Annotated in this window: 84 protein-coding genes and 1 tRNA gene; 50 read left to right on the top strand and 35 right to left on the bottom strand. The window is 45.8% G+C overall.

Features of this window, described 5'->3' with window-relative positions; genetic code table 11:
- Positions 1-33 precede the first annotated feature (33 nt).
- Complete coding sequence (locus QUA20_RS14440) at positions 34-2,550, bottom strand: WD40 repeat domain-containing protein (protein WP_333189491.1); 2,517 nt, start codon at positions 2,548-2,550, stop codon at positions 34-36.
- Between the two features lies 1 nt (position 2,551).
- Positions 2,552-3,928 carry an NACHT domain-containing protein gene (locus tag QUA20_RS14435; protein ID WP_333189490.1) on the bottom strand — a complete coding sequence of 459 codons (1,377 nt, stop codon included), beginning with the start codon at positions 3,926-3,928 and terminating at the stop codon, positions 2,552-2,554.
- Positions 3,929-4,376: 448 nt separating this feature from the next.
- On the opposite strand from QUA20_RS14435, the gene QUA20_RS14430 reads away from it, so the two are divergent.
- Complete coding sequence (locus QUA20_RS14430; RefSeq protein ID WP_333189489.1) at positions 4,377-4,739, top strand: TRADD-N-associated membrane domain-containing protein; 363 nt, start codon at positions 4,377-4,379, stop codon at positions 4,737-4,739.
- 102 nt (positions 4,740-4,841) lie between these two features.
- Here QUA20_RS14430 and QUA20_RS14425 read toward each other — a convergent pair whose 3' ends face one another.
- Entirely contained in the window at positions 4,842-5,804 is a 963-nt protein-coding gene (locus QUA20_RS14425) for a glycosyltransferase family 9 protein (RefSeq protein WP_333189493.1), read from the bottom strand.
- Between the two features lie 169 nt (positions 5,805-5,973).
- Here QUA20_RS14425 and ispD point away from each other — a divergent pair, with 169 nt between their 5' ends.
- Together ispD and QUA20_RS14415 are read left to right on the top strand one after the other, a co-directional pair.
- The gene (gene ispD, locus QUA20_RS14420) at positions 5,974-6,666 is read left to right on the top strand and encodes a 2-C-methyl-D-erythritol 4-phosphate cytidylyltransferase (protein WP_333189488.1); all 693 of its coding nucleotides are present in this window, start codon (positions 5,974-5,976) and stop codon (positions 6,664-6,666) included.
- A 126-nt stretch (positions 6,667-6,792) separates the two neighbouring features.
- Positions 6,793-7,443 carry a Uma2 family endonuclease gene (locus QUA20_RS14415; RefSeq protein ID WP_333189487.1) on the top strand — a complete coding sequence of 217 codons (651 nt, stop codon included), beginning with the start codon at positions 6,793-6,795 and terminating at the stop codon, positions 7,441-7,443.
- A gap of 75 nt (positions 7,444-7,518) precedes the next feature.
- Here QUA20_RS14415 and QUA20_RS14410 read toward each other — a convergent pair whose 3' ends face one another.
- Positions 7,519-8,256 (bottom strand): SDR family oxidoreductase, encoded by a 738-nt coding sequence (locus QUA20_RS14410; protein WP_333189486.1) that lies wholly within the window; start codon positions 8,254-8,256, stop codon positions 7,519-7,521.
- A gap of 33 nt (positions 8,257-8,289) precedes the next feature.
- Complete coding sequence (locus QUA20_RS14405) at positions 8,290-9,057, bottom strand: SDR family oxidoreductase (RefSeq protein WP_333189485.1); 768 nt, start codon at positions 9,055-9,057, stop codon at positions 8,290-8,292.
- Between the two features lie 176 nt (positions 9,058-9,233).
- Here QUA20_RS14405 and QUA20_RS14400 point away from each other — a divergent pair, with 176 nt between their 5' ends.
- Both QUA20_RS14400 and QUA20_RS14395 read left to right on the top strand, forming a co-directional pair.
- On the top strand, positions 9,234-10,169 hold the full coding sequence (locus tag QUA20_RS14400; RefSeq protein WP_333189483.1) for an AraC family transcriptional regulator: 936 nt from the start codon (positions 9,234-9,236) through the stop codon (positions 10,167-10,169).
- Positions 10,170-10,228: 59 nt separating this feature from the next.
- Positions 10,229-10,558, top strand: coding sequence for a hypothetical protein (locus tag QUA20_RS14395; RefSeq protein WP_333189482.1), 330 nt, complete (start codon positions 10,229-10,231; stop codon positions 10,556-10,558).
- Positions 10,559-10,706: 148 nt separating this feature from the next.
- Here the strand turns inward: QUA20_RS14395 and QUA20_RS14390 are convergent, their stop codons facing one another.
- The gene (locus QUA20_RS14390; protein WP_333189481.1) at positions 10,707-11,639 is read right to left on the bottom strand and encodes a LysR family transcriptional regulator; all 933 of its coding nucleotides are present in this window, start codon (positions 11,637-11,639) and stop codon (positions 10,707-10,709) included.
- 260 nt (positions 11,640-11,899) lie between these two features.
- Between QUA20_RS14390 and QUA20_RS14385 the strand changes: the two genes are divergently transcribed.
- From QUA20_RS14385 to QUA20_RS14360, 6 genes are all read left to right on the top strand, one after another.
- Positions 11,900-12,193: a hypothetical protein gene (locus tag QUA20_RS14385; protein ID WP_333189480.1), complete on the top strand. Its 294-nt coding sequence runs from the start codon at positions 11,900-11,902 to the stop codon at positions 12,191-12,193.
- 163 nt (positions 12,194-12,356) lie between these two features.
- Positions 12,357-12,620 (top strand): hypothetical protein, encoded by a 264-nt coding sequence (locus tag QUA20_RS14380; RefSeq protein WP_333189479.1) that lies wholly within the window; start codon positions 12,357-12,359, stop codon positions 12,618-12,620.
- A gap of 81 nt (positions 12,621-12,701) precedes the next feature.
- Positions 12,702-13,766 carry a tetratricopeptide repeat protein gene (locus QUA20_RS14375; RefSeq protein ID WP_333189478.1) on the top strand — a complete coding sequence of 355 codons (1,065 nt, stop codon included), beginning with the start codon at positions 12,702-12,704 and terminating at the stop codon, positions 13,764-13,766.
- Positions 13,767-13,944: 178 nt separating this feature from the next.
- Positions 13,945-14,220, top strand: coding sequence for a hypothetical protein (locus QUA20_RS14370; RefSeq protein ID WP_333189477.1), 276 nt, complete (start codon positions 13,945-13,947; stop codon positions 14,218-14,220).
- Positions 14,217-14,582 (top strand): clan AA aspartic protease, encoded by a 366-nt coding sequence (locus QUA20_RS14365; RefSeq protein WP_172185093.1) that lies wholly within the window; start codon positions 14,217-14,219, stop codon positions 14,580-14,582. Before QUA20_RS14370 ends, QUA20_RS14365 begins: the two co-directional genes overlap by 4 nt.
- A gap of 28 nt (positions 14,583-14,610) precedes the next feature.
- Complete coding sequence (locus tag QUA20_RS14360; protein ID WP_333189476.1) at positions 14,611-15,120, top strand: N-acetyltransferase; 510 nt, start codon at positions 14,611-14,613, stop codon at positions 15,118-15,120.
- Between the two features lie 140 nt (positions 15,121-15,260).
- Here QUA20_RS14360 and QUA20_RS14355 read toward each other — a convergent pair whose 3' ends face one another.
- Positions 15,261-16,838, bottom strand: coding sequence for an adenylate/guanylate cyclase domain-containing protein (locus QUA20_RS14355; protein WP_333189475.1), 1,578 nt, complete (start codon positions 16,836-16,838; stop codon positions 15,261-15,263).
- Between the two features lie 88 nt (positions 16,839-16,926).
- Here QUA20_RS14355 and QUA20_RS14350 point away from each other — a divergent pair, with 88 nt between their 5' ends.
- From QUA20_RS14350 to QUA20_RS14305, 10 genes are all read left to right on the top strand, one after another.
- The gene (locus QUA20_RS14350; RefSeq protein WP_172185099.1) at positions 16,927-17,187 is read left to right on the top strand and encodes a hypothetical protein; all 261 of its coding nucleotides are present in this window, start codon (positions 16,927-16,929) and stop codon (positions 17,185-17,187) included.
- 234 nt (positions 17,188-17,421) lie between these two features.
- The gene (locus QUA20_RS14345) at positions 17,422-18,252 is read left to right on the top strand and encodes a prepilin peptidase (RefSeq protein ID WP_333189474.1); all 831 of its coding nucleotides are present in this window, start codon (positions 17,422-17,424) and stop codon (positions 18,250-18,252) included.
- Between the two features lie 62 nt (positions 18,253-18,314).
- Positions 18,315-18,536, top strand: coding sequence for a hypothetical protein (locus QUA20_RS14340; protein ID WP_172185103.1), 222 nt, complete (start codon positions 18,315-18,317; stop codon positions 18,534-18,536).
- 122 nt (positions 18,537-18,658) lie between these two features.
- Entirely contained in the window at positions 18,659-19,609 is a 951-nt protein-coding gene (accD, locus tag QUA20_RS14335; RefSeq protein ID WP_333189473.1) for an acetyl-CoA carboxylase, carboxyltransferase subunit beta, read from the top strand.
- 381 nt (positions 19,610-19,990) lie between these two features.
- Positions 19,991-20,182: a hypothetical protein gene (locus QUA20_RS14330; RefSeq protein ID WP_006633443.1), complete on the top strand. Its 192-nt coding sequence runs from the start codon at positions 19,991-19,993 to the stop codon at positions 20,180-20,182.
- Between the two features lie 145 nt (positions 20,183-20,327).
- The gene (psbV, locus tag QUA20_RS14325; RefSeq protein ID WP_172185108.1) at positions 20,328-20,816 is read left to right on the top strand and encodes a photosystem II cytochrome c-550; all 489 of its coding nucleotides are present in this window, start codon (positions 20,328-20,330) and stop codon (positions 20,814-20,816) included.
- Between the two features lie 249 nt (positions 20,817-21,065).
- Positions 21,066-21,566, top strand: a complete 501-nt coding sequence (gene psbV2, locus QUA20_RS14320; protein WP_333189472.1) for a photosystem II cytochrome PsbV2 — start codon at positions 21,066-21,068, stop codon at positions 21,564-21,566.
- A gap of 125 nt (positions 21,567-21,691) precedes the next feature.
- Entirely contained in the window at positions 21,692-22,030 is a 339-nt protein-coding gene (gene petJ, locus QUA20_RS14315) for a cytochrome c6 PetJ (protein WP_333189471.1), read from the top strand.
- Between the two features lie 538 nt (positions 22,031-22,568).
- Entirely contained in the window at positions 22,569-23,573 is a 1,005-nt protein-coding gene (locus QUA20_RS14310; RefSeq protein ID WP_333189470.1) for a CHAD domain-containing protein, read from the top strand.
- Between the two features lie 417 nt (positions 23,574-23,990).
- Positions 23,991-24,890: a hypothetical protein gene (locus QUA20_RS14305; RefSeq protein ID WP_333189469.1), complete on the top strand. Its 900-nt coding sequence runs from the start codon at positions 23,991-23,993 to the stop codon at positions 24,888-24,890.
- A gap of 190 nt (positions 24,891-25,080) precedes the next feature.
- On the opposite strand, the gene QUA20_RS14300 is transcribed toward QUA20_RS14305, so the two are convergent.
- Positions 25,081-25,725, bottom strand: coding sequence for a 2TM domain-containing protein (locus QUA20_RS14300; RefSeq protein ID WP_333189468.1), 645 nt, complete (start codon positions 25,723-25,725; stop codon positions 25,081-25,083).
- A complete protein-coding gene (locus QUA20_RS14295) occupies positions 25,722-27,296 on the bottom strand; it encodes an outer membrane protein assembly factor BamB family protein (protein ID WP_333189467.1) in 1,575 nt (524 codons plus the stop codon). Before QUA20_RS14295 ends, QUA20_RS14300 begins: the two co-directional genes overlap by 4 nt.
- Positions 27,297-27,423: 127 nt before the next feature.
- On the opposite strand from QUA20_RS14295, the gene QUA20_RS14290 reads away from it, so the two are divergent.
- Positions 27,424-29,511: a thioredoxin domain-containing protein gene (locus tag QUA20_RS14290; RefSeq protein ID WP_333189466.1), complete on the top strand. Its 2,088-nt coding sequence runs from the start codon at positions 27,424-27,426 to the stop codon at positions 29,509-29,511.
- A gap of 149 nt (positions 29,512-29,660) precedes the next feature.
- Here the strand turns inward: QUA20_RS14290 and QUA20_RS14285 are convergent, their stop codons facing one another.
- Entirely contained in the window at positions 29,661-29,873 is a 213-nt protein-coding gene (locus QUA20_RS14285) for a helix-turn-helix domain-containing protein (RefSeq protein WP_293180980.1), read from the bottom strand.
- Between the two features lie 135 nt (positions 29,874-30,008).
- On the opposite strand from QUA20_RS14285, the gene QUA20_RS14280 reads away from it, so the two are divergent.
- The 5 genes from QUA20_RS14280 to QUA20_RS14260 all read left to right on the top strand — a co-directional run bounded on the left by QUA20_RS14280 (position 30,009) and on the right by QUA20_RS14260 (position 34,613).
- Positions 30,009-30,227: a hypothetical protein gene (locus QUA20_RS14280; RefSeq protein ID WP_172185126.1), complete on the top strand. Its 219-nt coding sequence runs from the start codon at positions 30,009-30,011 to the stop codon at positions 30,225-30,227.
- 453 nt (positions 30,228-30,680) lie between these two features.
- Positions 30,681-32,591 (top strand): 1-deoxy-D-xylulose-5-phosphate synthase, encoded by a 1,911-nt coding sequence (dxs, locus tag QUA20_RS14275; RefSeq protein WP_333189465.1) that lies wholly within the window; start codon positions 30,681-30,683, stop codon positions 32,589-32,591.
- Positions 32,592-32,699: 108 nt separating this feature from the next.
- Positions 32,700-33,017 carry a hypothetical protein gene (locus QUA20_RS14270; protein WP_333189463.1) on the top strand — a complete coding sequence of 106 codons (318 nt, stop codon included), beginning with the start codon at positions 32,700-32,702 and terminating at the stop codon, positions 33,015-33,017.
- Positions 33,014-33,382, top strand: coding sequence for an aspartyl protease (locus QUA20_RS14265; RefSeq protein WP_333189462.1), 369 nt, complete (start codon positions 33,014-33,016; stop codon positions 33,380-33,382). The genes QUA20_RS14270 and QUA20_RS14265 overlap by 4 nt, the downstream gene beginning before the upstream one ends.
- Before the next feature lie 7 nt (positions 33,383-33,389).
- Positions 33,390-34,613, top strand: coding sequence for an NAD(P)/FAD-dependent oxidoreductase (locus tag QUA20_RS14260; protein WP_333189461.1), 1,224 nt, complete (start codon positions 33,390-33,392; stop codon positions 34,611-34,613).
- 56 nt (positions 34,614-34,669) lie between these two features.
- On the opposite strand, the gene QUA20_RS14255 is transcribed toward QUA20_RS14260, so the two are convergent.
- The 8 genes from QUA20_RS14255 to QUA20_RS14220 all read right to left on the bottom strand — a co-directional run bounded on the left by QUA20_RS14255 (position 34,670) and on the right by QUA20_RS14220 (position 44,800).
- Positions 34,670-37,096 carry a sulfotransferase gene (locus QUA20_RS14255; protein WP_333189460.1) on the bottom strand — a complete coding sequence of 809 codons (2,427 nt, stop codon included), beginning with the start codon at positions 37,094-37,096 and terminating at the stop codon, positions 34,670-34,672.
- A gap of 166 nt (positions 37,097-37,262) precedes the next feature.
- Positions 37,263-39,335 (bottom strand): Wzt carbohydrate-binding domain-containing protein, encoded by a 2,073-nt coding sequence (locus tag QUA20_RS14250; protein WP_333189459.1) that lies wholly within the window; start codon positions 39,333-39,335, stop codon positions 37,263-37,265.
- Positions 39,336-40,127 carry an ABC transporter permease gene (locus tag QUA20_RS14245; RefSeq protein WP_333189458.1) on the bottom strand — a complete coding sequence of 264 codons (792 nt, stop codon included), beginning with the start codon at positions 40,125-40,127 and terminating at the stop codon, positions 39,336-39,338.
- The gene (locus QUA20_RS14240) at positions 40,124-40,654 is read right to left on the bottom strand and encodes a hypothetical protein (protein WP_333189457.1); all 531 of its coding nucleotides are present in this window, start codon (positions 40,652-40,654) and stop codon (positions 40,124-40,126) included. The genes QUA20_RS14245 and QUA20_RS14240 overlap by 4 nt, the downstream gene beginning before the upstream one ends.
- Positions 40,655-40,684: 30 nt before the next feature.
- On the bottom strand, positions 40,685-42,103 hold the full coding sequence (locus tag QUA20_RS14235) for a glycosyltransferase family 2 protein (RefSeq protein ID WP_333189456.1): 1,419 nt from the start codon (positions 42,101-42,103) through the stop codon (positions 40,685-40,687).
- 74 nt (positions 42,104-42,177) lie between these two features.
- Positions 42,178-43,368: a glycosyltransferase gene (locus QUA20_RS14230; RefSeq protein WP_333189455.1), complete on the bottom strand. Its 1,191-nt coding sequence runs from the start codon at positions 43,366-43,368 to the stop codon at positions 42,178-42,180.
- A gap of 678 nt (positions 43,369-44,046) precedes the next feature.
- Positions 44,047-44,241: a hypothetical protein gene (locus tag QUA20_RS32010; protein WP_445304677.1), complete on the bottom strand. Its 195-nt coding sequence runs from the start codon at positions 44,239-44,241 to the stop codon at positions 44,047-44,049.
- 265 nt (positions 44,242-44,506) lie between these two features.
- Positions 44,507-44,800 (bottom strand): IS110 family transposase, encoded by a 294-nt coding sequence (locus QUA20_RS14220; protein WP_333189453.1) that lies wholly within the window; start codon positions 44,798-44,800, stop codon positions 44,507-44,509.
- 296 nt (positions 44,801-45,096) lie between these two features.
- On the opposite strand from QUA20_RS14220, the gene QUA20_RS14215 reads away from it, so the two are divergent.
- Complete coding sequence (locus QUA20_RS14215) at positions 45,097-45,228, top strand: hypothetical protein (protein ID WP_333189452.1); 132 nt, start codon at positions 45,097-45,099, stop codon at positions 45,226-45,228.
- 991 nt (positions 45,229-46,219) lie between these two features.
- Positions 46,220-47,842 carry an MBL fold metallo-hydrolase gene (locus tag QUA20_RS14210; RefSeq protein ID WP_172185184.1) on the top strand — a complete coding sequence of 541 codons (1,623 nt, stop codon included), beginning with the start codon at positions 46,220-46,222 and terminating at the stop codon, positions 47,840-47,842.
- Positions 47,843-48,167: 325 nt separating this feature from the next.
- Here the strand turns inward: QUA20_RS14210 and QUA20_RS14205 are convergent, their stop codons facing one another.
- Entirely contained in the window at positions 48,168-48,479 is a 312-nt protein-coding gene (locus tag QUA20_RS14205; RefSeq protein WP_006633466.1) for a DUF6679 family protein, read from the bottom strand.
- Positions 48,480-48,730: 251 nt separating this feature from the next.
- A complete protein-coding gene (locus tag QUA20_RS14200) occupies positions 48,731-48,877 on the bottom strand; it encodes a hypothetical protein (protein WP_333189451.1) in 147 nt (48 codons plus the stop codon).
- 387 nt (positions 48,878-49,264) lie between these two features.
- Here QUA20_RS14200 and QUA20_RS14195 point away from each other — a divergent pair, with 387 nt between their 5' ends.
- From QUA20_RS14195 to QUA20_RS14160, 8 genes are all read left to right on the top strand, one after another.
- Complete coding sequence (locus QUA20_RS14195; protein ID WP_333189450.1) at positions 49,265-49,420, top strand: hypothetical protein; 156 nt, start codon at positions 49,265-49,267, stop codon at positions 49,418-49,420.
- A gap of 12 nt (positions 49,421-49,432) precedes the next feature.
- Positions 49,433-51,514, top strand: coding sequence for a CapA family protein (locus tag QUA20_RS14190; protein ID WP_333189449.1), 2,082 nt, complete (start codon positions 49,433-49,435; stop codon positions 51,512-51,514).
- Positions 51,515-51,648: 134 nt separating this feature from the next.
- Positions 51,649-52,518, top strand: a complete 870-nt coding sequence (locus QUA20_RS14185; protein ID WP_445301589.1) for an aldose epimerase family protein — start codon at positions 51,649-51,651, stop codon at positions 52,516-52,518.
- 67 nt (positions 52,519-52,585) lie between these two features.
- Positions 52,586-52,657: transfer RNA gene (locus QUA20_RS14180), tRNA-Lys, on the top strand.
- A 193-nt stretch (positions 52,658-52,850) separates the two neighbouring features.
- Positions 52,851-53,930, top strand: a complete 1,080-nt coding sequence (fba, locus tag QUA20_RS14175; protein WP_015177149.1) for a class II fructose-bisphosphate aldolase — start codon at positions 52,851-52,853, stop codon at positions 53,928-53,930.
- A 266-nt stretch (positions 53,931-54,196) separates the two neighbouring features.
- Entirely contained in the window at positions 54,197-54,373 is a 177-nt protein-coding gene (locus QUA20_RS14170; protein ID WP_333189447.1) for a hypothetical protein, read from the top strand.
- Positions 54,374-54,613: 240 nt separating this feature from the next.
- Positions 54,614-57,298 carry a helicase-related protein gene (locus tag QUA20_RS14165; RefSeq protein ID WP_333189446.1) on the top strand — a complete coding sequence of 895 codons (2,685 nt, stop codon included), beginning with the start codon at positions 54,614-54,616 and terminating at the stop codon, positions 57,296-57,298.
- 35 nt (positions 57,299-57,333) lie between these two features.
- Positions 57,334-57,771: a hypothetical protein gene (locus tag QUA20_RS14160; RefSeq protein WP_333189445.1), complete on the top strand. Its 438-nt coding sequence runs from the start codon at positions 57,334-57,336 to the stop codon at positions 57,769-57,771.
- Here QUA20_RS14160 and QUA20_RS14155 read toward each other — a convergent pair.
- Both QUA20_RS14155 and QUA20_RS14150 read right to left on the bottom strand, forming a co-directional pair.
- Positions 57,749-58,000 (bottom strand): hypothetical protein, encoded by a 252-nt coding sequence (locus tag QUA20_RS14155; protein WP_333189444.1) that lies wholly within the window; start codon positions 57,998-58,000, stop codon positions 57,749-57,751. The two genes, QUA20_RS14160 and QUA20_RS14155, sit on opposite strands and share 23 nt — an antisense overlap.
- 228 nt (positions 58,001-58,228) lie before the next feature.
- Positions 58,229-58,930 (bottom strand): alpha/beta fold hydrolase, encoded by a 702-nt coding sequence (locus tag QUA20_RS14150; RefSeq protein ID WP_333189443.1) that lies wholly within the window; start codon positions 58,928-58,930, stop codon positions 58,229-58,231.
- A 145-nt stretch (positions 58,931-59,075) separates the two neighbouring features.
- Between QUA20_RS14150 and QUA20_RS14145 the strand changes: the two genes are divergently transcribed.
- Entirely contained in the window at positions 59,076-59,555 is a 480-nt protein-coding gene (locus QUA20_RS14145; protein ID WP_172185172.1) for an NUDIX domain-containing protein, read from the top strand.
- A gap of 712 nt (positions 59,556-60,267) precedes the next feature.
- Positions 60,268-61,995 carry a hypothetical protein gene (locus QUA20_RS14140; protein ID WP_333189442.1) on the top strand — a complete coding sequence of 576 codons (1,728 nt, stop codon included), beginning with the start codon at positions 60,268-60,270 and terminating at the stop codon, positions 61,993-61,995.
- A gap of 240 nt (positions 61,996-62,235) precedes the next feature.
- Here QUA20_RS14140 and QUA20_RS14135 read toward each other — a convergent pair whose 3' ends face one another.
- A complete protein-coding gene (locus QUA20_RS14135; RefSeq protein ID WP_333189441.1) occupies positions 62,236-62,973 on the bottom strand; it encodes a class I SAM-dependent methyltransferase in 738 nt (245 codons plus the stop codon).
- A gap of 7 nt (positions 62,974-62,980) precedes the next feature.
- Entirely contained in the window at positions 62,981-63,178 is a 198-nt protein-coding gene (locus QUA20_RS14130; RefSeq protein WP_333189440.1) for a hypothetical protein, read from the bottom strand.
- A 577-nt stretch (positions 63,179-63,755) separates the two neighbouring features.
- Here QUA20_RS14130 and QUA20_RS14125 point away from each other — a divergent pair.
- Positions 63,756-66,299, top strand: coding sequence for a mannose-1-phosphate guanyltransferase (locus QUA20_RS14125; protein ID WP_333189439.1), 2,544 nt, complete (start codon positions 63,756-63,758; stop codon positions 66,297-66,299).
- A 213-nt stretch (positions 66,300-66,512) separates the two neighbouring features.
- Positions 66,513-67,070 carry a single-stranded DNA-binding protein gene (locus tag QUA20_RS14120; protein ID WP_333189438.1) on the top strand — a complete coding sequence of 186 codons (558 nt, stop codon included), beginning with the start codon at positions 66,513-66,515 and terminating at the stop codon, positions 67,068-67,070.
- Positions 67,071-67,220: 150 nt separating this feature from the next.
- On the opposite strand, the gene QUA20_RS14115 is transcribed toward QUA20_RS14120, so the two are convergent.
- Both QUA20_RS14115 and lipB read right to left on the bottom strand, forming a co-directional pair.
- Positions 67,221-67,568, bottom strand: coding sequence for a hypothetical protein (locus QUA20_RS14115; protein WP_333189437.1), 348 nt, complete (start codon positions 67,566-67,568; stop codon positions 67,221-67,223).
- Positions 67,569-67,988: 420 nt separating this feature from the next.
- Positions 67,989-68,669: a lipoyl(octanoyl) transferase LipB gene (lipB, locus tag QUA20_RS14110; RefSeq protein WP_333189436.1), complete on the bottom strand. Its 681-nt coding sequence runs from the start codon at positions 68,667-68,669 to the stop codon at positions 67,989-67,991.
- Between the two features lie 151 nt (positions 68,670-68,820).
- Here lipB and hpf point away from each other — a divergent pair, with 151 nt between their 5' ends.
- On the top strand, positions 68,821-69,474 hold the full coding sequence (gene hpf, locus QUA20_RS14105; protein WP_172187095.1) for a ribosome hibernation-promoting factor, HPF/YfiA family: 654 nt from the start codon (positions 68,821-68,823) through the stop codon (positions 69,472-69,474).
- A 196-nt stretch (positions 69,475-69,670) separates the two neighbouring features.
- Complete coding sequence (locus QUA20_RS14100) at positions 69,671-70,252, top strand: Uma2 family endonuclease (RefSeq protein WP_333189435.1); 582 nt, start codon at positions 69,671-69,673, stop codon at positions 70,250-70,252.
- 300 nt (positions 70,253-70,552) lie between these two features.
- Here the strand turns inward: QUA20_RS14100 and QUA20_RS14095 are convergent, their stop codons facing one another.
- The 3 genes from QUA20_RS14095 to QUA20_RS14085 all read right to left on the bottom strand — a co-directional run bounded on the left by QUA20_RS14095 (position 70,553) and on the right by QUA20_RS14085 (position 73,415).
- Entirely contained in the window at positions 70,553-71,011 is a 459-nt protein-coding gene (locus tag QUA20_RS14095) for a peroxiredoxin (protein ID WP_333189434.1), read from the bottom strand.
- A 289-nt stretch (positions 71,012-71,300) separates the two neighbouring features.
- Positions 71,301-72,197, bottom strand: a complete 897-nt coding sequence (locus QUA20_RS14090; RefSeq protein WP_333189433.1) for a metal ABC transporter permease — start codon at positions 72,195-72,197, stop codon at positions 71,301-71,303.
- A gap of 408 nt (positions 72,198-72,605) precedes the next feature.
- The gene (locus tag QUA20_RS14085; protein WP_333189432.1) at positions 72,606-73,415 is read right to left on the bottom strand and encodes a metal ABC transporter ATP-binding protein; all 810 of its coding nucleotides are present in this window, start codon (positions 73,413-73,415) and stop codon (positions 72,606-72,608) included.
- 102 nt (positions 73,416-73,517) lie between these two features.
- On the opposite strand from QUA20_RS14085, the gene QUA20_RS14080 reads away from it, so the two are divergent.
- Positions 73,518-74,750, top strand: a complete 1,233-nt coding sequence (locus tag QUA20_RS14080; protein WP_445304676.1) for a metal ABC transporter substrate-binding protein — start codon at positions 73,518-73,520, stop codon at positions 74,748-74,750.
- Between the two features lie 187 nt (positions 74,751-74,937).
- Here QUA20_RS14080 and QUA20_RS14075 read toward each other — a convergent pair whose 3' ends face one another.
- The 3 genes from QUA20_RS14075 to QUA20_RS14065 are packed head-to-tail and all read right to left on the bottom strand — an operon-like array spanning position 74,938 to position 81,915.
- Positions 74,938-78,594, bottom strand: a complete 3,657-nt coding sequence (locus QUA20_RS14075; protein ID WP_333189431.1) for a helicase-related protein — start codon at positions 78,592-78,594, stop codon at positions 74,938-74,940.
- Complete coding sequence (locus QUA20_RS14070) at positions 78,594-81,632, bottom strand: hypothetical protein (protein WP_333189430.1); 3,039 nt, start codon at positions 81,630-81,632, stop codon at positions 78,594-78,596. The genes QUA20_RS14075 and QUA20_RS14070 overlap by 1 nt, the downstream gene beginning before the upstream one ends.
- A gap of 13 nt (positions 81,633-81,645) precedes the next feature.
- Positions 81,646-81,915, bottom strand: coding sequence for a YciI family protein (locus tag QUA20_RS14065; RefSeq protein WP_333189429.1), 270 nt, complete (start codon positions 81,913-81,915; stop codon positions 81,646-81,648).
- A gap of 160 nt (positions 81,916-82,075) precedes the next feature.
- Between QUA20_RS14065 and QUA20_RS14060 the strand changes: the two genes are divergently transcribed.
- Positions 82,076-82,648: a Uma2 family endonuclease gene (locus tag QUA20_RS14060; RefSeq protein WP_333189428.1), complete on the top strand. Its 573-nt coding sequence runs from the start codon at positions 82,076-82,078 to the stop codon at positions 82,646-82,648.
- Between the two features lie 68 nt (positions 82,649-82,716).
- On the opposite strand, the gene pheT is transcribed toward QUA20_RS14060, so the two are convergent.
- Positions 82,717-85,161, bottom strand: a complete 2,445-nt coding sequence (gene pheT, locus QUA20_RS14055) for a phenylalanine--tRNA ligase subunit beta (protein ID WP_333189427.1) — start codon at positions 85,159-85,161, stop codon at positions 82,717-82,719.
- A 665-nt stretch (positions 85,162-85,826) separates the two neighbouring features.
- On the opposite strand from pheT, the gene QUA20_RS14050 reads away from it, so the two are divergent.
- From QUA20_RS14050 to QUA20_RS14035, 4 genes are all read left to right on the top strand, one after another.
- The gene (locus QUA20_RS14050) at positions 85,827-87,458 is read left to right on the top strand and encodes a serine/threonine-protein kinase (protein ID WP_333189426.1); all 1,632 of its coding nucleotides are present in this window, start codon (positions 85,827-85,829) and stop codon (positions 87,456-87,458) included.
- A gap of 207 nt (positions 87,459-87,665) precedes the next feature.
- Entirely contained in the window at positions 87,666-90,710 is a 3,045-nt protein-coding gene (locus QUA20_RS14045) for an MASE1 domain-containing protein (protein ID WP_333189425.1), read from the top strand.
- 27 nt (positions 90,711-90,737) lie between these two features.
- On the top strand, positions 90,738-92,546 hold the full coding sequence (locus tag QUA20_RS14040; RefSeq protein WP_333189424.1) for a PAS domain-containing sensor histidine kinase: 1,809 nt from the start codon (positions 90,738-90,740) through the stop codon (positions 92,544-92,546).
- A 294-nt stretch (positions 92,547-92,840) separates the two neighbouring features.
- A complete protein-coding gene (locus QUA20_RS14035; RefSeq protein ID WP_333189422.1) occupies positions 92,841-93,344 on the top strand; it encodes a hypothetical protein in 504 nt (167 codons plus the stop codon).
- Positions 93,345-93,418: 74 nt separating this feature from the next.
- Here the strand turns inward: QUA20_RS14035 and QUA20_RS14030 are convergent, their stop codons facing one another.
- The gene (locus QUA20_RS14030; protein ID WP_333189421.1) at positions 93,419-93,910 is read right to left on the bottom strand and encodes a WbuC family cupin fold metalloprotein; all 492 of its coding nucleotides are present in this window, start codon (positions 93,908-93,910) and stop codon (positions 93,419-93,421) included.
- A gap of 76 nt (positions 93,911-93,986) precedes the next feature.
- Between QUA20_RS14030 and QUA20_RS14025 the strand changes: the two genes are divergently transcribed.
- On the top strand, positions 93,987-95,210 hold the full coding sequence (locus QUA20_RS14025) for a tetratricopeptide repeat protein (RefSeq protein ID WP_333189420.1): 1,224 nt from the start codon (positions 93,987-93,989) through the stop codon (positions 95,208-95,210).
- Between the two features lie 126 nt (positions 95,211-95,336).
- On the opposite strand, the gene QUA20_RS14020 is transcribed toward QUA20_RS14025, so the two are convergent.
- Positions 95,337-95,660 carry a hypothetical protein gene (locus QUA20_RS14020; protein ID WP_333189419.1) on the bottom strand — a complete coding sequence of 108 codons (324 nt, stop codon included), beginning with the start codon at positions 95,658-95,660 and terminating at the stop codon, positions 95,337-95,339.
- Positions 95,661-95,743: the final 83 nt, after the last annotated feature.

Genomic DNA, 95,743 nt, shown 5'->3' with positions numbered 1-95,743 from the left:
TACCGAAACATAAACCTATTCATATTCACTCATTTATTTATTATACATCGCTGATGTTATTAAATTTTCATTCCTTAGTGCCTCCATCCCTTCTAGTCGCAGGAAATATACGCGACCGGATTCATCGCCTGCCACAATTGTGAGTCCATCGGGTGCAATAGCGCAACAGGCGATCGAACTTTCACCAGTGAAACTAGCAATGATATTTCCATTCGACAAATCCCAGACTTTGAGGGTGTTGTCTGATGAAGCAGAAATCGCTTGCTTGCCGTCGGGGGTGATGGCTACTGCTTTTACCGAGTCGCTGTGACCTTTGAGAGTAAACAGTTCCTTTCCACTCGACAAATCCCCGACTTTGAGGGTATTGTCATCTGAACCAGAAATCGCCCGCTTGCCATCAGCAGTGACAGCTACTGCATTTACCGAGTTGCTGTAACCTTTGAGACTAAACTCTTCCTCTCCAGTGGTTAAATCCCAGACTTTGAGGGTATTATCGTATGAAGCAGAAATTGCCCGCTTGCTATCAGCACTGACGGCGACTACATTTACTGATTTGTTATGACCTGCCAGAGTCAACAGTGCCTTTCGACTTGTTAAATCCCAGACTTTGAGGGTGTTGTCCCACGAACCAGAAATCGCCCGCTTCCCATCAACAGTAACGGCTACTGCGTTTACCGATTTTTTGTGACCTTTGAGAGTAAACTGTTTCTTTCCAGTGGTTAAATCCCAGACTTTAATGGTTTTGTCCCACGAACCAGAAATTACCCGTTTGCCATCAGCAGTAACGGCTACTGCGTTTACCGTGTCGCTGTGACCTGTGAGAGTAAACAGTTGATTTCCAGTGGTTAAATCCCAGACTTTGAGGGTATTGTCCCACGAACCAGAAATTACCCGTTTGCCATCAGCAGTAACGACTACTGCTTTTATCAAATTGCTTTTGAGAGTAAACAGTTCCTCTCCAGTGTTTAAATCCCAGACTTTGAGGGTGTTATCCAATGAACCCGAAATCGCCCGCTTGCCATCAGCAGTAACGGCTACTGTGTTTACCGAGTCGCTGTGACATTTTAGAGTAAACAGTTGATTTCCAGTGGTTAAATTCCAGACTTTGAGGGTGTTATCCGATGAACCGGAAATTGCCCGCTTGCCATCAGCCGTAACGGCTACTGCGTTTACCGAGTCGCTGTGACCTGTGAGAGTAAACAATTCATTTTCAGTGGTTAAATTCCAGACTTTGAGGGTGTTATCCGATGAACCGGAAATTGCCCGCTTGCAATCAGGAATTACGGCTATTGCATTTACCGAGTCGCTGTGACCTTTGAAAGTAAATAGTTCATTCCCAGTTGTTAAATCCCAGACTTTGAAGGTATTATCAGATGAGCCAGAAATTGCCCGCTTGTTATCAGCAGTCACGGCTACTACTGTTACCAATTTTCCGTGACCTTTGAGAGTCAATAGTTCATTTCCAGTGGTTAAATTCCAGACTTTGAGGGTGTTATCTAATGAACCCGAAATTGCCAGATTGCTATCAGCAGTTACGGCTAATACTTTTACAGATTTTTTGTGACCTGTGAGAGTCAACAGTTCATTTCCAGTTGTTAAATCCCAAATTTTGATAGTTTTGTCAGATGAACCCGAAATTGCCCGCTTGCCATCAGCAGTGACCGCTACTGCATTTACCAATTTGGTGTGACCCGTGAGAGTAAATAGTTCTTTTCCAGTTATTAAATCCCAAACTTTAATCGTGTTATCTCTTGAAGCAAAAATCGCCCGCTTACCATCAGCAGTCACGCTTACTACATTTACCAATTTGGTATGACTTTCGAGATCGAAAGTAAACAGTGCCTTTTCAGTGGTTAAATCCCAACCTTTAATCCTGTTGTCTTTTGAGCTAGAAATCGCCCGTTTGCCATCAGTAGTAACGACTACTGCATTTACCGAGTCACTGTGACCTTTGAGAGTAAATAGTTCCTCTCCAGTTGTTAAATCCCAGACTTTAAGGGTTGTGTCAGATGAGCCAGAAATTGCTCGCTTGCCATCAGCAGTTACTGCTACAACATTTACCGAGTCGCTGTGACCTTTAAGGGTTCGTAGAACTCCGCTGCCGGGGGGAGTAAAACAGGGTGTGAAAGGACGCAACCAAGGTACGGCTTTCTGATGCTGAACTCCCTCCAGAATGGCTTTTATTTCTGGTGTTTTTAAGTGGGTCAAGCGCCCCCACAATTGCTCGGCGAGTTGCGTCTTATCTCGCTCCAAAATATCGGCTGACATCCAAAATACCGATTGAATTAAGTTCAGAACTTTGACTTTTTCTGGATTGTACTCTGGGTGGCTTAATGCTTCTGAACCGTCAACCAGATTGAAGTCATCAATAAGTGCCTGCAGCCCAAACTCGGGATGCTGAATCTTTGCCATCAAAAAGTTAAAATCTGTCAGTATTTGATAATACTTTTCTAAATTCCCTGACTTGACATGATTTGCCACTAAGCTGCCCAGATAAGCACGTTGATAGAAAAGTGGTTTGGCCTCGAACTTGTCCGCAAATTCTCCCATCTCACGCCATCTCCTTTTCTAAATACTCAGCAATCCGTTGATTTACGTCCTGAAAAATCTTCCGCTTTGCATCCATCTCCCGTTTGGTTTTCACAAAATCAAGGAAACTAGCGTGATAGATGGTATAGCAGATTTCTCCATCTACCTGCTGCTTTTTTAAATACTCAACCCACTCATCTTCTAAAACCTGTGCCACCTCACATTCATCAACCTCGGCAATTCCAGCAATCATCTCGCAGGGAATCGGCGTGCCAATCTCTATTAAAATATACAAGACAATCTCCATCAATTGCCCTGGCTTAGCTTCCATTCCCATCCGCACCCAATGGTTTTGATAATACTCTTGCAGCCCGTCGGGCAATTGCTTTAAGCTCAAGTCATTATAATCGCCCTTAGCAATTGCGGGCAAAACATACCGCAAATACATAAAATTGTTTTCGCTTTTGTCTGCCAATTGCTCGACAAAAGTTGTATCGGAAATGCTACGGGTTTGAATCCAGTTTCTCAGTTCATCTTTATACTGAGAATCGGTATAGAGCAGATACCGAATATACTCTTTGATATCATCCTGATTGAAACTAACATACTTGCTGTCTCTTAAATCTAACTCTTTTACCGGAACTCCCGGAGATACAGACAGCATCTTTTGACCGAGGTTATGCGGTCGCCTCGTCAGCAAGAAATAAACCCGATCTGGCAGAGTGGTCGGTAAATGTAAAAGATTTTCTCCCGGTTCTTGTTCAACTTCATCGAGTGCATCAATCGCAATTACCAAACGTTCGCCACAAGTAAGTTTTCCCGCCACCTTTGTCAGTAAAGTTGGTAAATCGGCATCTTCTGAATTTGGCAATTGATAGCGGTCAATTAATTGCTGGCGAATGCTCTTCAAAAACAATTCTGGTCTGTTGCGACGTTCGACGAGAATATTGAAATAGCAGGGAGATTTATGTTCGGAGACGTATTTGGCAACGATCGAACTTTTGCCCATTCCCGCATCCCCGATAATTGTAAAATAACCGTGAGGCTTTTCCTTGAGAAAGTCCTGAAAAGCCTTAAAAACAAATCTTCGGCCGCAAAAGGTTTTAATTTTTTCTGCTATAAGTGATTCAAACTCGGGCGGCAGCTTATTTTCGGCATTCCAATCTTTTGGGTCAACAATATCTGTGGGTTCTATTCCTAATGCTTTAGCTATGTTGGTAACTTGCCATCTTTCTACGCCATTAAAACATGGTTTTGTACCGAGTAAGCGCTTAATTGTGTCCTCGGAAATATTAGTTTTATCAGCGAGTTTTTTTATCGTCAATCCAGCCTCTTGGTATGATTCTCTGAGCTTACTTTTTCCAGTTGCACTCGATTGAACTTTATCTAATTCGCGCATAGTATGTTTTTAGGTATGGTTGTTAGTTTTTCAGTTAATTTGATAATTCGATAATCCGACAGTCCGACAGGGAATGAATTCCCTGTCTCATAGCGAAAGTCCTCTTAAGAGGACTGAAAATTAGTATTTTATTCGGTTTTAACCGACTTTTGCTATTAGCCAGGGAATTCATTCCCTGGCTGGTTTTGGGGGAATGAAACAGCATGGGGGCTAGCGGGAGCGAGATTCCATGATTATTCATCCGTAACTCCGATCGCACTCACATTCTATATTTAAATATTTCTGTCTGTCTAGGGCAGATAGGTTGTAATCTCCTGCCCTATCTGCCCCAAAAATTAGGGCATATCGCAAATTAAAACTCGCCCTATCTGCCCTAGACTCTCGCTGTTTGCTTCGGTAGAGTAATTGTAGAAACAAAACTTATCAGTATTTAGGAAAGGAAACAGTTATGAATTTTAACTTATTCGGCAACTCGCAACCTGATGAAGATTATAGCGACATTGCAGAAGAAATACTGGAAGAATTGCTGCGACAAGTTCGCCAAAGCTACAATGTCGCCCTTACCGTCATCGGTACATCGGCAATTCTTGCTTTCGTAGGTGTGGGACTTGTTTATGCTAATAAAGTTCAGGAAGGTGCTGTCACTACTGCCGCGGGAGGAGTAACAACTGTTGCCGCCACTCGGTTTGCCAACCAAAAAAAGAAGGAATTACAGCAGATGATGGAGCTTGTTGAAAAACGAAGAGCGAAAGAGGAATTACGGAAAATGATTCCTCGTCCCCAGGCTGCGCCTCCTGTGAAGCCCCGATAAGCGAGGCAGAGCCTCTAGATATGGGTTCCCAAACAAAGCCTGGAAACCACCTAAATTGTAGGGACACGGCACTGCCGTGTCCTGACTTAGATATCCTAGTTTTTAGCCGCCCCAAACCTTCTTTAAAACCTCTTGAGGAGAGATGTCTGCCATTTTGCCAGTAGGAGATTTAATGCCCACAAATCGATCGCTCTTTGGCAACAATTTCGCCGGTTCAGTCGGGCCAAACAAAGCTATTGTATAAGTTTGAACCGCCACAGCTAAGTGCATCGGCGCACTGTCAGTACATATCATCAAATTAGCAGCAGCAATGGTAGCAGCCAACTTGCCGACATCATCCGGCGAGATCACTTTTACATTCGGACATAACTCGACTAACTTTGTCACGAAGTCTGCATCTTCTGGGCCTTTCACAACAACAACAGGCAAATTCGGCTGCCGCTGCTGACAGTCTTCGATGATTTGCTTCCACTTGTCTGTAGGGTAAATTTTGTCAATACCTTTAGACACAGCTAATTGACTGGAACCGCCGTGAATTAGAATGTATCCGCTTTCTTTTACGCCCAACCGCTGCTGTTCGGCTTCCGCCCACTGAATGTCCTGTTTTGGTACATTAATTGCCAGTGGCGGACAAGGATTTTTAATATTAAATCCTTGCAGCAAATCGTGGTACATTGAAGCGGCGTACTGTTCAGTTTTCAGCGGTACAGCAGCGGTGAGAAATCGAGCGCCGTTGGTTCCCGAATAGCCAACTCTCTGCGGAATGCCGGTCAGCCACAGCAGCAGCCCTACAGTCCAACGCTGACCTAGGGAAATCACTGCTTCGTATTCGCGATCGCGAATTACGCCCAGTAAATTGCCCAAATCTGCCATAGCGTTGCGGTCTTTGAAATTGTACGTCAAGACTTCTTTGACGGATTTGCAGACTCGGTAAGCGCCCTTCGCCCTCGGTTCCACGATGACATCAATTTGCGCCTCTGGATAAGACTGCTTGAGGTCATCGAGGGTGGGGAAAAATAAAATTTGGTCGCCAATCCCGCCTGGGACAAGTGCTAGTATTCGCATCATAAACGATCGGCTATTATCTATCGAGGTAGCTCTCAGCGATCGGCCTTCAGCTATCAGCTTATAGTATTTCTAGACTTTAAAAGCTACTGGCTGACAGCTAAACAACTGACCCAAAAGTACAGGACGCTCTTAATATATACCTAGTTGGGTTAAGAACGGTTAGTTAATGCACTTATTAATTCCTGCGGCGGGTTCGGGGCGACGGATGGGGAGTCAGCGGAACAAACTGCTGCTGACTTTGCTGGGAAAACCTTTGCTGAGTTGGACTTTGGCTGCTGCTGAAGCTTCGCAGCACATTAGCTGGATTGGCATTATGGGCCAGCCAGACGATTTTCCTGATTTTAAAGCAATTCTGAGCGATTTATCTTTGGTTAAGCCCGTGGAACTGATTCAAGGAGGCGCCACCCGCCAAGAGTCAGTTTACAACGGTTTGCAGGCTTTGCCACCAAATGCCGATCGAGTCTTGATTCACGACGGCGCCCGATGTTTGGCTACTGCTGAATTGTTCGATCGATCTGCAGAGGCCCTCTTGAGCTGTCCGGGCTTGATTGTCGCCGTCCCGGTCAAGGATACGATTAAGGTCGTAGATGAGCGTCGGATCGTGCGAGAAACGCCGGAAAGGAGCAATTTATGGGCGGCCCAGACTCCCCAAGGATTTGAAGTGCAATTGTTAAAGCAGTGTCACGAACAAGGGCGACAGAAAGGTTGGGAAGTGACAGACGATGCGGCTTTGTTTGAAAAATGCGGTTTACCAGTGCAAATTGTGGAGGGAGAAGAGACGAATTTGAAAGTCACAACGCCTGTTGATTTGGCGCTAGCTGAATTTATTTTGCTGCAGAGAACAGATCGGAGTAAATAGAATTTGTTGACTATTTTTAAGAACGGCAAGATGCCCGTTCCACAATCAATAATTTGTTAGTTGTGGAACAGGCATCTTGCCTGTTGCTTATGTTATCTTAGAAAGATCATAGCTGGAAGTAAACATATGATTTCTGTTGCGCCGATCGCACCACCGTTACCAATAGGCGAACAGCGAGTGGTGTTTAGAAATATTACTTGGCAGGGTTATCAACAACTGTTACAGATTTTGGGCGATAAACGAGCAGCTACATTGATATTCGACCGAGGAATTTTAGAAATTACCATGCCTTTAGAAGAACACGAATTTTCGGCACGCTTAATCGAACGACTGATTATTATTTTGGCTGTAGAGTTAGGTTTAAAAATCAAAACAATGGGTTCGACAACCCTCGATCGATCGGACTTAGAGCGCGGTGCAGAACCAGATAATGCCTATTACATCCAAAATCAGCCCCTCGTAGTCGGTCGTACAGTAGATTTAGCCACTGATCCGCCACCCGATTTAGTAGTAGAAATAGATATCACCCATACTGATATTAACAAGCCTGCTCTCTATGCCAGTATGGGAGTACCGGAATTTTGGCGTTACAATGGTAGAGAATGGCGAATTTATAAGCTAGAGAACGATGAGTATTTGGAAGTATCGGTCAGCCCGACTTTTCCGATACTTCCGAAGTCCAAGCTCTACGAATTTTTAGCCGCAGCGCTGCTAGATGAGGTAGAAGCAGAGGTGAATTTACGCAACTGGGTGAGAGAGATGGCGAAATCTAACTAGCGAATTGGGCATTGGCGGTCGCCAGATTACGAGCTTCATCACACCGTAAGTTCGAGAGAGAAGTTTCTTGTTTCGTTAGTAAGGGCTTGCTGTTGGTCTGACAATAATTTCGCTAACATCAACATCGTCAGGTTGTTCGATCGCAAATACAATCGATCGCGCGATCGCAGCCGCAGGAATAGCTATTTTGCGGAATTCTTGCATTCCCAATATTGCAGTTTCATCAGTGATGCTCTCGGCTAACTCAGACTCCGTTACTCCAGGAGAAATCACCGTCACCCGAATGTCGCCCCCAACTTCTTGTCTCAATCCTTCTGAGATTGCTCTAACGGCAAATTTAGTAGCACAGTAAACAGCCGCAGTAGGAGAAACCGCGTGTCCGCCGATCGAGGAAATATTAATAATCTGACCAGATTTTTGTGCTTTCATGACAGGAAGTGCCGCCGCGATGCCGTACAAAACACCTTTGATATTGACATCAATCATGCGATCCCATTCCTCAACTTTCAGTTGTTCGAGTGCGGATAGGGGCATGATGCCAGCATTGTTAATCAGGACATCTACGCGATCGAACTTACTTTGGGCAAATTGAACGAGATCCTCCATTTGACTGCGTTGCGTCACATCCAGCGCCTGGTATTCGACTGTTCCACCCTCCGCACGAATGTCCTTGGCGATCGCTTCTAGGCGATCGGTGCGACGTGCGCCTAAAACAACTTTTGCGCCTTTTTTGGACAGTAACTTAGCGGTGGCTTCACCGATTCCGCTACTGGCTCCAGTGATCAGAACAACTTTATTTTCTACGTTCAACATGGTTATTTTTCCTGTTATTGAGGTTGACTTGAATTAAATAAACTGACCGCCAGAGACTTCGATTCTCTGTGCATTCACCCATCTGTTATCTTCCGATAGCAAAGCCGCGATCGCACCGCCGATATCATCAGGAAGACCGACGCGACCCAAGGCAGTTTGCGAAGCGATAAAGCTGTTAATCTCAGGATTGTCACGCACCGCACCGCCATTGAAATCCGTTTCAATTGCGCCTGGGGCTACCACATTCACAGCAATCTGTCTGTGTCCCAGTTCTTTCGCCATGTATCGGGTCAAAACTTCGATCGCTCCCTTCATGCTTGCATAAGCTGCATAGCCCGGTAGAGCAAAACGGGCAAGTCCAGAGGAAATATTGACTATCCGTCCTCCATCATTTATCAAAGGCAGAAGTTTCTGCGTGAGGAAAAAAACGCCCTTTACATGAATATTCATCAAGCGATCGAAATCATCTTCGGTGGTATGAGCAAAAGACGCATGAACTCCAATACCAGCATTATTCACGAGGAAATCAAAATGCTCTGTCTGCCAGTTATCTTTGAGTGACTGCTTGACTTGTTCCACAAAACCGTCAAAGGTTTTCGTGTTTGAAGTATCCAGTTGCAGTGCAACGGCTTTAGCCCCGATCTCGGCGATCGCAGATACGACATTTTTGGCATCCTCATCGCTGTTGTGATATGTCACGATGACATCTACTCCTTTTCTGGCAAGGGTCAAAGCGGTATTTTTGCCAAGTCCTCGGCTCGCCCCTGTTACCAATGCGATTTTCGTATTGTCTTTGGTCATTACCTTATCCTTTTATTGGTTTATTCGGATGTGTTCATCCTATGAGTAAAAGCAAGGGTTTTGAATACACAGACCTCGCAATTTATTGCCTAATCCTCCAAACCCAGATTTTCGGAACGGATAAAGATGCTCTATAATGATCGCAAGGGAATGGTTAAATCAATCAAAAAACTAGCATGGCGATTGAAATGCTCAACCAAGTAATAAATCAAGATGCGATCGCAAATCAGTGTCAAGAACTGGCGGGATTGCTAACTCGGCACACCGACGGCAAAGGAAATGGTTTTCATAAAACAGCTATAGATAAGCTGGAATTTACTCGAGAATCTTCTGTTCCCGCAGCACTGCACGGTGTCTATGAACCTATTCTCGGCATCATCGTTCAGGGCAAAAAAGAAGCGTTGCTGGGTGAGGAAACCTATCGTTATGGCGAGGCTCAATATCTTGCGATCTCAGTTGATTTACCTCTGAGTGGATTTGTTGTAGAGGCCACTCCAGACAAGCCGTATTTAGGATTCAAGCTGAATTTAGACCCACGCCAACTCTGCGATATTATCACTGCCCAAACCAAGCCAAGCGCAAGCAAGAAAGAAAACTCTGTCAGAGGCTTATTCGTCAGCAATGCCGATGCGCCGTTGCTCGATTGCGCCCTCAGATTGACACGCCTTTTGGATACGCCGCAGGATATCCCGATGCTGGCACCGATGATTATCCGCGAAATCTATTATCGTCTTTTAATAGGTGAACAAGGCGAAGCTGTCCGCCAAATCGCCACATCTGGCAGCAATATGCAGCGCATCGCCGAGGTACTCAAACTGATTAAAACTGATTTTGCAAAACCGATGCGGGTTGAGGATTTGGCAGGACAAGCCAATATGTCTCCTTCATCTTTCCATCACCATTTCAAGGGAGTTACATCGATGAGTCCACTTCAATATCAAAAGCAATTAAGACTATTAGAAGCACGTCGCCTGATGCTTGCCGAAAACTCCGATGCTGCAAATGCTGCCTATCAGGTGGGTTATGAAAGCCCCTCACAGTTCAGCCGCGAATATTCTCGTATGTTTGGTGCGCCGCCGATCCGGGATATTGAGCGTTTGCGTACTGCTTGAGCGTAACTGTTTCGACTATATTGGTTTTGTTCCGTTAATACAAGTGGAGGATGAGAGAAATGCAATATAGCGGTAAATGGCGGATTGCGGAGATGGCAATGTGGGATAGTGATTACTTAGACATGGAAGTTGAAGCCTATATCGAGATCGATCCAACAGGTTCAGGAGAATTTCAATTCGGTTTAGTATCAGGTCAAATTGACGGCGAAGTCGTAAAAGATGGAAAGGATCAGCGATTTGAGTTTACATGGGACGGTAATGACGAGAACGATCCTGCATCTGGTAGCGGTTGGCTCAAATTAAAGGATAAAAACTCGGTAGACGGTCGAATCAAATTCCACCAAGGGGACAGTTCTAGTCTTGTAGCTAAGCGCATTAGCAGTAAATAAGCGATCGCACTATTGGTTGCGCGATTTTTTTTGATCGCAGATGAACGCAGATAAAATCCCATCCGCGTTCATCTGTGTTCCGAAGCTGATATCTGCGGTAACAAAATCCAAATCTAACCAATAACCAATAACAACTGACTTAGGTTTATCATGAAGGATTAATCGCAAACTCGCCCTCACTATCAACCTGTGCCGCACTTGTCACTACATCCAAAAACGCAAACACAGCCGGAACTAACAGCGCATCCTTCAAAACAGCCACCCCAATTACCCTCTCAAAATCCGCCGGCAAACTGCAAACTTTTACCGAAGCAGGTATCGGTTCTGCTGCCAAACGGGGCAGAATTGCTGTACCCAAACCTTGCATCACCATACTGACAATAGTTGAATCTTCGCTGAGTTCGTAACCGATATTTAAGGGAAACCCCGAAGTTGTCAAATATTTGCGAAGCGGTATCGAACAAGGATTTTCTGCCGGCTGCAAAATCAGGGGATAGTTCGCTAATTCTTCCCAGGTAATCTTAGCACTTTTACATTGTCCGTTCGGCGGCAGCAACACAACATATTTATCCCGCAAAATTTCTTTAGTTTCAAATTCATCAGAGATGGGAAGAGAGACAAAGCCGATGTCTGCTTTGCCCGATCGCAAAGCTTCTTCCACAGCTTGAGTATAATAAACTTCGGTAATGATGACCGCAATTTTGGGAAAGCAACTGCGAAATTTAGCAATAATACCCGGTAGGATATGAGTTGCGACACTCCGAAAAGTAACTATCCGTACCTGGCCTCCCTGCAAGCCTTTTTCTAAATCCGCTTCTTTGACCATCATTTCTAAGGCGCAGGCTATTTGACGCCCGTGAAGCAGCACCCTTTCCCCCACCGGCGTTAGTTGAGCACCGTGTCGCCCCCGATGGAACAGTTGCACTCCCAATTCTGTTTCTAAAGAGGCGATGGCGTGGCTGACTGCGGATTGGGACAGTTCCAATTGCAAAGCCGCCTCGCTAAAGTTTTCACAGTCTGCTACTGCTAGCAAAGCCTGAATTTGAGAGAATTTCATCCGCCGCGTATTGATTTCGTTCATAGCGTTTGTGCCAGTAGTACCCAAATTGTCACAAGGGCTTCGATCTATCGATTTTATTCATACAACCTATGCAAGCAATGCTTTGATTGTCAATGGTCGCAGAGTTAAAGTTAATTTATCAGGCAACAGATAGACTTTAACAAAACTTGCACGACAACAATATTGTGCTGTATTTGCGATGAAAACATGGCATTCTTCAGCTATTATTTGTATTTTTTTAGTGCAATTTTGGGAGTATTTATAACTAAAAGGTGTTGGCTATGTCTACTTGCAAAAATCAGATCGATACCCCAAAAATGAAAGTTTTTTCGATGGCCGATCGAGCAAAACCTTCCGAAAAACAGAAAGGGCAATCGCTCTTTTGGGTTATGAATCAAATTTGGCAGTTTTTCATAGTCGCCACTGCTGGCCCAGACGAGCTAAGAATTTGGCAAACCTCAGATAATGATGGTAACACTTGGTGGCACGGTTGCGATCGAGCTACAGGTCGCTCTACTTGTGTGGCAACTGAGGATGAAATGCGCGCTTGGCTCGATCGGCGTTACTGCCAATAGTCGATTGTCGCTTGTATGGAACCGGGTTTATTTAGGTTGTTTGCCGTCATCAAAGAAATTGGTGAATCCGCCGCTACAAAATTTGGCAAATACAAAGATTTCAGTGATGAGGCAATAATTGTGAATTTTTGATTTTTGATGATTTAATTTCAAAGGAGATACTATGCTTCAAAGAATTTCCGAGTTAGCAGCGCCCGATCGCATTATTCTAATGGAAAACGAGGTATACAGATTGCCTCAAACTCATCGAGAACTTCAAGTTTTGTCAGGAACTGCTTGGATCACGCTTGACCAACAGGACATCATTTTGCAAAGCCAGGAAAAAGCATCGCTTCCACCTAGCAAAAACTTTGCTGTCATATCCGCTCTCAACAATATGCCGCTGATTCTGACAGTCTGGCAAGACAAAAACCCGGTCAGAACCTAGGGATTGAGAAAAAATTCGGCAGGATCACCCCAAAAAGCTCTATCTTAATAGTTATCACTTGGCTATTGGAGGACTCGATCGGTGCACTGCCGCTCTTACCACTTCAGCTATCTCGCAGCTATAAGTATTGTTTTATGGCCGACACTCAGCTTGCTGGCAATTTCAGACGCTCGGGCTTATACCCCAATTATAAATGCGAGGCGCGCCCAAGCGAGCGATTACGCCCAAGCAACAGACCCTAAAACGCAAGCAGACAAACTCTTTGAAACAGGAGTAAAACAGTACCGCGAGGGTTTGTTTCGAGAAGCAATTCAGACTTTTGAGCAAGTTTTGGCAATTCGCAAGCAACTAGGCGACAAACCGGGAACCGGAGAAACCCTCAATAATATGGGGGAAGTTTATGCCGAAATGGGTTCGCAGCCCAAAGCTTTGGAAGTTTTGCGGCAAGCTTTAGTCATTCACCGAGAAATTGGCGAAGGGCTTCGTATCGCGCGCACTCTAAATCTCATAGGTTTCGTCAACCGGGTTGCGGACAATTTTTCCGAAGCGATGAAACTGCACCAAGAAGCTTTGGAACTTGCCAAAACTGCCAACGACCAAATTGGAATTGGAGAATCTCTCCACAACATCGCGGCAGTGTACGCAGAACAGGCAGATTACGCCAAGGCGATCGAATTTTACCAACAAGCCCGCACGATTCGCACGACCTCCGGCGATCGCCGCGATTTAGGCCGTACCCTCAATAATATGGGCGGCGTCTATTACAACATCGGCGACTTTAATAGAGCGATGGAATTTTACCACCAAGCTTTAGCAATTCGCCGGGAAATCGGAGATAGGGCTGGCGTCGGCCGCCTCCTCAACAACATGGCACTTACCTCTCGCAAACTCGGCAAAGATACTCAAGCGCTGATCTATTTTCAGCAAGCGATACCAATGTTAGAAGCAATCGGCGACAAGACAAGTATGGGACGCTTGCTCAACAATATGGGCGCGATTTATGAGAGTCTCGCTCAATATGGCAAAGCTCTCGAATCCTACGAGCGAGCTTTGAAACTTGCTCGCGAGGGTGGTGACAAAGCCGGAGAAACTACAGCGATGGAGGGTATTAAGCGGTTGTCTTCCAGTCAGCTTGTGCCGCAATAAGGAGAGTTAAGCGGTTCGGCTTCTCGGGTGAAAATTGGAAAAGATAGACTTTGGCGATTGGTGGGCAAGAATCTGTCAGTAGTTGCATCATGTGTTGCCAAAAATACATGGCTAAAAAAGAGGAAAAAGGCTTGAGGGGGGCTATAATTTGATTAATATCGCGATCGAAAGGTGGAATATGCAAAGCTCCATTCTGCTGAGCAGCGAAGAAGTTGCAAGGCGTGCCGAGAAGCTCTACGATGAGAAAATCCGTCAAGAAGTAGAGCGAGAAGAGAATATCGGCAAAATGGTTATTATTGATATCGAAACAGGCGATTACGCAGTAGACAAAATGGGTTTAGAATCAGCACGGCAGTTGCGGAAAAAGAATCCGAACGGTCGGTTATTTGGGATTCGGATTGGGTACAAGGTGGCGGCTGCAATTGGTGGAGTGATGGAGCGGGTTTCAAAGTGATTTCCGGAATCGTAACGGATAGGCACGCGACGGTTTCTGTAGTATTTCGTCTGCCCGATCGACCCGACATTACAATTGAATTTGTGATAGACACAGGATTTACCGACTTTCTCTGCTTACCTCTGGAAGTTGTATCCATCTTGGGGTTGCCTTTTGAGTACAATATGCGTGCGAATCTGGCTGACAATAGCAATGTAGTGCTTCCGGTACATACCGCTACGATTCTTTGGAATGCAGAGGAGCGAGATGTTCGCGTACTTGCAACAGGAGCAAGACCGCTACTTGGAACTGCTTTGCTGGATGGATATGAACTGGTTGTACAGTTTACAGAAGGTGGACTGGTTACTATTGAAGAGTTGTAAGTTTTTACTAATTTAATAAATTTAAACTATGAATATTCGTACTGAAAAGGCAGAAGATTTAGAGGCAGTTCGCCAAGTCAATATTGCGGCATTCGAGCGAGAAAATGAGGCAAACTTAGTCGATCGATTGCGGGGAATGGAATCTACATTTTCATTCGTTGCCGTCCAATCCGATCGCATTGTCGGACACCTTTTCTTCAGTCCAGTTGTCGTCGAAGGGAAATGTTCTAGCAATTTGTCGATTCTGGGGTTGGCACCAGTCGCAGTTCTTCCCGAATACCAGCGCCAAGGTATAGGAACGCTGCTGATTCAGCAGGGTTTAGAAGAGGGCAGGCGATCGGGATTTCAGGCCGTGGTTGTGCTGGGCGATCCAGATTTCTATTCGCGTTTTGGGTTCGTTGCTGCTAGTAGCAAGAGCTTGAAATGTGAATATGATGTGCCCGATGAAGCTTTTATGGTTTTGGAGTTAGAAAGTGGAGCTTTGCAGGATTGCAGCGGAACGGTGAAGTATCGATCGGAGTTTAGTCTATGCGAGTGACGAAGCGGCGGTTTTTCTGATGATGTATCGTACAACCAACATTACACAATTGACATTTAGGAGTCAGAGTGGAAAGCTGTTGTGCTGTACTTGCCTTTGTGAAGCATAAAACTTGCACAGCTATTGCCCAGCAAAGTTATTTAAACGCCCCCTTTTCCCCTCTCCACCTTTACACCCTGCAATCCAAAAATCGGAGTTTGAGCAGATTTCCCCTTCAGAGAAACAGTTCCCAAAGCCTCGCAAATAAAGTTTAGCTCGATCGACTCACACACCGTTTCAGCAATCAAAATTTGGTTTTCCCCCGCCTTGCTCATCAACCGAGCCGCCGTATTCACCGTATCGCCAAGGATATTAAACTCCCTGCGCCCTCGGGGTTCCCCAACCTCAGCAGCAAACACCGGCCCCAGGGATAGCCCAATTTGACAGCTTACTTTTATTTCTTGACCCCCGATAATTACCGGAGGCAAAGCTGCAATCATATCTCGGATTGCAATCGCCGCACTAGCCGCGCGGCTGGTGTCATCCGTGTGAGCGTCGGGCACGCCAAAATAAATCAGCATATCCGAACCCTCTAAGTGCGCCGTTACTTTTTGCAACACGCCCCCTTTAGCTGACACTACAGCATCAATCGACGCAAACACCCGAGAAAAACTTACTACCAGATTGACTTCTTCCTCCGGCGAAGCTTTGTCCACAGACTCCGGTAAACCAATCAAGTTGACAAACATCACCGTCGGTTCAGGAAAATCCGGCGGGATTTTCCGCCTGTCTGCATTTTCTACCAGCAGCCTTAGAATGGCTTTGGGAATATAACTAGCAAGGGGTTCAAGCCGCTTGACAGATTCCCCGATTTCTTTTACCAAGCCCGAAACGCTGCGATCGAGCAATACCGAACTCGGCATCCGCCGCCGAGTCAAAGTGATATCATACTCTCCGAGTCGATCGTCCGTTAAATCGTCCGCCACCAAAAAATAACCCGGTTTCCCGGGTTCAAAACGAAATTCCTCTCCCAAAGACTCTTTAGCAGTTTCAGTCAAACACACTCGCCCCACAGTCCCAGAACCCTCAGCTTGCTTGGCTTGCTGGACTGAATGCCCCAGCAGTACGTAAGCCATCCGCTGCGGGGTACCAATGTCAGCACTAATGTAGCGGCCGCAGTGGATGCCCACGCGCATCTTCAAAGACAAAACACCCCGCGCCGTTTCAATATTGGCAAATTCAGCCATAGCCCGCTGCATCCGCAAACCCGCTCGCACCGCCCTCGCTGTATCCTCTTGGTGAATTCCTGACAGAAACTGCACCAGCATCGCATCTCCGGTAAACTCCAGCAAGTCCCCGCCCGATTTGCTGACAATTTCAATCATCGAGGCAAAATAGTCGTTAATCACCCCCAGCAGCGTTTCAGCTCCCTTGCGCCCCTCGGCCGCATTCGCTTCCAACAGCGACGTAAACCCGGCCAAATCGGTAAACAGCAAAGTGCCTGTTTGCCACTGGTAGCGTACCTCGCCTGGATTGGGCGGAGATTCGGACACGGGTCTGGGTACGTAGTCGTGGAGGATGTAGCGGAGAGTGCGCAGGTGATCGAAAACCGCCATGAGCGTTGCGGGGGACGGATCTACCCACGCAGCAGCGTACAGTTGGGCGGAAAGGAGCGATCGCAGCCGCAGTTCGATCGCAGCTAAGGGAGGATTGTAGGTTAATCTATTAATAATTTCCACCTAGTCTATTCTTAAAAAATAAGGTAAGTTCGATCGCTCTAGAGGCAACACAAATAGCTCGACTTAATACCATTATGATAAGTTTCCAGTGAACCCATACCAACCTAACCCAGAACCCACGATAGAAACTTCCGAAAGTCACAGTTTGCTAGCTCCCGATTTGATCAAAGCTGCTCGATCGGCCTATGGTATGTATCTAAAAGTGCATTCCGACCAGATGCAGCGTCCGGCCGGTGTAGTTGTCAGTCAAGGCAGCGATCGAGGTCAGCTAATTTTTGCTTCGCAGCCAGTTTTGTTGCCCGGTGAACGTTTTGTTACTTTTGACGAAATAGAATCTCAAATGTATTAATGGGTAATTGGTAATTGGTCATTAATCATTGGTAACTAATATTATGTCCGCTCAAACGCTCGCAATAAAATAGGTTTCTAGTGCAGGCCTAAGTTTTCAGGATTTTATGAAAACTTGCATCCTTGACTATTAACACCTTTTATGATGGGTAATTGACCGGACACGATCTAAAAACTAACAACTAACAAGTGACACATAATCACAGTCAACAATGAACAGTCAACAGACAACTTAATGGAAATAATTTTTAATTGCCTTGTCACGGCGATCGTCTTTATTGTCGGATCTGCTATTGGCAGCTTTCTAAATGTGGTAGTCTATCGGTTGCCTGCGGGTTTGTCGGTGATACACCCTCCTTCTCGCTGTCCCAAATGTTTAAATCAACTCAGAAGTTACGAAAATATACCCGTTTTCGGTTGGCTGTGGCTGCGGGGACGCTGCAATCACTGCCGCAGTCGCATTTCGGCCCGTTATCCGCTGGTGGAAACAGCGACGGGTTTGCTGTTTTTGCTCATCTTTTGGCGGTTTGGCGTAACAGTGCAAACTCTGGGTTTTTGGGCTTTGTTTAGCTGGCTGTTGGCTTTGTCTTTGATTGATTGCGATACAATGACTTTGCCTAATTCTTTAACTCGATCGGGTTTGGTGCTCGGATTGGTTTTCCAGGTGGCGAAAGGTTGGTGGCCGACATTTAGTCCGATCGACTCGGTACACTATCTGGTACTCGACGGGATCGCGGGAGCAGTTGTGGGGTTGTGGCTGTTTGACGCGATCGGACTCGCCGGGACGATCGGCCTGGGGCAGAATGCTATGGGCGCCGGAGATACCAAATTGGCCGCCTTGATGGGAGCTTGGCTGGGCTGGAAATACTTGCTGCTAGCGGGATTCATCGCCTGTGTAGCCGGGGCTTTTGTCGGTGGCGGGGCGATCGCTCTGGGGTTCCTCGATCGGCGTCAACCCATGCCTTTCGGCCCGTTTCTGGCTCTCGGTGCAGCAATTACTGCTCTGTGGGGCGAAGCCATCTTATCTACTTACTTGCAGTTGTTTTTCCCTAATTTTAGTTTCTGATCTGCCGGTAGTCTAGCGATCGAACTTAATAATATCGGTTCATAAATTGGTAAAATTGTCCCGTGTCTTGGATTACACTTAAAACCACTAGCTTTCGCTGGGAAGCGGAATTAATGCAGCAGCTCCTGGCTGCTCATCAAATCCCCGCCCGGATTGTAGACTTGGGCATAGCATCTTATTTGGGTGCTGGAAGTGCTACAGCCCTGCAAGTTCTTCCAGAACACCAGCGAACAGCATCGCTCCTCATCAGTCCAGTTGAAGATGAGCCAGAATCTGGTGATTAGTTATTAGTCATTAGTCATTAGTCACTAAACAACTAGCAATTGACAACTAGCAACTGACAACTAACAATTACTAATTACCAATTCCCAATTACCAATTCCCAATTACCAATTACCAAGTTTTAATGTCTCTATTTGATTGGTTTGCAAATCGACGAAAATCAGTACCGAACTCCCAAGAACGGCCGGAACGAGAAATTGCGGACGGACTTTGGAATAAATGCGAAGCTTGCGATGCCCTGAGTTATACCAAAGACCTGCGAGCAAATCAAATGGTTTGCTTGGAATGCGGGCATCATATCAGAGTTTACAGTGACGATCGCATCGAGCAGTTGATCGATCCCAATACCTGGATGCCCATTAACGAAGGACTGCACGCCACAGATCCCCTAAAATTTCGCGATCGCAAAAAATATAGCGATCGACTGCGAGAATTTCAAGAAAAAACAGGCCACCTAGACGCCGTAGAAACAGGCATCGGCAAACTCGAAAATTTGCCTGTGGCCCTCGGAGTCATGGAATTTCAGTTCATCGGCGGCAGCATGGGCTCAGTAGTCGGAGAAAAACTGACTCGCCTCATCGAACACGCCACGCGGGAACGCTTGTCCGTACTCATTGTCTGCGCTTCTGGCGGTGCGAGAATGCAAGAAGGAATGCTCAGCTTGATGCAAATGGCTAAAATTTCCGGGGCTCTGGAACGCCACCGGGAAGCGAGACTGCTTTACATCCCGATTTTGACCCACCCGACCACGGGCGGCGTCACCGCCAGTTTTGCCATGCTGGGAGACATTATAATTGCAGAGCCAAAAGCTACTGTAGCCTTTACGGGCGGCCGGGTAATCGAGCAAACTCTGCGCGAAAAGCTGCCGGAAAATTATCAAACTTCCGAATACTCCTTCGCCCACGGTTTTGTAGACTTGATCGTACCCCGGACTCAATTAAAGAAAACTCTCGGTCAGCTCATCAGCCTCCACCAGCCCCAGCCGTTCTTGGCAGGCTCGGAATTGTCCGCCCTCAATGGCAGCGACGGCCACGCTGTGCCCCCGCAGACTCACGCTTTCAAGCTTTCTCCCTAAGCAGCAACGCCGGATGATTGTCTGTTGGTGAGTCCGGGGGAGAGACGAAAAATTTCTGAGCAATTGCTCAAAACCCGGTTTCTCGCAAAAATATTGAGTTTGGTAGCGAGACGTTCACGCAGACACTAGGTTTTGAGCCCCGCGCGCGCAAGTCCTATTGGTAATAACGACGCAGCAGTGGGATGATATTGATCGGAAGTTGATTGGCCCTGAAGTTGGGCTGGGCAAAAATGCCTAGTCGCAGTTAGCGGTTAGTTAGCTGGCGATCGAACAAGATCTCAGAACAAACTAACAGAACAAGCTAACAGCGCTTTCTGAAATTGTCCGGCTTTCAGTTAATAGCCGTCAACTCAATTTTGACCTGTCAGCGACCTAAAAATTATGGGTTTTGCAGACCTGTCCATCGCAGAAATAGCAGAGGACTTCAACGTCCCTGTTGAAGACGTGATCCGCTTGTGCGACGAGTTGGAAATTGCCTACAAGCACCCTCAAACCCGTTTGGCTTTGGAGGATGTTAAGGCAATTATGTCTACTCTCGAAAAAAGGCGCGACTCAAAACTTCTTGCAGATTAGATCGCAAAATTCCTCTACCTTTAAAGGTATGGCTGCACTAACTTTCGCCAGTTGTTGCAGAAAGAGGGAATTTTGAACAGAAATCTGTTTGCCAGCTATGCTCTCTTAGCGTTCAATAATTTGCCGGATTTTTTTAAGGAGAACCATGCTTAAAAGATACTTAATTGCTCTGACCGCTGTATTCTTGACATTTCAGTTATTTGTCAGCAGTGCGATGGCTGTCGAACTGAGTCCTGAACTTCGCACTGTGACTTTGAATGACAAGGGTGCTCCGGTAGTGCTGAGCCTCAAACAAGTTCAGCAAGGCAAACGCCTGTTCAATTCGGCTTGCGCTCAATGTCACGCTGCGGGCATGACAAAAACTGACCCCAACCTGAATTTGAGCCCGGAAACTCTGGCTTTGGCCAACCCGCCCCGGAATAATATTGAGTCGCTGGTGGACTTTATGAAAAATCCCACCACTTATGACGGGTTTGAGGAAATTTCGGAAGTGCATCCGAGTATGAAGAGCGCGGATATTTTCGCTGAGATGAGAAATCTCTCGGATGACGATTTGTACGCGATTGCCGGTCACATTCTGTTGCAGCCGAAAATTGTTGCCAAGCAGTGGGCTGGTGGCAAAGGCGCTCGCTAATCGATTTTAGATTTTAGATTTTGGATTTTGGATTTGGGATGGGGCTGGGGTTTGGCAAGGATTGCTGGCTGGCTGTTTTTCTATCTAAAATCTGAAATCTAAAATTTACCCCCTGCTCATTGATTCTCGCCAGTCGAACCCGCCGACTTAAGCTTGTGGACTGGTTGAGGGCGACGAAAGCCAGAGTGAAACAAGAAAATTCGATTTTGCGAGCAAATGTTAGTGAATTATTGACAGTTCTACGCCCTTATGCTGCATCGTGGTGTTTTTGTCTGCTTTCTGTTGGGGATGTTAATTATTTTGCCGCTCGTGCTGTTGGCTCCTCAACCTGTTTTGGCTGCTGGCGATTCTTACGTGAATAGGTATTTAGAAGCCAGCGAACCTGTGCCTTTGGAGTTGGACTCACAGGGGCATACTCGGTTGTTTTCGGCTCAGGATTTGTCTGCGGGCAAGGTGTTGTTCGAGCAAAGTTGCATGAATTGTCACGTCGGAGGAGCTAATTTACCAGATCCCACGATATCTCTGTCTTTGGCTGACCTGAAGGGGGCGACCCCTCCCCGCAACAACATCAATAGTTTGGTGGCGTTTCTGAGAGAACCGATGACTTATGACGGTACTGAGGAGAGTTTTTGGTGCCGCCAAGTCCCGGAAAGCTGGATGTCGCAGGCAGAAATCGAAAATTTGGCGGCTTTTGTGATCCGGGCCGCTCAGAAAGCTCCGGCCTGGGGCGTGGAGAATTTTGAGAGTTGAACTACCGCTGCAAAAAAGTGGTAAATTACTCGGGAGAACGCGATGCGACTGCGCGATCGCGCCTGTTTTAACAGGTAAAATATCTAAAGAATCACCCTTTCCGTGTCCATTAGAGGAGAACTGCGTTGAAAAGACTCTTATCGATCGCCCTGTTAGCGTTCGCAATTTTTACCGTCGGCTTTGGCCGCCCTGCTTTGGCAGGAGATGCTGCTAAAGGAGCTAAAATCTTTAGCTCGAACTGTGCTGCTTGTCACATCGGTGGCGGCAACGTGGTTATGGCCCAGAAAACCTTGAAATCGGCTGCTCTTGAGAAGTACGGTATGAATTCTCTCGAAGCTATTACCACTCAGGTAACTAAAGGCAAAAATGCTATGCCTGCTTTCGGCGCCAAGTTGAAGCCCGAACAAATTGAGGATGTAGCAACCTACGTGCTCGAACAATCTCAGAAAGACTGGAAAGGCTAAACTGCCTCTTTGAAGTCAAACAAGCTGGGCGGGCTTGATTTAATTTAAAACTTGTCCTCCCGATCGCACCCTCTCTCTCTCTTTGGCGAATAAATGTCGGTTTGCAGCGATCTTAACCTGTTTGGGAAATATCGCCAGAAATCGGATTTTTATGAGCCCAAGGGCGAGGGAGGGTAATTCGATTTTAGATTTTAGATTTTAGATTTTAGATTGAAGATTGAAGATTGAAGATTGAAGATTGAAGATTTGAAATTTGAGATTGCTAAATGCTGACTTTGGATAAATTGTTCAGCACCTTACATTAACCATGCTTACGCATGGGGGCTAGAAACTCGGTTTCTACGAAAAATCCTGGGTTTTAATTAGAGAAATATAGGAAGAAACGGGGTTTCTGAAATCAGCGTGCGATTGAAAATTAATTAAAATTTATAATTGCTGAGGTTCATAAATTAAAGTGTGTGCTAGGATATAACCCCTTATTAGCAAAGCTTTGAAATCGAGATTAAAGTCGATCAGCAAAGTGAACTCTACACCTGCCATGAATATAAAAACATCAGCAAAAGTTAAAACTCAAGTTAAAACTCTCGCAGACGCAGCCTCTGAGGCGATTGAGAAATATTTCCGCAAAAGTGTAGCGCACGAGGCTGAAGTTCTCAAAGACAAAGATGCCGAAGAACTTCATCAAATGCGCGTGGGATTGAGACGTTTGCGATCGGCTGTAACGGGTTTTGCTCCGGTTTTAGACTTGCCAAAAGAGGCTTCTGAGCGCAAAATTGGTAAGGTGGGGCGGATTCTGGGAACGCTCAGGGATTTGGATGTGATGCTCGAAAGTCTCCAAAACCGCTATTACCCGAATTTGCCGGCTGACGAACAGGAAGTTTTGGATAAGGCTTTGTTGAATTTGCTCAAACAGCGGCAGCGGGCTTTGAAAGGGGTGAGGGCGATTTTAGAGCACAAAACCTACGAATCGCTGAAGGAGTCGATCGAGGATTGGCTGGAAAAACCGCAGTATCGGGCGATCGAACATTTGCCAATTGCTGAGGTTTTGCCGGATTTACTGTTACCTCAAGTCAGTGAGTTTTTCCTGCATCCGGCTTGGCTGTTGGGCACGGAATATGAGGATGGCAAAGTTAAAGTTGCTGAGGATTTGAATGCTGAGGCTGTTGAAGAGAAGTTAGCAGCAGAGGGAACTATTCTGCACGATTTGCGGAAGCAAGCGAAGCGGGTTCGCTATTTGATGAATCTGTTTGGGGATTTTTACGGCGAGACTTACGAAGTTTATGTCGAAGATGTGAAAGCTGTTCAAGAATGTTTGGGCGATATTCAAGACAGTGAAGTTTTAGGGGAGTTTCTGACAGATTTTGTCGATCGCGATCTGAAAAAAGAGTTGCCGAAATTGGCTGATATTTTGGCAAAAAATCGCTACGCAGCTTGGCAAAAATGGCAGGTTTTGCAGCGCAGGTATTTGAATTCGGAAATTCGGAAAGGTTTGCGATCGGTATTAATTCATCCTGTGGTTGAAGATGCTGTTAAGGTCGATTAGCAGTCGGAATTTTATTGATTTGCAGTTAAGCTTGGGCGCGGTTTGGGCGCAACTGCAAGCAACACAGAAGTAGCTCGTTCTAATTAAACGTAAGACGCTCTATATTCGCGTATCCCTACCCCCTGCTCTTAAAATTTTGATTGCCTATGTTAAAATTCTTGCCGGCAGGGAGAGTCCCCCGCCTGTCAAGATTTTGGTTGAAAGTAAACAAAAACTTTAGTCATGGAAAAGAAAATGAGTAGCCAACTTAACAAACCTCTGGAAATATGGATCAATGAAGATTTACTACTTCCTGGTGTACGCCCAGCCCCACTGCTAATGCACCTCAGCCCGCCGGACACTAATCCAGAGTTAAAGTTTTGGAATTTGCTCAGGGATAAATTGCCGGATCTAGTCAAGATTCACCGATTTACAAAATTGGCAGATGCAGGCAAGATTGTGGTGACTCCACATTTTATTTCAAGTTATTATAGCTTTAAGAAGCAAGGTGAATTTTATAAATTCAAACGCCAAGTATTAGGATCGCAACGAACTCTCGTCACTTTTTCAAACAGTATGGAGTTTAAGCCTTCTCAAGGAGAAATATTTTTTGCATCTGCCACTTACAATGATAAAAAAGAAAAATCAATACCTACGCCCCAATGGCTTTACGAATTAGGAGAGAAGGTAAATATCTCAAAACCATCAATTCCTACTGTCGGTTTTGTGGGAAATAGTGAATATCCATCCCGACTAAATTCGCTGATATTACGTTATATTAAATTTTCAGATTCTCTGGTTAACTGGATGGCAGGCAACCTTTCTGTTAATCGTAATTTGAATTTGGGAAGGCGAATGTTGATTGCAGCATTAGTCCGAAAAAAAATAATTAATGAATTGCGAAAAGCGAAAAATCTACAAACATCTGTGATTGAAAGAAAGGGAGAGTTTTTTAGTCTGCCATTGGAAGAAAAAAAGCGCCAAAGAGCCGAGTATATCGAAAATATCGAGAATAATGCTTATATCTTGGCGATGAGGGGAGACGATAATGGCTGTTACCAGCTCTTGGAGGTGATGTCAGCAGGAAGAATTCCGGTTTTCATTGATACCAATAGATTGTTACCGGAGTTGAGAGGGATGAAATGGGAAGATTTTTGCGTTATCGTTCCTTTTTCGGAAGTGCATCGGATTGGAGATTATATCCAAGCTTTTCACGATAAACTTTCGGATGAGGATTTTGCTGAGGTCTGCCGGAAATCTCGCGCTGCTTTCGATCAGCTACTCCCTCACAACTTTGTTGTCAGGATTTTGGAAATAATTGCCAAAAGTACCAACTAATGATGTATAAAAATGGCTAGAGAATGGCATCTAAGAATGTCGGAGCTAACTTCAATATCGGAGAAAATTACAGCAGTTATTAATCATTTGCTAGATTTTTTTTCCGGCAGACGTGTTAGACTTGGCTAGTTATTTGTATTGGCAGGAGTTGATCGGAAGAAAAAGCGAGCGCTTTTTTCTTAAGAGAAAATCACGACTGCAACCACTTCATAAACTTATTCGTCGCAGTGCCGATCGACTGTCCTACCTGTTTCTTCAAACGCCACCGCTGAAAGGCTTGTTCGTAATCTTCCCCTTCAGTTTGATAAACATTCCAAGCATTCAGCGACAATCCCAATCCCCACGTTAGTAAAATAAAAAGCGACCAAGAAAGCTCGTGCGCTGCTGCTAGATTAAACAAAACTAAAAAAGTATTGATAATGCCGTACTTGGTCACATTTTTCTGCAATTTGCGACGACGGTAAGTGTTAAAAACCAGCTTTTCTTGAACTTCTCCTCTAGTTGCTAACCATTGCTGTTCCGCCGCCAGAATATCCTGTTCGGAAATGCCCAATTCCGCCGCAATCTCAAAAAGCTGGACTCTGGATAATTCCCCTTCATCCTGGCGCCGCGCGATCGCAAGCTGTAAAATACCTTGAGCATCCTCTGATCCGTAAATTTGATTTATTTGACTTTCATTTGTCGCCATAACAAGTTTCCTATAATTCCTGACATCATTTCTATGATAGAGATAACCGCAGTTAAACGGCAGGTAGTGACATTGGCGGATTTCAACACCCGGAAAATGAGGAGGCGATCGCACTTCCGACAGCCGCCAACCGTGTAGGTAGTTCACCCCAAAGTATACATCCAGCCATCCCTTGCACAAATCCTCACAATTCCGTCCCAAACTACAGGCGTTGCCTCAAATGACAAACCCGGTTTAAATCTCCCTGATTCTATTACTTTCAAACGGTAAAACTCGCCTTTAGCATTTCTCAAAGCATTCTGATCCCCAGACTTCGCTCGTTCCCAATTTAAATTGAACAAATAAACACCGTTGTATCCCGCACTGATCAGTTTATTGCCATCGGTAAAAATCGGAGTAGAAATTGAAGAACCAATGGCTTTTTTAAACACTATTACCGGAGTATCGTAAGACTGCTTCCGCCAAGGTACAGCAATTTTTTTGCCTGTAACCATATTTTGGGAACCGATGTATAAATTGCCGTCGATCGCATTTGTGGCAAACAGGGCCGGAAACTCCCCTGAATTGTACTCGTCATTCAACGCCACCGAGCCAATTATCCCTCCTTCCCAGCTAGAAAGTCGGCGATTTCCAGTAGGCAAAAACCATTCAACACAGGCATTCGGTTCCTTGTTTGGATTCAGCTTTAGCACTCCGCCGTTGCCCTGAATGTATTGTTTTTCAATCGCACAAAACAGTTTACCAGATTTAGAAATTACAGCACTTCCGTCCAAATCTGAACCCGTATAGAAATCCCATACTATCTTTTTAGTTTCAATGCTAATACCGTAAATATGACCGGAACCAGCAGCTATAAATATTCTATCTTTCAGCCTCGATGGGGATGATTCCGCTACCAAGTTTCCGCCGTGCTTGCTGATATCTCCTGCTGCATAAAGCTGTACTTCTGACAAGATATTTGGCTGCTTGATTCCTTGTTTAATTTTTGCCTGGCTTGTGGAACTATCGAGAAAATAGCCGATCGCATTTTCCCCCGCATTGAACAAAACGCCACCGCCGATGTCCAAAGCGCTGCTGTCATTATCGCGGCTGTAGCTGGGCGTTCTCCTGATGTCCAATTTCCAAAGTTCCTTGCCAGTTCTAAAAGATATTGCCCTAAAACTCGGCACGACATTTTTGCCACCACCGCCACTGCGGCTTCCCTGCAAAATCACAATTCTGTTTTCGGCGCTGGCTTTTTCATCGATATAAATCGTTGATGAACCTTTAATTATATCATCAAATTTATAGCGCCAAACTTCTTTATTTGTAGCAATATCTATTTTGCGCAAATTGTGGTCGTAAGCACCTATAATTAAATAAGTTTTTCCCCCGTCTCTGGTAATAGTCGGCTGTCCAGTCCAACCGGCGCCGCTCCAAACTACAGACCGCCTTCCCAGAAAAGTCCGGCCGCTGCCGAGTTGAAATTTGTCGATTAACTTCAAACTTTTCGGAACACCTCTGCCGTAGAAACGGCGCTTGTCGTTACCTAAAAATGTCGGGACTAATAATTCTATTTCTGGCTCTGCTTTTGCCAGAGAATTGTTAAGATTAGTTTCTAATAAAGCTTGTTCCGAAGAGGCAGTTTGGTACAGTTTGAGAACAGCAGGAGGAACAGCGGCGCTCAGCAAAAATTGTCCGAGCTGTTGATTGAAGGTTCTCCGAGATGATAAACTCATGTTAGATCGAGATAATCAGCCATAACATTAAAACACAATTATCAGCAACAACTCAATTAAAACATCTCGCGCTAAACTGCTAGAGAAATGACAAGCTTACCCAGTACGAGTGAAAGTGGATTTGATTATGGTCAACCGTCTTGCTCAATCCCAAAGCCTTTACCTGCGGAAACACGCCGAAAATCCGATCGACTGGTGGCCTTGGTGCGACGAAGCTTTGGAAGCGGCCCGGAGCGAAAATAAACCGATTTTCCTGTCAATTGGCTACTCTAGCTGCCACTGGTGTACGGTCATGGAAGGAGAAGCATTTTCCGATCGCGCGATCGCTCAATACATGAATTCGCACTTTATACCGATAAAAGTCGATCGCGAAGAACGGCCGGATATTGACAGCATTTATATGCAAACATTGCAAATGATGACCGGTCAAGGCGGTTGGCCGCTCAACGTTTTTCTCACTCCAGACGAGCGAGTTCCCTTCTACGGAGGCACTTATTTCCCCGTAGAACCGCGCTACGGACGGCCGGGATTTTTAGAAGTTTTGCAAGCAATTCGCCGCTTTTACGACACAGAAAAAGGCAAAGTAGAAGCCTTCAAAGCAGAGATTTTAGGCAACCTCCAACAGTCGGCAGCGCTGTCAGGGGTAACCGCCGAATTAAATCGCGAAATTTTTCAAAAAGGCTTAGAAACTACCACCGGAATTATTGCCGGCAGCAACCCCGGCCCCAGCTTTCCGATGATACCTTATGCTGAGCTAGCACTGCGGGGAACGCGATTTAATTTTGAATCAAAATACGACAGCAAACAAGTCTGCACTCAGCGCGGATTAGACTTAGCATTGGGCGGCATTTACGACCACGTAGGCGGCGGATTTCACCGCTATACGGTTGATGCGACTTGGACTGTGCCGCACTTTGAAAAAATGCTCTACGACAACGGTCAAATTGTTGAATATTTGGCGAATTTGTGGAGCGCGGGAATACAAGAACCCGCTTTTGAAACTGCGATCGCGGGGACAGTAGAATGGTTGAAGCGAGAAATGACCGCGCCAACCGGCTATTTTTATGCTGCACAGGATGCGGACAGCTTTAACACTTCTGAAGAAGTTGAACCGGAAGAAGGAGCATTTTATGTCTGGACTTATGCCGAACTAGAACAACTGTTAACTGCTGAGGAATTGGCGGAAATTAAAGCACAGTTTACTGTTAGTCGCAGCGGCAATTTTGAGGGTCAAAATGTATTGCAGCGCCGCTATCCGGGAAAACTGAGCGACACGGTAGAAACGGCTTTGGCTAAACTCTTTGCTGTTCGCTACGGTGGCAATCCCGATACTGTAAAAACCTTTCCCCCAGCCCGCAACAATCAAGAAGCTAAAAACGACAGTTGGCCGGGTAGAATTCCCGCCGTTACTGACACGAAAATGATTGCTGCTTGGAATAGCTTAATGATTTCGGGTTTAGCCCGCGCTGCGGCTGTTTTTGGAAATTGGGAATATCTGGAATTAGCTGCGACAACTGCTAATTTTATTTTAGAGAATCAGTGGACGGATGGGCGGTTTCAGCGGTTGAATTATGACGGACAATCTGCTGTAACCGCGCAGTCGGAAGATTATGCTTTGTTTGTGAAAGCATTGTTGGATTTGCATCAAGCGAGTTTGACTTTAGGAAACGGGGAAGAAGCAAAACAGTTGCCGAATTCTCAGTTTTGGTTGGAGAAAGCTGTGCAGGTACAAGAAGAGTTTGATGAGTTTTTGTGGAGCGTGGAATTGGGAGGATATTACAATACTGCTAAGGATGCTAGCGGAGATTTGTTGGTGCGGGAACGCAGCTATATAGACAACGCAACTCCGGCGGCGAATGGAATTGCGATCGCCTCTTTGGTTCGCCTCGCACTGCTGGCGCAAAATTTGGAATATCTCGATCGCGCGGAGCAAGGTTTGCAAGCTTTCAGCAGTATTGTACAAGATGCTCCGCAAGCTTGTCCGAGTTTGTTTTCTGCTCTCGATTGGTATCAGCATTCTACCCTAATTCGCACGACTCCCGACCAAATTTCGGGGTTGATTTCCCAGTATTATCCGACTGCTGTCTGTCAGATTGAGGGTGATTTGCCTGAAGGTGTTATCGGGTTAGTTTGCGAGTGTTTGACTTGCAAAGAACCGGCGAAAAGTCAAGAGCGGCTGTTGGCAGAAATTTGGCAAAGTCAAACCCGAGTTTAGCACGGGGAGCGGGTTTACGAGATTCTTAGTTTTCAGGCGACGCATTTTGTCTGGCGCGTCGCCTATGAGATTATCGAGCTTATTTTGATATGTTTTCAGGCGGCGACGCACCCTACGGTAGTTGTTAGATGAGCGCCATTTGTGATCCCTCAATCTTCCAAAATCTCAACTAAATCTTCCATAGTCACGTCGAAGGCGCGGGCGATTTTGTAGACAGCAGAAATATCGGCCGTGTTCAAAGCATCGCGCTGAACGTAGCTTCTAACAGTGTTGTAATTCACTCCCGATCGATCGGCAACTTGCTTTAGAGTCCAACCCTTTTGCTCAGCTAGTTCTCGAATCCGCAGTCTAACGTATCCCATGCTTTAGCTTGACATTGATGCGTATGCAACATACAATAGCTATGTACACTGAAAACGATCGCCCTCCTAGCCTGGAAAACTTAAGGGCGATCGCCTTTTCTATCACTCTCCGCAAACGCGGGGAAGGATTACCCTATGATACCAACATCAAAGCCCAAATTAAACACTCATCCCTGGTGTATCGTGCGGCAATTGCCAAATATGCAGCGATTGGTTGTGGCAAGGTTCCACCGCCGAGGCGATGCAGAGGGATATCTCCAGATTTTACGGCGGTTGTTGCCGGCGGCCAAACACGCGATCGTATTTGATACGACTGGGGCCGAGAAATTGCCAGAAGTTCGATCGGCTCAATGAGAGCAAATGTTGTAATTGATGAGAGCGAGATCCTTTTTTGTTTTAACTAGAAAACCGATTAATAGAAAAGGGAACTCGTCCTTTCCTGACAAAAAGGAAGTAAGTCGCTCTAATTAAACGTCAAACGTTTTTCTGTTAGATACCCCACTTCTTAAAGAAGTCGGGTATCTGAGTATTCTATTTTTTTAGGTGGGCTTTTAGCTTTAAATGCTTAAGAATCCCCATCCAGCTAACAACTAGCCATTAGCAACTAACAACATAAGCTTTTTTTATATTGACGGCGCACAAGTTATTAACTATAATTACAGACCAAAAATAACAAAAATCTTACGCCTAACAGTTTTTCTCAAATAACCGTTAAACTATTCTAACGTTTGCGCGTACCCAACGTCGCAAGCCAAACCTATATCTGTTAAGGATTCGTCCTGATTCACAGGAGCAAGATTTTAAAATATGCATCTGAGCGAACTGACTCACCCAAACCAATTACACGGCCTCTCGATTCATCAACTCGAACAAATTGCCCGACAAATTCGAGAAAAGCATTTAGAAACTGTAGCAGCCAGCGGCGGGCACCTCGGCCCCGGATTGGGTGTAGTGGAACTGACCTTAGCACTCTACCAAACACTTGACCTCGATCGCGACAAAGTTACCTGGGATGTCGGCCACCAAGCTTATCCTCACAAATTGATAACCGGCCGCTACAACCAATTCCACACCCTCCGCCAAAAAGACGGCGTTGCAGGCTATCTCAAGCGCTGCGAGAGCAAATTTGACCATTTTGGTGCTGGCCACGCTTCCACGAGCATCTCAGCAGCTTTAGGGATGGCGATGGCGCGCGACCTCAAGGGCGAAAACTTTAAGACTGTAGCAGTCATCGGCGACGGTGCATTGACTGGCGGCATGGCACTCGAAGCGATCAACCACGCGGGCCATATGCCGAAAACCAATCTGATGGTAGTGCTCAACGACAACGAGATGTCAATCTCGCCCAATGTCGGCGCGATTACCCGCTATTTGAACAAGATGCGACTCTCGCAGCCGGTGCAATTTCTCAAAGATAACTTAGAGGAACAATTCAAACAGATTCCCTTTGTCGGCGAAACTTTTACCCCAGAAATGGAACGCCTCAAAGAAGGGATGAAACGCTTGGCAGTCTCGAAAGTTGGAGCCGTAATTGAAGAATTGGGCTTTACTTACATGGGCCCGGTAGACGGACACAATTTGGAAGAGTTAATTGCCACTTTCAAACAAGGTCATACCATCCAAGGCCCGGTGCTAGTTCACGTTGTGACTGTGAAGGGCAAAGGATATGCGATCGCCGAAAAAGACCAAGTAGGGTATCACGCCCAAAATCCCTTTAACTTAGCCACAGGCAAAGGCATTCCCTCAACCAAACCCAAGCCTCCTGCTTACTCGAAAGTCTTTACCCACGCCCTGGTCAAGCTAGCAGAAAATAATCCAAAAATTGTCGGCATTACCGCTGCAATGGCAACCGGAACAGGTCTGGATAAACTTCAGGAAAAACTGCCGAAACAGTACATTGATGTCGGCATTGCCGAACAGCACGCCGTGACTTTATCGGCTGGTTTAGCCTGCGAAGGAATGCGCCCCGTTGTAGCAATTTACTCGACCTTTTTGCAGCGGGCATACGATCAAATAGTTCACGATGTCTGCATCCAAAATTTGCCGGTTTTCTTCTGTTTGGATCGAGCCGGCATTGTCGGCGCTGACGGCCCCACCCACCAAGGAATGTACGATATTTCCTACTTGCGCTGTCTGCCAAATATGACAATTATGGCACCCAAAGACGAGGCAGAATTGCAGCGGATGATAGTCACGGGAATCAACCACACAAGCGGCCCGATCGCCATGCGTTACCCGCGCGGCAACGGTTACGGCGTGCCTCTGATGGAGGAAGGTTGGGAAGAATTGCCGATCGGCAAAGCCGAAATTCTCCGCAACGGCGATGATTTGCTGATATTGGGTTACGGTTCAATGGTTTATCCGGCGATGCAAACTGCCGAGATGTTGAGCGAGCACGGCATTGAAGCAACTGTAATCAATGCGCGTTTTGTCAAGCCTTTGGACACCGAATTAATCTTGCCTTTAGCACAGCGAATCGGGCGAGTTGTCACTTTAGAAGAAGGCTGTTTGATGGGCGGTTTTGGTTCAGCAGTAGCCGAATCTTTGCTCGACAATAATGTCCTCGTGTCGCTGATGCGGCTGGGCGTACCGGATACATTAGTAGATCATGCAACGCCAGAGCAATCATTTGCAAGTTTAGGGCTAACTCCACCGCAAATGGTCGATCGGATCTTAGCAACATTCAGCCGCAAACAGTCACCTGTTAGCGTGAAATAGCTAGAATTGTAGGGTGCGCCTAGCGCACCTTACTCTTCGATATCCGATCTATGACAGTGAAAGAGCAGCATGATTGAAGGAAGATTTGAGGATAAGGGAGAAAAAACAATGACTAACGTGAAACCAAATCGTACCGTGCGGCGGGGAAGACTGTTCCCAGAAATTCAATGGTCAGAAGAAAAAAAAGCCCAGTGGCGAGCTGAAAGAGAAGCATTTTATCAGCGCTGCAAACCAATTTTCGATCGCCTTAAACCAGAATTAATCGACACTCACTACAACTGGTACATGGCCGTTGAACCCGACAGCGGGGAATATTTTATCGACAAAGATGATATGCAAGTTGCAAACATAGCCCATGAGAAATACCCGAAAGCTAAATTGCAAGTTTTTCGGATCAATGAAACCGGAGTTTGTGGCACAATATGATTCAAGGAAAATTTGGTGATGAGGACGAGCTATTTTTTGAACTTGAACTGATTGCTGATAACGGCTTAGAATTACCTGTTGATGCTCTGCTTGATACAGGTTTTTCTGGCTGGTTAGCAATGGACAGTCAGGATTTAGAGGGACTTGATTGGACATATGTGAAACAAGAAAAAATGCGAACAGCTAAGGGAGAATTTGATTTTGAACTTTATGTAGGAAAAGTGCGTATTGAGTACCTAGAATTTGACATTCCCGTTCATGTGGGTGAGGGAGTACCGGAAATTTTAATCGGCCGCCAGTGGCTGAAAAATCGGCGGTTAGTAGTTGATATGTCTGCGGGTATTTTGACATTGGAAGCTAGTTAAAAGCAAGATGAATTTAAAAAGTTTTGACATAGTAATAGTAGGAGCAGGCCCAGCAGGCGGTCACTGCGCGAGAATCCTAGCCCAATCCGGCCACAAAGTCTTGCTGGCAGAGCAAAACGACAATTTTAATAAAAATGACTTTTCTAGCGCCGCTACACCTCTAGAAACCCTCTCTAAATTTGATTTACCTGAATCCGTTATCGGCAGTTTTTGGCACAAACTTACTATTGAAACTAGCAAAGTCAGTCAAAGTTGGGAGTCTCCCGAAAGCTTGGGAGTTGTTCTCAACTTTGCTAAATTTAGAGAATTTCTAGCCAGCGAAGTTGAGCGATATGGCGGTGAAGTTTGGCTTGGTTATCGCTACACCGGACATTCACAAGCCAAAGGCGAAACAACAGTAGAATTTAAACAGTTATCCGACGGTCAAGTTATCAAAGTTAGCACGAAAGTATTGGTTGATGCTACTGGCTTTGCTAGGGCGATTATGTACAAAAAAGAGAAGGATAAGCCAGATTTTTTGTCGGGAACCGGCATCGAATATTTAATTGAAGTAGAGCCAGAAGTTTACAATAAATACAGCGGTGATTTAATCTTTTTTTTGGGCGATAAATGGATGCCGAAGGGTTATTCCTGGATATTCCCAATGGAACAAAACAGGCTGAAAGTTGGTGCGGGTCGCATTTTTTTAGATCCAAAAACGGTTAGGCATTTGTCACCGCTGAAAAAATATATTGATTTACTGATTGATGAATATCTGAAGTCTAAAACTTATAAAATTATTGACAAACACGGTTCGACGCTGAAGTACAGTCCTGGTTTAAAAGATATTTATTGCAAGGATAATAATATAATTGCGATCGGCGATACTGTCTCGACAGTAAATTTTTTGGGTGGCGAAGGGATTAGACACGGGATGGATGGTGCGGAAATAGCGGGGAAATATATTCAAAGGTATTTGGAGGGTAAAATCTCAGATTTTCGGGATTATGAGACGGAAATGCACCGCAAGTTTGATAAAAAATGGAATATTTCGGAAAGGTTGGCTGTGAGAAAATATATCGATGATGTTAATGATGAACTGACAGATAAAATGATTTCTTATTTAAAGTATATGAAAACAGAAGATGTTATGGATATTTTATTTTATTATAAGTTTGAGAAGATTTCCAGAGGGTTAGGCGGTTATTTGCAGCGGAAAATCAAGGGATTGATTAAGCGATTTCACTTGTAAGGTGCGCCAGTTGAGAAATTTTTAGTTGAGGCAAAAATCTCGCTGGCTGACGCACCCTACAAACCTAATTGCCATAAAAAGTTTTCTGCTGTAACTTGAATGCGCGGCAGCGACAGTAAATCATCGTCAAAACTGCTAAATTTTGATCTATAGGATACACCAAAAGTATACCCAGTCGCTCCAATTAAATGCGCTACAATTGGATCGACATCCCCGTAAGGATAGGCAAAACATTTAACAGATTTTTCTAATTCTCGTTCCAAGATAGCACGGGATTTCGCCCCCTCCCGCACAATTTCTGTCGGCGACAATGCAGTTAGAGGTTGATAAGTAGCAGACATAGAACCGAATTCAATCCCTGCATTCCGCAGTTGGCGAATTTCCGGCCATCCCATTAACTTCACTTCTTCAAATTCGGCTTTTTCCCAACTATTTGTCTTTCCTATCGACTCCGCTACCAGAAAAACAGTCGCTGTAAAATCAAAGCGTTTTAGCAGAGGCCAAGCATATTGGAAAAAGTCGAGATAGCCACCATCAAAAGTGAGCAATACAGCTTTACCGGGTAAAGGAGTTTTATCCAGTTTCGCACTTCGCCAATCTTCCCAACTCGCACTATAATAAGCACGATCTTTGAGATACTGCAATTGTTGTTCTAAAACCTGCGGAGTAACTGCGTCTAAACCGTCAGGAGAAATGCGACGGTAGGCGAGAATGGGCAGCCTTTGTGTAACGCTATGATTGTCAAAAAGTTGAGGTTTCACCGAGTGAGAAACTTCCCCATACGGCGATTTTCGCCCAATAATTTCCGGTGCGTAAAATACTTGCTTTGGAAACTCGTTTTCTGAGGCGATTTCCATTGTTGTTTCCCCCGCAATTGCCGCCGCTGACGCGATTTCCCGCAGCGCAGCCGCTGGGAGTGCGGCCCGGCGGCTGACACTCGTTCCTATCGCACCCGATCGCCTGCCGAAGAGCACCGCATTTGGCGGGTAAATGCCCCCAGCACCCGGTGCATTCAACGAGTCGGGCAAATCAGACCTTTGTTTAGCACAAGAGGCTAAGCGCGATCGCAGCGACATCTTGCCGTTGAGCGGTTTTCCCAGCAAAGCTTCTCGCACGCTGGCGACGCACAACTCAAAACCGCTATTTCGAGTAATTGTCGATCGCAATTTTTGAGCAGAAACAAAATTATTTTCCACAGCAACAGTGACAATCCCGACAGCAACGCCGCCTACTTTCACCAGCACGTCAATTTCAGAAAGCTCAACTTGTATATTAGCAAAATCCTCGCTGACTTCTAAGACAATCAAATCTTTTTCGAGGGTAATTGTTGCAACTTCCTCTGCTATTTCTGGCTTGTAGAAATCCTCCAAATGCCAATGCGGACGCCCCCAGAATTCTTGCAAAAATAGCGTCCAGTCATTTTTATTGTGCAATGGTCCCAGCAAACTTTCCCACAATCTATTGCCTCTTTCGCAGCGATTGCGTTGAAAAAAGCGATCGAGAATTTGCCAAGCAAACTGGGCTGCAACCGCATCAGCCAAAACCGAAGCCGCAACCATTCCATCGCAGACTGGCAATTCAACAATACCGAGCTTAGTTCCTTCTAGTTGGAGCGTACAGTAAAGGCGATCGCATATTTGCGGAAGATCGCAAATATCGGAAATTGGTTCGCTCACTTCTACCGTAACTTTCCAGGCAATTTCACCCTTGACTCGCTTAATCTTATCTAAAATAGATTTAATTTCATTTTTTGTAAAAATTTTATGATATTTGTGATTATTATTACTTTCAACCTCTCTCTCAATCCCTTGGTGCCAAGGTAGATTTAAACTGAGGTTAACAGCTTTTTCTTGATAAAGTTTCAGCATTTTTTCATCATAGGCCACGCCCATAAAATCACATATGTCTTTTAATTTGTTGACTTTATTATCTACAATTTCTTCATAGTTGACTAATATATGATTAGATTTTTTAGCATATTTGTGACTAATTAACATCGCCTCTTTCCAGCGAGTAATACAGTGGTTTAAATCCCAACCAGACCCCCACAAATCATGAGAACTCCGAGTAGCCTCATGCAGAGAAGCTATTGTATCCATACTGTTTCGCAAAATATGTATAAATTTAGCATCCGGCAAAAAGCGCTGTATATCCTCAATAAAATATATGTGTTCCGGCGTTTTTTCCAACCAAATACTTTTGTTTTGTTCCGCAGCCAAACCATCCAAAACTCCGACAAACCAACTAACTTTAGTTGCCACAGTTTGACTATCATCAAAATCTTGTAAAAGTTCAGGGCGATTAATCTCATCCTTAAAAAAAGCTTCCATCCTACCTGGCAACTTTCCCGCAAACTTATTGTACAGTAAATAGTGAAAAAACTTAGATTCAGGAAAAGAAATAACTTCAGGATGAGCGGCTAATAAACTTTGAAGCATGGTTGTGCCGCTTCTCGGACAGCCTAGTAAAAATATCCGTTTCATTTTTATAGCTGATAAATGGTTTGTGAATTAGATTTTTTTTGATTAACAGCAAAGAGCGCTAACTGCACAGATAAAGAGAAGAAACAGCTATGATTCATGTATCATTTATTAGAAATCATTGGTAAATCTCTCTTTTTTGTTCCTATATGGGCAAAAAGTTTTTTTTCTAACTCCAATTAAAGTTTTCTTTCACAACATCCGAAAGTTCGTGATTGTAAGGTTGGAAATAATTTATTAATTTTTGTTCTATTTCGGGCGGCATTTGGCTGTAGCGATCGATATAATTTATTTGATATTCTTTAATTGCACTCGCACTAATATCCAAAAAATTCAATACTTCCGAAAATACTTTGTCGGTATTTGCGTAAAAATCTTCGCTTTTGAGAATTAGCAACTGTTCCCTCGGAAAATAGTCGAGCCAATTTTTGATTTGTTCTACATAAATTCCCCGCGACAAATAGGAATAATGCTGGTGATTAAAACTGTAATAATTTTCATCAGCTTGGATTTTCTCAATCTCACCTTTGAGTCTATCAGGTTCAGAAGCGATCGCCTTTTCAAAATCCAACTTTTCGCAGCCACTCGCCACTTCTAAATGATAGTGCATCCATGCTCGTTTTACCGGGTTTTGCAGCATCACAATCAGCTTAACATCCGGGAAACACTTGTAAACTCGCTCCGCCACCACAGGATGATAAATATAGTAAGGAGTCATCTCCCACAGCAACACCTTTTCACCCGCGACACTCCGCGTCAACTGCTTGCTGTACCACTCAACACCACGCTCAAAATTCAAATCAAAAAAGTGAATGTCCCGGGAACCTTCTTTAATAATTTGCAAATGATTTTCGAGATTGCTGTATAGATATTCCGTGCCGCAGTTTTGAGCGCCAACAATTAAAAAGTCAGGTTTTTGCTTATTTTCCAACTGAGTCGAAATCTTGGCGTAGCCGGGATTATTCTTATCCAAATCGTAAGTAAGAGAGGCTAGTTCAGGTAAATCCCGAAGCGGCATTTTGCCCTCAAATTCCCAACGGTACGGCGGACAAAGAATCGTTTTTTGGTTTACAGTCGATCGCACGTACAGCGGATAAACCTGCCAATGATAATCGTAGGCGTAAGCCAAAGTTTCCTCATAAACCCCAGCATTCACGTAATACTGACCGTTTCCTAAATCCAGCCTGTCGATTTGCAGCCGGATTTTGCCTTTCCCTTTCACCAGCGGCAGCAGTCTGCCCATTTGATTAGTATTAGTCTCAAAACAGCTTTGACCATCTTCCCTGCTGATTGTCACGGCAAAAATAGCAGCAGAAATTTCCTGCGACACCGAATAATGAATTTCAATGCTAATAGCATCACCGCTATCTATTTCTGAATCTGGCAACACTTGAACATCGGTAATTTCTACTTCCATAGAACCGAAGCGATTCTGATTACCTCCCTGTGACGAGCCGCTACTCGTAGCTTCAGCAGCACGCAGGGGAGTGCGATTTGATGTGGACGATCGCATTTCTGACAAATACTGACCGACTACCACTTCTGGTTCGCCATAAGCCACGATTTCACCTGATTTCAGCCACAAAGCCCGATCGCACATTTTCTGAATTTGCGACGCGGTGTGAGAAATCAAAACAATCGCACATCCTTGATTCTTAAACTCAGTTATCTTATTCAAACATTTAGTTTGAAAAGCCACATCACCAACCGACAAATGTTCATCAACTAACAGCACTTCGGGATCGGTATGCACCGCCACCGAAAAAGCCAGCCGCATTTTCATCCCCGTACTGTAAGTCCGCGTCGGGCTGTCAATAAACTGTTTTAACTCTGCAAATTCCACAATATCGTCAAACCTGCGCGCCACTTCCCGGCGAGTCAAACCGGCCACCACCGCACCCACAAACACGTTTTCTCTGCCCGTTAGATCCGAGTGAAAACTCGCACCCAAATCTAACAAGCCGCCAATTCTGCCGTTAACTTTAATAGATCCTTCCTCAGCCTGGCAAATACCGCCGACAAGTTGCAGCAGCGTTGATTTTCCCGCGCCATTCTTGCCAAGAATTCCCAGCATTTCGCCAGGAGAAACAGTAAAATTTATATTCCGCAGCGCCCAAAAACTCGCCTCCGGCTTCAGCTTCCACCAACCGGACAGAGCGGCTTCCATAATCGTATTAGGTTTCGCGGTAGAGTAGCGGTTAAAACGCTTACCCAAACCTTTGACAATAATTGCTTCACGCATTTACACTTCCTCCACAAAATGAGCGCTTTGCCGTCTAAAAATTCCCAGTCCGATGGGTAAAAGAGCCGCCACAGCCAAGCTCAAAATTAACAGAGCCGACCAATCCGGCTGCATACCTTTAAGAAGTATGGCGCGGTAAGCTTCAATCAGGGGAACCATTGGATTTAAGTAATAAAAAATCTTAAATTTTTCCGGGACGCTGCTGATGTCGTAGAAAATCGGAGTCAGGTAAAACAGCATCTGCAAAACTACTCCCAAAGTGTGCTGAGTGTCGCGGAAAGTGACATTCAAAGCGGCAAGGGGATAAGCAAAACTAACTGTTAGGAAAAACTGAATAATCATCAGCAGCGGCAACAAAAATAGCACTGCATTCAGAGGAACGCCATCAATTGCCAGAAAGATAAGTAACACCGGCAATGCTAAGAAAAAGTGAATGAGCCCCGTCGTCGTCGCGACTACCGGCAAAATTGCCGGGGGGAAATTTGGCTGCCTGATTAGTGGCTTATGATTGGTAATTAATGCCGTTGATTTAAATAATACCGTTTGAGACCAATTCCAGATTAACAAGCCGCTGAAAGCAAAGGAAGAAAATTTTGGAATATTAAGGGGTACGACAGAGCGAAACAAAAAGGAAAATACAGCCAACTGTAACAGCGGACTGATTAAAGTCCAAGCAATCCCCAAGGTCGATCGCTTGTAAAGTAATTTCATATCGCGATCGACCAACACCCGCAGTAAATCAAACCAATGAGCAATTTTGCGCCGATAAACCAGCGTTCCCGCATTTCTCACCGCACACCTCCGGCACATACCAGCGGTTCAACCCCAAGAACAGCAGCCAAACACTGGGCTTGCAAGTGCGCTTCCCTGTAAGCAAAAGGACTTTGCAGAACTCCCAGCAACTCGCTCACTACCAATTTGCAGGTCAACCGGCCAGGAATCATCAAACGACGCAATAGCAACCTGTTCAGCCAGTGAGAGCAAACAAAATTCCAAATTTCCAGCCGCGGCACAGTGCGGTTGCGCGTGCAGATGACAACGCTCATTGACTGCAGGTGGCGATGGGAAACTGCTGCTGGTTCCTCGCCGAAGAGCTCTACCAAAGTCGATCGCACGAACTCTTTGCCTAACTTATCCACAATTGTTTGTCGCACTCGATCGATCGCAATTGTTTGTTCCCAGGGACTGTTACTAACATCAGCCCAGCCCAGAGGTCGCCCCCGGTAGGGAACTAAAATGCGAAATCCTTCATATTTTCCGAGTTTTTGAATCGGATTAATCTGTTCGGTCAACTCAATTTCCATTACTTTTATTGCCATAAGTTGCTCCTAAAAATAGTGCAGCGGGAACTAGAGAGAAAAGTTCTCAGTTTTGAGTTGGGAGTTTTGAGTTGCAATTTCCCAATTTTCCAATTTCCCAACTTTTGAGGTTGGAGTTTTGAGTTTAAAGTCCCCGACATACTTATTAATTGCTAATTCGTACATTTTCAAAGCAACTAAAGGCTTTTCTTCGATCGTTTCAGCCTTGCAGGGCATACCGTTAACCCCGATCGCCCGAGCTAGGGGTTCGGCAAAGTGAAGCGCCAGAATCGATCGCAAGTGAGCGCCCCGCAGCGGTTCCGCGCCCGCTTGCGGAAAAATGTGGCCTACTTTCTGTTGACCGTAATACAGGTAAACCCCAGCCGGTCGTTCCGCGTCCAGCAGGCTTTCTGCAGCTTCCCAACCTTGCTCCAAATCGATGTTAATTTCATGTCTGCCCAAATCGCCGCGGGTCGGGGTTCCTTGCATAAAACTAGAAATTGCCGATCTACATTTCAACTCATCGATAACACCCCGCAAATACCAATAACCGCGCAATTTTGCCCGCAACCACCGCCAAGTTCCCCGCATCCGCAAGCTTTCGAGTAAATCAAGGGATTTCCTCAGTCCCAGGGCCAGCCAATCCACAGCAGCCGGGCAGAAAAACGTGACAGCTACCAGAATTTTATCTACCAGCGAGCAAGCAGTTTCGTAGGCTGCTATCGGCAGTATCGGTTTAAGTTCCGGGTGTCGGTGGCCGATCAAAACATCCGATCGCCCTTCCTGACGAAATCGGCGGAAAGAGCGATCGATATTGTTGGTTTCGTGTTCGTAATGATAGCCCACTGCTTCAGCAGCCACAACAACAGGTACATCAGCTTTCAGCAAACGCACCCCAAACTCGTAATCTTCCCCGCCGCAGTTCCCGAAAGCCGAATCAAAGCCATCGAGACGAGCAAACAGTTCTGCATCCAAAGAAAGGTTGCCGCTGAGCAAATCTTTATAAGTAAATCGGTGACCGGGCTGGCTCATCTGATAAAACTTGTCTTCCCACCACGATCGCACTTCCACGTCAAAAAGTCTAGTTCCTCCGTGCAACTTAGGCGGATATGGGCCCATGACCGCCGCTCCCGGACGCTCTCGGTGAGCGCGCGCGTGGCTTTCAACCAAAGGCGGCAGGGCTTCGATATCGTCGTCGAGAAACAGCAGCAATTGCCCCGTAGCCGAAGCCGCTCCCGTATTGCGGGCGATGGCAGCACTCCGGCAATTTACCTCGAACGCGTGCAGTTTAAACGGAGCTTTGTAGTCTTGTAGCATTGCCAAAGTATCGTCAATGCAGCTATCTGCCACTACAATAACTTCGATCAGCTCGATCGGATAAGTTTGCGAGTGCAAAGCATCCAAAGCCCGCCGCAGCGAAGAACTTCGATTGTGAGTGGGAATAATTACGCTAACAGTCAAATTTTCCATATTTACATTACCAAAATTAACTTCATCTACATTTCATCTGCTTTCATCTGCGGTTAAAAATAATCTAAAACTCCCTATTCATTGCTCCCCTTAATTTCTTGCAACCACTTCCGAGAAGCAAAATAAGCCATCGGCCCACTCACACAGCCCCGCAGTTGAGCCAACAGCAAATCGCTCGGAATCGACTCGGGTTGCTTTCGCAAAGAAGCAAATAATTCAGGAATTTGCTTGGAATGCAACCATCCCCAAGCTAACCGCAGCACACTGAATTCTCTGTTGATTACAAACATCCGCGTCCAGAAAGCATAGACTCCGATGCCGTAGCCTTGGAGCGTTTTTTGCAATTCTTCCCAGGTGCGCCGATGGCGGTGCCAGCTCAAGGCTCTCGGCTCGTAGACAATGCAGTAGCCTGCGCGCAAAATGCGGGCAAAGAGTTCACAGTCTTCCCCTCCGACAGTGGGCGTTCCCGCCCCTAAAGCCTCGTCAAACAAGCCGATACAGTCGATCGAACTTTTCCGCAAAGCCATACTCGCCGAAACCCCCACAGGAGCGACAACCAGCGGGTTGCAGTGCGCACCGTCAAAAATTCGGCGCTCGAAGCCCCGCCCGTGGGGGCTATAGCGCTCGAACCATTCTTGCGCTTCGGTTTCTAGTTCCAAGGGCATCAGCAGCCCCGTGACGCACATCACTCGCGGATCGCTAAAATTCCACAAGAGCGATCGCAGCCAGTTGGGATCGGGGGCCGCGTCGTCATCTGTAAAGGCTACGAATTCGTGTTTAGCTTCGCGTAAAGCTCGGTTGCGGGCAGCGCTGGAACCCGGTACGTCTTCGCGAACATAGCGGACTTTTGGGTAATTTTTGACCAGTTCCTCGGTAGCGTCCGTGGCCGGACAATTGTCAATTACTAAGTATTCCTGACCGTCGTCTGGGAGCTGCATAAACGCTTCAAGAGTGCGCCGCAAATCTTCCGGGCGATCGCGCGTGCAAACTGCTACTGTGGCGATCGGCATTGCCTGCAGGGGCCCGCGTTCGTCCCATGCGAGGGAATCGTAGAGCCAATTTTTCCAAAGATTCTCTCCCGCAGCATTCATCAGTGTTTCCTGCAATTGAGATCCCTCAATGCTACCTCTGACTACCGAAAGTAGAGCTTGGCCGATCGGTTTTCCGTGCAGTCGAATTAAAACCAAGGCTTTGCTGTAACGCTCCTCAACCGTAATTTCGGGCGGAAGTTTGGAGATTTCCAGGTCAAGAATAGCTGTTGCCATGAGTTATGCCATCTTAAGATTGTAGATTTTAGATTCTAAATTTTAGATTGTGAAAAAGTCATAAATAATCCGTATTTACCCGGATGTTTTTTAGCCAAAATTGTTTTAGAGGATAGCAATTTATTAATGCTATACTTGTCGCTCCCGGCTTGCGAATCAAACATAAAGCCTCATTTTTGTTATTGCTGTTATTCATATTTTAACTTTCGATGACCTGCTGATGTCAAGTTTTTTTCGTACATTATATTTGCCGTCAAAAACGAGCGCTCGTTGAGGCTTGTGTCAATTGCAGGTGCTATTGGCAGCCGTTGCGCTAGCAAGCCTCGCCATTAATGCCACATCTAAAAACCAGATTTTTTGAGAAAACCGGGTTTGTGGGATCGCTTCTCACTCATTTCAGCTTTAATTGCGATCGGGTACTATGCTCGACAACATACCAAACAATTAAAAACTCTCGCAATTCCCACTTTTGCGAGTATTAGTTCTCTAGCAATCCCAAGTCTGTGGCGATAATATAGAGGCAGCAAATAAAATACTAATTTTTGGGAATAAATCCCCATGCCAAGTAGAACAGCACAAAAAACAATAATATTTTCTAGGGTCTTTTAGATACTGTCTTGACCTGTCAACCGGTAGCGATCGCATAATTGGGGTCGAAAGACTTTTGGGATTTTAAAATCACAAAAGCCAAATGCACCAACTTCCGACATCATTGCACCAATCACCTGCATTTTGACCTTTCCACAACCCAATAATCGCACAGCGAGTTGCTTTGAGTAACGGATTGCAGGGCATCACCACCACAGCCAGCAAATACAAAGCTTTTCGCAGTCGGATATTGCCGGCGTATGAGAAACGAGTTTTGCCTTTAATAGAAGTCCCAGAATTGCATTCGCAGGGAGTGAAGCCTGCATAAGCTGCTAATTTCTAGGCATTCTCATAATTAAAAAACTCACCAATTTACGGTAATAATATGGATGCCTTTTGTTCACCAATTCCGGGAATTGAGGTCAAGATATCACCCTTTTTTTAAAAATGGGGGTGTTGGTCAAAATGGTCACTAATCAGTTATTTGAGCGGTTGTTATTACTGTTTAAGATACTCCAAATATGCTCGCGTAAGGGAAGCAACAGTTGATCTAGCTGTTTCCAGACTGTTCTGTTATTGAGTTGACATTTCGATCGCAGATTCGACCGATCGCAAAGCCAGCTTGTAATTCCTTAACTTCTGGTGCAGTAGGTGTCGAGAATGAGGGTTTAACAGATGCACAAAAACGAGCAATCAGTGTCGCATCTACGGAATCGGCTTGGGTTCGCAAAAGTTCATTTTTAGCAAACCCTTTAATCCTGGCAGGATTGACGATACTAACCTGATAACGAGCCAAATGGAGGAATTCGGCTAAAGCTTCCCCGTAAATGCTAGTAGCTTCCATGCAATCAGGGAGTTTGAGTACACGAAGTTGTTTCAGACGGAACTTACCCCGTGTGCGGGCTAAGTTCTGGTTAAAATTGGTAGACGAGGTTCAGTCGGTTATTTATAATCTGCGCAAAGCGCAGCAGTCGTTTGCTGGCTGCCGTCAAAAAACTGGAATATCACAGAACTGCAAGGATACATATTTGAGAACTACGATCTGGTATTTGACTCCACACAAAGCTATTCCACAAAGTTTAACCAGGCACTAATTAGCTGAAAAAAGGTCAAAAACGCAACCCTAAATAAGACCCAGCAATGATAAAAAAAACAGCATATTACAGGCGGTTGGACACTCACAGAGCCGAGATTACTTCTGGTAAGTTAGTGGTATTTTTACAGGATGAATATCATTTATTGTCGGAATTGATGTGGCTGTGTTGGGGGTAAAACAAAAGAACGTATCGTTTTGTCCCCTAGTCAATGAGCGGAGTAAACAAACCTATTATGGGGGACTCAGGCGATTTGAGATTTGAGGTTTGAGACTTCGGCGTGAGACTTCGCCGAAACGTTCGACACTCAGTCGAGCCATGCTCCAACGTTCGGCGAGCACTGAGCCGAGTCGCGCTGAGTCGAACGATTTGAGATGTACTCCCGATGAATCTGAGAACTAGAACAAGAGTCTACAACTTTGGGTGGCTGGCGACTACTGTCGGAAACTTGTATCCGTTTTTGGGCGGGGTCAAAAATCCATTTGAACTCTCTCAAGGATAGGCACAAGGTTTGCTTAGAAGAATGTATCAAACTTTTACAAAGAAACCGATCGAACTCATAAAGCCTCTCTCTGCCCTGACCAAAGCAGTTAGCTAGCACGATTCTTGTTCTCGAAGTTTTTCAGATTGGACTATACACCGCCCTCAAAACCCAAAAAATGAAGATTTGTAAAGTTTTATCAAGATGTTTGGGCATCTGATTTAAAATCTTCTCATAAAAAAGACCAGCTTTTAGCAAGCGCAAATTGTGGAAAAAGGTTTAAAACTCAGAATATGAGATCGAGTTCGCTGGTCTTACATGGTGCAATAAAATGTAACTTTTGATGCCAGAACCAGTAACATGAACTTTGTCGAAGGTCGAATGCCCGTCAGGTCAAGGCCTTCGGAAAATCGCTTTCCTGGCACTGCATCAAATCTTAAGTGCAATTACTTTCCTTGCACGGGAGCCGGAGCCTTCGAGCAAACATTTAACTCCAGGGCTTACGCACCACAACTTTACAGAAACCGGGTTTTTTTACCCGGAGCGAGGGCGGCAACAAAGTGTTTTCGTCCATCAAACCCGGTTTCTGTGTCCGGGAGTGAACTCGATCGAATGAATGCAGTCGCAACCGATGTTTAAATGTAGCGATACTGCAAGTTGCGTGCAAAGCAGGGAGCTAACCGCAGTGATGGATCTCGATTGTTTACCTTACGGCGCAGGCCACGCACAGGAAGGGGTCTGTCTGCTAGTCCGAATGGGGCCGCACCGCATTTTACTCGACTGCGGTATAGAGGATATTGCACCCCTGTCAGCGACACTAAATCGATCGCTGCCAGCCGATTTTGTGGTGTGTACCCACGCCCACTCTGACCACGCCAGAGGTTTGCTAGCACTCCATCAATCTTTCCCCCACTTGCCAATTTACGCCAGCGAAGTGACAACGCGGCTGCTACCGCTCAACTGGCCATCCCGGTCTCAGCAGCCAGAGTCTCGGTTCTGTCAGGCACTGCCCTGGCAGTCGCCGATCGAACTGCGCCCGGGACTTAGCGTGCAGTTGTTCCCGTCGGGCCATTTGCCCGGAGCGGCGACTGTGATCCTGACTTATGCCGCCCCCCACCGCACCTACACCCTGGTTTACACCGGCGACTTTTTCCTGTCCAATTCTCGTTTGGTGGAAGGTTTGCCGCTGGGAGAACTCAGGGGCATGAAACCCGATGTTTTAATTTTGGAAGGCAGTTACGGCACGGCGCGCCACCCTCACCGCCGACAACTGGAAAATCAGTTAGCCGATCGCATTCACCGCGCCATCGCCGACGGGTACTCGGTACTGCTGCCCGCGCCGGCACTCGGTTTGGGCCAAGAACTGCTGATGCTGCTCCGCAGTCACCACTACTTTACTGGCCGCGACTTGGATATTTGGGTGGACGGCACTGTCGCCGACGGGTGCGACGCTTATCTGGAACTGTTGCCCCAATTTCCCACCGCCGTCCAAAATTTTGCTCTGCACCAACCTTTGTTTTGGGACGAAAGGGTGAAACCCCGCGTCCGCCGGCTGTCTGCCGAACAGCGCCTCGGATTGGGTTCCACGCCGTGTATTGTGATTACTGACCAAATTGCTGATTTGGCTTTGTATGTTGCCGATCGCACAAATCCTTGGATTTTGCTCGCACCTCAAAAACCCGGATATCCCGTCAGCAACTGGCCCGAATCTGGAGTCAGAAGCGTCGAAACTTATCTGCTAGCCGAACACTGCGACGGCCCAGGGACTACCCAGCTCATCCACAATTTGCGTCCCCAGCACGTAATTTTGCTCCACGGTTCCCCTGCATATTTGGCTGACTTGGCTAACTTGGACGAGCTGCGAAACCGCTACCAGTTGCACACTCCGGCGGTCGGAACACTTGTAGAACTGCCGATCGGGGAAATGTTTTTGCAGCCCGCTATCCCGGAAACTAACTATGAGGGAGAACTCAGCGAATTGGGGACAGAAGTAGCAATTAGCTTGCCGAGTCCGATTACAGCCGACCCTCGGTGGGCCAATTTTGCCGATACCGGTTTGGTAGAAGCGCGGTGGCAAGGCGAAGAACTGGTACTGCGGGGCATCTCCCAGCGGGAACTGCTTTTTCAAGGCAGCGCCGTTCAGGCAAACCTCGAATGCTGCGGCAATTGCCAGCACTACCGGGGCCAGCGCTGTTGGAACCAATTATCTGCTTTGTTTGGCTTTAAAGTTACCCCCGACGGTTTCTGTCCGGTGTTTAAAGCGATACCGGAGTCCGAACTTTTCCTAGATGGGGAAACAGACGGCGAATAAGCTGTCGGGCACCTCGAAACCAGCCAGCAGGCAAAGAAAACAAAAAAACAGTCCTAGACGTACCCAGACAAAAAACCCCGTTTAACCAGGGGTAAGGTATCGCGCATTGAATAATTTTTCAACTACTGTGTACTTAAGCTCTTGTGGGGTGGGCAGGAGAGCCCGCCATAAAGCTTAAATTTAAAGGCAAAATACCTTATTTGGTCACAACCGAGAATATTTTTGGTCTAAACCGGGTTTTTTGCGTAATTCCTCCAGGAAAAAGGGAGAAAAGTCGTTTTCTTTTCTCTCAAGTTTTCCTTGTGCCTCAAGCGCGAGCTCAAAACTATTCCAAATTCGAGTCCGGGTAGTGATTGCGAATTTGTTCGGCTTCGGGACAATCGTCAGAAACTAGGGGCTCGCAGTTAGTTCTGGACACCGAAGCCAACTTCTGGGACACAGCTCCAATACTTTCGAGACGCACCATTTCTTCCCAGGAGCTGATTTCGTCTTCTTCGTCGGTTTCGTAGCGCAGCGTGACTAGATCCCCTTCAATATCTAGGATACGAGCGCGCTCTATCCAACGTTGCTGATCTCGAAGAAAAATAGAAACCTCACGACCATCACAACAGAGTTGATAGATTTTGCGCTGTAGCATTTGTCAGTTCTCCTGCGCAGTTTAACTTGCTTAAAATATGACCTGTTTACCGTAACGTACTTTGGGTTTTACATCGGAAGGCACAGCCGTATGGACTGGCCATTTTCACGTTTTCCGAAACTTTTGTACCGATGGGAGTTACCAAACTTGATTTTACCACCAAATCTATCTAGTACGCCATTTATCCAATTACAGGTTGTGCAGCCAGTGGCATCCCTCGCGGGAGGCATTTGCCAGCACAGATCGGAGCCTTAGAACTTGACTCCCGCGATCGCGATTAACAGCGACAATAAAAACAGACTCTGCCTCAGAAATCTCCCTCTCTTGGCCTCAATTCCCCCAGAAACCTCTTGTTTCGACGTTTGTTCGAGATCGCCCACTAACGTTTCTTGACTCAATCTCAAATCTCAAAGCTCCAAAGCTCCAAAGCCACACTCAAACAGCGACAATAAAAACAGACTCTGCCTCAGAAATCTCCCTCTCTTGTGTCTCAATTCCCCCAGAAACCTCTTGTTTCGACGTTTGTTCGATCGCCCGCTAACCCCTCTTGGCTCAATCTCAAATCTCAAATGTCAAAGCGAAAGCTCCAAAGCGACACTCAAACAGCGACAATAAAAACAGACTCTGCCTCAGAAATCTCCCTCTCTTGTACCTCAAGTCCCCCAGAAACCTCTTGTTTCGACTTTTGTTCGATCGCCCACAGTACCGCGTCTTTCCTCAATCTAAAACCTAAAACCTAAAATCTAAAATCTAAAATCTAAAATCTAAAATCAACAGACCTGAGTGTGATAAAAATCACTGACAGCAGGCAGCCCCTAAATGTAGAAAATGGTGGCGGCCAACAACTAGCTTCAAAACGGGCAGCGGAACCTGTGGCGGTTAAGCTAAAAGAATTGCGGTTCCGTTCAAAACAAATAGGAGTCATCGCTCGTGGGTATTAAGGAGGCTAATTGATGGTGTACGCAGAAAATTGGTCGCAGCCGTCTATCTTGGATCTAGCGCGATCGGGCAACTTTCAAGCCCTCAATTACTGGATTGACAGCTTGCTGCGACCCGAAGGGATTTATGCCCGCGTCGAACAGGCTCAGGCAGGCTGCGTCCAAATCCTCGTAGAATTTCAGCGCGAATTTGCGCCAGATACTAGATTACTGGGGAGCACTCTCCGGGAAGGCTTAGTCAAATTTATTTGCCATCAACTCTGGAGGCTCAACTCGCCAGCAGTACAAGGAGTGCGAATTCACGCGCGCTTGGCTGGGGAACCAGAAATTCTCTGGAAACAGTCAGTGCGAATTGTCACTCCGGCAAACCGCCAGCAGCGGCGTTACCGTTCCCTACAGGCCGTCGATTGGGTTAAATTTAAAACGTATCGTTCTCTGCTGCTAGTGGGCTCGGCACTTGCCTCATTTATTTTAGGGTGTTGGGTGAGCTACCACGAGGCTCTTACCCTGCGGTTAGTATCCCCAGTATCCGGGTATCAGCAAGCTGGGGTAATATCGGGGCCGCCTCCAAAACGTGCGGATACGGTGCAAGCGGCCTTAGAAGTGGTACCAGTAGTACAGCAAAAGCAAGTTGCTAATCCTTACGACCCAACCGTAACGCTGATGTTCGGAGGAAATGTGAATCTATCGGATGCGCTCGGAGCATCTGCTGCAGGCAAGGATTACCATTGGGCTTTCGCCAATATGGACGAGTACCGGCAAGCAGATGTGGCAATGGTTAACCTAGAAAACTCTCTGACTCGCTCTACATTGGGATCGGGCAAAAAACAATTAAATTTTAAAGCCGATCCAGAATCGGTGAAAGTATTAACAGCAGGAGGAGTGGATATTGTCAATCTGGCAAATAGCCACGCTATGGATTACGAGGAACCGGGGCTGGTGGAGACTATAAATACTTTAGATAATAGTCGGCTTCAACACCTGGGAGCCGGTAGAGATATTAAAGAAGCAAGGCGTCCAGATATTATTGAGGTTAAGGGTCAGCGGCTCGCCTACCTCAGTTATTACGATGCCGACCTTCACGCCGCCGACCAAGGCAAAGCGGGCACTAACCCCCGCCGCAACAATCGCGTGGCAGAGGATATTCGAGCTCTCAGGGGTCAGGTAGACTGGATTATTGTTAATTACCACTGGGGAGTCGAATTGGCAGATTATCCGGGGGACTGGCAGATTGATTTGGCTCGGTTCACGATCGACCAAGGAGCTGATTTGGTGGTGGGACACCACCCCCAGGTCCTGCAAGGTGCAGAAATTTACAAGGGCCGCCCGATTGTTTACTCGCTCGGTAATTTTATATTCGGCGGGAATGCTCGCAGGGATTATGATACCGCAGTCCTGAAAGTATCGCTCAAAGACAGGAGTATGAAGGTAGAGTTTCTGCCTGTGGAGGTGAAAAAGTTTCAGCCGAAGGTGGTGGAGGGAGCAGCAGCAGATCGCATCCTCAAACACGTTGAGCAAATTTCTAGTATTTTCGATCGACCGATGCGATCTTCTGTAGTTCTTGATGCCCTAGTCCAGCCAGGAGCAGCACCAAAAACTCCAACTTCTCCGTTGCCCGGAGCAGCAAAGAGCGGTACTTACCAGCCCGGGCGGGGTTCCGGGGGAACCTCCGGTGAAAGCACTCTGCAAGGCCCCGGACAACCCAAACCAACTTTGATTTTGCCGGCTTTGCCGGCTGCGCCCAAACAGCCGGACAACTCTTCATTGTTCCCGAACGGGACGGGGCCTGCAATTGAGTCCAACCCGCCTGAAAATCAAAATTTGCCACCGCGCATCTACCCGACTCAACCTCAAAATCCCAGCCGGGAAGCAGAGCCGTTTACGAAAGAGCCATTCATCAAAGAACCGTTTATTGCGCCTCCATCTCCCAGTCAAGGAGCAGTGCCGAGTCCCCAAAGCTATCTTCCCCCCACTCGGGCTGTATCTTTTGAAGTCGCACTCAAAGAACAGCCGACCTCCGCGATCGTTCCAGGTACAAGCAGTAACCGCTCCAAGCAGCGGATCGCCCTGCCTTCTATAGCTGGAAGCATTGGTTAGCCGCTGGGGGTCGGAGCGAGGATGCAGGGGGAGGATAGGAGCGGTAATGGGTGAACATCAACATACCAGCGACCAATTATTAACGACTGATTTACTGACAACCAATGATCAATGACCTACTACCGATGACAAATGTGTTTGCGATCGCGCTCAAGCAAAAGCAGTACAAAACCTATATCCTCTCCGACGAAACCGCTAACTCTACTCTAGAAGTAGTGCCGGAACGGGGCGGTATTGCCACTAGCTGGCTGGTTGAAGGCAAAGAAATCTTATACTTGGACGCGGAACGGTTCGCCAATCCCGATCTGACTGTACGCGGCGGGATTCCCATCCTGTTTCCCATCTGCAGCAATCTCCCCGACAATACTTACACCCACAAGGGAGTGCAGCATAAGCTCAAACAGCACGGCTTTGCCCGAGACTTGCCTTGGAGAATAGGCGAACAAGTTACGGAGGGTTGCGCCGCTCTTACCCTGATTCTCGACAGCAGCGACAAGACGCTGGCTGTTTATCCCTTTGATTTCCAACTCGCCTTCACTTATCAGATTAAAGGCAATTCTTTGGAAATTTTTCAGCGATACACCAATCTGTCTGCCGAACCCATGCCGTTTTCTAGTGGTTTGCACCCCTACTTTTTGGCGACGGACAAATCTAAGCTCCGGTTTGAGATTCCGGGGATGCAGTACAGAGATCAGAACACGCACCAAAAAGGTTACTTCACCGGCGTTTTTGACCCGATGCTGGATGAAATTGATGTTTCCTTTGACGAACTCACTGGTCTTGCTGCTACTGTCACTGACGCTGCCCAGGGCTTGCGGCTCACCCTCAGTTACAACTCCAGCTATGGGAAGTTGGTTTTCTGGATGGTAAAGGGCAAGGATTTTTACTGTTTGGAACCTTGGACTGCTCCTCGAAATGCCCTCAATACTGGCGAACACTTGATTTATTTGCAGCCGGGAGCGACTTGCGAGATGCTGGTTCGCATGACTGCAAATTTTATTTAAAAAACACTTGCTATTTCAAATGAGGGGTGCTACTATTAGAAATTGTGTGCGGTAACAATGTTTTCTCGGGTCGCTAGCTCAGCGGTAGAGCATTCGGCTTTTAACCGATTGGTCTCGGGTTCAAATCCCGGGCGACCCATAAAAAATTGGTGAGTTAAAAATTTTGAGTTTTGAGTGGAATGCTCGGAACTCAAAATTTTGTTTTTTGAACTTTTAAGTAAATCTGGAAAGATAGTGCGCGATCGGTGGCAAATTGTCTTAATATTATCGTAAGAATTGAGCTTGTCCAAAATTCACTGCCCAAAAATCACAAATAATTAGGAGGAATATCTATGGCGCTTGTACCTATGCGATTGCTGCTCGACCACGCGGCTGAAAATGGTTACGGCCTACCGGCTTACAATGTCAACAACATGGAGCAAATCCAAGCGATCATGCGCGCTGCTGACGAAACCAACAGCCCTGTGATTCTGCAAGCTTCTCGCGGCGCTCGCTCCTACGCTGGCGAAAATTTCCTGCGCCACTTGATTTTGGCAGCAGTTGAAACCTATCCTCACATTCCCATTTCCATGCACCAAGACCACGGCAATGCCCCCGGCACTTGCTATTCTGCCATGCGCCAAGGTTTCACCAGCGTGATGATGGACGGTTCTCTGGAAGCGGATGCTAAGACTCCCGCCAGCTACGAGTACAACGTTGAAGTTACTCGCGAAGTGGTGAAAGTGGCTCATTCGATCGGCGTTAGCGTTGAAGGCGAACTGGGTTGTTTGGGTTCTCTGGAAACAGGGATGGGCGAAGCAGAAGACGGCCACGGCTTTGAAGGTGCGCTTTCTCACGATCAGTTGCTGACAGATCCTGAACAAGCTGTTGATTTCGTCGAGCAAACCGGCGTTGATGCTCTAGCAGTCGCGATCGGCACTTCTCACGGCGCTTACAAGTTCACTCGCAAGCCGACTGGCGAAATTTTGGCAATCAGCCGCATTGAAGAAATTCACCGCCGCTTGCCGAATACTCACTTGGTAATGCACGGTTCTTCTTCTGTGCCCCAAGAATTGCTGGAAATCATCAACAGCAACGGCGGCAAAATCCGCGAAACCTACGGCGTACCTGTGGAAGAAATTCAAAAGGGCATCAAGTGCGGCGTTCGCAAGATCAATATCGATACTGACAACCGTTTGGCGATTACCGCTGCGGTGCGCGAAGCTTTGTTTGCCAAGCCCGATGAGTTTGACCCCCGCCACTTCTTGAAGCCGTCGATCAAGTATATGCAGAAGGTTTGTAGCGATCGCTACAACTCTTTTGGTTGCGCCGGTAACGGTACAAAGATTAAGCAAGTGTCTTTGGATGATTTTGCAGCTAAGTATGCTAAGGGCGAATTGAGCTCTTCTGCTAAGAAGACTGTGGCTGTTTAAGAATTTTAGGTTTTAGATTTTAGATTTATCTGGAGTCTAAAGTTTCGATTGCCGGGTAGCTGTGGAGTTGCCCGGTTTTTGTTTGTGCGAGTTTATCAGAAATTGGGTTGAAAACGCCGTCCTTTTAGGACGACTTTTTCTTGCCATTACTATATTCTATTACGAGAGCGAGAAGAGAGCTTCAATCCCCTTGCGGGGAAAAGTGAATTGCAACTTATATCGAACTCAGGTTAATATTAAGTAAGTAACTGTTGAGGATGTAATTTATGAATACTGATTTGTTTCGCAAGATTACTACAACACTCAAACAGCAATTTCCGAAGGCTCCCGATGAATTTCTCATGCAACAAGCGCGTGAGATGTATGAAGCTGAAATGCAACGAAGGTCAACGCTTTCTAAAGTTGAAAAGTTAAGCGCAGAATTTCAAGACAAACTTTCTTGAGAATTTTACTGGGAGAAACTATCTGATCGCGACGCTGAAGACACCATATTTACTATCGTTGCGTAAGTCCTGATATATTGTTCTAACTTTATAGTGTTGTTGCTGAAAGGGAATGGCGATCGGGAGCATCTCACTTTTTCAGCCAAGCTAGAAATTGGAGGCAGGAGACAGAAGGAAAGAGGAAGAAGTCTTTTTACAAATATGAGATGCTCCCAATAAAAAAAATCTGAGGACAGACGCATGACATATAGGCTATTTGAAATCCCATCTGAGAGCGGTAATCATGCAGATGTAGTCTGGGCTGAGCCCAGTAGTGGCGATCGCAATGCTTATACCCATTTAGCTTATACAATCGAAACAACTGACAGCGAAAACAGCGTACTAGATCGGCGAGGTATCCGCTTCAAAAACTTACGCCACTGGAAAAAAATTAAGGAAAAATTCCCTGACTTATCGTTACGTCTCAAGGAAAACCATACATACTATGCAGGTGAAAGCGTCCTCGAAAAAAATGAGCTAAAGCATCAGCATCATATTAAAACTGTTCTAAGGTTGGGTGCATTAGAGCTACTCGCAAATATCTATTCGGGGCGGATTACCTCTAGTGACAAAGATCCTTTTCCTCATCAATTAGCATTACAACAGTATGTTAAGAATCATGAGTCTCGCATTAAGCGAATTCTGATCGCCGACGAAGTTGGTTTAGGTAAAACAATTGAAGTAGGCTTAATATTAAGAGATAAGCTGATTGCTCAAAAAGAGGATTTGCGTTGTCTTTATCTAACTTCTGGTGGCTTAACAGAAGATGTTAGAGATAAACTACGTAGTGTGATTAAAGATTCTGGTGATGTAAGCATTATTAGTGTTGTAGATTCTTTTAGAGAATATGGCGATAGCATTAGCCAAAACGGTATTCGGATTGCTAGTATGCACGCTGCTAGACGATATCTCAATGATAAGAATAAGAAAGAGCTACCTAAAGGAGTTAAACCAAATCTCATCATCATTGATGAATGTCATCACTGTGCCAGCAATGCTAACCTCAATGGGGAGCCATCTGTAGAATTGGCAATTGATACAACACAAGCTTATAAAACTGCATATCAGATGATCGCAGGTGAGTTCTGGAAAGACTCCGAACCGCCAGAGCTAGTTATCTTGATGAGTGCAACACCTTTTCGCTCTGCCAATCAATTTACAAATTTATTGCGATTACTGGTACACCAAACTGCTTTTGAAAATGCCTATGCTGACGATATTGGCAAGGAAAAACTTCTAGCAGCAATATCAAAAGATGATTCGCCCGTAGCAGTCATTTGGCGGCAACAGGATGAGATTCGTAATTGGTCTGACCATAGATTATTTCCGAAATTAATGATAGTTCGTCCCCACCGCGAAGGTGAGCCAAGTCTCGAAAAAACTGATGAACAGTATCTGTCAACGCTAGAAAAAATCAAAAAGACAGTACAGCGTATTTGTCGAAATCATAGGGGTAGTTTTGGAGGGTTTGCGACTGCACATCTTGAAACACGTTTAACCAGTAGTTCCCTTGCAGGTGCTTGTTGGCTATTTCGTTGGTGTGTCCGCCATCATCCAAAATGGCAAAATGAAAAAATGTATAAGGCAGATACATCAGAGGATACTAAGCAATTAAGAAAATTAATCCGCGACATTTCCAAACGTCTAGCGCAATTTGATGAGGACAGAGATACAGTTACAGGATACGCCAAAGAGGTTATATTTCCTTCTGACAGTAATTTTTCATTTGAGTCTGCCCACTTGAAGGAGGGCAATATACCTGCTATTCAGAAATTTCAGACAAAACTACTGGAGAACGCCAAACAAAAAAATGATCAAGATGATGACGATGATACAGATTTAGAAGCAACGATAGAGGAAATATTAGAACTGACAAAATTAGCCCTAGACTTGTTGGAATCAGGTAGAAGTGTTGAAAATGCCAAGCTAAACTGGCTAAGAGCTATGCTCAAAGAACATCCAGATTCTCGTTTTCTCGTTTTTACTGAGGTCTTACAAACTACTGCTATTATTAAAGCAACTTTCCAGAACCAAAGTCTTGCACTTACTGGGGGGATGAGTGCTGATGAGCGGAAGGAAGCCGTCAAGAAATTTTACGACAACAACAAAAATTACCGCATCCTTGTCGCAACTTCTGCGGCAGATGAAGGATTAGATTTTCAAGTAGCCAATAAAGTTGTGCATTGGGATCTCAGCCCCGATCCGGCTGTTTTAATGCAACGTAATGGGAGGGTTGCTCGATTAGGTCAAATTTCTGATGTCACTGCCTATTATCTCATTTTAGAAGGTACATTAGCAGAAAAAAGAGATACAGCCTTACTAAAGCGTCTGGAAACAGCAGGAGTTACAGATCCGCGTATGCAATTGAAAATTTTGGGACAACTTGATAATAAGCAAGAGGGCAAAATTGCAATTGCTATTGAAAATGACAGTGGTGATGGACAAACTGTAGACAAAATTCTACAAGTAGCAAAGGAAAGCAGTGATCTCATGGAGACAGAGCTTCGTAAGTTAAATGAACAGCTAAAACCCATTGAGGTTCTCGATCGCGATAAGCTACTTAAACGCCTCAAAACTTGGCATAATTTGGAAGTTACTCAATACGATACTTACAAGCATAAATTAATTTTTGAATCCAAAGAATGGCAACGTCCTGTTTTTGGAGAAGAGAAAACAGAGATGGAGTCAGCAGTTTCTGAAGTTCTCGTAATCAAGCAGAAAAACAAAAAAGATAGAAAATTTAACTTTGACCCAGAATTTGCTCTTTTTAGCCAAGAAAAAAATCCCAATGGATTAGCAGGGTTGCTGCCTTGGAACCAGAAAGAAAGTGAGGGAGGTACAAAAAACATCAACCTTTTTTTGACATTGATCCAATTGGAGCCTTAACCCAGTCTCTTTCTAGACAAAGACAAGCGGATTTTATGGCTGTTTCTGCACAAAAGCTCTGCGAACATTCTCCCAATCTTAAAGGCTGCTCTTACTTGCTGTTTGCAACCCATCCATTACGAGAATTAGAGAAAAACAAATCATCAGACTCAGCTAAATACTTGACATACTACACTTTTACAACTGATTTTAGTCAGCCAGTCAATCCCGATGGTGCTTCTGCTATTGAAGTACATGACATGATTACTTTCTTAGAGGCGCAAATTGTTCAAGGTGTAGTCTCTCTATCATCCGAAGTAATCGAGCTGGCAAAATCAGCAGGGCGGGATATCTCTAAATGGGTTCAAGATTCTTTCAGCATGGGTGGCGATGATTTTTTAGATGAAGAGTCAAGTTATTTCGTACCGATTCCGGTTGCTTTGGTAGCTATTGTTGATCCGATCGCAGAAGTTAAAGAAAATAACATCGCATAACATCGCCCTTTATTTTTTCTGATGATCGATCGCCTAAAATGAAAGTGCGATCGCCCCTCGCACCAAATACCAAACACTGCGATGATTCTACGGAGTGCGATCGCACATAATCATCATCCCTAATTTGCGATCGACCTCCCGCATCAATTCTCCACAAACCATCCGGCTGAGGTTCCTTATCTGCCTCCAAGCGCACAGTAGCATTGTCGCCCAATTCCACCCCAGCCAACGTAGAATTTGATTGTGTGGTTCGCCGTGACTTCTGAATCTTAGCGATGATGCCACATAAAATATTTTTTAACTCAATAGAGTTAGCGATAAAAATTTAAGCAAACATAGCATCGCGGGAGCGAGTTTTGCCGCACTAAACTCGCTCGTAATATCAAATTCTAACTAAATCCACCCCTTAAACCTTCTGCTTCTTCCTTCGCGTCCTTCGCCTCTTCGCGGTTCGTTTCTAACGCAAATACTCAATCCAAGCGGGCAAAACGTCCGGCGAACCGTACCACTTCCCCGGAGAACGAGGCGAATGCCAAACCCCTTCCAATACCAAATTTTCGGCCCCGTCCAAAACAGCAGCTTCCACCGGCGTAATTCCATCTCCCCAAGTTTCGCCCTTCCCCACAGTCAACTCGTAACTTTTATAAGCCAGCCAAGTCCCTAAACCGCGCTTGCCAAAAACAGCCTTCCCAGCAGCGCACACGTAGCGCACCTGCGGGTGAAAAGCCCCCGGATAGTGAATTTTGACAAAATCTAGATTTTTGCGCGTCCAGCGCTCTTGAGAGACGTGCGGCGTGCCTAAAGTGATTAAAGTATTCACATAAGGGTGAGCTTCCCACAAACCCGCGTCCTCAAGCACGTCGCCGTGAATCGTGTAAGGCTTTTCGCCCAAATAGATGCGAGAAATCCAGCCACCGGCGGAATGACCGACGAGATTGATCTGGGGAACGCCGTATTGCTGTAACATTTGTTTGACTGTGCGATCGAGCTGTCGCAAAATTGGCACCATCGATCGCCCGCCAAAAGTCGGCAACCAATCTCCCTTGCCCAGAGGCACTGTTACTGTTGGGAAACCTCGATCGACCAGAGATTTTTCTAATTCGCGATAGTCGGAAGCAGCAGCAAAATATCCTGGTAAAATCACGGTTGGTAATGGCATTGTCAATTTTAGATTTTAGATTTTAGATTTTGCGGCCGGAGTGCTACGATCTGTTTTTCAAGTTCAAAGACACTTGCCGAAGCATTCTTTGGATTGCTAACATCTGCCGCTCGTTAAACCTTTTGCTTAGGGAATATCTACTTCTATGGCTCGCGAGCCGATTCAAACATGGTATTTTACCCTAGTTGTCGTTCACTTAGAAGACCGTTTTCTACTGGTACAAGAGCGCAAGTACGAGCAGCAGTGGTATCTCCCAGCAGGGCGAGTGGAAAAAGGGGAGACTTTGCTCGAAGCTGCTATGCGCAATACCATTGAGGAAGCGGGCATTTCCGTCATCGTTGAGGGAATTCTCAGGGTAGAGCACACAGTGATGCCTAGGGGTAATGTGCGCCTCCGAGTCATTTTTGTGGCTCGTCCAGAAGATAAGACGCCGCCCAAGAGCAAGCCGGACGAGCATACTTTGTGCGCCGGCTGGTATTCTCTCAAAGAATTAGACCAGTTGTCTCTACGGGGAGAGGAAGTTCGGGAAATGTTTCAATATATGGCAAGCGGCGCTCCGATTTATCCCATCGACTTGCTCACCATCGAGGGAGCTCCTTTTAAAAATTACCGCTATCGCTGGTGAATCCATCGATTTTGGATTTTGGATTGAATAATTACTTCCACGGATGAATCCGGTTGTGTAACCGAATTGGAAACAGGAGTCGATCGAACGGATCGATCGTGTTTAATTAATTAGTGGCGCTCCAGATCCCGGAAAAAGACGGTATAGCAGCGGCGCAGTCTGTTTTTTGCTCGCCCCAGTCCGGCCCGTCTGACGCCCCGCTCACCATTCTCAACAATAGCTGAGAAACCGAGTATAGGGTTCGGCAAAAGGCATTCGGAAAGAAAAACAATGCTTTCAGCAATTAAGAACGTCCTAACCCTATTGGCAGTTGCTACAACAGCGAAGAAAAATCTCGGTTCTCAGGTTGAATCCGTCAAGAAACCCGCTTTCTACGCTTGAGTGCTTGAGTTGAGGGTCGTGGAATCTAAATAAAAGTCGATCGGGCAATTTCGATACCGACCGTGCTAAAATTATACCTTTGAATTCCCAACCTCTCCTCATTAAAACGAATTCACACTCAATCACAACCACAACAATATAAATTACCAATCCCCCAATCACTCAATCCCCCAATCCCGCAATCCCCCAATCTAAAATCTCACAATCTCCCAATGCCCCAATCTAAAATCTAACATCTAACAATCTCCCAATCCCTCAATCCCCCAATCTAAAATCTAACCATCTCCCAATCCCCCAATCTAAAATCTAAAATCTAAAATCTAAAATTTAAATGACTGACTCTTCCTCCCTAGCCAACACCCTTTCTGAACCGCTGCGTCAGCCTTTTTGGTGGGCAGCCCTAGCTTCTGTCAGCCTGCACGGAGTCCTCGGAGTAAGCGCCCCGACGCTCTCAAACATACTTTATGGTGGAAATTCCTCAAAAAATATCCCCGGTTCTGTCGGCTTGGTAGAACTAACTCCCACAGAGGCCGGCCGCCTGCCACAAACCATACCACCGAAACCGTCTAATACGCGATTTACGCCATTTTCGATCGCACCAGTTCCCTTGCCCGCCTCGCCCAAGTTAGCCCCGCCTTTGCCTCCCGCACCTCCAGCTATCAACTTGCCCGCCCTACCGCCGGGAATGCCCCCTCCTGGATTCTTTTCCCCCCTCCCTTATTCCCCTCTCCCGCCCTCTGCCGCCCCAACAGCAGCTCCGCCACCTCCGAAAACTCCATCCCCAACATTCAGAGCCCCCTCCCAGCCAACACCCACTTTCGTCCCGCCAGTACCTCCCAGCGGTTTGATTTTCCCGCCCTTGCCCGGTAATTTCGATCGCAATATCCCGCCGCCGCCATCTTTGACAGAAGTGCCCCAGCTTCCCGGCAGCGCCTCGGAAGATGAAGCAGAGACGCTCAAAAAGATCATAGCCAGTAGAGGCGGACTCCCACTATTTCCAGACGGAGCTCCAGTCTTTACCCCAGAATTCCCAATTGCTGGCAGGAATGTGGGACCCGATGGAGTACCAAAGTTGACTCAAAAAGATCCCAATAAAAGGAATCTCATCGCAGAAACTCCCGAAGAAAGAATCAAGAGGCAACAATTTGAAGAGGGACAGCGACAGCTAGGACAGTCCGACCAACCGAGTTCAAACTTACCCACCGACAGAGAGACACAGCTTGCGGCTGCAAATACCTATGTTGCTTTGTTTGAGAGATTCAAAAAGGCTTATCCTGACTTGGAAATGACGGGGCCGACTCCTGTGAATATCCCTTATCCCCTAGCAGCTTGCTCGCAAAAACTCGAAGGAGTAGCAGTTTTCGGAGCAGTTGTCAGCCCTCAAGGTTTGCTCAAAGCCGAGCCTCAAGCGATCGTCCCGACGGGTTACGGCATTCTCGACAATGCTGCTAAAACTGCGATTATTAACCCTTCTCTAACATTTTCTGCTGCCAGCACGCACAAGCTTTACCAAGTAGCTATCCCGTTTAAATACGACGAAAAAATTTGCAGCGGCATTCCTGTCACCCCATCCACCACCCCAACCAGGCCCAACCCAGCAGGCCAGCAGCGGCCAACGGTAACCCCGACAGGGCCCAAACCCACAAACCAGCAGCCCTCCCCAGCGCCTGCTGAAGTGAAACCGCAGTTTGAGAAGCCGCCGGCCCCGTCAAACAAACCGAAGCCTGGGGCTCAAACCTCGCCGCCGGTACAAAAGCCAGCCGCCCAACCCTCGCCCTCACCTCAACCGAAACCAGCCGCCGAACAGTCACCTTCTCCTCAACCGCAGCCCGCCGAAGAGTCCCCGCCGGAAGCTGCGCCATCTCCCGCCCCCGAAGTGTCGCCGTCGCCGGAACCTGCACCATCTCCCGCCCCCGAAGTGTCCCCGCAGCCCTCGCCGGAAGCTGCGCCATCTCCCGCCGAAGTGTCGCCGTCGCCGTCGCCGGAAGCTGCGCCATCTCCCGCCGAAGTGTCACCGTCGCCGGAAGCTACGCCATCTCCCGCCGCTACCGAAAATTAATTGGGAATGGGTAATTGGGAATGGGGAATTGGTAATATCCAATCTGCTTGCTTCACTATTGTGAGTTAGTAGTTAGTAGGGTGCGTCAGCTTCGATATTTGTTACTTCTCAAACAAATTTCTACTTGCTGACGCACCCTACTTTCTTAACTGATAATCAAATTGTTTTTCGTCTGCCAGACCCGGACTTTTGACGACGGTCGTCCTGACTGCAAACCTAATTACCTATTACCTTAACCTCTCAATTGTATTGAACTTTATACATTTGAAATAAGTCGCCACTTTGCTTTTTTACTACCTTAGCGCCAGCAGCTTTCATCATTTTTTCCCAATCTTCTATTGTCTCTAAAAATACTTCTCCGGCTCGATAAGTCTCCAAAATAGCCCAATCTTCTGCTAGAGGAGAATTGGGATTGAGGACATCAAAAACAAAATGACCGCCCGGTTTTAGTACCCGCTTTACTTCTCCCATAACAATACTCCAATAGTCTATGGGATAGTAACAGCTAAAGCCTGTAGCGAGGCATAAATCGAACTGAGCCTCTTCGTAATTTAACTGGTGAGCGGGGGCCCATTCTACGCCTTTGAACAGCTTAGAATTGAGCTGAGGGCCGCGAGCGTTTAAGGCGTCTCGCGCTGCGCTGCTGATTTCTTGACCGTAAAAATATGCTTCCCAATCCCGCCAAGGGTAGATGAGAAAGCTGACTCCGCAGCCAATGTCTAAACAGCGCTGATTTTTTTGAGGTTTGGCAATTTTCCAGAAGGGAGAAACTGTTTTTGCTTGGAGAGTTCCTGCGACTGATTCCAAGAAAATCGGCATTGATTCGACTTCTTCGGGTAAAGCGAAAGCTTCTCCTCGGTATTCGCGATCGAACCGAGAGGCCACTTGCGACAGTAAAACTTGCCAGCTATCTGATTTTCCTTTAGCAAACCAAGTCTGCTCCTGACCCGCCACTGGGCGATCCGACTTTTTAGACATTCTTGAATTACCTTTTAGTGGCTTTGAGAGCTTTTGTAAAGTTTTGGCGGTAAGGCTTATTAAAAATTAACGCGGGCCACAGCAGAGACAGCTTCAGGCGATTTGTAAAACTTCTGTCGAAGTTAGTGCGATCGAAACCATTCCAAAATTTCCAAATACCGCCGCCGTAAGCGACTAGCAATGCCAAGCTAATTAACGTACTCATTTAAAAAACCCCTAAGCAATGGATAGGATTTTGGGTCAGCTAGTCAAAGCGCTACTCTTAATCTATCATTTATCAGACGCCGAGCCGCACCGATACCTGTAGTAATTCCACCTTCAGAAAGAGACTTCAAAATCCCCGCCGGTCACAAACTTAAAAATAACACCCCCAAAATAGCTTTCACCGAGCAAGCAGAAGAAGGGACTTCTGCCAAAAGTCGATGATTCTGAGGACGTATACCATTTTAGATTGAAGAATTGAAGAATTAAAGAATTGGGAATGACTGATGAGATAAGGGTTTGGAGCTGACCTACAGTTGCATTCTTTTTTTAAACTGGTATTACCCAACATCCCCTACAAATCCGAACTCGACCGGGGGATTGGTGCGGCGCCGCAAGTTCTAATGCGGTTGAAATCGGTTGCTGTTGGGGGACGGCTTGGTCGATCGGGATTTCCCAGACGTGTAACTGCTCGAAGATATTTAACTAAGAACTGATAGCCGGCGGCCCACGAATTACAGCAGGCAAACTTTTTCTAGCGGACAATGACGGTAGAGAGCTTTCTAAGCAAGGAGGATTTTATGCGTGCAGTGCTGATGGCTGGGGGGTCGGGAACGAGGCTCAGACCCCTGACGTGCGATTTGCCCAAACCGATGGTGCCGATTCTCAATCGCCCGATCGCAGAACACATTATCAATTTGCTAAAAAGGCATCAGATTACGGAAATTATTGCTACGCTGCACTACCTTCCCGATGTCATGCGCGAATATTTTACTGACGGGGCAGAGTTTGGCGTTCAAATGACTTACGCTGTGGAGGAAGACCAACCGCTGGGTACTGCTGGTTGCGTCAAAAATATTGCTGAATTGCTCGATCGAACTTTTCTGGTCATCAGTGGCGACAGCATCACAGACTTCGACTTAACGGAAGCGATCGAATTTCACCGCAGCAAGCAATCCAAAGCCACGTTAATTTTAACTCGCGTTCCCAATCCGATGGAATTCGGGGTCGTGATTACCGAGGAAAATTACCGCATCAACCGCTTTCTGGAAAAGCCTTCTAGCAGTGAAATTTTCTCCGATACCGTCAATACCGGCACCTACATTTTAGAACCGGAAGTATTGGACTACCTGCCTGCAAATAAAGAGTGCGACTTCTCGAAAGACTTGTTTCCCTTGCTGCTGGAAAAAAACGAGCCGATGTACGGTTACATCGCCGAGGGTTACTGGTGCGATGTCGGCCAGCTTGATGTTTACCGGGAAGCTCAGTACGACGCGCTGCGGGGAAAGGTCAAACTGGATTTGACCTACTACAACCAAGTTCGATCGGGAGTTTGGGTCGGTCAGAATACTTTTATTGACGATAGCGCGATCGTCGAAGCACCGGCGATGATCGGCAGCAATTGTAGGATTGGAGCCCGAGTTAAAATCGATGCCGGTACGGTGATCGGAGATAACGTGACAGTCGGGGCCGATGCCAACCTCAAACGTCCCATCGTCTGGAACGGAGCAATTGTCGGCGAAGACGCTCACCTTAGGGCCTGCGTGATTTGCCGCAGCACCCGCGTAGACAGGCGCGCTCATGTATTGGAAGGTGCGATCGTCGGTTCTATGTCGATCGTGGGAGAAGAAGCGCAAGTGGGGCCAAGCGTGCGCATCTGGCCGAGCAAAAATATTGAATCCGGCGCTCTGTTAAATCAAAATTTAATTTGGGGAGAACAAGCTAAGCGGAATTTGTTCGGTCAGCGCGGCGTTCAAGGGCTGGCAAATGTGGATATTACCCCGGAATTCGCGGTGAAATTGGGCGCGGCTTACGGCTCGACTTTGAAACCCGGGACTTCGGTATCGGTATCTCGCGACCAGCGGAGCATTTCGCGGATGGTTTCGAGGTCTTTGATTGCAGGTTTGATGTCGGTAGGAATTAATGTGGTCAATTTGGAATCGACGGCAATTCCGATCGCGCGCACGGTTTCGTCTACGCTATCGGTTGCTGGCGGCATTCACGTTCGCATTTCGCCCGATCGATCCGACCACATTTTAATTGAATTCTTCGATATCAAAGGCATCAATATTACTAAAGCTGCTGAGAAAAAAATCGAGGGCGCTTATTTTAAGGAAGATTTGCGGCGGGCTCTAATTCCCGAAATTGGAGAGATGTCGTACTTTAACCAAGCTCTCGACGTTTACAACCGCATTTTTGAGCGGCAGATGAATGTTGAGGCAATACGCTACAGCAATACTAAGGTGGTAATCGATTACGTTTACGCAGTTTCCGGAGCAATTCTGCCGCAAATGCTTGCTAAGTTCGGCTGCGATGCGGTGGTGCTCAATGCGAGTCTCAAACAGACTTCTCTGAGTAACGGCGAACGGGAATATTTGCTCGACCAACTCGGCCGGGTGGTGAAAGCACTCAGCGCTAATTTTGGAGTGCAGGTGTCGGCTAACGGCGAACAGCTCATTTTGGTAGATGAGTCTGGGATAGCCATTCGCGGGGAAATGCTGACGGCGTTGATGGTAAATTTGATGCTGACTTCTGATCCCAAAGGTACAGTAGTAGTGCCGGTGAATGCCTCTTCTGCGGTGGAGGCGATCGCCCGCCGCTATCAAAGCAAGGTAATCCGCACGAAGGCGAACCCAACTGCTTTGATGGAAGCCGCTAACAGGAACCCGAATGTGGTTTTGGGCGGCAGCGGTCTTATGGGTTTTATTTTCCCGCAATTGCATCCCGGATTTGACGGAATGTTCTGCATTGCTAAAGTGATAGAAATGATGACGATTCAGGAGCGATCGCTCGGACAGATCAAAGCCGAACTTCCCCGCGTCACCCACCGCAGTTACAGCGTCCGCTGTCCTTGGACGGTCAAGGGTTCGCTGATGCGGCATTTAGTAGAAACTCATTCGCCCGATCGTTTAGAATTAGTAGATGGAGTGAAGATTTTTAACTACAGCGACGACAATTGGGTATTAGTTTTGCCCGATGCTAGTGAACCGACCGTTCATATCTTCGCCAACAGCGAGGATCGAGATTGGGTATCTGAAACTTTGAAGGAGTACCGCGCCCTCGTTCACGATTTTGTCAGTCAAGCTGAGGCGGCGGTTCGCCAAGATAAATTTGGTAACGGATAATTGGTAATTGCAAATCGGTAATCGGTAATCGGTGACAACTAATAGCGAATAGCGCCAAAAAATCAGTAATTACCAATTTGCAATTTGCAATTACCAATTTGCAATTACCACAAGCAAGACACGCAAGTCATCGGTACACGAATAGCTATTTCTTCCTTCTTCCTTCTTCTCTCTTCCTTCTTTATCCAATTCCCAATTACGCACAGATAACAGATGAATAGCTGCATTTTGATGGCGGAAATAATTCAACAACCGCAACTTCGTTATACTCCTGACAATCAACTTCAAATCGCTGAGATGCTGGTGCAGTTTCCCGGTCCAAAACCGGAAGATCCGCCCGAACATTTGAAAGTGATAGGATGGGGAAATTTTGCTCAAGAAATTCACGAGAAATATCACGAGGGCGATCGCGTGATTATTGAGGGGCGGCTGAGCATGAATACGATCGAAAGAGACGGTATTAAAGAAAAGCGCGCTGAACTGACAGCTCAAAGGATTTACAGTGTCGGCGCCGATGCAATGACTGCTGCTCCCCCAACTAGAACCGTCCCGGAAGCGGCTCAAATTCGCGACAGCGCGCCTGCTAATGTGCCGAGCAACGTAGTTCCTATGAGTTCGCGAGGCCGCAGTCCTAACAGCGCTCCAGGTGGCGCTAACCGCACGTCTAGTTCGGATTGGAACTCGCATCAGCCTTCAAATTCTGAGTCCGATCGCCAGTCGGGTTCGTCTAACGAAGCTGACAATCCCGATTACGATCCGATTCCATTTTAAAAATTAAGGTGCATCACTTTACAACTCGACTGTTCGATCGAAAGTGACGCACCTTAATTTAAGAGCGATCGCACTTCAGGAAAAAAAGGGCGATCCTCTTCGAGGGCTGCGCTAACGAATTTGGCTGAACTACGAGCTAAATTGCAAATTTTACAGCTCGATCGTCACAACTTTTTTCTTGCTTTTTTCGTCGCGCAGCACGACTGTATTGTAGGGTGATGTATCCGTCCCCAGCGGAATTGGCAGCTTAAAGCTGCTGCTCTTATGCTTAAGTTCGCCTAAATCAATGCTTTTCGTTATATTGCCATCTGTTGCCAGATAAGCGGTAAGTTCGCCTTTATAATCTTCAATCAAAAAGTCTCTGAAGAAAAGGACTTCCCCAGCACCCTCGACATCGATAGCAAGGATGACCGTACCGCTAAACGTTGCGCCTTTTTCTTCTTCATCAACCGTCGCCATTTTAATTTCCGAGGGGTCTTGACCGGACATATCTGACATAAATTTTTTCTCTTGAGCGGAGCGCAATAATCAACAAGAATCATACCTGACGCTAGGGGCGATCGCAAAACTCTTAGGGCGTATTTCTGCATCGGTCTTGCTTCTCTCTAAGGTTAGAGAAGCCCGCAACCGCGAATTATACCACCAATTCTCTCAATTCTTGAGTCAGTAAGTACAGACCGTTAAAATTATCTCTATAATGCCCCCAAGTCTCGCAAACACCGCCGCGTTAATTCGATTCGATATTTAGCATCCTTAGTCGGGAGTTTTTAAGTGATTGGGTGGAGAATTAAGCCTGATGTTTTTGATAATTTAAGAGCGATCGCATTTCACTCAAGAAAGGGCGATCGCCCTAAAAAATTATTATTTCCAGTAACGGGTTAAAATCCGCATTACTTCACCTGCGATCGGGGACGCACCCTACACATTCGATCGCACTATTTCCACTCCAAAAACTTCTGCAAATTCAGCCGCCACGATCGCCCTAACTCGATCGACCTCAATTCCGGGGATAAACTGCTCTAAACTCCCAACAGGTCGATCGGGAATCCCGCAAGGTACAATTTGCCCAAAACCAGCGAGATCCGGACAAACATTTAAAGCAAAACCGTGCATCGTAATCCAGCGGCTGACTTTAATGCCGATCGCGCCTACCTTGCACCCATCCACCCAAACTCCTGTCATACCGGGAACCCGCGAACCCTTCAACCCGCAAACTTCCAGCACCCTCAGCAGCACTTCCTCCAACTGCCGCAAATACCAGTGCAAATCTTGTTGGTGACGGCGCAAATTTAAAATCGGATACCCCACCAATTGGCCCGGACAGTGGTAAGTCACCTCGCCGCCCCGCTCAACTCGGTGCAGTTCCGGCCCTGTTTGACTTGGGTCAAATTTCAGAAATTCCAGCTTGGCTCCCAGTCCCAAAGTGTAAACCGGCGGATGTTCCAGCAAAATCAGGACATCTGGCAAATCTGGTTTGTCGCGGCGTTCTTGCACGAGTTTTTGCTGGATTTCCCAAGCTTGGGAGTAGGGAACAAGTCCCCAATCGAGGAGCAAGCAGGGTTGTGCATTTAGCTGTTGAGGGGTGAGAGGGGAAATCATGCAAAAAATCAATAGTGTTTTGACGGAATATTGGCGCAGTTTAAATCAAGAATTGTCAACATATAATAAAAGATTTGGAAGATAAGTGTTTTCTAGAATACATAGTGCTACTGTATAAAATATACCCACGTTACAGAAGGGAGGGAGCTCTATGAAGCTTGTTATCCAGGGTAAGAATATAGAAATCACCGATGCGATTCGCGAGTACGTCAATCAAAAGGTTGAAAAGGCAGTTAGCCATTTTCAAACTTTGACTACTGAAGTGGACATACATCTATCGGTGGCTCGTAACCCCAGGATCAATCCTAAGCAGACTGCTGAGGTAACTATTTATGCTAACGGCAGCGTGATTCGGGCTGAGGAAAGCACGGAAAGCCTGTATGCCAGCATCGATTTGGTTGCCGACAAGATAGCTCGTCAACTGCGGAAATTTAAGGAAAAACGCCACGACAATAAGACCCAGAGTAGTCCCAAAACGGTTACGGTAGTTGATGAACATCCTGTAGTAGCGGATCTGATTGGCGATCGAACTCCCGAACTTCCTGCTGAGGTGGTGCGGACTAAGTATTTTGCCATGCCTCCAATGACTGTGCAAGAAGCTTTGGAACAATTGCAGATTATCGATCACGATTTCTATATGTTCCGCAATGCGGAAACAGGCGAAATTAACGTGCTCTACGAACGAAAGAGTCACGGTGGCTATGGAGTTATCCAACCCCGCCACAGCAACGGTAACGGTAATAGCAAAAATGGCAAAACTGCCGAAAGCGCTACATCTGAAAAATCGAGTGTTGCGAAAAGCTAGATAATTGCTGAGTGCTAATAGTTAATGGCTGCAAGTCATTAGCAAAAAAGGACTAAAGTCCTCACTACAAACTCCTGGTTCGTAGTAAGGACTTTAGTCCTTTATTAGTTTTTTTAGATAATGGTTCGTAGTAAGGACGTTGCTGATGTTTCCTAGAGAAAATGGATGAACAATGATGCTATTGGAGTTAAGACAATTGAAGATTCAACCGGGTCAGCAATTACTGGTTGAGGATGTGAACTGGCAACAATTTGAAAGTATTTTGGCGGAATTAGGAGAACGTCGTGCTTCCCGACTTTCCTATAGTAACGGACGGTTAGAAATTATGGTTCCTCTGCCCGAACATGAAAAAGCCAAGGAAATTATTGGCGACATGGTAAAAATTTTGTTGGAAACACGACAAATAGCATTTGAGTCGTTAGGTTCGACAACGCTGAAAAATGAACGCATGAGTCAGGCTGTCGAACCGGATACCTGTTTTTACATTCAAAATCAAGCAGCGGTTATCGGTAAAAATCGCCTCGATATGAGTATCGATCCGCCTCCAGATTTAGCTATAGAAATCGATCTCACCTCTCGCACGCAGTTGGATAATTATCAAATTCTAGGAGTGCCGGAACTTTGGCGATACGCACGGCGAGGGCTACAAATCAACGTCTTGCAAGCCGAACAATATATTGAGTCTGATGTGAGTCCCACTTTCCCCAATATCCCGATTGTCGAACTGGTGAATCTGTACACTCAGCAGAGTCAATCGATTTTAAATTTTAGATTTTAGATTTTAGATTGAAGCATTGACCCCACGGATAAATTCGGGGGCTTGTTTATAAGATACACGTTTTTTATTTCTCCACGGATGAATCCGGGGGGTTGTATCCTGGATGCTTTCGGTCAAGTTTCTGGCAGAACCCGCGCTATTCAAGCTTTTAAAAATTGGGTAGGGGAAAATCTATAGTCTCAGAACTCCCGTTTTCACTACAAACCGTTACTTCGCAGTCACGAATTTAGTTTTTTCTTGGTTGTTTAGACAATGAGGACTTTCGTCCTCACTACAAACAATATATTTAAGCAAATCCATCTAACTTTTGATGGTTTCTAAAGTTTTGAGTGCTTCTGCAACGTGTGCTTTAAAGTCTAACATCGAGTCAAAAATATGCTTGACAACGCCTTCTTGGTCAATGACATAAGTTACTCTACCCGGCATAATCCACAGTGTAGCTGGAACTCCGTACAATTGCCGCACTTTGTTGCCAGTATCGCTCAGCAGTGTAAATGGTAGCTGATTTTTTGTGGCAAATTCCTGGTGCGATTGTGGCGAATCTTCGCTAATTCCTATTACTTCTGCACCTGCGTCTTTGAAGACTTCGTAACTATCTCGAAAAGCGCAAGCTTGGGTTGTGCATCCGGGTGAGTTGTCTTTAGGGTAAAAGTAGACTATGACGTTTTTTTTACCTTTAAAATCTTTGAGGCTGACTGATGTGCCAGTTTGAGATGGTAAGGTAAAATCGGGGGCGGTGTCTCCTATTTTGACGGTCATGTTTTTTTAACTTAGTAGATCGGTTTGCGTGAAAATTTAACTTTTGTTATTGTACAGTTTTTTTGAGCAATAGTTCGCAGTTGCGATCGGGCAATTCGACAGCATCCCATTTTTGCTTTCTCGCACTCCTAACAAAAACCCTTTTAACAAAATCGGGATGCTATCGCCGATTCGCAGTTACGCGGATTAATTCGAGAGGCTTTTTTGAACCGCACATCCACGGGGATTAACGAAGATTCTTATTAACAATGGGAGGGGCGGCGCTGAAGCGTTACTACAAACTTACTTGCTATCGGCCTTTGGTTAAATTTTTTAATTCCCGCCATATTGGAGGAATTTGCCCAGAGTGTGTGCGTGGCTGGGTGAGGATTCCTTGAGTGGGACTGAACAGCAATGATAGCACAAATAATCCCGATGCAACTAAAACTATTGCTGGCCCGGATGGTAAGTTATAGAAGTAGCTGAGATACATTCCGCTAATGCTGGAAATAACTCCGATTATTGCGCCTAAAATCATTACTTGGTGCAGGCGAGTGACTAGGAGATATGCGGTACTTGCGGGTGTAATTAATAGGGACAAAACTAGCACTACCCCAACAGCTTTGAGGCTGGCAACTATTGTGAGGGCGATGAGTACCATCAGTCCGAAGTTGAGCAGGTTTACTGGCAAACCTGTGGCTTGCGCTCCTAATGGATCGAATGTGTAAAATAGCAATTCTTTGTAAAACAATACTACAACTAATAAGACTACGGCGACAATGACGGCTGTGTCGATCGCATCTTCGGCAGTAACTCCCAGGATGTTGCCGAAAAGAAAGTGGTTGAGGTCGATTTTGTTGTCTTTTTGGACGATCGTAATTAGGGTGATGCCGAGGGCGAAGAATGCGGAAAATACGATGCCCATTGCCGCGTCTTCTTTGATTGTCGATCGAGTTTTGATCCAAGCTATGATTACTGTACTCAAAACTCCCGCAATGAAGGCGCCGATAAAGATATTTGCTCCGAGGATAAATGCGATCGCCAATCCGGGCAAAACCGAGTGGCTGATGGCGTCTCCGAGCAATGCCAGCCGCTGTACCATTAGGTAGCTGCCGACGATCGCGCAGACGATGCCGACGAGAATGGCAATTACTAGCGATCGCTGCATGAATCCATACTGCAACGGCTCAATTAAGGTTTGTATCATAAAATTATCAAATCACAGTTAACTAATGACTAACAACCAAAGCAACCCGGTTTGATCCGAGATATTGCACCATGCTCAATAAGCTTTTTATGAACAGGCAAGATGCCTGTTCCACAAAGAGTGAATTTTTTTGTGGAACAGGCATCTTGCCTGTTCTTGAGAATGGTGCAAGATGTGAGTTTGAGCCGAGATTTATCGTTGCCCAATTCAAGATTATCAAAAAAACAGGGTTCAAGAGTGTAACTCCTAGATTAATGACCAAGAATTTCTTGATGGTACCCGCCACGTGATTTATCAGTGGAATCAATCGAAAATCGAAAATCGAAAATCCTCAAGCCCCCGCATTTATCCGTAGGGTCAATCTAAAATCTAAAATCTAAAATCTAAAATCGATTGACTGCTGGCTAATCAAGCTGCTTGTCCGGCAAAGAACATTACTTGTCCGCCGTAGGCGCGGTAAAGGTTGTCTTGGGTTAGCACTTCTTGGCGGGAACCAGCGGCAATCAGTTCTGTATTTAGCAAAATTAAATCGTCAAAATTGGTGATTGATTCGCCTAAGTCGTGGTTGACTACTAAGACAATTTTCCCGGCATTTGCTAGCTGGTGGAATATCTCAAAAATGATATTTTGAGTTTTTTGGTCAACGCCGACAAACGGCTCGTCAAAGCAGAAAATAGCGGCTTCTTGGGCTAATGCTCTAGCTAGAAATACTCGCTGTTGCTGTCCGCCGGAAAGTTGTCCGATCGGTCTGTCTTTGTAAGCACTCATGCCTACTCTTTCTAAGGCATCGGCCGCTTCTCGGCGGCTAGCTGCCGAGAAGCGGCGAAACCATCCGGCTTTTCTGACTCTTCCCATCATCACGACATCCCAAACGGTGGCGGGATAGTTCCAGTCAATTTGCGATCGCTGGGGGACGTAGGCTACTGTTTCGAGTCGATCGGCGATCGCTTCTTCGCCCCAGGTAACAGTGCCGCGAACTGCGGGAATTAAGCCCAACATTGCTTTGATCAGCGTGCTTTTGCCGGCACCGTTGGGGCCAATAATACCCGTCAGCCTTCTCGGTTTGACAGAAAGATTGATATCTCTGAGTGCTTCTACCGTGCGGTAGTTTACTGCTAAGTGTTTAACAGTGATAATTTCAGTGTCGGTAGCGCTGTCTTTGAGGTGGCAAACCATTTGAGACCAAGGAGTCTCGTTGGGGAAGGCGGCGGTATTCATGGCGGTGAGTCTATCTCCTTTTTATTAAGTTTACTGTAAAAATGAAAAGAATATGAAATCATCGGTAAATAGGAATAATCTGGAACGCAGGAGAGGTAGATAATGCGGCAGTGCAAGCTCGAAACCCCTCAAACCATAGGTTTGGCGGCGAAAATCTCAAGTAGGTTAAAACTGATATCCACCATTTTCAATAACAGGCAAGATGCCTGTGAAGCGAAGAGTGAGTTTTCTTGTGGGGTGGGCATCCTGCCCGCCCAGAGAATGGTTGTTGAGAATGCTGCAAGATGTGAGTTCAAACCGACGGCAATTGTGAAGCAACTTTATAAAGGAGAGTTTAGCCGTGAGTCGGGGATTGAAACCGCCGGTTCTGGATTGGACAAGTCCAAGGTATTTTGGATTAGAACTATTGCCTGCAGCATTTTGACTGTGGGTTTATTTAGTTGCGCTCAAACCCAGGGCGATCGCCTCTCTCCAGAGGCAGATGCTAAACCCAAGGTAGTTGCTACCAGCACAATTATTGAGGATTTGACCGATCGAGTAGCGGGTGGCGAAGTTCAGCTAACAGGAATTTTGCAGCCGGGAACCGATCCTCACGTTTACGAACCCGTGCCAAAAGATTCTCAAGCCTTAGAACAAGCTAACTTAATTTTGTATAACGGTTACAATTTGGAACCGGGATTAATTAGGATGATGAATGCCGCCGGAATTAAGGCGCGGAAATTAGCAGTGGGGGAAGTTGTCAAGCCTTTGCTACTGAATAAAGAAGGAAATACCGTACCAGATCCGCACGTTTGGGGAAATGTGGAAAATGTAGTTCAAATGGTGGAAGCAATTCGGGATGCGCTAATCGAACTGTCGCCGGAAGATCGGGAGAAGTTTACGCAGAATGCTGTGAAACTTACTGAAGAGTTAAAACGTTTGGATAGTTGGATCGAACAAGAGATTAAAACTATTCCCGAAAATAAGCGCGAATTAGTAACAACTCACGATGCTTTTCAATATTACAGCCGCGCCTACGGATTGGGAAGTGCTGGCAGTTTGATCGGGATTAGTACGGAGGAACAGCCGAGCGCTCAAACGGTGCAAAAGTTAGTAGAATCGGTGAAAGCTGCCGGAGTTCCTGCTATTTTTGCCGAGACTACAATTAACCCGCAACTGATTAGAACAGTGGCGGAAGAAGCGGGGGTGAAATTGGCGGCGCAGCAACTTTATTCTGATTCGATAGGGGCGGCAGGAAGCGAGGGCGATTCTTATGTGAAAATGATGTCGGCTAATACTCGCGCCATCGTCGAAGCTTTGGGGGGGAAATACACGCCGTTTGAAGTTAGCAAGTAGCAAGTAGGGTGCCCCGGAAGAGTTTTATTTTCTCTGCGGGGTGACAGCTAGCTGACGCAGCCTACAAGTTTCAGTAGGCTTGCATTACATAAGTCTTTGATTGATACAGAAACCGCAGATGCAAGGCAGATAAACACAGATAAACGCAGATTATTGAAGGAATTGAAAGCTTGGCAATGCAAGAGGTCTAGTTTACCTGCTTCGACAAAATTAAATTGAGCACGTTCAATTCGTTGGAACTTAAAAGATATTTATCTGTAAAAATCTTTTCTCGGCTTTGTTCTAAACTGTAGCTTCTAAACACGATAAATGGAAAGTCTTGATACTTGTGCCCGATCGGCATTACACTATCTACAGGGTAGATCGATCGCACGTAAGCCGACAAAATATCCCGAAACCGCCTATCTTCCGGTTCTTCCAGTTGGCTGTCAGCAAAATACTCCTGCATTTCCTCAGCGCTGACAAAAGCAAACAGCGGTATGGCATAATAGCGATCGAACTGCTGACTCTGCTCTTCAAAATACTGAGTTTTCTCCACATCGCTGTTGAGAAATTGCAATAACTCGATCGCACCTCCTCTAATTGCCGATCGTACATTCTCCGGGTACGACTCGCTATCCCTGATTCGATACATTTTTTGCAGCAACTGATTATCTACACACTTCTGAATTTGTTCGCGTAGTCGCATCTGGTATTTTTCCAGCAAATTTTTATTAGCTAGAGGCACTACCAACAAACTACCACAAATATGACCAATCTCTAGATTATCATAACTCAGCAAACCATCCAGCGGATTACACTTTTCCAAAAACTTCTTGTTAAAATCATCCCGCATTTCCAGATAGGAATCGCCCTTGTGACGAGAGTTATCAGAATTTGTTAAAACAAACTCCCCACGACCCAAAAGCTCTTCTAGACTCGTATAAACCTCCTTTAGCAACCTATTTCCTCGGATGCTTTCGCTCTTTAGCGTTTTAATCAGAGAAGCCATCTTGTTACTAAACGTATCCCCCACTGCTGAAACCGACTTCCCGCCGATGGGAATCATCAAAAACTTTTCCCTACCTAAATAACCGTATCCCAAAATTCGCGTCATTACCGCAGTCTTCAGAATTAGCAGTAAATTCAACAAACTCAACTTACTTTTTGGTAAGGAAAGTTCCGCATCATCAGCGTAATAAACTGCTGTATCAGATAGGTAAAAAACCAATTCTTTATCTTCACCATCAAGGGTTTTACCGTGTTTATCTTCGCCGCGCCCCCGATAAATCACCTGTATGATTTCCATCAGATTTTTCTCAATCTGGAAGTGAGCAATATCAACTAAAATATGCTTAGTTTTCGGGAAAGAAAGTCCGCGACTTCCCGATGCAGTCATAAATATTACTTTAGCTGTATCTTTGCACTCCTGTATTTTTTGTTTCTCCTCTTCCGAGATATTCGCATGAATTTCTAGATAATCTTTAAATTGATTAAAATCTCGTTCTTTTTGAATTTTCTCAATCAATTCTGCCAATCTTCGCTTATTTTGAATATAGACTATAATTTGTTCGACACCAGCTTTGGCCAATCGCTGATTGATATCCTGAATTATTTCAGACTGTACCCGTTTTACTAAATCATTATCCTCCTTTAAAGACGCATCTTCATTGTATTTAACAGTTTCTACAAATACCTTATAAGTTATCTCTAAACTGCGGGCGGGGTAGGAATTAGCATTAATTACCGTTGCAGGTAGCCGTTTAAATTCAAAAGAAGTAACTTGTAAAGGTTCAATGACATCAGAATTTTTAGCTAATTTTTTGAAATAGATTTTATCTGGTTCTGGTGACGTATTTTCAAGGTGTTGTTCGATCACATCAGGGTCAACAATCGAAGCATCAGCTACAATAATTTTAGTATTAAAACCGTGTTGTGGCTTGTGCAATTCATGATTTTTAACCATCTTAGCAATTCCCGCTAAAAACTCAACGCCACCGTCATCTCCTGTAATTTCATCTATCATAATGAAGATGTGTTTGATGCGACTGGATATTTCTTGCATCTTAGCGGAGATGACTCGGTTATCCCGTTTGTTATAAGTATCTTGAAATATCTGTTCTAAATAATCTAGGGTACTTTGTCGATTTTCTTTCATTCTCAAAGATTGGATGGAAACCGTAGCTACAATATTATTAGAAGTTTGACAGTTGATCAGGCTATAAATTCCATTGCAAATGCTATTTAGCACTCCCATAGTTTTGAGGCTAGCTGGTTCAATTACGGTTTCATTTTTTCTGGCAATTTGTCGCTGGTGGTATTCTTTTACCTGATTTTCGGGATTGTCTTTGACAAAAGTAACCGTTTTTTGTGAAAAGTTTTCATTGTGACTATTCGAGCTATACTTGACTGTACGCTTTCCCGAATAGCTGGCGATAATATCGGAGTTTGTGTTAATACAGAATAATCGATCGTTGCACAGCAAACCAGTATTTTTATCTTTGAATTTTTCGATAATATCTAAGTTTACTTGTTTGCGGGGACTGACGTACAGGAATAAGAAACCGTCGTCGATATGGGTTTTGAGGAAATTGGCGATCGCAGTTGTTTTCCCGATTCCCGGATTCCCCGTCAAAAAGATATAAGTTTCATCAGATTGAAGCGCTTTCACAATCAATTGGGCGTGAGCATTTCTCAAATGCAAACCACGATCGATTTGCAATTCATCTGCGAGTTTATCTGATATAATATCAATGGAATTAACAAAATTGTCTATCCGTTCAGTATGACATACAGGTTCAGTGACATTTTTTCCAATTCCTAACAAAGAATCAACAAACTTTCTGCCTTCTTTAAAACTGCGAGCCGCGTTGAGTTGAATAACATCTAAAACTTCGCGGCGAGCATCGTTAATCTCTTTACCTTTCGGTTCATTCTGGTAAATCTGGGCACAAGTTGCTAATAACTCAATTTTGTCCTTCCGTAGGGAAATAGCACTAATATTGCGATCGCCATAACCAACCACATTAAACAAAACCTCAGCATCACTTGAAATTATACCAGTTGCTTGCAGAAATCCATAGAAACTGTGAGCATAGCTACTAGCCTGAATTAACTTAGCGCTTTCCTTATCGTTATACTTAAAAGCTGTAAAATAGCGTTTTAAATCCTCCGAGAAATCCACACCTAAAGTGCTGGTATCCATCCGCAGATTAGAAAACACGCTTTTCGATCGCAAATAGCTAATTTCCCTGAGCAAATATTTCCGAATCACCTCTATTTCATTGATATCGATCGCTTTTGGCTCTAACCCCGGAGAAAACACAGATAAATCAACGCAAAGAATTCTAAAATCATTCCCCTGCTGTAGCAGCATCAGCGTATCTGCTTGCAAAAACTCGCCTTTGCTCTTGTAACGGCGGATGTAGGAGTTAATCTCATCATCTGATAAACTAGGTTTGGCAGTTTTTAACTGAGACAATAGCTCTTTAAACGCTTCTTTCTCACCCTTGTTATAGGTTCTGATACTGTTAGCATCACTAAAACTGCACTGACAGTACAAAATTTTTAAGCGCTGCAAATTCCAGCCAGTAGATTTGACGTACTCCCGGAAAAAATTTAACCCACCCAAAAAGCCTTTTTGGACAAAGAACAAACTCCATTTCTCAACTATTTCAGCATCTAAACTAGCCAGCAGATTGGCTTCCCTAACGATTTCCGCCGTCATCTTTGGCAATTTGAGCCTCTGCAAATCTAGACGGTAGGAATCACCAAAATTGTGACTTAAATTTTCCCGCTGAATATATGCCAGAATCCCGATATTGAATCCTACTTCAAACAGCCGTCCAAAATCTTCACTTATCATTATTTTGTACCTCCCTTTGTTACGCTCAATACTTCTCTTACCTTATTCAAAAAAGCCAGCGAGTTAAAATCTGCACTCCCGCGCGCATGAGGAAAAATAGATAAAGCACCAACCGAATCATCTCCGATAATCCGCTCGTAGGGGTCAAGTTTTAAACTAATATTGTGGCGAGCTTCATACCTAGAAAAGTGAAAAATTGTTAGATAATGCAGCAAAGTATCTTTAATTTCACCATCATATATCAAACCTTGGTGAAGGTCTTGGTCATCCAGAATGCCGTCGTATATATGCAACAGTGTCGAGTAGGAAATCACGCCGTTGTAAAAGTTTTTTTCTCCCGGCTGCTTGACTTTAATCCCGTTAAACAAGTTAAAAAACATCACAGCTTGCTGATTGCCTTTTGCAGACAAGCTTTCCAGTTCCATTGTATCTTGAATGTAAAAAGATTTTCCTTTATCACCTAGGAAACTGCGGACAAAGTATTTATCAAAAAACATCGGATAAATTTTGATATCTCGCCGCTCTCCCTTCAAAGTTCGGAGTAATTTTTTTGACATGAAAGACATTTCTTCATCTTCCTCAGTCTTGGTAATGTGCAGCGTACTCATGTAAGGTGCTTGGGAAATATATGCAAAATTCCGATATCCTTGCTGATAAAGCTGACTCATTACATCTTCAAGAATTACAGGTTCAGTATAAAGGCGGCTGACACTGTAATTCTCGGAAAAAGTTTTCAGCATTTCGACTTGAATTGTGGTATCGTCTAGCTGATTAATTCCGACAACTTCTCCAATTAAGCTGGCTTGTCTTTGGAAGCGGTTTTGATTACCTCTTCTTGCATCGCTATCCCGACTGGAGACGACAATAATTGCTAACTTATCCAACTCTGGAGATAGCTGCACATTGTCGAAGCGAAACTTTTTAGGAAGGATGGAATACATGGAACTCAAACCGTTACCGACACGGAAACTATCTACTCTTTCTCTAATCCGAAATCCTTGAGAAGTTGAGCGGTGTTTTTCACTCAAAATGTGAGATAATGTTTTGGAAACTTTAGCCATAAATTCTTCAGATGGCGAAGGGTGTTTAGGGTCGCCTTCGTGGAGCCTCGCCATCGGAATAAATAAGTTTTCTGCCTTATTTTCTAGTAGTATTCTCATACAGATATAAGACAGCAACAACATGGTAAACTTATAGACAAAAGCCGCCGCAGATTGTAACCCTTTATCGCCACTCTCTAGTCGTTTGTCGTCATAGGGAAACAAGACTAATTTGGTATTAAAATGGTCTTTGTAGATGTCTCTAGAACGCTGGGCTTTAGGTGCAGAAAGTACAGGTAAAACATCGACACCTTCGATGTTGTATTCCATGCTGAAAGTTTGGCGTTCATCAGTAGGGAAATACCGGACATCTTCTATGGTAATATTTACTGGTAGCTGACAGATTGCTGTGGCGCTGACAGTCGGCTGTTCGACGGCAACATAATGGAGTGTCTGCTTATAGTTTCGCTCCATAATATCATTGAAAAATTTACCATTCGTCATATTGTCAATGTTTTCTAACAGACCCATTTTGAGGGTTACGTGTCGCGTTTCTGTTCGACTGGGTAAAATTGTCTGCCGTTCCAGAAAGCCTTTCAGCATTTTTTTGAGATGGCTGATTTTGTGTCTAATATTAAACTTCTTAAACCCTTCGATGAAGTTACGAAATAGCTCTCTTTTTGCTTCATCGTCAGAACCTTGTAGGATTGGTAATACTCTTTGTTCAAAAATTGCGATCGGGTGATGATTTAGTTCAGCTTCAGCGTCGTAATTTTGCGCTAGCGGATCGTGGCGAGAAGCAAAAACAAAATAGTACAGCAAGGCTATTCTTAACACCTTGCGGGCGAAGGTTTCGGTAATTGAATCTATGGAATCTTCCCCAATTGCTGCTTGGTGTTCTTCACTATCTGGATTTAGTCGATTCAGATGATATTCAAATGCTTCTTTTCCACCGCGCGCTTGAACTGGGTTGTTAAATTTGATTTTGAGACCAAAGATAAATTTACGTTCGCTTTGAGGAGTGTCGGTGCTTTCTCCCAAGTAACCTGCTACAATTGGGATAATTGGCAGTGCATCTAAAACTTCCGCTCTGGCAAAAATTTCTCTGTAATTAAATCGAAATCCTGCATAATTTACTTCGTATTCGCCATCGGCTTTACTGCTATCGTTGATATATTTTTCTAGCAATCTGAGGCGGCGAATCAAGTCTTCTAAATAGATGATGCCTATAGTATCTGTGCTGCTAGCGCGGATGTGTTCTAACAGATACTCCAAATAAGTAATTTTTGCTTCTTTATTAAGTTTTCCGAGGGTTTCTTTGTCTACCAGTCGGATCAATTTGTGAAAATCTGAGTCTGGATTTTTAACCATCTCATCAAGAAAATGGCTAAGTTCTTGCCTGTCGTCGCTATTCTCGGCTTTTTCATTAATGTAGTTTTCCAAACCCTCCTTTAGCTCTTGTTCAAAAATATCGGTGTTTCGCACAGCAATCGTCAACTTATGCAGTTTTAAAGTCGCGTGGCTGCCAGAATCCAGGCGTTGCAAAGTTAGCTTTTCTTTTTCTAAAGAAGTGTGGCGTTTGCCAAAATCGTATTTAAAACCTAACTCTTGACCGCTTCCCCGGAAAGAAGGTGAATTCAAAGGAGTGATTAAGCTAGCGACAAACTTTTCTATAGAATCATTTTGGGGCAACTTAGATTCTAAGTGTTGCCGCAAACACTCTTTAATCTGCCTGACTCGATCGCCAAAACGCTCTTCAACTTCTGGCGGAAAATTAACCGTAGCAGCATCTGCTTGACGTTCATAGGAACCCAAGGGTGTCCGCACTTGCATTTTTGCAACATCAGCAGCGATCGCATCAATATCGACGATCAGACGGCGGCGGTCATCTGATATATTAAACGGATTGTTTCCCTGCAAAACTTCTAAAATCTTGTCCAGCAAATCGCCATAGTCCACTGGAACTAAATCGCTGTCACCCAATGTTAAGCTGTTCACCCTGTTAACCCCTTCAAAAAGCTTGAATCCACTCTTTAACGTCGTAATCAGTCCAAACCCCATTTACCCAATAAGGATCGGTTTCAACCAATTGTCGCACGGCCGCCTCATCTTCTGCTTCGTAAATTGCAAAAACTTTTGTTAAATCTTTCGTTGGCCCGATCGTACTTAACACACCCGATTCCTTCTGCTTAGCCAATCCGGCTAAATGAGCCTCTCGAAACGGAGCGCGTTTTTCGATTACATCTTCGCAGTAACTTCCCCACATCACATATTTGGTCACAATTTTGAGCCTCAGATAAATTTGTTTAAAAGTTATTGTACAATAAGAGTAAGAGGATTTAACGAAAATTTTAAGAATAAGATTAATGAGCCGCAGAGGTCGCAGAGGGCGCAGAGGAAGAGGGTAAACAGAGATGATTCTTAGATAGGAGAAAATTGCTATGACTTTATTAGACCTTCGTTTGTTGACGGTTCAAGAGTATCACCGCATGGCAGAAATTGGTATTTTTGAGGAAGACGAACGAGTAGAATTATTGGCAGGACAAATAGTAAAGATGGCAGCAAAAGGAACAGCACATGGTGCAGCGGTGAAACGCACAGAGAAGTTACTGGAAAATCGTTTGGAAAATCGAGTTTTGGTGCGACTGCAAGATCCAGTTCGGTTAAATGATTACTCGGAACCTGAACCTGATATTGCTGTGGTTGTACCCGATCCACTTTACTATGAAGACCATCATCCAACTCCTTCTGAAGTTTATCTGATTATTGAAGTAGCCGATACTACGCTGAGAACAGATTTGGGGATTAAAGCGACTATTTATGCTGAGTCTGGAATTGCTGATTATTGGGTTTTGGATGTTAATAATCGGCAACTCAACGTTTTTCGAGAACCGAGTCAGGATGGTTATCAAAGTCGGGTGATTCTCGGGGATGATGCGAGTATTTCTCCTTTGCAGTTTCCCAATTTTTCCTTTACGGTTGGGGAGATGTTGCGGCCATTGGTGTCAATTTAACGCTTTTTCCCTGAGTCCGGCAGGGAATGAATTCCCTGCCGGCCGACCTTGGTGAGTAGCGGTCTATTTTAGCTTCTCAAACTAACGCCGAATTTCTCTACTAAAACATCGCGCACTTTTTGTTGTGCCGGTTCGACATCGGTTTCGCTCAAAGTTCGATCGCCCGCGCGGTAAACTAACCGAAAAGCCAAACTCCGCTGGCCCGCCGGTACGTTGTCGCCCCGATATTCGTCGAACAGTTCCACCGAATCCAGCAAACTACCCGCCGCCTTTTTCATCGCACTTTGCATCTCAACAACCGCAACCTCTACAGGCGCGAAAAACGCAATATCTCTGTCAGAAGCGGGGAAACTCGAATAACCCGCAAACTTGCGAGTCGAAATGCTCGATCGCCCTAATTCACCCAACAGCACCGCTAAATCTAATTGAAACACGTAAACCTGCTCAGGCAAATCCTTTTCTTGCTGCAATTGCGGGTGCAACTGTCCAAAAACTCCTAAATGTTTCCCGTTTAACGATAACGCAGCGGTGCGACCCGGATGCAAGCGTGTATTCGAGGAATCGCTTTGATATTCCACCGACAAACCCAACTCTTGAAATGCGCTTTCCAAAATACCTTTTGCCTCAAACCAACTCAAAGGTCGATCGCGCCCTCCCTGCTGCCATTTCCACACAGTCGGATCGCCGCCGATAATCCCCGCAACTGCATCGGCTTCCTTCATTGCATCCCCATCTTTCCAGAAAATGCGGCCGACTTCAAAACCGTTTAGTGCGCCATTTCCCTGTTCCAAATTGTACCCGAAAGCATCAATCAAACCCGACAGCATTTCTGTCCGCAAAGCCGAATACTCCACAAACAGCGGATTCGCCAGCACCACCTGATTGTCTCCCTCAGTTTTCACCAAAGAATAGTGCATCAGTTCCGTCAAACCGGCAGCTCGAAAAGCCGATCGCACATTCCGAATTGCCGCATATTCTGGTGACAGATAACCGGGTTCCGTTTTGCTGGGCAAAGTATCGCAGAAATTGTCATAACCGTGGAGTCTGGCAACTTCTTCAATTAAATCTATTTCCCTTTCTAAATCGCGGTAGCGGTAAGGAGGAACAGTTATCGCAAACACCCGTTCTTTTTCAGTCGGAACAACTTCGCAGCCCAAAGCTGTCAGAATGTTTTTTACCTCTTCCGGTTCCAGATATTTAGAACCGCCCGTTTGTCCTCTTTTCAACTGCCCCAAAACCAGATTTACTCGGTCTAAACGCAATTCGAGCGATCGCGAAAAATTCAAATCATCGCCGGAGCTCGCCGTTTTCTGAACCGTCGCAGCGCCTCCAGCAAACTCCAAAATTAGAGCTACAGCGCGGTTGCAGGCCGTCGTCAAAGCCGCCTGATTCACCCCCCGTTCGTAGCGGATCGATGCCTCGCTCCGCAAGCCTTGAGCGCGCGCAGAACGGCGAATCGTTGCCTGGTCAAAAATCGCTGCTTCTAAAACTAAATTTTGCGTTCCTTCGTGAACTTCCGTGTCTTCGCCGCCCATTACCCCAGCTAAGGCAACAGGTTTGTCGCTAGCAGTAATTAACAGATTTTGAGCTTGCAAATTGCGGTTTTGTCCGTCCAAAGTTTTGAAGGATTCCCCTGTTGTAGCAAAGCGGACGCCGATGCTGATATCTTGAGTACCAGTGAAAGATTGCAGGCGATCGCGATCGAAAGCGTGCAGCGGCTGACCCCATTCCAATAAAATGTAATTAGTTACGTCAACCACATTATTAATCGGCCGCACTCCCGCCGCCTGCAACCGCTGCTGCAACCAAGCTGGAGAAGCAGCAATTTTCACACCTTCAATTGCCGTGCCGATGTAAATCGGGCATCCTTGCGGTTCCGATATTTCTACTGCCAAAGCAGGACTTTCTTTGCCCTCAATCGCCACACCATTCGCTTCGGGAATTCTCAAACTCGCCCCAGTCAGCGCCGCCACTTCCCGCGCTACACCCACCATGCTCAAAGCGTCAGCACGGTTGGCAGTTGCTGTCAAGTCTAAAATCACGTCGTCTAAACCCAAAAGCGGGCGAATATCGCTGCCCAATTTGGGATTTTCTAACTCGAAAATGTGAATGCCTGCTGACTCTTTAGCCAGTCCCAATTCTGCCAGAGAACAAATCATTCCTTCGGAAGGAACGCCCCGCAATTTAGCAGGTTTAATCTTTAAATCAATAGTCGGCAGAAAAGTTCCGACAACAGCGACAGGCACGTAAATGTCTGCTCTAGCGTTGGGTGCGCCGCAAACAATATTCAAAGCTTGTGAAGAGCCGACATCCACTTGACAAACTCTCAATTTGTCTGCATTCGGATGCTGTTCGCAGGCGATGATTTTGCCCAAAACTACACCGCTTGCCCAAGGGCGGCGGTCTTCGATTTCTTCGACTTCAAACCCGGCCATTGTCAGGGTTTCGGCTAATTCTTCCGGGGATATCGACACATCCACCAATTCCCGCAGCCAGTTTAGAGAAATACGCATAATTTAGTCAGTAGTTAGTTGTCAGTGCTCGGTAGTTATTAGTCATTAGTCTGCGCCGGCAGGCTTCGACTGTGCAGTCACAGAATTGATTCGGCAAAGCCTTTATTACCATAATAATTTAATTTTGTCAATAGTTTTGTGGTATACATAAGCAAAAACGAGCGATCGGTCACTTATGTTGATGGCTGCTGGGGGGATTAGTAACATTCTCATTCAGATAATGAGGTATGCTAGAAATATCTCACAGTGCAAAGATCTATATTTCGGACAGTTTTTGATTGCCAACCTTAGAATAAGGGTTTCAAGGCGATTCGGCAAGTTCGCTACCAACGGAAAATCGAGGGTGTCAGATTACTAACTAAAAACTGTCCGGACTCTTGAAAGCTCACCTAAGTGTAGGAAGACTTTACACAAAAAAGGACAAATTTAGCAAGTCTTTAAACTATTTTCAAGGATAATCCACAGAAAAAACTCACAGCAGCTAGATAATCAAAATAGGGAAAAGATATCTGCCTAAAAGACTTAGGTGCAATTCCAATTCGCAACCGGACGCACGGCCATCCGACAACTGATAGATCAGTATTTCTACCAGAAGCAGGAACAGGCAATTTGTGCAGTCAAGCGACGCTGGCAAAATCAGAAAAACATAGGCAAACTCAATTAACATGAGCTACTGCGTAAATCCGGGCTGTCCCCATCCTCAAAACCCTGCTGACTCTATTCTTCAGTGTCAGACTTGCGGTGCGCGGTTATTGCTGCGCGCTCGCTACCGAGTCACTGAACCTTTAGGACAAGGAGGTTTTGGAGCTACATTTCTGGCAAAAGACATATCATTGCCCGGTCAACCGAGTTGCGTGGTTAAGCAACTGCGACCCAGTAGTTCGTCGCCGCGAGTTTTAGAAATGGCGCGGGAATTATTCAAGCGAGAAGCGAAAACCCTCGGCCAACTGGGCGACCACCCGCAAGTACCGAGGCTGCTAGACTATTTTGAAACCGAACAGCAATTTTACTTAGTTCAAGAGTATGTTAAAGGCTCGACTTTGAAACAAGAAGTCAAGCAGTCAGGCCGTTTCAACGAATCGGATGTTAAAAATTTTCTATTAGAAATTCTGCCAGTAGTGCAATATATCCACAGCCAAGGAGTAATTCACAGAGACATTAAACCCGCAAATATTATTCGCCGAGTTCAAGACAGCCACTTAGTTCTGATTGACTTCGGAGCGGTAAAAGATCAAGTCAGCCAAACAATATTATTAGACCCCGCCGACCAAAGCGCCAACACGAAATTTTCTGTCGGCACATTTAGTTTCGCTCCCCCGGAACAAATGGCGCTGCGGCCGATATTTGCCAGCGACATCTACGCTGTGGGCATGACTTGCTTGTACTTGCTCACAGGAAAGTCGCCCAAGGATTTAGATTTTGATGGAGTAACTGGCGAAATTGTTTGGCAGCCCCACGTTCAGGTAAGCCCAAATTTTGCACGGATTCTCGAAAAAATGCTCAAGCCGATGGTTGGCCACCGCTTCCAATCGGCAGCAGATGTCCTCAGAGCTCTCTCGGGCCAATTTGAAGACCCAACTCTGATGGACGGCTTGGCAACTCAATTTAACGGCTCTTCTCGTACCGTTGAAGAACCGACAATATTTAATGACGCGGGTTCTTCGTGGTCACCGCCTCAGAACAAAATCAATCAAGATTTACGATCGAACCAAAGCCGCATTGGTAGAACTTCCTTTAGCCAATCCGGGAACACGGGGATGCAGCCCAGAGTTTCCCGAACTCTGGCTGAGTCCGGCAGAACTTTCGGAACGGTTGCACCTTCCAGCGACAATTTAGCAGGGCCAAAGGTAACGAAAGCTGTTGTTAAGTGGGACACCAACAGCTTGCGAGCGGCATATTTTAAAGGCAAGCGCGATTTTGCTGACTGCGAACTGTCTGGCCTGCAACTGCAAAAATTGCAGCTAGCGGGGGGGAATTTTTATCAAGCCAGGTTGGTGAAGGCAAATTTGCAAGCAGCGGATTTGTCGGGGGCAAATTTGGGTCACGCGAGGTTAATTAAGGCGAATTTGCGAGATGCTAACTTGACTGAGGCTTATTGCAGCACTGCCAATTTTGAAGGCGCGGATTTCCGAGGTGCTGACTTGACGGGGGCTTATTTGGCTAAGGCGAATTTGCGGGGAGCAAATTTGTGCGGGGCGAATCTTACCAACGCTACAGTTTCTGAGGAACAATTGGCAATGGCAAAGACCAATTGGCTTACTGTTAAGCCTGATGGGAAACGGAGTTTTGGATTTTAAGAAGTCATTAGTCAGCAGTCAGCAGTCAGTAGTCAGTAGTCAGTAGTCATTAGTTAGTGGGTAGCTGCTACGAATAACAGTCAACAGTCAACAGTCAACAGTCAACTCCCCACTCCCCCAGTCAGGTGAGTCGCCAGGAGGAAGCACGATCGCCCCAAAGCAGCCTAAATTAAAAACTAGGAATGGAGGATTAGATCGCATCTAAACATGAAACTGCTCAACCGTCGCACTCGACCGCTTCTCTACGCCGGTATCCTGGCTCTGACCTACTTTGTTACCGGAAAACTCGCAGCGTCGATGCTGGGGCTGGTAAAAGCCGAAGCCTCCCCCGTGTGGCCGCCTGCCGGTATTGCTCTAGCGGCGCTGCTACTGCAAGGGCGGCGGATGTGGCCGGGAATTGCCCTCGGTTCGGTGCTGTTAAACTCTACCGCCGGTATACCGTCCGCCGTCATTGCCACATCGGCATTTAGTGTCACCTTGCAAGCGCTGGCTGGGGAGGCTTTGCTGAGGGAGAGCGGATTTTCTACCAAACTCGATCGATTGCGAGATGTTCTGGGTTTGGTGGCCGGCGCTGTCATCGGGTCTACTTTCCTCGGCTCTACCCTCGGCAACTTGGGAACGTGCATTTTGGGTTGGGATCGGTGGAGCAATTTCTCTCAGAACTGGTGGACTACGTGGCTCGGAGACGGGATGGGAATTTTGATTGTGACGCCCGTGCTGCTGACTTTAAACCACGCCGTTAACAGTTTTAAATTTCCAATAAAATCCCGCATTATTTCAACTTTTATCGCATTTTTTAACAGACAGAATAATCAACTACCAATTAGTAGTCGCAGACACACATTTTCTGCAACTGAAAACCGTTATAATCTAATATTTTTAATTATTAATTATTCAGAAATAGCGCTGTGGCTGACTCTATTGCTGAGCGTGAGCTGGCTGTTTTTTTGCTCAAAAACACAGGCGGCGATCGCTCAGTATCCGCTGGAGTACCTGCCTTTTCCTCTAATAGTTTGGGCAGCCCTGCGGTTTCAACCGGCGGGAGCTATTTTTGCTTATTCGATCGTCTCTTGCATCGCGATTTGGGGAGCAGTACAGGGAGGCGGCCCGTTTTTGGCCAAAAGCGATAATCTCAAACAGGCGGTTTTGTTTTTACAAGCTTTTACCGGTACGATCGCCCTTGTGGCTCTGATGTTGGCCGCCGCCGTAGCAGAACGCCAGCAAGCGCTGGTGGAGGTGCGCCGCACAGCCGCCATGCTGCGCGATCGCGAAGCTAGTTTAGCCAACGCTCAGCGCATCGCTCACTTGGGAAATTGGGATTTAAATTGCGCCGCCCTCACAGCAACTGACAACTGCGAAGAATCCGCAGAACATGATATATCCAATATCGAATTGCTGTGGTCAAACGAACTTTACCGCCTCTTGGGTTTTGCTCCGGGAACTGTCAAACCCACACCAGAAGTTTTTTTGCAGGCCGTACATCCAGAAGACCGAGAATTGGTGGCGCGATCGCAGCGCCAAGCTATGTTTGAGCGCCAAGCCTATTGCATTAACTACCGAATTGTGCTGGCAGATGGCTCCGAACGCACTGTCTGCGAACAGTCGGCAATTGAGTCAGGGGCGATCGCCGCCACAGTCCAAGACGTTACCGAACGCCACCGCGCGGAAACCGCTTTGCGGGCGTCCTCCGATCGCGATCGCTTGCTCTCAGAAATCGCCCTGCGAATTCGCAACTCCCTCAACATCGAAGAAATTCTCAACACTACTGTTGCCGAAGTCCGGCAATTTTTCAAGGCAGACCGCGCTTTCATCGGTATTATGGACGTGGAGGGGGTACATCTTCCTAGCCCGGTGTACGGTAAGGTTGTGGCCGAGTCTGTGGATGCCCAATGCCGTTCTCTTTTGGGGTGGGCACTCGCTGACGAGAATCACCTCGAAAACCAGAGAACTTTTTATGCTAACAACCGCGTCCGAGCTATCTCCGATACTGCTAGCGTTCAACTCAGCGTTCCAATTGCCCAATTGTACAGCGACTATCAAATTCGCGCGACGTTAAATGTGCCGATCTTCCTGGGGGATCAATTGTTCGGGATCTTGGCCGTCAACCAGTGCTCGGGGCCCCGCCAGTGGCAGGAATTTGAAATTGATTTGTTGGAAAAACTCGCTACCCAAGTGGCGATCGCTCTCCAGCAAGCCCAACTTTTGCAGCAGGTTAAAGATCTCAATGCCAACTTGGAATCTCAAGTGGAGGAACGCACCCGCCAACTACAGCAAAAAATGCACGAACTGCAAGAAAGCAACCGCCTGAAAGACCTATTTTTGCACGCAGTTTCTCACAATCTCCGCACTCCCGTTATGGGAATGTTAATACTGCTAAAAAATTTGCTCAACAAATCGCCCTCAGACTCTCTACAGGATGTTCCGGTTTCTCGATCGATTTTGCAGCGCATCGTTCAGGCCAGCGAACACCAGTTGACTATGGTTAATGCCCTGCTCGACGCTCACGCTAGCGAGGTCAAAGGTATTGTTCTCAATACTGTACCGCTGCATTTGCCGTCTTTAGCTTCAACCATTGTTGCCGATTTAGAACCGATGCTGGCCAAAAATCAAGCAACTTTGACTCAGGAAATCCCGGCGGATTTGCCACAAGTCAATGCCGATCGCCAACACTTGCAGCGGGTGCTAGAAAATCTGTTGACTAATGCTATTAAACACAATCCTCCGGGAGTCAATATAACTTTTAAAGCCGAGGTAATTGCAGTTGAAACAGCGCTAAGTTATGAAGAAAATTCCCAGGCTTTAACCTCGCCCAATAATCCGCTTGCCCGCTGTATCGCTAACGGGATATCTGCTGCGGGCGATCGTCCTAGGATGTGCGAGACCACCCAGAAAAATCAGGAAACCCTGGCCAAATTCAACATCGACGGCAGTTGCAAAGTGCCCCGCTATCAGGGTCAAATTGGCAATATCGGCAGCAAATTGCCCGGAGTGACCGTAAAAATGGTTCGCTGTACTGTAACAGATAATGGAGTGGGAATCAGCGCCAAACAGCGGGAATCTCTGTTTGAACTTTACGTTCAAGACCCTAATAGCCGACAATTAACAGGGCTGGGTTTGGGATTGTACCTGTCCAAGCAAATTATCAAAGCTCACGGCGGCTCGATCGGCGTCGAAAGCACTCCCGGAGAAGGCTCGACTTTCTGGTTTTCGCTACCTGCTGTCAACTCGGACGATCCCTCTTTCCCACTCTAAAATCTAAAATTTAAAATCTAAAATGGTATGAGCTATTTGGGCAATGCAAAATCAGTTCAGGCGTCAACGGTTTACGAGGTGTGGCGCGATCGCTTCCTCCGAGAACGGCTGCGCCCTGCTGTCGCAATTGCCATCTTTTTTGCCTTCACAATAACGGTCTATTTTCTGGGCGAAAGATTCTTCGCTCGCCAGGAGTTTAAAAGTGTTTATTTGTACACGAGCGCTGCTGTAGAATTGGGTTTGTTGACTTGTTTTGTATTGCAAAAAACCTCCTTCGGACAGCGCTATCCCGGTTTGCTGTTTTTGGGTTTTTCGTGGTCGCTGACGGTGGTTGTACAGCTTGGGCTAGCTGTCGCACAAGCCGGGGAATTACCAATTTTTACCTGGATTTTAGCGTTTCTGATCCAAGCTACGCTAATGCCCGTCCGCTGGCGCCTCCACCTGATTTCTCAACTCGGCGTTTTGTGTTGCCACGTCGGGATAAATTTGGTTTTAAATCTAAGTTTTGCTAAGTATACTCCTTTTAAGTTGACCGGGTTGTACTTATATTTGTTTTGGTTTTGTTTGATATGTGACTTGTCCGTTTATTGGTACGAATGTCTGCAACGGAAAGAGTTTAGTACCAGGCGCGAGTTGGAATCTGCTTACCAGCAGTTGGAAGAGGCGGAGGCGAAGTACCGCAGCATTTTTGAGAATGCGGGCGAGGGGATTTTTCAAAGCACTCCCGATGGCCGTTATATTACTGCCAATCCAGCTTTGGCGCGGATTTACGGCTGCGATTCCCCGGAAGAAGTGACGGCAAAGTTTACTGATATTGAGCGGCAGTTGTACGTCGATCCGGCTCGCAGAAATGAGTTTTTGCGATCGATCGAGGAAAGCGGCACAGTATCGGATTTTGAATCTAAAATTTACCGCTCAGATGGCAGTATTGTCTGGATTTCCGAGAAGGCGCGGGCGGTACGGGACAACAGCGGCTCCCTGCTTTATTATGAGGGTTTAATTGAGGATATCACGCAGCGCAAACAGGCACAAGAATCGCTGCGGCTGTTTATCCACGCTCTTTCTCACGACTTGCGAAACCCGGTAGCGGGAATGTTAATGGTGCTGAAAAATTGGCAGACGAAAACCGGGGATTCGATCGCAATTCCCCGTTCTGTTTTGGAGCGGATGATTCAAGGTAGCGAGCAGCAGTTGCGGTTGATAAATTCGCTTTTGGAAGTTCACGCTGGGGAATTGCGCGGTTTTGTTTTGCACTGCGATCGGGTTGATTTGAGGGCGGTGGTTGAAGTTGCTGCGGCAGATTTGGAGCCTTTAATGAATGAGGCTCAAGCTAATTTTAAAAATTTGGTACCAGATGATTTTCCCGCCGTGAATGCTGACACTACTCAGTTAAGGCGCGTGTTTTCTAATTTAATTTCTAATGCTTTAAAACACAATCTGCCCGGACTGAATTTAACGGTTTCCGCTCAAGTAATCAAGGCGGAAAAATTAATTGTAAATCAAAAACAAGCAAAACAAGACATCGACAAATTACCGATTACCAATCCACAATCCCCAATCCCTAATTATCAATCCCCAATCCCTAATTCTCCAAGTAGCATGATTTACTGTACCGTTGAAGATGACGGGGTGGGAATATTGCCGGAACAGTGCGAACATCTTTTTGACCTCTACGTTAGGGGTTATCAATCCCGACACTCCCTTGGTTTGGGTTTGGGTCTATATCTTTGCCGACAAATTATTGGCGCTCACGGCGGGGAAATTGGGGTAATTAGCAGTCCCGGTGCAGGGGCAACTTTTTGGTTTACTTTGCCGCTGGCTGAGAATTCACGGTAATTTTTTTGTATGTTTAATTACATTTAATCTAACAACAGCGCCCGACATTTAGAACCTTCTTAATTGCTGAAACCGTTGCGAAATATTGCTTCTGCTTTCTGCCTGCTGCCTTCTGCTGTACTTTGGTTGTACGGTCGAAGGTGGCTTTTTGAGCGGCCGGGGCCAAATTAGTCGATCGAACTATTGATATTAATTTAAAACCGTGCTATAGTAACCAAAATGTTTTTACTACAAAAAAACATTTTCACATTTTATTTAGAAATAGCATTGAATCTAGAAAATCTATAAAACTAGATGAAAGACCTGCAATTTATGGTCCACAAAAGCTCAGAAAATACAGCTAAAGACGATGCAGCTAAGTACGACTCAGCTAAATATAACGAGCGGTCGTTCTCAACTTTAATGCGGGCACTCCGTCTTTCCCAAGGTTACTTTTCTTTCGTTTTAGTCCACTGCAACTCGCTGGTTTTGCGGCAGCAAATAGTCGATCGGCTGCAAGCAACTTGTGCCGTCAAACCGCGGCAACTGTTTTTGCCCGAATCGGCAACAACTCTCTACAGGACAATCGCTGCAGAACTAGAGGGGGAACAGCCTACAGCTTTAATGATCCTCGGTTTGGAATCAGTGCAGGCGATCGATCGATTGCTCGTTTCTACCAACTTACTATGCAGCGAATTCAGCAAAACATTTTCCTTTCCCGTCGTCTTTTGGGTGACGGATGAACTTCTGAGAAAAATTGTTCGCACCGCCCCGGATTTATACAATCGGATGACGACAATTAGATTCATCAGTCAGTAGTAATAAGTCGATCGATTTTAGATTTTAGATTTTAGATTTTAGATTTTTAACAGTCAACAGTCAACAGTCATCAGTCAACTGTTAAATTCGGCTTCCCAAATCAGGACTAATTCTCGCGCCGCCGCAGTTCCCTCAGCAGGAAAACTTGCCAAAAAGTCTTTATCCGCCCCCACGTCGTAAGGCCCTTCCTTAAACTCTAAAATCACAGTATCCGGTGCCAAAGCTACTAACGTGTGAATAGTGCCCTCTGGCAGTTCGACAGCGCGAGTCGGGCCCGCAGCGCTGACTCGCAACGAGCGCAGGATTTGACCGTTTTCGTTCAAAATAACAATACCGACTTCTCCTTGAATCACCACAAAAAACTCAAAACCGTTAATTGCAGGCGGGCGCAGGTGTTGGTGAGGGCGAACGTAAGTGCCTGGTTGCAGCACGTTGACAAACCGCTGCACTTTTTCAGACAAATCGTGGAAATTGTAGTTTTGTCGCTGGCGGGGACTGCGGCGGGAGGAAGCGGCAACTTCGTCTAGCAATTCTTGCGTCAGCAATTTGATCGGGGGGGACTGCACAACAGATATCCTGTATTTAATAGTTCTTGAACAAATGGGCTAGTCTGGGATCATCGTTATCAGCATCTCTTGACACATGGAAATCGCAACTCAGGTGCGTATCACTAAGGCAATGCGTTTGTCAAGTATCTTTAGAAAAAGTATTAGCCCGATCGCCCTTTTGACTATTCTAGTCTGCGCCAGTAGCGTTTCTGCGTCTGAACCGAGGGTCGCACTGTTGGTTCAGCAGCAATTCCCACAGCAGCAACTGAAAGACGAAATTCGCGATCGGGTTCAAGAAGAAGTTGACATTGCTTTTGGGCGCACGGCGGTACTGCTGAACGGGCTGATAATTGCCCTAACTTTGTTTCCGACAGCAGCCGGAGTCGGGGTTTGGTTTCTGTTGAGCAAATTGTCCAAGCAGACAACAGTTGCTCGCCAAGAAATTGAAAGTCTCCATTACGATACAATCTCTCAATTAAAACTATTAATTTCGGACGCTGAAAGTATCTTAGGCGAAATCCAACACCAAAGTCACGCGGCGGATGCAGAAACAGACTTGTTATTGCCCGATGCCCAAATTCAAGAATTTGCTCCGGTTAACTATGGCAATTACCAACAGCTAGTGACGGCAAGCGACTATGCTAAACAGGGAGATGCTTGTTTCTTTGAAAACCGTTATGAAGATGCGATCGCTGCTTACAATCTTGCCCTGCAAATTCAGCCGGATTTAGCCGATACTTGGAATAACCGGGGAGTAGTGCTGACGAGAATGCAGCGGTATCCAGAGGCGATCGCCTCTTACGAACAAGCTACTACAATTCGCCCCAATTATCCCGACGCTTGGAACAATCGAGGCGTGGTATTGTTGGAGTTGCAGAAGTACCAGGAGGCGATCGGCTGCTACGAACAGGCAATTCAAGCCAAACCAGATTATGCCGACGCTTGGAACAACCGAGGCGTTGCTTTTTCCAAAATGCAGGAGTACGAACAAGCAGTAATTTCTTACAATCAAGCTCTACAAATTAAAAATGATTATACTGATGCTTGGAACAATCGAGGCGTTGCACTCTCCAAATTGCAAAAATACGAAGCTGCGATTGATTCCTACGACAATGCTGCTAAAATCCGACCTGACTTTTACAGAATTTGGTACAACAAAGCCCGATGTTATGCGCTACAAGGTAAAATTGAATTAGCAATTGAAAATTTAAAGCGCGCCCTCAATCTCAATCCGAATGTCTGTAAAGAATTGGCAAAAAGTGAAGCTGATTTAGAAAAAATTCGCGAATACGATGCGTTCAAGCAGTTGATTAATTAATACATTGGGCTTAGGGCTGTAATTAAGAAACCGAGTTTCTATATAAAAATATTTGTTTGAATGCCCAAGTTGTGAGAAACCCGGTTTCTGGTTCTAGTAGTTGAGCTTTAGCCCATTCTAGTAGGATTAATTCCATTTTTCTATAGTTGGCTTATATAGCCAATAATTGATTTTTTCTTCATTGACAAAACCTTTTAAGGATGGATCTGGCCAAATATGTATTTTTTCTAAACATTCTAGTTCTGTTGCTGCTGTTTCTATAAATTCCCATTGTCTCATAAAAGTTTCAGCCCAAGATTTTTTAGTCATAATTGATTTGGCAAAATCTAAACCTGCTGCTAACATTCTTTGACCATTTGATCCTCTGGCATTAATGGGTTCCCAAAATATTAATTCTGGATTAATTTGCATAAATTTATCTAAATTAAATTTAAAGTCATCTAAAGTCATTATAGGTGGGAGCGTGTCACTTTTGCGATGAGTATTTATACTCAAACATTTCTTCGCTTACCAATTAAGCCATTTAAGTAAGC

Source organism: Microcoleus sp. Pol7_A1 (assembly GCF_036701085.1).
GTDB lineage: Bacteria > Cyanobacteriota > Cyanobacteriia > Cyanobacteriales > Microcoleaceae > Microcoleus > Microcoleus asticus.
The sequence above is the reverse complement of the archived record's forward strand: the minus strand, read 5'-3'. Positions and strand labels throughout refer to the sequence as shown.

Excerpts from the sequence above, each read along its gene's own strand:
- QUA20_RS14440 (WP_333189491.1), bottom strand. The coding sequence starts at position 2,550 with ATGGGAGAATTTGCGGACAAGTTCGAGGCCAAACCACTTTTCTATCAA.
- QUA20_RS14435 (WP_333189490.1), bottom strand. The coding sequence starts at position 3,928 with ATGCGCGAATTAGATAAAGTTCAATCGAGTGCAACTGGAAAAAGTAAG.
- QUA20_RS14430 (WP_333189489.1), top strand. The coding sequence starts at position 4,377 with ATGAATTTTAACTTATTCGGCAACTCGCAACCTGATGAAGATTATAGC.
- QUA20_RS14425 (WP_333189493.1), bottom strand. The coding sequence starts at position 5,804 with ATGCGAATACTAGCACTTGTCCCAGGCGGGATTGGCGACCAAATTTTA.
- ispD (WP_333189488.1), top strand. The coding sequence starts at position 5,974 with ATGCACTTATTAATTCCTGCGGCGGGTTCGGGGCGACGGATGGGGAGT.
- QUA20_RS14415 (WP_333189487.1), top strand. The coding sequence starts at position 6,793 with ATGATTTCTGTTGCGCCGATCGCACCACCGTTACCAATAGGCGAACAG.
- QUA20_RS14410 (WP_333189486.1), bottom strand. The coding sequence starts at position 8,256 with ATGTTGAACGTAGAAAATAAAGTTGTTCTGATCACTGGAGCCAGTAGC.
- QUA20_RS14405 (WP_333189485.1), bottom strand. The coding sequence starts at position 9,057 with ATGACCAAAGACAATACGAAAATCGCATTGGTAACAGGGGCGAGCCGA.
- QUA20_RS14400 (WP_333189483.1), top strand. The coding sequence starts at position 9,234 with ATGGCGATTGAAATGCTCAACCAAGTAATAAATCAAGATGCGATCGCA.
- QUA20_RS14395 (WP_333189482.1), top strand. The coding sequence starts at position 10,229 with ATGCAATATAGCGGTAAATGGCGGATTGCGGAGATGGCAATGTGGGAT.
- QUA20_RS14390 (WP_333189481.1), bottom strand. The coding sequence starts at position 11,639 with ATGAACGAAATCAATACGCGGCGGATGAAATTCTCTCAAATTCAGGCT.
- QUA20_RS14385 (WP_333189480.1), top strand. The coding sequence starts at position 11,900 with ATGTCTACTTGCAAAAATCAGATCGATACCCCAAAAATGAAAGTTTTT.
- QUA20_RS14380 (WP_333189479.1), top strand. The coding sequence starts at position 12,357 with ATGCTTCAAAGAATTTCCGAGTTAGCAGCGCCCGATCGCATTATTCTA.
- QUA20_RS14370 (WP_333189477.1), top strand. The coding sequence starts at position 13,945 with ATGCAAAGCTCCATTCTGCTGAGCAGCGAAGAAGTTGCAAGGCGTGCC.
- QUA20_RS14360 (WP_333189476.1), top strand. The coding sequence starts at position 14,611 with ATGAATATTCGTACTGAAAAGGCAGAAGATTTAGAGGCAGTTCGCCAA.
- QUA20_RS14345 (WP_333189474.1), top strand. The coding sequence starts at position 17,422 with ATGGAAATAATTTTTAATTGCCTTGTCACGGCGATCGTCTTTATTGTC.
- accD (WP_333189473.1), top strand. The coding sequence starts at position 18,659 with ATGTCTCTATTTGATTGGTTTGCAAATCGACGAAAATCAGTACCGAAC.
- QUA20_RS14330 (WP_006633443.1), top strand. The coding sequence starts at position 19,991 with ATGGGTTTTGCAGACCTGTCCATCGCAGAAATAGCAGAGGACTTCAAC.
- psbV (WP_172185108.1), top strand. The coding sequence starts at position 20,328 with ATGCTTAAAAGATACTTAATTGCTCTGACCGCTGTATTCTTGACATTT.
- psbV2 (WP_333189472.1), top strand. The coding sequence starts at position 21,066 with ATGCTGCATCGTGGTGTTTTTGTCTGCTTTCTGTTGGGGATGTTAATT.
- QUA20_RS14310 (WP_333189470.1), top strand. The coding sequence starts at position 22,569 with ATGAATATAAAAACATCAGCAAAAGTTAAAACTCAAGTTAAAACTCTC.
- QUA20_RS14295 (WP_333189467.1), bottom strand. The coding sequence starts at position 27,296 with ATGAGTTTATCATCTCGGAGAACCTTCAATCAACAGCTCGGACAATTT.
- QUA20_RS14290 (WP_333189466.1), top strand. The coding sequence starts at position 27,424 with ATGGTCAACCGTCTTGCTCAATCCCAAAGCCTTTACCTGCGGAAACAC.
- QUA20_RS14285 (WP_293180980.1), bottom strand. The coding sequence starts at position 29,873 with ATGGGATACGTTAGACTGCGGATTCGAGAACTAGCTGAGCAAAAGGGT.
- QUA20_RS14280 (WP_172185126.1), top strand. The coding sequence starts at position 30,009 with ATGATACCAACATCAAAGCCCAAATTAAACACTCATCCCTGGTGTATC.
- dxs (WP_333189465.1), top strand. The coding sequence starts at position 30,681 with ATGCATCTGAGCGAACTGACTCACCCAAACCAATTACACGGCCTCTCG.
- QUA20_RS14270 (WP_333189463.1), top strand. The coding sequence starts at position 32,700 with ATGACTAACGTGAAACCAAATCGTACCGTGCGGCGGGGAAGACTGTTC.
- QUA20_RS14265 (WP_333189462.1), top strand. The coding sequence starts at position 33,014 with ATGATTCAAGGAAAATTTGGTGATGAGGACGAGCTATTTTTTGAACTT.
- QUA20_RS14260 (WP_333189461.1), top strand. The coding sequence starts at position 33,390 with ATGAATTTAAAAAGTTTTGACATAGTAATAGTAGGAGCAGGCCCAGCA.
- QUA20_RS14255 (WP_333189460.1), bottom strand. The coding sequence starts at position 37,096 with ATGAAACGGATATTTTTACTAGGCTGTCCGAGAAGCGGCACAACCATG.
- QUA20_RS14250 (WP_333189459.1), bottom strand. The coding sequence starts at position 39,335 with ATGCGTGAAGCAATTATTGTCAAAGGTTTGGGTAAGCGTTTTAACCGC.
- QUA20_RS14240 (WP_333189457.1), bottom strand. The coding sequence starts at position 40,654 with ATGGCAATAAAAGTAATGGAAATTGAGTTGACCGAACAGATTAATCCG.
- QUA20_RS14235 (WP_333189456.1), bottom strand. The coding sequence starts at position 42,103 with ATGGAAAATTTGACTGTTAGCGTAATTATTCCCACTCACAATCGAAGT.
- QUA20_RS14230 (WP_333189455.1), bottom strand. The coding sequence starts at position 43,368 with ATGGCAACAGCTATTCTTGACCTGGAAATCTCCAAACTTCCGCCCGAA.
- QUA20_RS14220 (WP_333189453.1), bottom strand. The coding sequence starts at position 44,800 with ATGGAAGCTACTAGCATTTACGGGGAAGCTTTAGCCGAATTCCTCCAT.
- QUA20_RS14215 (WP_333189452.1), top strand. The coding sequence starts at position 45,097 with ATGATAAAAAAAACAGCATATTACAGGCGGTTGGACACTCACAGAGCC.
- QUA20_RS14210 (WP_172185184.1), top strand. The coding sequence starts at position 46,220 with ATGGATCTCGATTGTTTACCTTACGGCGCAGGCCACGCACAGGAAGGG.
- QUA20_RS14205 (WP_006633466.1), bottom strand. The coding sequence starts at position 48,479 with ATGCTACAGCGCAAAATCTATCAACTCTGTTGTGATGGTCGTGAGGTT.
- QUA20_RS14190 (WP_333189449.1), top strand. The coding sequence starts at position 49,433 with ATGGTGTACGCAGAAAATTGGTCGCAGCCGTCTATCTTGGATCTAGCG.
- fba (WP_015177149.1), top strand. The coding sequence starts at position 52,851 with ATGGCGCTTGTACCTATGCGATTGCTGCTCGACCACGCGGCTGAAAAT.
- QUA20_RS14170 (WP_333189447.1), top strand. The coding sequence starts at position 54,197 with ATGAATACTGATTTGTTTCGCAAGATTACTACAACACTCAAACAGCAA.
- QUA20_RS14165 (WP_333189446.1), top strand. The coding sequence starts at position 54,614 with ATGACATATAGGCTATTTGAAATCCCATCTGAGAGCGGTAATCATGCA.
- QUA20_RS14160 (WP_333189445.1), top strand. The coding sequence starts at position 57,334 with ATGGCTGTTTCTGCACAAAAGCTCTGCGAACATTCTCCCAATCTTAAA.
- QUA20_RS14150 (WP_333189443.1), bottom strand. The coding sequence starts at position 58,930 with ATGCCATTACCAACCGTGATTTTACCAGGATATTTTGCTGCTGCTTCC.
- QUA20_RS14145 (WP_172185172.1), top strand. The coding sequence starts at position 59,076 with ATGGCTCGCGAGCCGATTCAAACATGGTATTTTACCCTAGTTGTCGTT.
- QUA20_RS14140 (WP_333189442.1), top strand. The coding sequence starts at position 60,268 with ATGACTGACTCTTCCTCCCTAGCCAACACCCTTTCTGAACCGCTGCGT.
- QUA20_RS14135 (WP_333189441.1), bottom strand. The coding sequence starts at position 62,973 with ATGTCTAAAAAGTCGGATCGCCCAGTGGCGGGTCAGGAGCAGACTTGG.
- QUA20_RS14130 (WP_333189440.1), bottom strand. The coding sequence starts at position 63,178 with ATGAGTACGTTAATTAGCTTGGCATTGCTAGTCGCTTACGGCGGCGGT.
- QUA20_RS14125 (WP_333189439.1), top strand. The coding sequence starts at position 63,756 with ATGCGTGCAGTGCTGATGGCTGGGGGGTCGGGAACGAGGCTCAGACCC.
- QUA20_RS14120 (WP_333189438.1), top strand. The coding sequence starts at position 66,513 with ATGAATAGCTGCATTTTGATGGCGGAAATAATTCAACAACCGCAACTT.
- QUA20_RS14115 (WP_333189437.1), bottom strand. The coding sequence starts at position 67,568 with ATGTCAGATATGTCCGGTCAAGACCCCTCGGAAATTAAAATGGCGACG.
- lipB (WP_333189436.1), bottom strand. The coding sequence starts at position 68,669 with ATGATTTCCCCTCTCACCCCTCAACAGCTAAATGCACAACCCTGCTTG.
- hpf (WP_172187095.1), top strand. The coding sequence starts at position 68,821 with ATGAAGCTTGTTATCCAGGGTAAGAATATAGAAATCACCGATGCGATT.
- QUA20_RS14095 (WP_333189434.1), bottom strand. The coding sequence starts at position 71,011 with ATGACCGTCAAAATAGGAGACACCGCCCCCGATTTTACCTTACCATCT.
- QUA20_RS14090 (WP_333189433.1), bottom strand. The coding sequence starts at position 72,197 with ATGATACAAACCTTAATTGAGCCGTTGCAGTATGGATTCATGCAGCGA.
- QUA20_RS14085 (WP_333189432.1), bottom strand. The coding sequence starts at position 73,415 with ATGAATACCGCCGCCTTCCCCAACGAGACTCCTTGGTCTCAAATGGTT.
- QUA20_RS14080 (WP_445304676.1), top strand. The coding sequence starts at position 73,518 with ATGCGGCAGTGCAAGCTCGAAACCCCTCAAACCATAGGTTTGGCGGCG.
- QUA20_RS14075 (WP_333189431.1), bottom strand. The coding sequence starts at position 78,594 with ATGATAAGTGAAGATTTTGGACGGCTGTTTGAAGTAGGATTCAATATC.
- QUA20_RS14060 (WP_333189428.1), top strand. The coding sequence starts at position 82,076 with ATGACTTTATTAGACCTTCGTTTGTTGACGGTTCAAGAGTATCACCGC.
- pheT (WP_333189427.1), bottom strand. The coding sequence starts at position 85,161 with ATGCGTATTTCTCTAAACTGGCTGCGGGAATTGGTGGATGTGTCGATA.
- QUA20_RS14050 (WP_333189426.1), top strand. The coding sequence starts at position 85,827 with ATGAGCTACTGCGTAAATCCGGGCTGTCCCCATCCTCAAAACCCTGCT.
- QUA20_RS14045 (WP_333189425.1), top strand. The coding sequence starts at position 87,666 with ATGAAACTGCTCAACCGTCGCACTCGACCGCTTCTCTACGCCGGTATC.
- QUA20_RS14040 (WP_333189424.1), top strand. The coding sequence starts at position 90,738 with ATGAGCTATTTGGGCAATGCAAAATCAGTTCAGGCGTCAACGGTTTAC.
- QUA20_RS14035 (WP_333189422.1), top strand. The coding sequence starts at position 92,841 with ATGAAAGACCTGCAATTTATGGTCCACAAAAGCTCAGAAAATACAGCT.
- QUA20_RS14025 (WP_333189420.1), top strand. The coding sequence starts at position 93,987 with ATGGAAATCGCAACTCAGGTGCGTATCACTAAGGCAATGCGTTTGTCA.
- QUA20_RS14020 (WP_333189419.1), bottom strand. The coding sequence starts at position 95,660 with ATGACTTTAGATGACTTTAAATTTAATTTAGATAAATTTATGCAAATT.